Source organism: Neobacillus driksii (genome assembly GCF_013409995.1).
Taxonomy (GTDB): domain Bacteria; phylum Bacillota; class Bacilli; order Bacillales; family Cytobacillaceae; genus Neobacillus; species Neobacillus driksii.
In genome coordinates this window covers 18,457-133,799 of record NZ_JACCBX010000015.1, presented here as the reverse complement: position 1 = coordinate 133,799, position 115,343 = coordinate 18,457, and the positions used below count along the sequence as shown (strand labels likewise).

General features: G+C 37.7%; 126 protein-coding genes, 1 pseudogene and 1 other annotated feature (1 of these 128 running past the window's edge). Of the genes and pseudogenes, 82 read left to right on the top strand and 45 right to left on the bottom strand.

Annotation, left to right across the window (positions count from 1 at the left end; translation table 11 throughout):
• The 4 genes from F4694_RS26765 to F4694_RS26750 all read left to right on the top strand — a co-directional run.
• On the top strand, positions 1–311 hold the 3' portion of the coding sequence (locus F4694_RS26765; RefSeq protein WP_179602966.1) for an NAD(P)H-dependent oxidoreductase. 277 nt of this gene lie to the left of the window's left edge; the window shows 311 of its 588 coding nt (coding positions 278–588); its start codon lies beyond the left edge, outside the window; it ends in the stop codon at positions 309–311.
• 200 nt (positions 312–511) lie between these two features.
• Positions 512–1,627 (top strand): M20 metallopeptidase family protein, encoded by a 1,116-nt coding sequence (locus tag F4694_RS26760; RefSeq protein ID WP_179602965.1) that lies wholly within the window; start codon positions 512–514, stop codon positions 1,625–1,627.
• A gap of 105 nt (positions 1,628–1,732) precedes the next feature.
• Complete coding sequence (locus F4694_RS26755) at positions 1,733–2,407, top strand: uracil-DNA glycosylase (RefSeq protein ID WP_179602964.1); 675 nt, start codon at positions 1,733–1,735, stop codon at positions 2,405–2,407.
• A 126-nt stretch (positions 2,408–2,533) separates the two neighbouring features.
• Positions 2,534–5,347 carry a DEAD/DEAH box helicase gene (locus F4694_RS26750; RefSeq protein ID WP_179602963.1) on the top strand — a complete coding sequence of 938 codons (2,814 nt, stop codon included), beginning with the start codon at positions 2,534–2,536 and terminating at the stop codon, positions 5,345–5,347.
• Between the two features lie 18 nt (positions 5,348–5,365).
• On the opposite strand, the gene F4694_RS26745 is transcribed toward F4694_RS26750, so the two are convergent.
• Complete coding sequence (locus F4694_RS26745) at positions 5,366–5,764, bottom strand: (deoxy)nucleoside triphosphate pyrophosphohydrolase (RefSeq protein ID WP_179602962.1); 399 nt, start codon at positions 5,762–5,764, stop codon at positions 5,366–5,368.
• 199 nt (positions 5,765–5,963) lie between these two features.
• On the opposite strand from F4694_RS26745, the gene F4694_RS26740 reads away from it, so the two are divergent.
• Both F4694_RS26740 and F4694_RS26735 read left to right on the top strand, forming a co-directional pair.
• A complete protein-coding gene (locus tag F4694_RS26740; RefSeq protein WP_179602961.1) occupies positions 5,964–6,308 on the top strand; it encodes a hypothetical protein in 345 nt (114 codons plus the stop codon).
• A 126-nt stretch (positions 6,309–6,434) separates the two neighbouring features.
• A complete protein-coding gene (locus F4694_RS26735; RefSeq protein WP_179602960.1) occupies positions 6,435–6,935 on the top strand; it encodes a GNAT family N-acetyltransferase in 501 nt (166 codons plus the stop codon).
• A 111-nt stretch (positions 6,936–7,046) separates the two neighbouring features.
• Here F4694_RS26735 and F4694_RS26730 read toward each other — a convergent pair whose 3' ends face one another.
• Positions 7,047–7,697, bottom strand: a complete 651-nt coding sequence (locus tag F4694_RS26730; protein ID WP_179602959.1) for a response regulator — start codon at positions 7,695–7,697, stop codon at positions 7,047–7,049.
• The gene (locus F4694_RS26725) at positions 7,694–8,491 is read right to left on the bottom strand and encodes a sensor histidine kinase (protein ID WP_179602958.1); all 798 of its coding nucleotides are present in this window, start codon (positions 8,489–8,491) and stop codon (positions 7,694–7,696) included. The genes F4694_RS26730 and F4694_RS26725 overlap by 4 nt, the downstream gene beginning before the upstream one ends.
• Before the next feature lie 281 nt (positions 8,492–8,772).
• Between F4694_RS26725 and F4694_RS26720 the strand changes: the two genes are divergently transcribed.
• The 13 genes from F4694_RS26720 to F4694_RS33045 all read left to right on the top strand — a co-directional run bounded on the left by F4694_RS26720 (position 8,773) and on the right by F4694_RS33045 (position 20,255).
• Positions 8,773–9,354: a copper resistance CopC family protein gene (locus F4694_RS26720; RefSeq protein WP_179602957.1), complete on the top strand. Its 582-nt coding sequence runs from the start codon at positions 8,773–8,775 to the stop codon at positions 9,352–9,354.
• Positions 9,355–9,396: 42 nt separating this feature from the next.
• On the top strand, positions 9,397–10,044 hold the full coding sequence (locus tag F4694_RS26715) for a YcnI family copper-binding membrane protein (protein WP_179602956.1): 648 nt from the start codon (positions 9,397–9,399) through the stop codon (positions 10,042–10,044).
• Positions 10,045–10,545: 501 nt separating this feature from the next.
• Complete coding sequence (locus F4694_RS26710; RefSeq protein WP_179602955.1) at positions 10,546–11,565, top strand: DUF3231 family protein; 1,020 nt, start codon at positions 10,546–10,548, stop codon at positions 11,563–11,565.
• A 636-nt stretch (positions 11,566–12,201) separates the two neighbouring features.
• Positions 12,202–12,669, top strand: a complete 468-nt coding sequence (locus F4694_RS26705; RefSeq protein ID WP_179602954.1) for a VOC family protein — start codon at positions 12,202–12,204, stop codon at positions 12,667–12,669.
• 199 nt (positions 12,670–12,868) lie between these two features.
• A complete protein-coding gene (locus tag F4694_RS26700) occupies positions 12,869–13,297 on the top strand; it encodes a MazG nucleotide pyrophosphohydrolase domain-containing protein (RefSeq protein ID WP_306458542.1) in 429 nt (142 codons plus the stop codon).
• 449 nt (positions 13,298–13,746) lie between these two features.
• Complete coding sequence (locus F4694_RS26695) at positions 13,747–14,808, top strand: LacI family DNA-binding transcriptional regulator (protein ID WP_179602953.1); 1,062 nt, start codon at positions 13,747–13,749, stop codon at positions 14,806–14,808.
• A 155-nt stretch (positions 14,809–14,963) separates the two neighbouring features.
• Complete coding sequence (locus F4694_RS26690; protein WP_257029411.1) at positions 14,964–15,440, top strand: RpiB/LacA/LacB family sugar-phosphate isomerase; 477 nt, start codon at positions 14,964–14,966, stop codon at positions 15,438–15,440.
• A 27-nt stretch (positions 15,441–15,467) separates the two neighbouring features.
• Complete coding sequence (gene rbsK, locus F4694_RS26685) at positions 15,468–16,388, top strand: ribokinase (protein WP_179602952.1); 921 nt, start codon at positions 15,468–15,470, stop codon at positions 16,386–16,388.
• A gap of 14 nt (positions 16,389–16,402) precedes the next feature.
• Positions 16,403–17,695, top strand: coding sequence for an ABC transporter substrate-binding protein (locus tag F4694_RS26680; protein WP_179602951.1), 1,293 nt, complete (start codon positions 16,403–16,405; stop codon positions 17,693–17,695).
• Between the two features lie 74 nt (positions 17,696–17,769).
• Positions 17,770–18,672 carry a carbohydrate ABC transporter permease gene (locus tag F4694_RS26675; protein WP_179602950.1) on the top strand — a complete coding sequence of 301 codons (903 nt, stop codon included), beginning with the start codon at positions 17,770–17,772 and terminating at the stop codon, positions 18,670–18,672.
• 136 nt (positions 18,673–18,808) lie between these two features.
• Positions 18,809–19,582 (top strand): carbohydrate ABC transporter permease, encoded by a 774-nt coding sequence (locus tag F4694_RS26670; protein WP_257029410.1) that lies wholly within the window; start codon positions 18,809–18,811, stop codon positions 19,580–19,582.
• Between the two features lie 340 nt (positions 19,583–19,922).
• Positions 19,923–20,087 carry a hypothetical protein gene (locus F4694_RS26665; protein ID WP_218895851.1) on the top strand — a complete coding sequence of 55 codons (165 nt, stop codon included), beginning with the start codon at positions 19,923–19,925 and terminating at the stop codon, positions 20,085–20,087.
• 9 nt (positions 20,088–20,096) lie between these two features.
• Complete coding sequence (locus F4694_RS33045) at positions 20,097–20,255, top strand: ankyrin repeat domain-containing protein (RefSeq protein WP_179602991.1); 159 nt, start codon at positions 20,097–20,099, stop codon at positions 20,253–20,255.
• A 171-nt stretch (positions 20,256–20,426) separates the two neighbouring features.
• Here F4694_RS33045 and F4694_RS26655 read toward each other — a convergent pair whose 3' ends face one another.
• Positions 20,427–22,019: a glucose PTS transporter subunit IIA gene (locus F4694_RS26655; RefSeq protein ID WP_179602948.1), complete on the bottom strand. Its 1,593-nt coding sequence runs from the start codon at positions 22,017–22,019 to the stop codon at positions 20,427–20,429.
• 246 nt (positions 22,020–22,265) lie between these two features.
• Here F4694_RS26655 and F4694_RS26650 point away from each other — a divergent pair, with 246 nt between their 5' ends.
• Complete coding sequence (locus F4694_RS26650) at positions 22,266–23,441, top strand: helix-turn-helix domain-containing protein (RefSeq protein ID WP_218895850.1); 1,176 nt, start codon at positions 22,266–22,268, stop codon at positions 23,439–23,441.
• Positions 23,442–23,566: 125 nt separating this feature from the next.
• Here the strand turns inward: F4694_RS26650 and F4694_RS26645 are convergent, their stop codons facing one another.
• Complete coding sequence (locus F4694_RS26645; protein ID WP_179602946.1) at positions 23,567–24,007, bottom strand: YaiI/YqxD family protein; 441 nt, start codon at positions 24,005–24,007, stop codon at positions 23,567–23,569.
• A 229-nt stretch (positions 24,008–24,236) separates the two neighbouring features.
• On the opposite strand from F4694_RS26645, the gene rpiA reads away from it, so the two are divergent.
• From rpiA to F4694_RS26630, 3 genes are all read left to right on the top strand, one after another.
• On the top strand, positions 24,237–24,905 hold the full coding sequence (gene rpiA, locus F4694_RS26640; protein WP_179602945.1) for a ribose-5-phosphate isomerase RpiA: 669 nt from the start codon (positions 24,237–24,239) through the stop codon (positions 24,903–24,905).
• Positions 24,906–25,243: 338 nt separating this feature from the next.
• Entirely contained in the window at positions 25,244–25,903 is a 660-nt protein-coding gene (gene fsa, locus F4694_RS26635) for a fructose-6-phosphate aldolase (RefSeq protein WP_179602944.1), read from the top strand.
• 382 nt (positions 25,904–26,285) lie between these two features.
• Entirely contained in the window at positions 26,286–26,918 is a 633-nt protein-coding gene (locus tag F4694_RS26630; protein WP_179602943.1) for an FMN-dependent NADH-azoreductase, read from the top strand.
• An 82-nt stretch (positions 26,919–27,000) separates the two neighbouring features.
• On the opposite strand, the gene F4694_RS26625 is transcribed toward F4694_RS26630, so the two are convergent.
• On the bottom strand, positions 27,001–27,411 hold the full coding sequence (locus F4694_RS26625; RefSeq protein WP_257029409.1) for a VOC family protein: 411 nt from the start codon (positions 27,409–27,411) through the stop codon (positions 27,001–27,003).
• Between the two features lie 85 nt (positions 27,412–27,496).
• Between F4694_RS26625 and F4694_RS26620 the strand changes: the two genes are divergently transcribed.
• From F4694_RS26620 to F4694_RS26600, 5 genes are all read left to right on the top strand, one after another.
• Entirely contained in the window at positions 27,497–28,075 is a 579-nt protein-coding gene (locus tag F4694_RS26620; RefSeq protein WP_179602941.1) for a hypothetical protein, read from the top strand.
• A 233-nt stretch (positions 28,076–28,308) separates the two neighbouring features.
• The gene (locus F4694_RS26615) at positions 28,309–28,809 is read left to right on the top strand and encodes a YbaK/EbsC family protein (RefSeq protein ID WP_179602940.1); all 501 of its coding nucleotides are present in this window, start codon (positions 28,309–28,311) and stop codon (positions 28,807–28,809) included.
• A 165-nt stretch (positions 28,810–28,974) separates the two neighbouring features.
• Positions 28,975–29,508 (top strand): sigma-70 family RNA polymerase sigma factor, encoded by a 534-nt coding sequence (locus F4694_RS26610; protein WP_308806746.1) that lies wholly within the window; start codon positions 28,975–28,977, stop codon positions 29,506–29,508.
• 2 nt (positions 29,509–29,510) lie between these two features.
• Positions 29,511–29,930 (top strand): PadR family transcriptional regulator, encoded by a 420-nt coding sequence (locus tag F4694_RS26605; RefSeq protein WP_179602939.1) that lies wholly within the window; start codon positions 29,511–29,513, stop codon positions 29,928–29,930.
• Positions 29,927–31,195, top strand: a complete 1,269-nt coding sequence (locus F4694_RS26600; RefSeq protein WP_179602938.1) for an FtsW/RodA/SpoVE family cell cycle protein — start codon at positions 29,927–29,929, stop codon at positions 31,193–31,195. The genes F4694_RS26605 and F4694_RS26600 overlap by 4 nt, the downstream gene beginning before the upstream one ends.
• 137 nt (positions 31,196–31,332) lie before the next feature.
• Here F4694_RS26600 and F4694_RS26595 read toward each other — a convergent pair whose 3' ends face one another.
• Positions 31,333–31,764, bottom strand: a complete 432-nt coding sequence (locus F4694_RS26595; RefSeq protein WP_218895849.1) for a MarR family winged helix-turn-helix transcriptional regulator — start codon at positions 31,762–31,764, stop codon at positions 31,333–31,335.
• On the opposite strand from F4694_RS26595, the gene F4694_RS32790 reads away from it, so the two are divergent.
• Positions 31,692–31,928 carry an MFS transporter gene (locus tag F4694_RS32790; protein ID WP_306458541.1) on the top strand — a complete coding sequence of 79 codons (237 nt, stop codon included), beginning with the start codon at positions 31,692–31,694 and terminating at the stop codon, positions 31,926–31,928. The genes F4694_RS26595 and F4694_RS32790 overlap by 73 nt on opposite strands.
• Positions 31,929–32,299: 371 nt before the next feature.
• Here F4694_RS32790 and F4694_RS26585 read toward each other — a convergent pair whose 3' ends face one another.
• From F4694_RS26585 to F4694_RS26535, 11 genes are all read right to left on the bottom strand, one after another.
• A complete protein-coding gene (locus tag F4694_RS26585; RefSeq protein WP_179602936.1) occupies positions 32,300–32,731 on the bottom strand; it encodes an Hsp20/alpha crystallin family protein in 432 nt (143 codons plus the stop codon).
• Between the two features lie 21 nt (positions 32,732–32,752).
• A complete protein-coding gene (locus tag F4694_RS26580; protein ID WP_179602935.1) occupies positions 32,753–32,995 on the bottom strand; it encodes a spore germination protein in 243 nt (80 codons plus the stop codon).
• Between the two features lie 21 nt (positions 32,996–33,016).
• Positions 33,017–33,271, bottom strand: a complete 255-nt coding sequence (locus tag F4694_RS26575) for a spore germination protein (protein ID WP_179602934.1) — start codon at positions 33,269–33,271, stop codon at positions 33,017–33,019.
• Between the two features lie 196 nt (positions 33,272–33,467).
• Complete coding sequence (locus F4694_RS26570; protein ID WP_306458545.1) at positions 33,468–33,809, bottom strand: hypothetical protein; 342 nt, start codon at positions 33,807–33,809, stop codon at positions 33,468–33,470.
• Positions 33,810–34,055: 246 nt separating this feature from the next.
• Positions 34,056–34,544, bottom strand: coding sequence for a (2Fe-2S)-binding protein (locus tag F4694_RS26565; protein ID WP_179602932.1), 489 nt, complete (start codon positions 34,542–34,544; stop codon positions 34,056–34,058).
• The gene (locus F4694_RS26560) at positions 34,544–35,380 is read right to left on the bottom strand and encodes an FAD binding domain-containing protein (RefSeq protein WP_179602931.1); all 837 of its coding nucleotides are present in this window, start codon (positions 35,378–35,380) and stop codon (positions 34,544–34,546) included. The genes F4694_RS26565 and F4694_RS26560 overlap by 1 nt, the downstream gene beginning before the upstream one ends.
• Positions 35,381–37,699 (bottom strand): xanthine dehydrogenase family protein molybdopterin-binding subunit, encoded by a 2,319-nt coding sequence (locus F4694_RS26555; RefSeq protein WP_179602930.1) that lies wholly within the window; start codon positions 37,697–37,699, stop codon positions 35,381–35,383.
• Between the two features lie 20 nt (positions 37,700–37,719).
• Positions 37,720–38,346: a nucleotidyltransferase family protein gene (locus tag F4694_RS26550; RefSeq protein ID WP_179602929.1), complete on the bottom strand. Its 627-nt coding sequence runs from the start codon at positions 38,344–38,346 to the stop codon at positions 37,720–37,722.
• Positions 38,336–39,310 (bottom strand): XdhC family protein, encoded by a 975-nt coding sequence (locus tag F4694_RS26545; RefSeq protein ID WP_257029407.1) that lies wholly within the window; start codon positions 39,308–39,310, stop codon positions 38,336–38,338. Before F4694_RS26545 ends, F4694_RS26550 begins: the two co-directional genes overlap by 11 nt.
• A gap of 180 nt (positions 39,311–39,490) precedes the next feature.
• Positions 39,491–39,700 (bottom strand): hypothetical protein, encoded by a 210-nt coding sequence (locus tag F4694_RS31890; RefSeq protein WP_218895848.1) that lies wholly within the window; start codon positions 39,698–39,700, stop codon positions 39,491–39,493.
• Positions 39,701–40,138: 438 nt separating this feature from the next.
• Positions 40,139–40,474, bottom strand: coding sequence for a DUF1259 domain-containing protein (locus F4694_RS26535; RefSeq protein ID WP_218895847.1), 336 nt, complete (start codon positions 40,472–40,474; stop codon positions 40,139–40,141).
• 70 nt (positions 40,475–40,544) lie between these two features.
• Here F4694_RS26535 and F4694_RS26530 point away from each other — a divergent pair, with 70 nt between their 5' ends.
• The 4 genes from F4694_RS26530 to F4694_RS26515 all read left to right on the top strand — a co-directional run bounded on the left by F4694_RS26530 (position 40,545) and on the right by F4694_RS26515 (position 44,753).
• Positions 40,545–41,084 carry a GNAT family N-acetyltransferase gene (locus F4694_RS26530; RefSeq protein ID WP_179602926.1) on the top strand — a complete coding sequence of 180 codons (540 nt, stop codon included), beginning with the start codon at positions 40,545–40,547 and terminating at the stop codon, positions 41,082–41,084.
• Positions 41,085–41,283: 199 nt separating this feature from the next.
• Positions 41,284–42,582: an MFS transporter gene (locus F4694_RS26525; RefSeq protein WP_179602925.1), complete on the top strand. Its 1,299-nt coding sequence runs from the start codon at positions 41,284–41,286 to the stop codon at positions 42,580–42,582.
• Between the two features lie 316 nt (positions 42,583–42,898).
• A complete protein-coding gene (locus F4694_RS26520; protein ID WP_257029406.1) occupies positions 42,899–43,450 on the top strand; it encodes a sigma-70 family RNA polymerase sigma factor in 552 nt (183 codons plus the stop codon).
• Positions 43,440–44,753: a LolA family protein gene (locus F4694_RS26515; protein ID WP_179602924.1), complete on the top strand. Its 1,314-nt coding sequence runs from the start codon at positions 43,440–43,442 to the stop codon at positions 44,751–44,753. The genes F4694_RS26520 and F4694_RS26515 overlap by 11 nt, the downstream gene beginning before the upstream one ends.
• 517 nt (positions 44,754–45,270) lie before the next feature.
• Here the strand turns inward: F4694_RS26515 and F4694_RS26510 are convergent.
• Positions 45,271–46,668: pseudogene (locus F4694_RS26510) on the bottom strand (polysaccharide lyase 6 family protein).
• Between the two features lie 414 nt (positions 46,669–47,082).
• Here F4694_RS26510 and F4694_RS26500 point away from each other — a divergent pair.
• Positions 47,083–47,430, top strand: coding sequence for a VOC family protein (locus tag F4694_RS26500; protein WP_179602921.1), 348 nt, complete (start codon positions 47,083–47,085; stop codon positions 47,428–47,430).
• Positions 47,431–47,617: 187 nt separating this feature from the next.
• On the opposite strand, the gene F4694_RS26495 is transcribed toward F4694_RS26500, so the two are convergent.
• Positions 47,618–48,478: an AraC family transcriptional regulator gene (locus F4694_RS26495; protein WP_179602920.1), complete on the bottom strand. Its 861-nt coding sequence runs from the start codon at positions 48,476–48,478 to the stop codon at positions 47,618–47,620.
• 401 nt (positions 48,479–48,879) lie between these two features.
• Between F4694_RS26495 and F4694_RS26490 the strand changes: the two genes are divergently transcribed.
• From F4694_RS26490 to F4694_RS26445, 10 genes are all read left to right on the top strand, one after another.
• On the top strand, positions 48,880–49,587 hold the full coding sequence (locus F4694_RS26490; RefSeq protein WP_179602919.1) for a CAP domain-containing protein: 708 nt from the start codon (positions 48,880–48,882) through the stop codon (positions 49,585–49,587).
• Positions 49,588–49,907: 320 nt separating this feature from the next.
• Positions 49,908–50,840: an LCP family glycopolymer transferase gene (locus F4694_RS26485; RefSeq protein WP_179602918.1), complete on the top strand. Its 933-nt coding sequence runs from the start codon at positions 49,908–49,910 to the stop codon at positions 50,838–50,840.
• 147 nt (positions 50,841–50,987) lie between these two features.
• On the top strand, positions 50,988–51,608 hold the full coding sequence (locus F4694_RS26480; RefSeq protein ID WP_179602917.1) for an FMN-binding negative transcriptional regulator: 621 nt from the start codon (positions 50,988–50,990) through the stop codon (positions 51,606–51,608).
• A gap of 214 nt (positions 51,609–51,822) precedes the next feature.
• Complete coding sequence (locus F4694_RS26475; RefSeq protein WP_179602916.1) at positions 51,823–52,482, top strand: hypothetical protein; 660 nt, start codon at positions 51,823–51,825, stop codon at positions 52,480–52,482.
• Positions 52,483–54,195, top strand: coding sequence for a GMC family oxidoreductase N-terminal domain-containing protein (locus F4694_RS26470; protein ID WP_179602915.1), 1,713 nt, complete (start codon positions 52,483–52,485; stop codon positions 54,193–54,195). It abuts the gene before it with no gap.
• Positions 54,196–54,252: 57 nt separating this feature from the next.
• Positions 54,253–54,780 (top strand): DUF3231 family protein, encoded by a 528-nt coding sequence (locus F4694_RS26465; RefSeq protein WP_179602914.1) that lies wholly within the window; start codon positions 54,253–54,255, stop codon positions 54,778–54,780.
• Positions 54,781–54,920: 140 nt separating this feature from the next.
• A complete protein-coding gene (locus F4694_RS26460; protein ID WP_308806737.1) occupies positions 54,921–55,436 on the top strand; it encodes a TetR/AcrR family transcriptional regulator in 516 nt (171 codons plus the stop codon).
• Between the two features lie 138 nt (positions 55,437–55,574).
• Complete coding sequence (locus F4694_RS26455; RefSeq protein ID WP_179602986.1) at positions 55,575–56,462, top strand: hypothetical protein; 888 nt, start codon at positions 55,575–55,577, stop codon at positions 56,460–56,462.
• A gap of 121 nt (positions 56,463–56,583) precedes the next feature.
• Entirely contained in the window at positions 56,584–58,194 is a 1,611-nt protein-coding gene (gene dcuS, locus F4694_RS26450) for a DcuS/MalK family sensor histidine kinase (RefSeq protein ID WP_179602912.1), read from the top strand.
• Positions 58,187–58,900, top strand: coding sequence for a response regulator (locus tag F4694_RS26445; RefSeq protein ID WP_179602911.1), 714 nt, complete (start codon positions 58,187–58,189; stop codon positions 58,898–58,900). Before dcuS ends, F4694_RS26445 begins: the two co-directional genes overlap by 8 nt.
• A 29-nt stretch (positions 58,901–58,929) precedes the next feature.
• On the opposite strand, the gene F4694_RS26440 is transcribed toward F4694_RS26445, so the two are convergent.
• From F4694_RS26440 to F4694_RS26425, 4 genes are all read right to left on the bottom strand, one after another.
• Positions 58,930–59,472 carry a chromate transporter gene (locus tag F4694_RS26440; RefSeq protein ID WP_179602910.1) on the bottom strand — a complete coding sequence of 181 codons (543 nt, stop codon included), beginning with the start codon at positions 59,470–59,472 and terminating at the stop codon, positions 58,930–58,932.
• Between the two features lie 19 nt (positions 59,473–59,491).
• Entirely contained in the window at positions 59,492–60,115 is a 624-nt protein-coding gene (locus tag F4694_RS26435; RefSeq protein ID WP_179602909.1) for a chromate transporter, read from the bottom strand.
• Positions 60,116–60,371: 256 nt separating this feature from the next.
• Positions 60,372–61,625: a dicarboxylate/amino acid:cation symporter gene (locus F4694_RS26430; protein ID WP_179602908.1), complete on the bottom strand. Its 1,254-nt coding sequence runs from the start codon at positions 61,623–61,625 to the stop codon at positions 60,372–60,374.
• A gap of 223 nt (positions 61,626–61,848) precedes the next feature.
• Positions 61,849–61,998 carry a hypothetical protein gene (locus F4694_RS26425; protein ID WP_179602907.1) on the bottom strand — a complete coding sequence of 50 codons (150 nt, stop codon included), beginning with the start codon at positions 61,996–61,998 and terminating at the stop codon, positions 61,849–61,851.
• Positions 61,999–62,095: 97 nt separating this feature from the next.
• On the opposite strand from F4694_RS26425, the gene F4694_RS26420 reads away from it, so the two are divergent.
• Positions 62,096–62,503, top strand: coding sequence for an NUDIX hydrolase (locus F4694_RS26420; protein WP_179602906.1), 408 nt, complete (start codon positions 62,096–62,098; stop codon positions 62,501–62,503).
• Between the two features lie 67 nt (positions 62,504–62,570).
• Here the strand turns inward: F4694_RS26420 and F4694_RS33040 are convergent, their stop codons facing one another.
• The 3 genes from F4694_RS33040 to F4694_RS26405 are packed head-to-tail and all read right to left on the bottom strand — an operon-like array spanning position 62,571 to position 63,072.
• Positions 62,571–62,690, bottom strand: coding sequence for a DUF3949 domain-containing protein (locus tag F4694_RS33040; RefSeq protein ID WP_179602905.1), 120 nt, complete (start codon positions 62,688–62,690; stop codon positions 62,571–62,573).
• A gap of 3 nt (positions 62,691–62,693) precedes the next feature.
• A complete protein-coding gene (locus tag F4694_RS26410; RefSeq protein WP_179602904.1) occupies positions 62,694–62,840 on the bottom strand; it encodes a hypothetical protein in 147 nt (48 codons plus the stop codon).
• 25 nt (positions 62,841–62,865) lie between these two features.
• Positions 62,866–63,072 (bottom strand): zinc ribbon domain-containing protein, encoded by a 207-nt coding sequence (locus F4694_RS26405; RefSeq protein ID WP_179602903.1) that lies wholly within the window; start codon positions 63,070–63,072, stop codon positions 62,866–62,868.
• A 139-nt stretch (positions 63,073–63,211) separates the two neighbouring features.
• On the opposite strand from F4694_RS26405, the gene F4694_RS26400 reads away from it, so the two are divergent.
• Entirely contained in the window at positions 63,212–63,400 is a 189-nt protein-coding gene (locus tag F4694_RS26400) for a hypothetical protein (RefSeq protein WP_179602902.1), read from the top strand.
• Between the two features lie 76 nt (positions 63,401–63,476).
• On the opposite strand, the gene F4694_RS26395 is transcribed toward F4694_RS26400, so the two are convergent.
• Complete coding sequence (locus tag F4694_RS26395; RefSeq protein ID WP_179602901.1) at positions 63,477–65,300, bottom strand: dihydroorotate dehydrogenase; 1,824 nt, start codon at positions 65,298–65,300, stop codon at positions 63,477–63,479.
• Between the two features lie 201 nt (positions 65,301–65,501).
• Between F4694_RS26395 and F4694_RS26390 the strand changes: the two genes are divergently transcribed.
• Both F4694_RS26390 and F4694_RS26385 read left to right on the top strand, forming a co-directional pair.
• Entirely contained in the window at positions 65,502–65,936 is a 435-nt protein-coding gene (locus F4694_RS26390) for a hypothetical protein (RefSeq protein WP_179602985.1), read from the top strand.
• A gap of 98 nt (positions 65,937–66,034) precedes the next feature.
• Positions 66,035–66,838 (top strand): HAD family hydrolase, encoded by an 804-nt coding sequence (locus tag F4694_RS26385; RefSeq protein WP_179602900.1) that lies wholly within the window; start codon positions 66,035–66,037, stop codon positions 66,836–66,838.
• A gap of 34 nt (positions 66,839–66,872) precedes the next feature.
• Here F4694_RS26385 and F4694_RS26380 read toward each other — a convergent pair whose 3' ends face one another.
• From F4694_RS26380 to F4694_RS26365, 4 genes are all read right to left on the bottom strand, one after another.
• Positions 66,873–68,744, bottom strand: coding sequence for a PTS fructose transporter subunit IIABC (locus F4694_RS26380; protein ID WP_179602899.1), 1,872 nt, complete (start codon positions 68,742–68,744; stop codon positions 66,873–66,875).
• Between the two features lie 2 nt (positions 68,745–68,746).
• The gene (pfkB, locus tag F4694_RS26375; protein ID WP_179602898.1) at positions 68,747–69,673 is read right to left on the bottom strand and encodes a 1-phosphofructokinase; all 927 of its coding nucleotides are present in this window, start codon (positions 69,671–69,673) and stop codon (positions 68,747–68,749) included.
• Positions 69,670–70,419 carry a DeoR/GlpR family DNA-binding transcription regulator gene (locus tag F4694_RS26370; protein WP_179602984.1) on the bottom strand — a complete coding sequence of 250 codons (750 nt, stop codon included), beginning with the start codon at positions 70,417–70,419 and terminating at the stop codon, positions 69,670–69,672. The genes pfkB and F4694_RS26370 overlap by 4 nt, the downstream gene beginning before the upstream one ends.
• A gap of 170 nt (positions 70,420–70,589) precedes the next feature.
• Positions 70,590–70,916, bottom strand: a complete 327-nt coding sequence (locus F4694_RS26365; RefSeq protein WP_179602897.1) for an SCP2 sterol-binding domain-containing protein — start codon at positions 70,914–70,916, stop codon at positions 70,590–70,592.
• A 264-nt stretch (positions 70,917–71,180) separates the two neighbouring features.
• Here F4694_RS26365 and F4694_RS26360 point away from each other — a divergent pair, with 264 nt between their 5' ends.
• From F4694_RS26360 to F4694_RS26315, 10 genes are all read left to right on the top strand, one after another.
• The gene (locus tag F4694_RS26360; RefSeq protein ID WP_373459862.1) at positions 71,181–71,465 is read left to right on the top strand and encodes a YggT family protein; all 285 of its coding nucleotides are present in this window, start codon (positions 71,181–71,183) and stop codon (positions 71,463–71,465) included.
• A 130-nt stretch (positions 71,466–71,595) separates the two neighbouring features.
• Positions 71,596–72,471 carry an NAD-dependent epimerase/dehydratase family protein gene (locus tag F4694_RS26355; protein WP_179602896.1) on the top strand — a complete coding sequence of 292 codons (876 nt, stop codon included), beginning with the start codon at positions 71,596–71,598 and terminating at the stop codon, positions 72,469–72,471.
• Between the two features lie 15 nt (positions 72,472–72,486).
• Positions 72,487–72,924 (top strand): GNAT family N-acetyltransferase, encoded by a 438-nt coding sequence (locus tag F4694_RS26350; RefSeq protein ID WP_179602895.1) that lies wholly within the window; start codon positions 72,487–72,489, stop codon positions 72,922–72,924.
• 80 nt (positions 72,925–73,004) lie between these two features.
• Entirely contained in the window at positions 73,005–73,151 is a 147-nt protein-coding gene (locus tag F4694_RS26345; protein ID WP_179602894.1) for a hypothetical protein, read from the top strand.
• 51 nt (positions 73,152–73,202) lie between these two features.
• Positions 73,203–73,478, top strand: a binding site (T-box leader).
• A 59-nt stretch (positions 73,479–73,537) separates the two neighbouring features.
• Positions 73,538–75,172: a methionine--tRNA ligase gene (gene metG, locus F4694_RS26340; protein WP_179602893.1), complete on the top strand. Its 1,635-nt coding sequence runs from the start codon at positions 73,538–73,540 to the stop codon at positions 75,170–75,172.
• Between the two features lie 336 nt (positions 75,173–75,508).
• Positions 75,509–76,015 carry a GNAT family N-acetyltransferase gene (locus F4694_RS26335; RefSeq protein ID WP_179602892.1) on the top strand — a complete coding sequence of 169 codons (507 nt, stop codon included), beginning with the start codon at positions 75,509–75,511 and terminating at the stop codon, positions 76,013–76,015.
• Entirely contained in the window at positions 76,012–76,461 is a 450-nt protein-coding gene (locus tag F4694_RS26330; RefSeq protein ID WP_179602891.1) for a GNAT family N-acetyltransferase, read from the top strand. Before F4694_RS26335 ends, F4694_RS26330 begins: the two co-directional genes overlap by 4 nt.
• Positions 76,462–76,478: 17 nt before the next feature.
• A complete protein-coding gene (locus F4694_RS26325) occupies positions 76,479–77,492 on the top strand; it encodes a glutathione S-transferase family protein (RefSeq protein ID WP_179602890.1) in 1,014 nt (337 codons plus the stop codon).
• Positions 77,489–77,998: a GNAT family N-acetyltransferase gene (locus F4694_RS26320; RefSeq protein ID WP_179602889.1), complete on the top strand. Its 510-nt coding sequence runs from the start codon at positions 77,489–77,491 to the stop codon at positions 77,996–77,998. The genes F4694_RS26325 and F4694_RS26320 overlap by 4 nt, the downstream gene beginning before the upstream one ends.
• Positions 77,999–78,009: 11 nt before the next feature.
• Positions 78,010–78,519, top strand: coding sequence for a GNAT family N-acetyltransferase (locus F4694_RS26315; RefSeq protein WP_179602888.1), 510 nt, complete (start codon positions 78,010–78,012; stop codon positions 78,517–78,519).
• A 37-nt stretch (positions 78,520–78,556) separates the two neighbouring features.
• On the opposite strand, the gene F4694_RS26310 is transcribed toward F4694_RS26315, so the two are convergent.
• Positions 78,557–78,940 (bottom strand): YbaN family protein, encoded by a 384-nt coding sequence (locus F4694_RS26310; protein WP_179602887.1) that lies wholly within the window; start codon positions 78,938–78,940, stop codon positions 78,557–78,559.
• 137 nt (positions 78,941–79,077) lie between these two features.
• On the opposite strand from F4694_RS26310, the gene F4694_RS26305 reads away from it, so the two are divergent.
• A complete protein-coding gene (locus tag F4694_RS26305; protein WP_179602886.1) occupies positions 79,078–79,530 on the top strand; it encodes a DUF2269 family protein in 453 nt (150 codons plus the stop codon).
• Between the two features lie 26 nt (positions 79,531–79,556).
• Positions 79,557–79,817 carry a hypothetical protein gene (locus F4694_RS26300; RefSeq protein ID WP_179602885.1) on the top strand — a complete coding sequence of 87 codons (261 nt, stop codon included), beginning with the start codon at positions 79,557–79,559 and terminating at the stop codon, positions 79,815–79,817.
• A gap of 36 nt (positions 79,818–79,853) precedes the next feature.
• Here F4694_RS26300 and F4694_RS26295 read toward each other — a convergent pair whose 3' ends face one another.
• Both F4694_RS26295 and F4694_RS26290 read right to left on the bottom strand, forming a co-directional pair.
• Positions 79,854–80,606: an alpha/beta hydrolase gene (locus F4694_RS26295; protein ID WP_218895846.1), complete on the bottom strand. Its 753-nt coding sequence runs from the start codon at positions 80,604–80,606 to the stop codon at positions 79,854–79,856.
• Positions 80,607–80,764: 158 nt separating this feature from the next.
• On the bottom strand, positions 80,765–81,031 hold the full coding sequence (locus F4694_RS26290; protein WP_179602883.1) for a hypothetical protein: 267 nt from the start codon (positions 81,029–81,031) through the stop codon (positions 80,765–80,767).
• Between the two features lie 167 nt (positions 81,032–81,198).
• On the opposite strand from F4694_RS26290, the gene F4694_RS26285 reads away from it, so the two are divergent.
• Both F4694_RS26285 and F4694_RS26280 read left to right on the top strand, forming a co-directional pair.
• Positions 81,199–81,738, top strand: coding sequence for an HD domain-containing protein (locus tag F4694_RS26285; protein WP_179602882.1), 540 nt, complete (start codon positions 81,199–81,201; stop codon positions 81,736–81,738).
• Between the two features lie 6 nt (positions 81,739–81,744).
• A complete protein-coding gene (locus F4694_RS26280) occupies positions 81,745–82,422 on the top strand; it encodes an AlkZ-related protein (protein ID WP_179602881.1) in 678 nt (225 codons plus the stop codon).
• Between the two features lie 405 nt (positions 82,423–82,827).
• Here F4694_RS26280 and F4694_RS26275 read toward each other — a convergent pair whose 3' ends face one another.
• Positions 82,828–83,301: a hypothetical protein gene (locus F4694_RS26275; protein ID WP_179602880.1), complete on the bottom strand. Its 474-nt coding sequence runs from the start codon at positions 83,299–83,301 to the stop codon at positions 82,828–82,830.
• Between the two features lie 158 nt (positions 83,302–83,459).
• Here F4694_RS26275 and F4694_RS26270 point away from each other — a divergent pair, with 158 nt between their 5' ends.
• Together F4694_RS26270 and F4694_RS26265 are read left to right on the top strand one after the other, a co-directional pair.
• A complete protein-coding gene (locus F4694_RS26270) occupies positions 83,460–84,506 on the top strand; it encodes a GGDEF domain-containing protein (RefSeq protein WP_179602879.1) in 1,047 nt (348 codons plus the stop codon).
• Between the two features lie 472 nt (positions 84,507–84,978).
• Complete coding sequence (locus F4694_RS26265; RefSeq protein WP_179602878.1) at positions 84,979–85,626, top strand: glycosyltransferase; 648 nt, start codon at positions 84,979–84,981, stop codon at positions 85,624–85,626.
• Between the two features lie 38 nt (positions 85,627–85,664).
• Here F4694_RS26265 and F4694_RS26260 read toward each other — a convergent pair whose 3' ends face one another.
• The 4 genes from F4694_RS26260 to F4694_RS26250 form a co-directional block, all read right to left on the bottom strand.
• Positions 85,665–86,966, bottom strand: a complete 1,302-nt coding sequence (locus tag F4694_RS26260; protein WP_179602877.1) for an NCS2 family permease — start codon at positions 86,964–86,966, stop codon at positions 85,665–85,667.
• A gap of 115 nt (positions 86,967–87,081) precedes the next feature.
• Positions 87,082–87,876, bottom strand: coding sequence for a nucleotidyltransferase domain-containing protein (locus F4694_RS26255; RefSeq protein WP_179602876.1), 795 nt, complete (start codon positions 87,874–87,876; stop codon positions 87,082–87,084).
• Between the two features lie 211 nt (positions 87,877–88,087).
• Entirely contained in the window at positions 88,088–88,348 is a 261-nt protein-coding gene (locus tag F4694_RS31885) for a hypothetical protein (protein WP_218895845.1), read from the bottom strand.
• Between the two features lie 93 nt (positions 88,349–88,441).
• A complete protein-coding gene (locus tag F4694_RS26250; protein ID WP_179602875.1) occupies positions 88,442–88,594 on the bottom strand; it encodes a hypothetical protein in 153 nt (50 codons plus the stop codon).
• Positions 88,595–88,748: 154 nt separating this feature from the next.
• On the opposite strand from F4694_RS26250, the gene F4694_RS26245 reads away from it, so the two are divergent.
• Entirely contained in the window at positions 88,749–88,979 is a 231-nt protein-coding gene (locus tag F4694_RS26245) for a hypothetical protein (RefSeq protein ID WP_179602874.1), read from the top strand.
• 39 nt (positions 88,980–89,018) lie between these two features.
• Here F4694_RS26245 and F4694_RS26240 read toward each other — a convergent pair whose 3' ends face one another.
• Together F4694_RS26240 and F4694_RS26235 are read right to left on the bottom strand one after the other, a co-directional pair.
• Positions 89,019–89,531 carry a DoxX family membrane protein gene (locus F4694_RS26240; RefSeq protein WP_179602873.1) on the bottom strand — a complete coding sequence of 171 codons (513 nt, stop codon included), beginning with the start codon at positions 89,529–89,531 and terminating at the stop codon, positions 89,019–89,021.
• Between the two features lie 156 nt (positions 89,532–89,687).
• Positions 89,688–90,200, bottom strand: a complete 513-nt coding sequence (locus F4694_RS26235) for a DoxX family membrane protein (RefSeq protein ID WP_179602872.1) — start codon at positions 90,198–90,200, stop codon at positions 89,688–89,690.
• A gap of 229 nt (positions 90,201–90,429) precedes the next feature.
• On the opposite strand from F4694_RS26235, the gene F4694_RS26230 reads away from it, so the two are divergent.
• From F4694_RS26230 to F4694_RS26220, 3 genes are all read left to right on the top strand, one after another.
• The gene (locus F4694_RS26230) at positions 90,430–91,137 is read left to right on the top strand and encodes an MBL fold metallo-hydrolase (RefSeq protein WP_179602871.1); all 708 of its coding nucleotides are present in this window, start codon (positions 90,430–90,432) and stop codon (positions 91,135–91,137) included.
• Positions 91,138–91,152: 15 nt separating this feature from the next.
• Positions 91,153–91,722, top strand: a complete 570-nt coding sequence (locus F4694_RS26225) for a TetR/AcrR family transcriptional regulator (RefSeq protein ID WP_179602870.1) — start codon at positions 91,153–91,155, stop codon at positions 91,720–91,722.
• A gap of 177 nt (positions 91,723–91,899) precedes the next feature.
• On the top strand, positions 91,900–92,508 hold the full coding sequence (locus F4694_RS26220) for an exonuclease domain-containing protein (protein ID WP_179602869.1): 609 nt from the start codon (positions 91,900–91,902) through the stop codon (positions 92,506–92,508).
• Between the two features lie 136 nt (positions 92,509–92,644).
• On the opposite strand, the gene F4694_RS26215 is transcribed toward F4694_RS26220, so the two are convergent.
• Entirely contained in the window at positions 92,645–93,160 is a 516-nt protein-coding gene (locus tag F4694_RS26215; protein WP_306458537.1) for a DinB family protein, read from the bottom strand.
• 344 nt (positions 93,161–93,504) lie between these two features.
• Here F4694_RS26215 and F4694_RS26210 point away from each other — a divergent pair, with 344 nt between their 5' ends.
• Complete coding sequence (locus tag F4694_RS26210) at positions 93,505–94,920, top strand: MFS transporter (RefSeq protein ID WP_179602868.1); 1,416 nt, start codon at positions 93,505–93,507, stop codon at positions 94,918–94,920.
• A 404-nt stretch (positions 94,921–95,324) separates the two neighbouring features.
• Positions 95,325–96,731 (top strand): MFS transporter, encoded by a 1,407-nt coding sequence (locus F4694_RS26205; RefSeq protein WP_179602867.1) that lies wholly within the window; start codon positions 95,325–95,327, stop codon positions 96,729–96,731.
• A 191-nt stretch (positions 96,732–96,922) separates the two neighbouring features.
• Here F4694_RS26205 and F4694_RS26200 read toward each other — a convergent pair whose 3' ends face one another.
• Positions 96,923–98,113, bottom strand: coding sequence for an ROK family transcriptional regulator (locus F4694_RS26200; protein ID WP_179602866.1), 1,191 nt, complete (start codon positions 98,111–98,113; stop codon positions 96,923–96,925).
• A gap of 235 nt (positions 98,114–98,348) precedes the next feature.
• Here F4694_RS26200 and uxaC point away from each other — a divergent pair, with 235 nt between their 5' ends.
• The 8 genes from uxaC to F4694_RS26160 all read left to right on the top strand — a co-directional run bounded on the left by uxaC (position 98,349) and on the right by F4694_RS26160 (position 108,787).
• Entirely contained in the window at positions 98,349–99,752 is a 1,404-nt protein-coding gene (gene uxaC, locus F4694_RS26195; protein ID WP_179602865.1) for a glucuronate isomerase, read from the top strand.
• A gap of 236 nt (positions 99,753–99,988) precedes the next feature.
• On the top strand, positions 99,989–101,401 hold the full coding sequence (gene gndA, locus F4694_RS26190; protein ID WP_179602864.1) for an NADP-dependent phosphogluconate dehydrogenase: 1,413 nt from the start codon (positions 99,989–99,991) through the stop codon (positions 101,399–101,401).
• 242 nt (positions 101,402–101,643) lie between these two features.
• Positions 101,644–102,582: an AraC family transcriptional regulator gene (locus F4694_RS26185; protein WP_179602863.1), complete on the top strand. Its 939-nt coding sequence runs from the start codon at positions 101,644–101,646 to the stop codon at positions 102,580–102,582.
• Entirely contained in the window at positions 102,579–103,466 is an 888-nt protein-coding gene (locus F4694_RS26180; protein ID WP_179602862.1) for a sugar phosphate isomerase/epimerase family protein, read from the top strand. Before F4694_RS26185 ends, F4694_RS26180 begins: the two co-directional genes overlap by 4 nt.
• A 2-nt stretch (positions 103,467–103,468) precedes the next feature.
• On the top strand, positions 103,469–104,629 hold the full coding sequence (locus F4694_RS26175; protein ID WP_179602861.1) for a Gfo/Idh/MocA family protein: 1,161 nt from the start codon (positions 103,469–103,471) through the stop codon (positions 104,627–104,629).
• Between the two features lie 219 nt (positions 104,630–104,848).
• Positions 104,849–105,859, top strand: a complete 1,011-nt coding sequence (locus F4694_RS26170; RefSeq protein WP_179602860.1) for a Gfo/Idh/MocA family protein — start codon at positions 104,849–104,851, stop codon at positions 105,857–105,859.
• Complete coding sequence (locus F4694_RS26165; RefSeq protein ID WP_179602859.1) at positions 105,856–106,716, top strand: sugar phosphate isomerase/epimerase family protein; 861 nt, start codon at positions 105,856–105,858, stop codon at positions 106,714–106,716. The genes F4694_RS26170 and F4694_RS26165 overlap by 4 nt, the downstream gene beginning before the upstream one ends.
• Positions 106,717–107,311: 595 nt before the next feature.
• A complete protein-coding gene (locus F4694_RS26160) occupies positions 107,312–108,787 on the top strand; it encodes an MFS transporter (protein ID WP_179602858.1) in 1,476 nt (491 codons plus the stop codon).
• A gap of 377 nt (positions 108,788–109,164) precedes the next feature.
• On the opposite strand, the gene F4694_RS26155 is transcribed toward F4694_RS26160, so the two are convergent.
• Positions 109,165–110,361: an ROK family protein gene (locus F4694_RS26155; protein ID WP_179602857.1), complete on the bottom strand. Its 1,197-nt coding sequence runs from the start codon at positions 110,359–110,361 to the stop codon at positions 109,165–109,167.
• 268 nt (positions 110,362–110,629) lie between these two features.
• On the opposite strand from F4694_RS26155, the gene F4694_RS26150 reads away from it, so the two are divergent.
• The 4 genes from F4694_RS26150 to F4694_RS26135 all read left to right on the top strand — a co-directional run bounded on the left by F4694_RS26150 (position 110,630) and on the right by F4694_RS26135 (position 115,118).
• The gene (locus F4694_RS26150) at positions 110,630–111,898 is read left to right on the top strand and encodes a nickel pincer cofactor-dependent isomerase, group 22 (protein ID WP_179602856.1); all 1,269 of its coding nucleotides are present in this window, start codon (positions 110,630–110,632) and stop codon (positions 111,896–111,898) included.
• An 18-nt stretch (positions 111,899–111,916) separates the two neighbouring features.
• On the top strand, positions 111,917–112,687 hold the full coding sequence (locus F4694_RS26145) for an SDR family oxidoreductase (protein WP_179602855.1): 771 nt from the start codon (positions 111,917–111,919) through the stop codon (positions 112,685–112,687).
• Positions 112,688–112,764: 77 nt separating this feature from the next.
• Entirely contained in the window at positions 112,765–113,565 is an 801-nt protein-coding gene (gene larE / locus F4694_RS26140; RefSeq protein ID WP_179602854.1) for an ATP-dependent sacrificial sulfur transferase LarE, read from the top strand.
• An 80-nt stretch (positions 113,566–113,645) separates the two neighbouring features.
• On the top strand, positions 113,646–115,118 hold the full coding sequence (locus F4694_RS26135; protein ID WP_179602853.1) for a gluconokinase: 1,473 nt from the start codon (positions 113,646–113,648) through the stop codon (positions 115,116–115,118).
• The last annotated feature ends 225 nt before the right edge of the window (positions 115,119–115,343 follow it).

Here is a 115,343-nt window from a genome sequence, read left to right as displayed (position 1 = left end):
CAATGCTTATGGGATTTATCGATCAATTATTTGCCTCGAACTTTGCCTATAAAGATAAGAAGGGATATTTTCCTGAAGGGCTCTTAAAAGGAAAGTCTGTTGTATGTGTGTCCACCATGAAAGGGCCGACTCACTATCCATTCCTATGGTTGAACAATGCACATAAGATTCTAATGAAAAGAGCTTTATTCAACTTTGTGGGAATCAAGAAAGTGAAGTTTTTTGAATTTGGGAATATGGAAAGTCCAAAGGGAAACCAAATGAAGAAGCTAGAAAAAATTCATCACTATTTTAGTAAACTAGACCATTAAGATTTTTATTTAGTGGGACATCATTTAAGATAATATCGCAAATATAATATCAAAATCGTACTATAATAGAAGTTAAAGTAAGACTGATTTTTTATGAGGAGTACTCATTGTACACCCATAGATAGTTTATTATAGAGTCTTAATGATTTAGGCTTGCAGATACATTTCACATAACCTATAGGAAGGGAGTAAAGGATTCATTGGATGTAAAAAATTTAGAATTAGCCATACAACTGCGTCATGAACTGCACCAGCATCCTGAAATTTCGAATGAAGAGATTTGGACTAAACAGCATTTAATCTATTTTCTAAAAAAGCATACGATGCTGGAAATCGTAGATAGAGACAGTTGGTTCTATGCAATTTATCGAGCAGGTGAGGATAAAAAGAACATTGCTTTTCGTGCAGATTTTGATGCCCTTCCAATGCCCGAAGTGATTGACATACCACATGCTTCTAAGAATCCAGGGGTATCCCACAAATGTGGACATGATGGGCATGCTGCAGGCCTGGCCGGCTTTGCACTCGAAGTCGACCAAAATGGTGCGGACAAAAACATCTTTTTCCTTTTCCAGCACGCGGAGGAAACGGGAGATGGCGCTATCCAATGTGCCACTTTCATTAAGGAAAATAATATTGAAGAAATTTTTGCCTATCATAATATGAGCGGCATGCCTTTTAATTCGATTAATGTAATCGACGGAACCGCTCATTGCGCCTCCAAGGGCATGACAATTCACATGGAAGGATCTCCTGCTCATGCCAGCCAGCCGGAGAATGGAGTCAATCCCTCATTTGCGATTGCAAAGATTATTGATGCCATTCCAGAACTTACCTCTACTGAAAACAATGAAGGTTTGGTACTTTGTACTGTTGTTCAGGTAAACATTGGGGAAAGAGCATTTGGATTAGCAGCAAGTAAAGGTGAGCTTCTCCTAACCATTCGTGCGCTATACGAAGCAGAATTGGATAAGCTTCAGAAAAACCTTGAAGATCTTGCACGAGAGCAAGCAGAAAAGTACGGACTGAAAATAAGCATCTCCTTTAACGATGAATTTCCGGAAACTGTAAACCACAAAGAAAGTTCTGACAAAATCCGTGAGGTTAGCAATGAAAAAGGATTTCAGTTGGTGGAAATGAAGGATGCCTTCCGTGCCTCAGAAGATTTCGGCCACTACACGAAGTTGACGAAAGGTGCTATATTCTACATCGGAAACGGAGAAAACTACCCTCATATCCATACCTACGAGTATGACTTTCGAGATGAAATCATCGAAACTGCAGTGGAACTTTTTAAAGGACTAGCTGAAATTTGAGTATCTTTGTAGCGAACAGTGCCTGGTACTGTTCGTGTTTTTTATGGTGAAAGTAGGTTTTTATACTTATAATTAAATTAACATCTTGAGAGAGAGTGAAAGATAATGGCAATTTTAAAAAATGATTGGGCTCCTTTATTGGAGGAGGAGTTCGAAAAAACGTATTATCAACAATTAAGTAAAAAATTACAGACTGAATATCAAACGAAGGTCATTTATCCCGATCAACATGATATTTTTAATGCCCTCCATTATACTTCCTATAAAGATACGAAAGTAGTAATTATCGGTCAGGATCCATATCATGGGCCCGGACAAGCCCACGGTTTAAGTTTCTCTGTTAAGCCAGGAGTGAAAATTCCTCCATCATTACGCAATATTTATAAAGAGCTTCAGGACGACGTGGGATGCATGATACCCAATCATGGATACCTAGTGGAATGGGCCAAGCAGGGGGTATTGATGTTAAATGCAGTACTGACAGTGCAGGCTGGAAATGCAAACTCACATAAAGGTCTTGGTTGGGAGCTGTTTACCAATAGAGTTATAGAAATATTGAATCAAAGGGAGACGCCTGTGATATTCATCCTGTGGGGTAATTTTGCGCAGCAGAAACAACAATTGATTACCGCATCCCATCACTTCATTATTAAATCTCCTCACCCGAGTCCATTGTCTGCTCATAATGGCTTTTTTGGCAGCCGGCCGTTTTCCCAAGCTAACCAGTTATTGAGGGAGATTGAGAGTATGGAGATTGATTGGCAAATAAATAATATATAATCTAATTTTCACCTTGTCCTCGAATTGAGGATCTTTTTATTTCTGCGCATATATTGTACAATTTTTATATATCCAAAAAATAACATTAACTAAACAAATGTTAATAATATAGTCAGGGGAAAGTCGATGGATACGGTCGAAAAGAAGTTAATAGTGAACTCCGAAAAAGGAAATTTATTAAGAGAATTAGTGAGATCCATGAATGAGTGCGAGCGGTTTTATTTCAGTGTAGCATTTATTAATTTTAGTGGCTTGCAGCTTTTGCTCGATCCTTTGAAGGAAGCGGAGGAAAAGGGAGTCAAAGGGAAAATCATTACGTCCACTTATCTTAATTTCACTGATGCAAAGGCATTGGAGAAGATTAGAGAGTTTAATAATGTGGATTTAAAGGTTTTTGTTACAGATAAAGAGATTGGTTTCCACACGAAGGCATACATATTCGAATACAAAGATAGTTATAAAGTGATTATTGGTTCCTCTAATATTACCCAAAGTGCCTTGAAGAGTAATATCGAATGGAATGTTGAAATCATCACGAAAGACAATGGTCGGTTTATACAGGATGTTTTAAAGGAATATGATTATCTATGGAATATGAGTGAGGTTGCGGATGAAGATTTTATTTATAGATATGAAGAGTTTCTAAAGAGCTTTAAGGATACAAAACAAACAAGGAACTTAATATATGAAAATAAAAAATATATTGTCCCCAATAGAATGCAAAGACGAGCTACAGAGAATCTAGAAAGACTGAGAAACTTTGGGGAGAAAAAGGCGCTTGTCATTGCTGCAACCGGTACGGGCAAAACCTATATGTCAGCATTTGATGTCAAAAGCTTTAAACCAAAGAAACTACTTTTTATTGTTCATAGAGAAGAGATCTTGAAAAAAGCAAAGGAAACCTTTGAATTGCTATTGCCCAATGAGGGTCTAACTTTTGGTCTACTTACAGGTAACCACAAACAGAAGAATGTAGATTATGTGTTTGCCACCATTCAAACCATATCTAAATGTTTTCATGAATTTAAAAGGGATGAATTCGATTATCTGATTATTGATGAGGCACATCATGCGAGTAGCCCAACTTATCAAACGGTGTTAGATTATTTTAAGCCTAATTTTACTTTGGGAATGACGGCTACACCAGAGCGAAGTGACGGTTATAATGTTTTTGATCTTTTTGATAATAATGTAGCAATAGAAGTTCGACTGCATGAGGCTCTTGAGGACGAGCTAGTTATTCCTTTTCACTACTTTGGAATTACAGATATTGAAGGTATAGATTTAAGTGATGTGAACATTGATGATATTGCTGAAATCACAAAAAGATTAAAGGTTAACGAACGCGTTGATTTTATTATTGAGAAAATGGACTTTTATGGTCATGACGGTGAGAAAAGGAAGGGCCTAGGTTTCTGTGCTAGTATCGAGCATGCTCAGTATATGGCTAGTGAATTTAATAAGAAGGGCTATCAGAGTGTTTGTTTACATGGTGGAGATTCACCAGAAACACGGGAGCGATTTATTAGGCAGTTAGAAAGTGACCATGAAGAATTAGAATTCATTTTTACAGTTGATATCTTTAATGAAGGTGTGGATATTCCATCTATAAATACGGTATTAATGTTAAGACCAACTAATTCTCCTATTGTATTTATTCAGCAGCTTGGTAGAGGATTAAGGAAACACCCAGAAAAAACTTTCTTAACGGTACTCGACTTTATCGGGAACCATAATAAAACATTCCTAATTGCACTGGCATTAAACGGAAGTCGTTATTATGATAAAGAAAGTTTGAAGGTTGCCGTTGCAACAGGATTTGCTAATATACCTGGGTGTACCCATATTCAAATGGATAAAATAACGCAGGAAAGAATCTTGACTCAGATTGATAGCGAAAACTTTAATTCGATGAAGTATCTTAAGGAAGAGTACTTTGAATTTAAGAAACTCAATCAAGGTCGGATACCATTCTTGCTTTTGGATTATCTGAAATATGATGGAGCACCTGATCCTGTTAAATTCATTGATCGGGAAAAAACATACTTACAATTTGTGGCCAAAGTGGAGAAGGATGAATATTTAAAGGAGCTCCTACAGAATGAGTCGTTTGAAGGGACTTTAAAAGAATTGTCAAGCAAGCTTCCACTTAAGCGTATTTATGAGTTTGTAATTCTTCGATATTTATTGGATCATGAAGAAATTAGTTTAGAAATAGCGAAGAACCAAATCTTAAAAATGATATCCAGGGTTGACGATGATAGTATTTTGCATGCTTTTGAGTGCTTGAATCAAAATTACTATGATAGTGTTCAAACAAAGAATAAGCCGAAATTAGTTCAATTTAGCAATGGCAAACTTTCTAAGTCTCTACTTTTTAAAGAGCTATTGGAAAATGAAGATTATAGGAAGTTTATCGAAGATATTATTACCTATGGGATTTTCCGTTATGAAAAGGAATTTGGAACTGAGTACTACGGAGTTCCATATTTTAAACTTTATGAGCAATATCAAATGGTGGATGCAGCTTTACTTTCTAACTATCGTAAAATCCATAGTTCCTTTAGAGGGTCAGGATTGTTAGCAAATGGGAATGAGTATTTTCTATTTATAGATTTACACAAAGAAGAGGATGTAAAAGAAAGTATTAATTACAAAGATAAATTTATTAGTCCTCAAAAATTCCAATGGCAATCAGTGAATAGTACAACCCAGCAGTCTGAAAGAGGGAAAAATATTATTTTTAATAAACAACGTGGTGTCAATCTGCACTTGTTTATTCGTAAGTATAAAGAAATTGATGGGAAAACCGAGCCTTATATTTATATTGGTAAAGGGAATTCTGTGGAATTTGAAGGGGATAAGCCAATCACGGTATGGATGGAGTTAGAAAATGAGGTACCGCCTATTTTATATACAGAGTTTACGAAGAAAGTTTAGTCTTCTCGTTTGAGAAGACTATTTTTCGTTTATTAATTGTTCCACTGCAGGGATATCTGCTGGTGCCCACTTGAGAGATTCAAGGTTTTCTCTTTTTAACCAGATTAACTTGGAATGCTCACTCGGAGTTGGCGTCCCCTCGACAACTTTACATTTTATCGAAATTAAATTAATAATAAAGGTTTCGTATTCATGAGTGTTGTCATTAAAGATTTCGTTTGTAGTTTCAATCGTACATGCCAATTCTTCATCAATTTCTCTTACTAGTGCTGAGTATATATCTTCATTTGATTCCACTTTCCCACCTGGGAACTCCCACATATTAGGAATAGACATTTCTGGTGATCTTAATGCACATAAGATTTCATTACTTTCATTTTCAATAATAGCAGCAACTACTTTTACAAGTTTTTTCATGGTAGCCTCCTAATGATATCTATACTCATAATAATATCATTTTTTTAAATTAGATTCTTTTAACGACAAATGGCATGGCGATAAATACATTTGAATTTTTTAAAATACGATTTTGTGATGATGATTGAGGCGAGCAAGTTTTTGCTATAATGTTAAAGTAAATATTTAGAAATTTTCGATTTTGAGAGGAGGTAAAAGTATGAATGCAGCCGTTCTATGGGAGAAGCTTAGAGAGAGGGCATTACAATCAGAATTCGAAATACATACAGTTCCACAAAATAAGAGTGTGCCTTTATGGTTTTTAGTAGGTGTCAAGGAAAGAAGTCTCATTATTAAAAAGGCGAAGAATCATACACCTAGTGTAAAAATTTCTATGGATAGAATGATTACTTTTAAGGATTTTGAGTATGTTTATCGCTATTATGACCGTTGGCAAAAGGGTGAAACAAACAGCCGTCAAGAGGCATCCAAGAAATCTCAAAACACTGCTTACATCTTTGCGTTAATTGATGAAGCGTTGAAAGTTAGGGTAGATGTTCATTAATTACTTATTAGTAAGTCTAGAGAAATGAAGCAAATCCAGCTCCAGGGATACCTTTATAGGTTAGAGAAAGAGGTTTTAAAACGTGAAGTACCTTATTATTTATTCTGAAGAAATGAAGAATTTCAAATGTTAATAAGAGAGATACAACCCGTAGATGCTGAAAATTTTATATGTTTAATTAAGCAAGTAGAATCTGAGGCTAAGTTCATGCTTATGGAAGCAGGAGAAAGAAAAACCACTCCTGAACAACAACATGAAAAATTGGAACATATCAAACAGCAAAGTAATTCAACAATATTTGTTGCAGAACAAGAAAAGGGAAAGTTGGTTGGCTATTTAATAGCCATTGGCGGTAGCGTAAAGAGAACAAAGCACTCTGTATATCTTGTTATTGGTATTTTAGAAGAATACAGAGGGCGTGGAATTGGAACAAAACTATTTCAACGGTTAGAAGAGTGGGCAATAAACGCTAATATATCAAGATTAGAACTTACAGTTGTTACTCAAAATGAAGCAGGAATAACGCTATACAAGAAATGTGGATTTGAGATAGAAGGTATAAAAAGAAAATCGTTGATGATTAATGATGAATTTTATAACGAGTATTTTATGTCTAAGTTACTATAATCTTTCTTCTATATTGAAAAAACTAATCAAACGTTTGATTGAATCCCCCAACTCCTTGGTACTATTGGTTTTACCAAGCTAATCAAACGTTTGATTAAAATTTATGAGCATTTATTTTATTTCAAATCCATGCCGCACCGCATAGGCAGCAAGCTGGACGCGATTATCCAGTTGGAGTTTCTCCAATAAGTTTTTAATATGATTCTTTACCGTATTTTCGGCAATGACCAGTCTCTGTGCAATTTGCTTATTTGTTTCACCGGATGCTACCCACGAAAGAATTTCGCTCTCCCTCGGTGTCAAAGAAACCGGACTGGGCTCAACAGCAGAGGTATTACCAACTCGAAAACGATGGAATAGCCTGTTTGCAATCTTACGTGACACTTCTGATTGGTCGCCGAGCAAAGCATGAAGGTATTCTAGCCAATCTTCCGGCTCCATATTTTTAAGCAAGTATCCTTGCGCACCATATTGAATGGCAGTAAATAAATCCTTTACATCATCTGAAACTGTCAACATCACAACATGAATATGAGGATGGTCTGTTCTTATTTTTCGAACGGCTTCCAGTCCATTTAATTTGGGCATATTTATATCAAGAAGCAGCAAATCGGGCTGCAGTTCTTTGCAAAGTTCCAGAGCTTCCTGTCCATCTGCGGCTTCCCCTATAATCAAAAAGGATTGATCAGATTCCAAAACACTTCGAATGCCTTCTCTAGCAAGAGGATGGTCATCCGCGATTACAATCTTATACTGCTTCATTGCTGCATCTCCTTTGTTAAGATAATTTCTGTTCCTCCCAGCTCACCTTTATGTATTTGAAATTCTGCATTAACTTGTCTTGCACGTTCCCGCATCATGGATATTCCATATTTCCTGTCCGATAACGAATTGATATCAATTCCACGGCCATTATCCCAAATCCTCAATTGCCATTGTTCTTGAGTTCCCTTGAAGTCAATTTGTACTTGTGTAGATCCGGAATGTTTGCGGATGTTCGCAAATGCTTCTTGGATAATCGCAAAGATTTGGACTTCTTCCTTTACTGTAAACAAATCATTTTGTGATTCGAAATCAATCTCCACATCGATACCGGTGAATGAACTCCACTCAGATATCCACTTGGTGACTCTGAAATTAAGTGATCCATCCTCTTCTGGTGCAGACCTCAGGTTGAAAATCGCCTGTCGAACATGGTGATCAATCGTGGAAACTGCACTTGAGGCAGCCGCCAGATCTCCTTGCTTGAGCTTAACATTGAGAAAGAAAAGGGATTGGGCAATCCCATCATGAAGTTCCCGTGCTAGTCTCTCACGTTCCTCATAAACAGCTCGTTTTGCCTGTTCCTCCGCTAATTGGTCATTCTTAATTCTTATAATGTGGAATATCCAGGATGAAAACAGCAGGGAAAGTATAAACGTTAGAATGGTAATAAGGACATTACCGGTCTCCATCGACAAGTGTCCAAGAAGAAAACCGTGGCGAAAGAATTCAAAACCTCCGATTAAAATTGTCGGTAAAACGACGGTAAGCATCTGTATTAAACGATAGGACAATTAAAACCTCTCCTTCAAACACTATTTAATTACTATAAATGATAATAACCCAAAAACATATAGGATACTGATAGCCCTGTTGAGCTATTTACTATGGATAGTAGAGGTTTTACACTGATGTTACATCAGAAAAACTTATTGAACATTTCTCTTACTTACATCGTTATTGAATTTTAATTTTTAATAAGGTTGGCTTTCTGCAATATCGGGACATTTGTACTAGCTGGAAATAATCCTGAATATAGTATGAGCAAAAGAGAAATGAGGAAAGGAGCTATATTTTGAAAAAGTTAATGATCGTAATGTTTTGCGTTTTGATGATTATGCCTTCAGTGGTTAGTGCACACACAAGTCTTTCTTCATCTAATCCAGCCGAAGGACAAGTTGTAACGGAGAATCTAGAACAAATCACCCTTGATTTCGCTTCTACTATCGAAGAGTTAAGCACGATGGAATTGGTGAAGAACGGAAAGAAAGTAGCATTAGAAGAGATTAAGGTTGAAAATAAGCAATTGATTGGAAGAATTTCCAATCCTTTGGATAATGGCACCTACACCATCCTTTGGAAGATTATTGGTGAAGATGGTCATCCCATAAATGGCGAGATAAATTTTAGTGTTCAGACGGACCAAAATCAATCAGAAACAAATCCTGCAACTCCTGAGGAAAACCAAGATACGCAAGATCAAAATAGTCAATCCAATCAGACGCAACAAAATAGTGTAGAACAAAATAACGCAAGTGACACAGTTGAACAGGCTGATAAAAATTCTTCTTCCACTGTGCTAGTGATAATCGCAGTAAGTTTGGTCGTCATCTTTGGAATTGTTCTTCTATTGTTTACAGGAAAGAAAAAACGTTAATCATTAAATTCTTATATTATTGTCGAGGGGAAGATTTTATTAATGAAAAAGATGATTGCCACATTTGTAGTAATGCTTGCAGCATTTTCACTTTTTACAGGAATCGCTAGTGCACATGTAACGGTACTGCCGAAGGAAACCATACAGGGCAGCTATGAGATGTTTACTGTAAGGGTACCATCCGAAAATGAAACAGTACCTACTACACAGGTGAAAGTGGAATTTCCGGCAGAAGTTACGATTAGTCGATTTGAACCAAAGCCAGGCTGGAAATATGAAGTGGAAAAAGATTCTTCTGGTACGATTACCAGTGTCACATGGACAGCAGAAAACCAAGGATTAACATCAACAGAGTTCGGACTTTTTAATATGCAAGGAAAAGTAGCAGACGACGCCACTGAAATTGCTTTCAAAGCATACCAAACCTATCAGGACGGAAGTGTGGTTGAGTGGATTGGGGCACCAGATTCAGAAAAGCCAGCCTCAGTGACCAGCGTTAATCCAAAACCAGCTGATGCCTCTGATGATCACCATGGAACAACGGAGTCAAAAGATGAAACACCAACAGAACAAGCCAACGAAGAAGCTGTAAAAGATTCAACTAATTCATCCAATGCTCCACTTTATGTATCAATCGCCGCTCTAATTGCAGCGCTGGTATCATTAGGTATTTCTTTAAAAAGACGATGATGATTATATAGGTGAGAGGACAAGAGTAAAATTACTCCTGTCCTTTTCTTTTCGCTCTCAAGAATGAGGTTAGTAAAATAATGAGTAGGATATCGAAGATCAATTTGCTTCGTTGTAACCACCAAATCCTTTTTTTGGAGGCACCTCAATTCAACGGATACAATTCCGTAACAACTTTCTGCAAAACCACCCTGTCTTTTTGCCCTATTCAACCCTATATAGAGGGTAGAAAGGGCGGTGCAAATTCATGAATTTAAAATCTGGCAGTATTGAAGGGTTCGAAGGTTATTTTTAGTTTAGAGTGTGAAAGAGTTTAATACGCCCGTGGAGATGTGGTTGGCTGTAAAGAGGCACTAGTTCTATAGATTTAGAGTCGTTGAAAGTTTGGACTAAGAACCTCAAATAGGACTTTCGTTGGAATTGAAATAATTAAGTGTTGATTCTGTATATGATTTCACATTAAGTTAAATACTATCGAAAAAATCAATACAAGGGGTTAACATGATTGCACTAAAACCGATTAATCTAAGTTCACCAAAAACAAACATTACGGAAAGATTAACATCAGCAGAAATGGCAAAACTTTGGGCAACCTATATGGGAAACAGTATGGCGAAATGCATCTTAGCTTATTATCTTCAACACGTTGAAGATGAGGATATAAAAATCTTAGTAGAAAATGCGTACAATTTAAGCGTTGATTTCATGAAGACAACGGAAGAAATCTTTAAGAAAGAAAATTTCCCTATACCTAGAGGCTTTTCTGAAGAGGAAGATGTAAACCCAGGTGCACCTCGTTTATTCGAAGATCAGTTTTATGTTCATTACTTAAAATATACAGCAAAAGCAGGAATGAGTATCTATAACGTAGGATACCCGCTTGTTTACAGGAAAGATGTAAAAGACTTTTTTAGATATTGTTTGGAGTCCACTATGGATTTAATGGACCAAATTAAAGCAATCTTAATGCATAAAGGGTTTATCATAAAACCGCCTCTTATTCCAATTCCCGATAAAGTTGAGTTTATCCATAAGGATTTTTTAAATGGCTTCTTCGGCCATGTACGACCCTTACATGCTTTGGAAATTACTCATTTTTACGATAATATAGAGAACAATGTAACGAGTAAAGCACTCATTATGGCATTCGCCCAAGTAGCAAAAGATGAACAAGTTCGGCAATTGTTTGAAAAAGGGAGAGACCTTACACAAACAAATTTAGAACGTTACATGCAAAAACTACACGATGAAAATTTGCCTTCTCCACCCCTTTTAGATCATTTAGTGACAAACTCAACGTTTTCTCCTTTTTCTGATAAGATCATGTTATTTCATAAGGCAGATATGTTTTCCATGAAATTACGGGCATTTGGAAATTCGGTGGCTGTAAATGGAAGGCATGATGTTGGGTTAGTCTATACAAAATCGTTTGCGAAAATCTCTTTATTTTGTGAAGAGGCAGCTAAACTCATGATTGAAAATGGCTGGATGGAAAAACCGCCATATGCAGCAGAGAGATAATAATATAGTTTCAAAATCATTATTTTTTATTGTTTAAGTCATGAAATGTGAAAAAAATGCAATCTGAAAATTTTTATTAAGCATAATGCTTTAATTAAAGTACAGATCGTCAAAAGACGGTCTTTTTTTCATGGAGTAAACAATAAGTATTTTTTCTTTCCAATTACCTTACGTTCTAGCTCTTGTTGAATTAGAAAATATTTTCCAGAAAAACGCATTGAAAACTATATCATTAAAAGATGTTCAGCTCAGCGAAGGGGGTAGCCACTATTTATACAGATAATGCTACTATCCTTGAAAAATATGAGAGTGAGAAAAGGTCGATGGGTAAGGCTGCTTTAATTACTCTACTCATTAACGTCGTTATTGCCTCGTTTTTTTACCTTTTTACTACACTGCCTATTTTTAGCACCAATGAATCCACGATATAAATTGTATTTGCGATTTTACAAACCCTTGCACTAATCGTCCTAGTGTTTACCGGACTCACATTTTTGGGCTATATTTACAGGGTAAGAAAATGGAGAAGATCCAGTTTGTAAATAGAAAAAGGGATTTCCAGCGTGTGCAAATATCACCTTTACTTTAACTAGGAATAGGGTGTTTTTTAAAAATTAATAATAGGGGATGGGAGTAATGATAAAGGGGCTTTATGAAGCACATTTACCTGTAAAAAACTTAGAGGTTTCAATTGAATTTTATCGAAAGTTAGGCTTGAAATTGGCTTGGCGTGATGAAGACACTGCATTCATTTGGATAGAAGAAGGGGAAAGTTGGTTGGGACTGTGGGAGGGAGAGGAGCACCAAACTCCGTACCATCCTTCTTTAAGGCATATTGCTTTTCGAGTCACATATGAGGATTTAAAAGAGTCATTAAAATGGCTTGAATCCATTCAAGTTGAACCTGTTCCTTTTGGAAGGAGAACATCAATTGAGCCCTTTGTAAGACCAAATCAAGGAAATGCTTCGGTTTACTTTGAGGACCCAGATGGAAATAGTTTAGAATTAATGTGTTATATTGATGTTCCCAATGAATTAAAGCATATTACAGAAAAGCTGTCATTTGAGGATTGGGAGAGTTTAGTTAATAGTGAACGAAAATAATCAGCTACTTGAAAAGAAAAAACAATAGGAAAGCGTGCTAGATGTCTCCCACTTTTCTTTGTTCGGATGGGAATAAAAACAGTTCTAGTTGGTGAAGATTAAGTAATTTCAAAATAAACTAATCAAACGTTTAATTAAATCGGGTGGTAAACTAATCAAACGTTTGATTAACGGGTTAGAAGCCTTGGTACATCTGGTTTTGAAAACTAATCAAACGTTTGATGAACAAATTCGCAGTCAAATGACGGAAGGGATTAAAATGAAAGAGATACAAACTTTTGCAAAAAAGTTTCAAGAAGAAATGGGTTGGGAAATTACTGATGAAAGTTATGCTAAGAGCAGAGATTCTCTATTAAATAATTACATGCTGCTTACGACAGAGGTAGCCGAGGTGGCGGAGGAGCTGCGGAAGGCATTTAATCTAACTGCCTCCTATGTTGAAAACGGCATGGAAGAAGAGCAGGCATTTGAGTTAGCCAAGAATCAGATTAAAGTGAACTTAGGCAAGGAGTTATCAGATTGTCTGGCTTACATGCTAAAGTTTTATAATTATTTTGGAATTGATGTAGAAGAAAGCTTTTATGCAAAAATGGAGGAAGTTAAAAATCGAAGGAACAAGGATAAGTAAAGACAAAGATTTGAAATGATTTATAATGACAAGATTTATTTTGAAAATTTTTCAAAATAAATCTTGGTCATATTTTTAATAATTAGTAGAGGATGTAGGAATTGAGCGCTCTGTCCAGCAACTAAATGATTACGGCCATCATAATTTACCACCTCCGCCATCTTTTGTACCAGTCTTGGACAAAGGCTTTACCATACAGTGCCAACCATTTTACCAATAAACCCTCCTCTAATTTACAATTTGTGAGTAAGAGGGGGGTGTAATAAAAGCATTTCCTCATTTCCTTTTAAAGTATTGAGGCGGTTATTACTTTAGTAGCTAAATTCTTTCTAGTTCTTCTGTAATTGTTTTTCGTAAATTCACTTGGTAAATTATAAATTAATTTATTGACAAGAATAAATATTCAGAATAAAATCAAGTTAATCGATTAAAGGAGGTGAAAACTCTGAATGAAGAGAGCAACCCTCAAAGAGGTAGCAACATTAGCTGGAGTTTCTACGGCTACTGTTTCTAATGTATTGAACGAAACCAAAAATGTAAGTGATGAAGTAAAAAACAAAGTTTTCTCGGCGATTCAGGAACTGAACTATCAACCTAATATTGTAGCAAAAAGTCTTCGAGTGCAGGAATCACGCATCATTGGGCTTCTAATCTCCGATATTGCAAACCCTTTCTTTTCGATTGTGGTTCGTGGGATTGAAGAAGAACTAGCTAAGAGCGATTATAGCATACTGCTTTGCAATACGGATTCTTCCGTGGAGAAAGAGGATAAATATCTCAAAGTATTGATAGGCAAAAGAGTAGACGGACTTATCGTCTCATCCACAGGGAACACAGGTGATTATTTCCGCTCAATGGAGAAAACGGGAGTGCCAATGGTATTCCTGAACCGTTGCCCTGATTTCATGGTATCCGATGTCATCATGACGAACAATATTAAGGGTTCTTATTCTGGCACTGAGCATTTGATTCGGCATGGTTTTGAAAAAATAGCGATCATAACTGGGCCTATTTCAATAAGTACTGGCAAAGATCGATTGACTGGTTACAAGAGAGCTCTTGAGGATTATGGCATTACCGAATCGGATGAGCTTGTGAAGGAAGGTAATTTTGATATCGAAAGTGGCTATACGAAAATGAAAGAGCTAATGGAACAGGATAACAAGCCGGATGCGGTGTTTATTTCAAACAATTCAATGACATTGGGGGCTTATAAATATCTAAAGGAATCAGGTATTTCAATTCCTGATCAGCTTGCAGTCGTTGGATATGATGATTCCGATTGGGCAGATATTGTCGATCCGCCAATTACTACGATAAAGCAACCAGCTTACGAACTAGGTGTACATGCTGCAAGATTAATCCTAGCTAGAATAATAAATAAGCAAGTGAAGCGAGAAATCACTTATATGGATACTGAGTTAATTATCCGGCATTCCTGCGGGTGCAATAAGGAAAATCCGTACAGTTGCGAATCCAACAAACTAGAGACAACAAGTGGTTGTATTTAATTTTCACTATCTGAATTTGCCGATTTATCGGTTTTTATTTTAAAGCAAAGTTAAACGATTAACTGAAAAATGTAATGATTTATACATCTCAGTAAAATTTTTAAAAAGAAGCTTAATGAATAGAAAGCACATACAAAAAAACTTTGGAGGCATAAATGATGAGAATCGGAGTAGGAGGAGACCATGCAGGTTTTCCATTAAAGGACACAGTTGTAAATGCTTTAAAAAGTATGGGGCATGAGGTGATCGATTATGGATCCTATGACCCTAATCCCGTCGATTTCCCGGACATTACTAGATCAGTGTGTGCAGGAGTCTTATCGGGCGAAGTAGATCGGGCAGTTATGGTATGTGGTACTGGAGTTGGGGCGTGTATCGCAGCCAATAAAATTCCTGGAATTCGTGCATCCGTCTGTCACGACATTTATTCTGCGCATCAGTGTGTGGAACACGATGATGTTAATGTTATGTGCGTCGGTGCACAAATTATAGGACCTGTTTTATTGGTCGAACTGCTCGAGGGTTTCTTGAAAGCAGAATTCAGCACTGATGAAGAGTTTAGGCGTCGAGTAAGGAAACTGCACGAGATGGAGTTATATCATTACTCTTTTAAGCCCACAGCGTCCGAGTAAAAAATGATAGCTGAACGGAGGGGAGTTATGGCGAAACAGGCTAGAATTGTGGTGATCGGAAGTTTAAATATGGATTTGGTCATATGTACACCTAGGATTGCACTTGAAGGAGAGACGATAATAGGAAGTAATTTTGCAACAATGCCAGGTGGAAAAGGTGCTAATCAGGCTGTAGCTGCTAGTAGGCTTGGTGCTAAGGTAGAAATGGTTGGCTGTGTCGGGGACGATGGTTTTGGTAAGGAATTGATCGCAAAATTAAAAGGTGAAGGTATAGGTACAGATTATGTAACGACGGTATCCTGTGATTCAAGCGGGGTGGCTATGATTACAGTAAATGAATCCGGTGAGAATAGTATCGTTGTTTCTCCGGGCGCAAACAATCGAATGACCCCCGCTCATGTTCGGCAGGCAGAAGAAATCATCCGTTCTGCAGACCTTGTATTAGTACAGTTAGAGATCCCAATGAATGTGGTGGAAGAAGCCGTTCAGATTGCAAATAACCAACATGTCCCAATTATTTTAAACCCTGCACCTGCGGCCCATCTGTCAGATTTTCTTTTACAGAAAATCGATATACTTACCCCAAACGAAACGGAAGCAAGGTACATAGCAACAGGACAAGCAGCTGGGGTCGAAAGGTATGAAGAAATTATTCCCAAGCTAAAGAAAAAGGGTGTTAAGCAAGTGGTTATGACACTTGGTGGTGACGGAGCTGCCTACTCAATTGAGGATGGTGTCATTCATATAGGAGCAAATAAAGTAGTGGCCGTTGATACTACTGGTGCGGGCGATGCGTTCAATGCTGGCTTAGCGGTCTATCTTGGAGAAGGTGGTAAGTTAAATGATGCTATTCGCTTTGCTCAAAAAGTAGCAGCATTATCGGTCACGAGCTTCGGAGCTCAATCATCTATGCCTAGTAGATCAACAGTTGAAAATTTAATTGATTAATTGGGGGTAAGTTTATGAAACTTAAAAAATTCTTATTACTATTCATGTCTACTATTCTATTTTTTGGACTAGCCGCTTGTTCATCCGAGGAAACAAAGAGCGGAGCATCTGACAGTGAAGAGAAAGTAGAACTCCGTGTTGCCTGGTGGGGTGGTCAAGCACGCCATGACAAGATGAATGAATTGTTTGACTTGTTCGAGGAAAAAAATCCAAATATCACAGTCTCTAGAGAATTTACAGTGGAAAACCAATATGCGGAGAAATTTACAACACAGGCAGCGGGAGGAAATGCTCCAGATGTGATGCAAACCAGCAGCTTCTTTCAATTTGACTTTGTTAAACGTAATATGATGCTAGACTTAGGTCCCTTAGTTGAGTCAGGTGACTTAAATGTGAAGGATTTAGACCCGATGGATATTGAGGGTGGTAAAGTCAATGACAAGCTGTACGCGATTAGTCTTGGTCATAATATTACCGGCGTTATCTATAACAAAGCTATGTTTGAAAAAGCGGGTCTAGAGTTTCCTAAAAACAACTGGACATGGGATGAATATGTTGAAACCGCGAAAGCTCTTCAAAAATCGTTGGGTAAGGATGCATGGGCTACTGAGGACGAGGGTGGCGTATATCGCGTACTCGAGTTATTTGCACAACAAAGAGGAAAGTCAGTATTCAAAGGCGATGGACTAGGAATCAATAAACAGGATTTGACCGACTGGTTCACCTTCTGGGATCAAATGCGTAAAGACGGATTAACTCCACCTGCAGACATTCAATCAGAACAAGGGGATAAAACACAGGAGCAGTCTATGCTTGCGCTTGGTAAGGCTGCGATGATTAGCAAAAGCTCCAATCAGCTGAAAATTTATCAAGGCTCTGCAAAAGACGAGTTGGCCATTGTTAGCTATCCTATGGACCCAAATGGCGAGAAAAAGGCTCCACTGATTGTCGCATCATTGGGAATATCCGCAAAGACAAAACATCCCAAGGAAGCAGCAAAGCTGATCAATTTTGTTGTTAACGATCCTGATGCTGCGAAAATTTTTAAAGGCGAGCATGGTCCACAAGCTTCTAAACAAATGCAGGAAGTAATCAAACCTCTTCTTGGAGAACCGGAGAATAAGGAATATGCATTTGTTGACGAAATGATCCAATCATCCAAGCCATATCCATCTATGCCGAGTAATAGTACATCTGTACAGAAGCTTTTGCTGTCCACTAACCAAGCCATTGCCTTTAAACAAAAGTCCATTTCACAAGCTGTGGATGAATTCTTTTCACAGGCTGAACAAATTTTAAACCGATAAGTCAATTTTATAAGAGCAAAAGCTCATGAAATAAAAATCTTGAGCTTTTGTTCTAAAAAAAAGGAGTTCAAACAATGTTGAATTTATTTGACCAAAAACGGTGGTCATCGATAATTCCATACCTATTTCTGGCGCCATGGCTAATTGGATTGGTGGTGTTTAGTGGCTTTCCGTTTCTAAGTTCTTTGTACCTTTCATTTACAAATTACAATTTTGTATCTTCACCTAACTGGGTTGGATTGAAAAATTATCTGACCATGTTTACCCAGGATCCACAGTACTTTCAAGCAATCAAGGTTACCGTTACCTACGTGTTAGTTGCAGTTCCGCTGGAGTTATCGTTTGCTCTTTTTCTAGCACTGCTCTTAAATAAAGGGATTCGTGGTCTAGGAATTTATCGCGGCGTTTACTATATTCCTTCGTTGATTGGTGGGAGCGTGGCGATTGCAATTCTTTGGCAGCAGGTGTTCGGAGACAGTGGTATTGTCAATCAATTGCTGGGTTATGCAGGGATTGATATGCCAAGCTGGGTAGGTACGCCCGATTATGCCATTTGGTCCCTTATATTGTTAAAGGTTTGGCAATTTGGCTCACCTATGGTTATCTTCTTGGCGGGACTCAAGCAAATCCCTCAGGAATTTTACGAAGCATCATCCTTGGACGGTGCTGGAAAATGGAAGCAATTTATTCATATTACGTTGCCTTGTCTATCACCTATTATTTTATTTAATGGCATTATGCAAATCATTAGTTCATTTCAAGCATTCACACCAGCTTATATTATCAGTAACGGTACAGGAGGACCGGTAAATTCTACACTGTTTTATACTCTTTATTTGTACCAGAATGGCTTTGGTAACTTCCAAATGGGTTACGCCTCTGCTATGGCCTGGTCATTGCTTTTAATCATCGCCTTTTTTACGGGTCTTATCTTTTTAACTTCGAAAAAATGGGTTCATTACGGGGATCAGGGGTGATAAGATGGAAAAGTCAATTCAGATTAAACAACAAAAAAATAGGTTTATGTTGAGGACACGGGAAAAAAGGATAACAAGTCCATTTCGTTTTAAAAAAATAATATTGCACGCTGTCATTCTGGTCGGAGTAATCATAATGCTTTATCCGATCTTATGGATGATTATCAGCTCGTTTAAACCTACACAAAGTATTCTGAGTGATAACAGTCTTTGGCCGAAAGATTTAACGCTTTCGAATTACATAAAAGGATGGAAAGGCACATCAGGTACAACGTTCGCCACCTTTTATCTAAATTCATTTAGTATGGTCGGATTGGCCGTGATTGGAAATGTCCTGTCCTGCTCGCTAACAGCATATGCATTTGCTCGGTTGGAATTCAAACACAAAAAAATTTGGTTTGCTTTGATGATGATGACGATGATGATTCCGATGCATGTACTTATTGTCCCACAGTACATCATTTTTAATAAGTTGGAATGGATTAATACTATTTTGCCAATTGTAGTGCCGAAGTTTTTTGCCGTAGATGGATTTTTTATTTTTCTAACTGTTCAATTTATTCGGTCACTACCGAGAGAATTGGATGAGGCAGCTACAATAGATGGATGCGGACCTATTGCTATCTATTTTCGAATTATATTGCCCCTGACTGTTCCAGCCATCGTTACAACCACCATATTTACATTCATTTGGACTTGGAATGACTTTTTTAGCCAGCTTCTATACCTCAGTGGTGTAGAAAAATACACCGTAACACTTGCTCTTCGAATGTTCACCGATGCGGGTGGAGAAGCTGCTCTTGGCTCGCTTTTTGCCATGTCGGTACTGTCGATTGTGCCAGTATTTTTAATTTTTGTCTTCTTCCAGCGATATATTGTAGAAGGTATTGCTACTTCCGGAATGAAATAAACCAAATATAGTATGAATAATGAAACAGCCTCCAAATTATGATTTTACATAATTTAGGGAATTAATGCATTTAAAGAGGTTGGAGAGGTAAAACGGAAAGTGAATAAACTTGAACAGAAATAAATAGGAAGTAGAGTATAAACGTTATGTCTCCTTTAATAGATAAGAAAAAGATGAAAAATGCTGCAGGCGAAAATATCTGCAGCATTTTTTACGGCGAATAGGGTTTTTCCACCGAAGGGGAGATGAGCCGAATAAACAACTGAATATATTAAAGTCTGTCTCGATAAAATTATTTCAGGTAAAATAAGGTAAAGTGTTGATTAATGAAAGTCCTCTGATGGTAGTGCCATCTATGGCGGCAAGGATTGGCTTGAATGAGGCGTTAGTGTTACAGCAGATTCATTATTGGCTGGAGATTAGTAAGCAAGAGATTGAGGGAAGAAAATGTGTATATAATTCCTATCCGGATTGGCAGAGGAAGCACTGTCATTTTGGTCAGTGAGTACAATTAATTTTAAAAAGGCTGGCTGCAAATTATGATCAATTAGATGCAGCAAAAGTATTATTAGAAAATGGGGCGGATCCAAATTTTGAAAATGATGAAGGGATGTCTGCATTTACTTATGCGGAGGATTTTGGCTATACCGAATTCGTAGAACTGCTGAAATAAGAGAAGCAATCAGAAAGGGTTGGTCCAATTTGGACCAACCCTTTAATAAATAGCTTTAATAAATTTCATTGTTGATTATGATGAAAGACAAATCAGGAGAATTCCCAGTGAGATTAGTCCTTCATAAGGATTTCGTGAGAATCCACATCTGTCTGTAACAAAGCCTAAAAATTAAACTGTTAACCTTAACAACTGATCATTTTGTTCCACGCTTTCGCTAGTAGTGGCTTTAACGTCAATATATTGATTGGTATTTGTAATAACCACCAATGTAGTTGTTTCAAATCCCTGGGCTTTTATTTGGTCTAATTCAAATTCAATCAGCAGGTCGCCTTGCTTGATGTGATCACCTTGTTTTAAATGTGGTGTAAAGTATTTTCCTTTCAGCTTCACCGTATCAAGCCCAATATAAATTAGCACCTCAGCACCAATTTCAGACGTGATGCCAACAGCATGTCCAGTAGGAAATTGGGTCGTAATTACTCCATCAACAGGTGAATAAATCTTGCCAGCTTCCGGTTCAATCGCTATTCCTTTACCTACCGTTTCGGTTGCAAATAATGGGGCGTTAATAGCACTTAATGGAACAACCTTACCACGTAATGGACTCTTGATCGTTTCTGATGAGGGTATACCAAAAATATTTTGAGTAAAACCATCATCTACTTTTGAATGTTTGCTTTCATATCCAAGGAGGTAGGTCAATAGAAATCCGATGACAAAAGCAGCGCCAATTCCAATTAAATATTCCCAAACCGGTGTAAACGCAGGAATGGAAAGTACACTTGGAAGGACAAAATCATTCATTACAACTCCGACGCTTCCATTAAATGCCCCGCCTATTGCAGCGGCAATGATAACATATATCATGGTTTTTCGATAGCGAAGAATGATTCCATAATTAATTGCTTCGGTTGTACCAGCTAAAGCACCAGGTACGATTCCACTTGCTGCTAAAGCCTTCAAATCTTTATCACGTGTCTTTAGGAAAACTGCAATGCCTATTCCCACTTGGGCAAAAGGAGCTGCAGCTGCCATAGCAATAATAGGGTCTGGACCAGTTGCGAGATTAACAATAGCTAATGGAATAATCGTCCAATGCAATCCCATTATGGTTAAGAAAGTCCATGAAGCACCTAAAACTGCCCCTGCTAAAAGACCGCTTTTGTCACTTAGGAAGCTAATCACCGAACCTAATCCTTCTCCGAGAAGTGTTCCGATAGGACCAAACACAAGCATGGTTAATGGAACGAGAATGATTAGAGAAATCATAGGGTTGATAAACATTTGGATATCTTTATAAATGACTTTCTTTAATAACCTATCTAGTCCTGCATAAACAAAAATGGCAATAAAGATTGGAAAAACAGTAGAAGAATAATCTGCTAATAAGACAGGAAGGCCAAAAAAGTCGATTCTCTTCACATCGTTTTCTACAAGGTGCATAATTTCAGGAGTCAGCAAAGAAGCACCAATAACACCGCCAACATATCCGTTGGCACCTAGTTTAAGGGCAATGGATATCCCGAGAAACAATGGAAGAAAATGAAAAATAGCATCTCCTGCCGCTGATAAGATGATATAGGCACCGCTTTCATTTGAAAGCCAGCCGATTGTGGTTAAAACTGATAACATTGCCTTTAAGAGTCCAGCACCGGCGAGAACGCCGATAATTGGGGCGAAACTTCCTGAGATGATGTCTAATACTTTCGCTAATTTCGTTTCTTTAGATTGATCAGGATGATTTTGTTTTTGATGGCTCATAGTTGTTTTCACACTCCCATATCTTATATCTTTTACTTTCGTTTCCTAAATTAATTTCAACTTTAAAAAAACTTTTACCGCTTTCATTTTCACTGTGTAAATTGAACCGGTGTTGCACTATTAGTATAATGAATACAAAAATTTATCAGTAGGATTCATTTGATAATATCCGGACTGAAAAGGTTTTTTGCAACAGTCCATTTGGAGGAAGTAGCGCTGGAACAATTAAAAATCGTCTCAACGGCAATGAAACTGCAACATATAACCAATTTAAATACATATATATTAAATCAAAATCGGGAGCTTGTTTATTATCATGAAATGATTTCGATCCCAGCATTCATGCCTGGTTCAGGGGATAGAGATGTTTTATTTTTATATGACAATATGGAGCTGCACGGGCAGCTATATTCCTATATAAACGAATGGGACCTTCATTATTTCGGATATTCCTTCAGCCAAAAAGAGGAAGCCTATACCGTTATTATTGGCCCTTATCTTGATAAGACACCGAGTCTATACCGTTTATCGAACGAATATCGTCTCTCTAGTGCACAAAGTGAAGATTTAAGGCTGATAGCAGATAAAATATATGTACTAACTGTTGACCAGGCAAGCAGTTATGGAAGTGTCCTTCAGCAGTTTACAAACATGATGGAGCAGGAATTGGCCCCATTCGTTATTTTAGCTAATAAAATCAGCGGTTCTGTTATTCAGGAGGCCCACCTTAACGTTGATGAAGAGGCAGAAATTGTTAAATTAAGGTATAAGACAGAAAAAGATTTTATGCATGCTGTGGAACGTGGCGATAAAAATACAGCGTTGGCACTAATCAATTCCAAAAATATGCTGTTTTCTTTTTCAGAGCGTTTTCCCAACCAGCCGTTACGCCGACTCAAAAATGTCGCGATAATCTTAAACACCTTGCTGCGTACGTCTGCGAGAAATAGTCAAATACCGGCCATCATGATTCATCGGATCTCAGAAAAATATGCTTATGAAATAGAAAATGCAAATCAAGTAGAAACACTGCAGCAATTAGAAGATCGAATGATTGAGGAATATTGTGATTTAGTTGTCTCAAATTCATTAAGTAATTACACATACATAACGCAACAGGTGTTGGAGTATATCCACAGTTTTTATAATAAGCAAATCAATAAAGAAGAGTTGGCAGCAAAGCTGTCTACCCATCCGAGTCATCTCGCCCGAAAATTTAAAGAAGAAACAAAGATGACCCTAACTGCTTACCAGCAAATGTTACGAATAAATCAAGCTAAACATTTGTTGAAAACAGAGAATCTATCCGTTGAGGAAATTGCCTGGACGGTAGGTTACGAAGATCCTTCATACTTTGCAAGAGTCTTTAAAAAAGAAACAGGAAGATCTCCCTCTCAATATCGAGATGAGGCTGCAGTATAGGAAAGGCCAATAAAAAATGCAAGGGGATCGAGGAAAGAAAAACGGGGGCAGAAGCATTGGTTTGGTCAGGCTGGCATCCTTTGTATTTTTTTCTTGGGGTTTTCTTTAAATATGTAGACATAATTTTAAGATGAAATCGCGCTTTTAAAAAGCCTCTTAAATTTCTCTCTATCTTCTGCTGTAAATGGTTTTGGCCCCTTTGTGCGTTTTCCGCCTTTTCGAGCCATCGCACTCAAATAACGTGTTTGTAATAATTGGTCAATGTTTTCATTTGTATAACTATACCCAGTATGGTGCAGAACCGTACACCCTTTTGCTAAGCCTAGCGAAGCCAGACCATAATCTTGCGTAACGATTATATCTCCCTTTTTTGCCAATTTCATAATCCGATAATCGGCAGCATCTGCTCCAGAGTCAACATAAATGGTTTCGACGCCAGATGGTTGTTCCGCACTTGAAAAATGAGAAAAGCTAGTAACAAGAATAACAGGAATATCAGCATTGATACCTTCAGAGATAATAATATCTTTTACAGGACAAGCGTCAGCATCAACATAAATTTTCATCTTTATCTCTCCATGTAATTGTTTTTTGGAACGTAACGATTAGAAAATCTCATGATCAGTGATATTGCGATTTAGTCTTTTCCACCTCATCAAGAAAATATACAACTTTCGAAGGGGATCCAGAATAAAAAAAGTATATCACGCGATCCAGCTTTGGATGGAGTGAATTTTATTAATAAAGGACAAATTATCAATGTAGTATCTTGCTTCGTAGAAGGGGGACAAAGCATTGAATGAAAAGAAAGTCATTGGAGAAAAAGCTATAGAGTTCGTGAAAGATGGGATGATAGTCGGACTGGGTACAGGGTCAACTGCATATTATTTCACTTTTAAACTCGGCGAATTAGTCCAGCAAGGGCTAAACATTAAAGGAGTCCCTACTTCTAAGAAAACAGAAACATTAGCAAACGAGCTTGGAATCCCACTAGTTTCATTCAATGAAATAGAGCAAATTGATGTAGCTGTTGATGGAGCGGATGAAGTCGATGCAGACCTTAATCTTATTAAAGGCGGCGGCGGAGCCCTTTTAAGAGAGAAAATTATTGCTGCATCTGCTAAAACTTTTATTGTCATTGCAGACTCTCACAAGAATGTCGACACATTAGGAACCTTTCCACTGCCAGTAGAGGTGGTCCCTTTTGGATTAGGAATGACAATAAAGCATATCCGGGATCTTGGCGGAAAAACGGAATTACGACAGCAACAAGGGAAACCTTTCCTTACGGATAATGGTAATTATATTTTGGACACCAAGTTTCAAGAAATTAAGGAGCCAAAAGAATTAGAGAAAAATCTAAACCTCATACCTGGTGTGGTAGATAATGGATTATTTGTTGGAATGGCAGAAGCTGTTATTACCATTATTGATAAGAAACTTGTAACTGTATTCCGTAAATAAGCACAAATTAAGAGGCTAAAATTGGAACTATCGTTAACTTATTTATAAATTCGCGGCGGGCTAATTTGACTGAGATTGCTTTATTTAAATTATTCAAATTATAAAGAAAATAAAGGGTTTCTGTATTACTTTAGTGAAGTAAAATGGTCGGATGTCAAACTTTAGCCCATATAAAAAGCAACACCAGTCATTGCATTGTTCTTAATAATACGCTATCGTTCTTCTAGGGATGACACCTAGCTGGTAAAATTGTGGTGCTTAAGAGACGATTTTAGTGGACATGCTGTCGGAAAGAGTTAAAATAATCATATATTTAAAAAAATTGGAGGAAAAAGTTAATGAAATTTTTTATCGATACTGCAAATCTTGAAGAAATTAAAAAAGCCTATAAAATTGGCGTGCTATCAGGAGTAACAACAAACCCGTCTTTAGTAGCTAAAGAAGGTGTGAAATTCGAAGATCGTATCGCTGAAATCTTAAATGCTGTACCAGAGGTTGAGTCTGTATCTGCTGAAGTAACTCCAAACGCTTTGACAGCTGAACAAATGATTGCAGAAGCTAATGAGCTTATTAAAATTAACGGCGGCGATAAGAATATTACCATTAAACTTCCAATGACACTTGATGGATTAGAGGCTTGCCGCTATTTAACGAAAAAAGGTGTTAAAACAAACGTTACCCTTATTTTTAGTGTCAACCAAGCATTACTAGCTGCACGTGCAGGAGCTACATATGTTTCACCATTCTTAGGTCGTTTAGATGATATTAACGAAGATGGTGTAGAATTAGTTGCAAAAATCGCAAAGATGTTCCAAGTTCAAGGCTTGGATTCACAAATCATTGCTGCTTCAGTTCGTCACCCTGATCATGTTACACGTGTGGCATTGGCAGGAGCTCATATTGCAACCATTCCATTTAAGGTTATTGAGCAATTATCAAAACATCCGTTAACAGACCAAGGTCTTGAAAAATTTGCAGCTGACTGGAAAACCGTTTAAAATTTGTATACAACATAAGGGCGAATCTCCTAAAGAGGGAGAACGTCGTAAACACTCTTATCTAAGTCGAAGATAAGGGTGTTTTTTTTATAAATAGGCTCTGTTATAGAATGATGTTTTTTATGGAAATTCTTATGAACGACTAATCTCATTGGCTTTCAACGACCTTTTAACCGGGGATTAAGATAAATTAAATATCTAAGAATAATATGTTGGGGTTAATATAAATACATAAGACTTTTTTATCAGGTATTTATTATCTAAAATAGGTAATACCTACTATACAAGTTTAATTGACAGGAATAATAGATTAATATATTATTAATTCGAGATAAATGATTTGAAAATAGTAAAATTAAAGATAAAAAGGAGATTTATATAAATGAATGTTTTAGTAGTGAAAGCAAATAATCGTCCAGCTTCCGAGGCTGTATCAAGTAAAATGTATGAAACTTTTATGGAAAACGTAGAAGGTGTAAATGTCACAACTTTTGATGTTTTCGCGGAAGATATGCCTTATTTTGGCCAGGATTTATTCAATGCTTTCGGTAAATTACAATCAGGCGAAGAAATGACAGATCTTGAAAAGCGTCTTCTTGCTGCAAAACAAAAGGCAATGGATGCTCTTACTGCAGCTGACTTAGTTGTATTTGCATTCCCATTATGGAACCTAACTATCCCAGCACCATTACAAACTTTCATTGACTATGTATACCAAGCTGGTTTCACTTTCAAGTACGATGAAAATGGTCAACTTGTACAATTAATGACAGATAAAAAGGCAGTAATCCTAAGTGCTCGCGGCGGGGTTTACTCAACACCAGAAGCAGCACCAATGGAAATGGCGGCTACTTATATTAAAAACGTGGTTGGCGGCGTATTCGGTATGGAAATCGTCGACGAAGTGATTATTGAAGGCCATAATGCAATGCCTGCACAAGCAGAAAAGATTATTGCTGAAGGTTTAGAAAAGGTAAAAGAAGCAGCAAAGAAATTATCGGCAGTGGCAGTTTAATAATTAACCATATTTATAAAGGAGCTTGGCAATCAAGCTCCTTTATAAATATGATGTAAATAAATACTAATTAAACGTTTGATTAAATCTGTTGGTTTTCATTGGTACCGCCAAAGGCAATGCAATAATTATCAGGATCGACAATAGCAAATTCCTTCCATGGACCAGCCTCTTTATCAATCCAGGGTTCGATGACAATTTTGGCACCTTTTTCTTTAAATTCCGCATGTAGTTCGTCGAGTGCAGTCCAGTTCTCTACATAACAATAAACATCTGGAGCAGTTTGATTATATCCTCTTGCGCATCTGTTTGGACTGACATCTTCAGGAGAATCAGCTTGAAGTAACTTAATAGCTAATCCCGTGAAACCATCTCGAATCACCCACCATTCTGTTACCTCGCAGCCTAAGACTTCCCTATAATAATGCTTTGACTTTTCTAAATTTGAAACCAGTAATACTTTTAGTGAGCTGTGAATTTGTCTGTGACTCAAAATTAAACTACCTCTTTCACTAGTAATTAAAGGATATTTTATAAAACGCATAGAATAACACTAACGATTAAGTGAGGTGTCCCTTATGTATGAATTAATTGAAGATGAAGTAGTAAGAAATGAGTACTCAACCATTCCATTTTTATGGATTCGCAGTAAGCAGCGAAATAATAGCATATGCATTATGCTCCCAGGAATCAGCTATTCCACACAACAACCGCTGTTCCATTATGCTACGAATTTATTTGCAGAAAATGGTGTAGATATTTTGCATATCAATTATAACTTTATTAAAAGTAAACATTTTGTCAAGCTTAACAAAACGGAGCAAGAGCATTGGATGTATGAGGATGTTAGAACGGTAGTAGGTGAAGTTTTAATAGATACTATTTATGAAAAGTGCTTCTTGCTCAGTAAGTCAATTGGTACTATCCCGATGGCAATGGAATGGGCGGAAAAGAAATTTATCAATCTGCCAATTGGTATTTGGTTAACGCCTTTATTGAAGGAAAATCTCGTTTTTGATACGCTGCTTAAAACAAATATTCCATCTCTTTGTGTCATCGGTGACCAGGATCAACATTATCTGCAGGCACGAATTTCTATACTTGAGACTAATAAGCTAATAAGTACGTTAGTTATTCCAATGCCAATCATAGTTTAGAGGTGAATGGTGACATAGTAGCGACGATAGAAGCGCTGAAGGTTATTATGAATAGAATGCATGATTTCGTCTGTGTACATAGTACGAATCGTGAATTGTAATTTAAATACAGAGTCAAGATGATGGATGTTCAGGAACCATTAAGTATGATTCGGGCATGAGCATCTTTTCGCTTTTCCTAACTAAAGTGTGTTATTATTTTCCATAATAGCAAGCAGGAAAGGATGGACAGGATGTCAATTGAAAGTGTAAAAGCCCATTTTAGGCAATGGAACAAAGAACAAGATGTGATGGAATTTGACACATCAAGCGCAACAGTGGATTTAGCAGCCGAAACAATAGGAGTGATTCCGGCCCGCATAGCAAAAACTTTATCTTTTAGAGGAGAAGGGGAAAAAGCCCTTTTGATTGTTGCTGCCGGAGATGTGAAAATTGATAACAAGAAATTTCGTCATACCTTTGGGTTCAAGGCCAGAATGCTGACTCCGGAAGAAGTGCTGGAGCAGACGGGCCATGCAATCGGTGGAGTTTGCCCATTCGGATTAAAAAATGAACTAGATGTTTACCTTGATGTTTCCATGAAAAGGTTTGATACACTTTTCCCGGCATGTGGCAGCACCAATTCAGCGATTGAACTAACGAATGAAGAGATTTATCGCTATTCATATGCAAAAGAATGGGTCGATGTTTGTAAAGGTTGGGAAGATTCTGAGCAAGAAAAGAAGGTTGGTTAAAAAACAAATTAATATTCTTCTCTTGCGTTCGTTAAACCGAGTAAATCATACAAAGAAGCTTTAGGATAAGGTTAACTTATTCTAGGCTTCTTTTTTTGGAAAAAGAAAGATCTTAAAAACTTCCTAACAGGTCACATCGTCTAAGTATAGGAAGGAGTGAAGGTAGTGGAAGAGATGATAATCGGTGGAATTGCCATAGAAGATAAAGAACACATCATTGATGAAATCATGAATCAGTACGGACAAGAGATTTTGCAGCTGGCGTATTCCTATGCAAATAATCAAGCGATTGCGGAGGATTTAACTCAAGATATTTTTGTTAAATGCTATAAAAACCTCCATACATATAGCGGGAAAGCAAAATTGAGAACTTGGTTGTGGCGGATTGCCATTAATCATTGTAAAGATTTCCATAGAAGCTGGTACCAAAAGAACGTGGTCATAGCCGGCGAAGAATTTCCGATTAACGGTACCAAAAAGGAACTAGTAGAGCAGAAGGTGATTCAAAGGGAAGAGGATGATGAATTAATCTCTGCGATTATGACACTTCCAATTAAATATAGGGAGGTAATTTACCTTTTCTACTATGAAGAACTGCCAATCAAGGAAATTGCTGCGGTTACTGAAACAGGCGTTAATACAGTTAAAACCAGATTACGACGTGCTAAGGAGCTTCTAAAAGAACGATTGGAGGAATAACGGTGGAGGATCGTTTAAAAAACCTAAAGAGAGTAATGGATAAGAGAACATTTGCTGACTTGAATTTTTCTGATCAACATCATAACTCAGTACGCAAAAAAATTAGCCAACAGGAAGAAAGTGATGAGGATATTCTGCTGGCAGTCATGCAGCTTCTAGTTCAAGAAAAAACAGGACATGAGTTAACAGGGCTGCTTCGGGGCCGGGGAATTCAGAAATTCGAAAATAACGAAGGATTTTTGTATACCCTGCTGCACCGTTTAGAGCAGTCTGGCTGTATTCAAACAAACTGGGATGATTCAGGAGCTAAATATTATTGGTTAGTGGATAAAGGCAGGAAATTATTGAACAAAGCCGAGCAAAAACGAACAAAACACCGGATGGTTTTAAAGGAATTATTAGAGGGGGTGAGTGTTCAGTGACAAACAATAGAAAACAGATTTTTCTAAATGAGGTAACCAATCAAATCCGGTCAAAGGAAGTAAAAAACTATGTTGCGAACGAATTAAATTATCACTTAAAGGAAGCAAAAAGGATATGGCTGGAAAGAGGATTATCAGAAAGCGAAGCAGAGGAAAAAGCTGTTGAACAAATGGGGAATCCAACTAAATTAGGAATGCAGATGAACAAGCTGCACCGTCCTAAGGTAGACTGGTGGCTAATTCTTCTTCTAGCCATATCCACTGGTTTAAGCTTCCTGCCTATGTTCTCTCTCGGTTATATGAAAGACACGTACTTTATCATATATAAGATTCTCATTGCCTTTCTTGGGGGCGCTGCAACAGTGGGAGTCATGCTGGTAGATTACCGAAAGTGGAAAAGGCACGGCTGGCTTTTTTACACAATCGGGATGTTGCTGCTATTCATCTTGGCTTTTTTCTCAAACACTATGATAAATGGACTGAGGCTAATAAAGCTTGGGCCAATTACCATTGAAAGTCTAATGGCATTGCCATTCTTCTATCTTGCTTGGGCTTCATTTTTCAATAATGAAAAATTAAGAGTTTGGCATTCTTTATTATTGTTTTTAAGCCCAATCCTGCTATTTCTTGCCTTACCGAGTATTTCAACCATCTACTTATATTCAGTGATGGTGTTCGTGATGCTTTGGTGGAGCCAATTCAGTAAAAAGGTTAAATGGATGATTTCTGTTGGTACACTTGGAACCATTATGTTGACGGCCTTATTGGTTTGGCCATTCATTAAGCCCTATCAGATTGTAAGACTTCTGGCGTTTTTTAATCCAGAGAAGTACGCAGACACGGAAGGATATATCATCCTTCGGATTCAGGAACTCATGTCAAAGGCTGGCTGGTTTGGTGTGACAGGGACCAAAGAGTTCATACCAGAAGCACGTACGAATTTTGTTTTTGTAAGCTTTACCTATTACTATGGCTGGATTTTTGGCGTTTTACTGGCTGTAATTCTCCTACTGTTTGCAGCTAGGATGATGGTGATCCAACCAAAGATTAAAGAATCTTATGGACAACTGCTTCTTATTGGCGGGGTTGCCCTTTATGGTATCCAGCTCGTTAGTAATATCGGTATGGCCTTGGGATTATTCCCTATGACTTCAATGTCACTGCCTTTCATTAGTTACGGTTTAATGCCAACTTTACTTAATGCGATATTAATAGGGTCAGTGTTAAGTGTTTACCGCCGTAAAGATTTGTTATGGAATAGTTAAAAAAAGAAGAACTCTTAACGGATTCCCTTAAGTATAGAAAAATTATAAAAATAACTTAAATGAGTGTCAGATTCTAAATTTGTCACTCATTTTTTTTGTATAAGCGATTTATAGAGAAACTGCACTAAATTGAAAAATTAGCTTTCTTTTAAGTGATCAACGAGTCGACTAAGTAAATTACTTAATACGATTATTTCTTGTTCATTGTAAATACTATAAGATTTGCTATTAAATTCATTTCGTGAGGAACTTAATTGCTGATAAACTTGTTGTCCTTCTTCTGTCACCCTCACACGTGTACGTCTTTTATCTTCAGGATCTGAAAATAAAGTAACTAAATTTGCCTGCTGGAGGCGATTTATCATACCTGTCATATTTTGTTTGGTTACGAGTGTTTCTTCCTTTAATTCACCAATTGATATATCACCTTTTTCTATTATTGTTCTAAGAATAACCCATTGCTGTATACTAGTAAGACCTACATCTGCAACCATTTTTGCACCATATCTGCATAAAAGATTGGATACCCTTAAGAAATCTAACGTTATGTTTGTTTTTATATTTTCCATCAGTCTGGGGAATTGCAGGTCTCCTTGGTCCTTTAGTAGGTGGATTCTTTGTCGATCAAATCAGCTGGCGTTGGATTTTCTATATTAATTTACCAGTTGGTTTAGTATCGCTCGTGTTACTCACTGTCTTCTTCCACGAAACGAAGGAGATTTCGTACCAATAAGTTATTTTACAGTTGATAAATACATTAGAAGTAATTTTTAAGAAAACGAAGGAACTTGATGACAACTTACCGACGAAAACGATATGAAGATGCTAGATTCATTGCACAGTTGATCAAGGATAGGAGATACACCGAACCAACAATTACACAAGGTGTTTATGAAGAAATCCCTGTGGCTAAAAAAATAGGTGCCCCCCCCTAACTGACGACCTTCAAATAGCGAAAGGCTAGATTCATAACTTGCTAAATCGGTATTTTTCTTAGCTTTTAACAGTATTTAATAGCTAAGAAGGCAAAGAGCGTTGTTTAGAGAGGCAGAACTGTAGTTGTGGATAATAGTAAGTGAAGTAAGTTTAGGCAATTATTTGATGTTAGATATTTACATTTATCTGTTCTATCTGTCTTGGATAACTGATGTAAAGGAGTCCATCTTGATATTGGACCGTTAATAAATGCGCCTCTGTTGGCTCAGGTAAATCTATTTCAAAGCTAATTTCCCCATAATATCTTTCCTGCTTCATTGCAAGTTCGTTTGAAATAGGCGGGACGACATTGGTTTTTATAGAAATCCGGCTTTTTGATATTAAATTAAATATTAGATTGTTCACTTGGATACCGGGTAATTCTACAAGAATACAGATGGTTGTATCATTTTGATAGATATCATGTTTGGGTACATCAACATCAGAAGTTCGGGTGGAAAATTCTTTTGGGAGCTGTTGATTTAAAACACTGCTCCAAAAATCACTTTGTTTATATTCATTGGTTATTTCCATCCATTTTCTTATTTTTTCAATGTCCATGATTTACCCTCCTGGCTCCTTTTATACTTGATTAGCAATGGGCATGGATGGATTGGCAATTTGATCTTGGTCACTTACGTCAGTATCAAGCATTCCTGAGTTCATTTGTGAAAAAGTTGGTGAAAAATCTCCTAGAGAAAAATTTGCACCAATAAATTTACTATTCGCAGTGTGGCTATTATGAACAGTTGGGCCAATATCAATATTCCCATTCTGATTTGCTCCATTGACCTTTATATTGAAAATATTAATCTGATAAGGCATGATTTCCTCTCCCTCTCTAGTTTAGAAACCTGGGACTCTTCCTATGTTGGTACTATCGGAATTCCCGATATCGGTCATATCGTTTACGTCTGGATCAATCAGGATATTTTGCAAATTGGCTTCAGTAGGGGACATATCGCCATATGACGAGTTAACTCCCTGTACTTTGCTCTTTGCAGTATGACTATTATGTGAAGCTTCACCAATGGTTACAGAGCCGTTTCCAGAAATGCTATTTATTTTGAAATTATATAAATTAATGACTATAGATGGCATAACTTCTCCCTCATTCTAGGTAGCAATTTTGTAAATAGCGTATGCGTATACTTGCCTAAATGACACCAGAGTTTTTCTAAAGTCCTGAAAACACAGGCTATTAAAAAAGGCCAATACATCCAACAAAGGATGACACTGGCCTTAGACCTTTTTCAACTAAGCAAAGAAAACCCAGGTTTACTTTTAAAAGTCTATATTAATAGAATGGATAGCCATAACCATAATCATAATATGGATAGCCATAGCCCCATGGACCAATTAGAGCGCTGCCAAGTAACCCACCTAGCACTCCTCCTAAGAACGGACCGCCAAATCCAAAGCCGAACGGCCGCCCAAATCCGAAACCGAATGGTCGCCCAAAACCAAATCTGCCAAAGCCGAACGGACGCCCAAAACCAAATCTACCAAAACCAAATGGACGCCCAAAACCAAATCCATGACCGAATCCATGATGACCGAATCCATGACCAAAGCCATGATGACCGAATCCATGACCAAAGCCATGATGACCAAATCTAGAATCATTAGGATCTACCATCTGATCGCCAATTAAATGTTGATGTTCTTGCATCTCTACATTCATTTAATTTTATCCCTCCTCTGTATTCACAAGTAGTGTATTCGGGATAAATTACTATTCTTAGGCCATTGTCCTAATGGGTGGAATTTTTTCAGATGAATGTCTACGGTCTAATTAAGATGATATTCAATAAGTGGCGTAAAAAAATGGACCGAGTAAAAAGATCCGGTCCATTGAAGTCAATTAAGTAGATAGGCTGACAGATTATTCAGAAGTACCGCCAACACGGCCTTCCACAACGGAAAAAATAGCTTCTTCTATTTCTTGATAACAGGTGCATCGACAAATATTAGAAGATAACCATTCTTTCACTACCTCATAGGTTGGATGTGGATGTTTTAATAGGAGTGCTTGGCAATTCATGATAAACCCTGGTGTACAATAACCGCACTGAAATGCAAAATGTTTGACGAATGCGTTTTGGATCGGGGAATCCTTCAACCCTTCAACGGTTGTAATTGCTGACCCAACACTCTCGATGGCGAGCATGATGCATGATTTATATACATTATCATTAACCATCACAGAACAGGCACCGCAATCCCCATTTAAACATCCAGGTTTTGCCCCTGTTAGGGATAGGTGATGACGAAGAACATATAGAAGAGTGTCGATAGGTCGTATTTCGACCTGACGCATTTCACCATTAATATTCAGTGAAACACTTATTTTCTTTGCGGAAGGATTGGGCATTATTCTTTTTCCTCCATTTCCACAATCATCTCTTTTAATGTGTTCCTTAACACAAATAATCGGTACTCTTTTGAGCCTTCAACATCATTCAGTACGGGAGTCGGGAGTTGCTCGATTGCGTGGTTAATTCGTTCCTCTTTAGGTAAAAGCGTATTGTTGAGTTCAGTCTCCACCTTTTGCGAACGGAAGGGGAAGGGGCATAGCCCGCTAAAGGCAAAACGTAACTGATTTTCGATCTTTATACAAGCTACCGTTATTAGGGGATAACCGGTCTCCCATTGCTGGCGCTTTTTGATCGTGATAAACGGTAAGGTAAGATATTTTTTTTCTATGAGGAGCTGGATCAAAAACTGCCCTTCCTCGAATTGAAAAGTTTTATTAAAAATATCCTGAATGGGATGTGTTTTTTGCCCTTCTTTTCCGGCTACAACCACTGTACTATCGCATAGCAAAAAGGGGAGAACAGCCTCACGGTAGAAAATATTCCCACACACATTACCACCTATAGTTATTTTATTCCTTGCTGTATGGTCAGCAATTTCCATAGATGTTTGTGTTAGTAAAGGGAAGATATTTTTTTCTTCAATATAAGTAAGCGGGAGAGAGGCTCCGAAAATAAAATGCTCCTGATAAGACTCGTGTGAGAGGGTTTCTTTAATGGCCTTAATATCAATAATCGCACCAGGATGAATAATATTGAGGCGGCCTAGTGTTAATATTTCGGTCCCTCCGGCATAGTACATAGGTAGTTTGTTTTCCTTCTTTAAGATGAAAAATTGTTCAACAGCTTCATTAACGGTAGATGGTTGGTAATATTCGATATTGCCAGCAAGCATCTATTTTTCACCCCGCTTGATCTTCCATAATAATTCAGGGATAAGAGGTAAATAGTTGACGTTGACGGACAAAGCAGTGGAGAGACTATTTGCTAAAGCTGCAGGCATCCCGATTAAACCATGTTCCCCAACACCTCTTCCGCCATAGGGAGCGTCTATTTCTGGTGTTTCCACAAATGCCACCACGTACTTGGGGTGTTCCCCAAATCGAATGGGCCGGTACGTTCGTAGTTGGGGATTAAGAACACTGCCATGATCATCAAACCAGAACGTTTCTCTCGCGGCAAAGGAAAGACCCATACTCATCGCGCCCTTTACTTGGCCAATGGCTGTTTTCTCATTGAACACTTTTCCAATATCAATGACAGCTACAGCCTTAAGGACTTTATAGGTGTAGGTTCTTAAATCCAGTTCGATCTCTACCCCTTCTGCTCCTACGGTCCATTCTGGGCCAGGTCTGCCTGCCCCGGTCTCTTTGTCTAAATACGTCATTCCTCTTATCACAAAGTTACCTCTCCCGATGATTTGACTCCCAATCGTATTGCCATTTGGAAACGTATATCCATAGGCAATATCTTTAATAAGAATACTGGTTTTCGGGTCATCACGAACATACACTTTGCCATAACCGACTTCTAAATCATCTTCCCGTGCCCTTAAAATAAATGAGGCAATATTTTTTAGTTGACGTATGATATCCTCTGCTGCTGCTAAGACTGCTCTTCCTGCCATATACGTTCCTCTACTTGCGACCGTTTTCCAATGCTCCGGCGTACTTAATGTGTCGACTTCCATTTGAACATGAATGTCATTCACATCCATTTTTAATCTTTCTGCCAACATTTGCGCAAGTATTGTTTTGGTGGCCGTTCCGATTTCTATCACACCTGAAATAAGGTTAATACTCCCATCAGGATTAAATATTAAAATAACCGCCGAAGTTGCATTTGGGTCAATCGTTGAAGTCTTCCAAATGCAACTAATTCCCTTTGCCCGAACACGATGATTTCCAAGATCCTTAATCTGACCTTCCTGCCAATTGATTAATTCTTTTAATTTACTTATGCATTTTGGCAAATTCCCAACCGTACTAGAATTTAAGAGTACCTGGGTAGGGGTGGTATGACCCGGTAAAATGGCATTCTTATTTCTTAATTCAAGTGGATCGATGTTTAACTTTTGCGCGAGCACATCCATGGTCCGTTCAAAGGCAAAGTGAACCTCTGAATGACTGAACCCTCTGAAGGGGGCGGCATACGGATGGTTCGTGTACATACATAATGAGTCACACCAAATATTCTCAATATGATAAGGACCTGTACAGTCGACAGCCCCCGCACGGCTTAAATCAATTGATTTATCTGAGTAGGCCCCGCCATCCCAGAGATAGGTAAGTTCGGCAACCTTTAGAAGTCCTTCTTTTGTACTTCCGAGCTTCACCCTCGCTTCGAGACCGATATGTCCTGGTGAAGTCAGCATATCCTCTTCACGTGTATTAAGGATTTTGACGAGTCGGCCATTTACTTCCTTCGTGGCAATATACGCTAGGATCTCTAGTTGAGTGGAGGCTTTTCCACCATAAGCTCCACCTACTAGGGGTGTATTTACTCTAATTTTACCGGTGCTAATTCCAAAATATTGGCCTATCAATCTTTTAATCATAAACGGTGCTTGTGAGGAGGATGATATTTCAATCATTCCATTAGGATGTATTTGCGCGAACGAACATCTTGTTTCCATCGCTGCATGATCAGATGGCCGAAAAGCAAAGTGTTCTTCAACGATCACTTCACTTTCTGCGCAGCCTTTTTCCCAATTACCTTTTCGGATTTTCGTCCGGGTCGCGATATTGGTTCCGGGCTCAGGATAAACGCCTTGGATTTTTTTATACTCACCAAGCTTGGGGTGAAGAAGGGGTGCATCAGGTTTTAGGGCCTCAGATGGTGAATTGACAACAGGAAGTGGTTCGTATTGAACATTAACCGCTTGTGCACCTTGCTCAGCTAAATAAGGATTATCCGCTACCACAATCGAAATGACCTCTCCTTGATACCGGACTCGATCCGTAGCGATTGGCGGCCGGTCTTGCAATTCTTCCCCGGTGAGGGGGAGATTTTGACCGGTTATAACCGCCCTTACTCCTGGTATTTTCTCAGCTTCACTCATATCGATATTTTTTATTAGGGCATGTGCATAAGGGCTTATCACTAGTCTGGCATGCAGCATTTCGTTTGTCTCAAAATCTGCAGTATATTTTGCTTGCCCTGTTACTTTTTCAAAGGCATCCTTTCGGGTTATACCTTTCCCGATAATATACATGAATAGCCCCCCTTCTTGCTTTATAAGTAACGTTCCAAATTGTTTAAAACATTCTCGTATTCTTCTATCGTATCAATATCAATAAATAGTTCCTCAGATTTATGGTGGATTACCTTTCCTTTAATGGATGGGTGATCCTTTAAAAGTTTTTTCACGCCTTCATCATGTTTTAGTTGTGATAACAGAGGGAATAACTGTTTTCCAATCAGCAATGGGGGACTAATAATATCTTTAAAACTAGAAGCAACATACAATACCCCGTCCTCAATAAACGCAGCAATAAGTTGATTTATCATCTTCTTGTGGATAAAAGGTTGATCCGCAAGAAGAATCATCACCCCATCGGGTTTTAATGAATTGGCTACCTTTATCCCATAATTAAGTGAACGGGAGAGGCCTTTTACAGAATCAGTGCAATAGACTACTGTAATTTTCTCAGTTAATAATGACTTCCAATGTTTAATGGATGGGTCATCGTCTCTTGCAACTACAGCGATATGATGAAGGTTTGAGTCAAGTGCGGTGTGTAATGCGTATGCCCCGACTGTTTTTCTTCCTAAAGGGAGAAGCAATTTATTTTTACCCATTCGAGTACTCTTGCCAGCTGCAAGATAAATTCCTACTATTTTATTTTGTTTATTCATCATTCTTAATCTCCGTTGATTTTCTATATAGTTGAATGATTTGAGCCATTATACTGACTGCAATTTCTTCGGAACCTTGTGCACCAATTGGCAGCACGACCGGGAAAAAAAGATTTTTTTGAACCTTTATCCCGCTTAGCAGACGAGTTGTTCTTTCCTTGGAACCTAATATACCAATGTAATTTATTTCTGAATTTTTTAAGCCAGCAAGGAATTCTTGGTCTTTTAAAAAATTGTGGCTCATGATAACGATGAAATCGTTCTTTGAAAAGTGGATAGAATTGATAATATGTAGTGGGGATCCAGTAATGAATTGGTATGCGGAAGGAAAATGAGATTCATTGCAAAGTCCAGGTCTCCAATCACAGAGCGTTACATTGAAACCTATTGTTGAGGCTAATGATACTAAAGGTTTCGCATCTTCACCTGCGCCGAATATGAGGATACGAGGAGGTGGTATAAAAAGATAGGTGTATTTATAACCTTCATTATTTGGATGAAATTTATAATTATTATTTATATCCTTGTTAGGATAGATTTGAAACGTAGATCTTTTTAAAGTGAAGTCATCTGAAAATACTTTTTCATGAAGGACTGATAATCCTTTTTCTAAAGAGTTTTTTAGGAAAAAAAAGTCTGTCATTAATTTTTCAGTTACAGGTTCCAACAGTATTTTAATGATTCCGTTACACCCCATTCCTTGTCCACAACCATAGTCATCAACACTGCTTAAATCATACGTGACGATTTGTGGATAGGGGGATTGGAGTAACGCTTTACACCGCAAAAGGAAATCTTCTTCTAAACACCCCGGAGAAACCATTCCAACCCTATCCCCATTTTCCATCATAAGCATGGATGTCCCTTCTTTTAGGTAACCTGAGCCATCAATATGAATAATGGTTGCCAATATGCTCTTTGCCGTTGAATGTTGAAGCGCATTTAATATTCGAAAAAAGTTTTGCATGCACTTTCCATCTCCTACTATGTTCATTAACTCTTCGATTTAGAATTTATGAGTATATAATGAAAAAAATGCGATGAATAGTGAGGAAATTTTTAATGGAGCAACAATTTGAGTATTGTATTATTAGACTAACGCCTAAAATAGGCCCGCCAGAATTATTACCTACATCCTAACTTCCCTTTATAATTGAATGTTGCTGTTAAACGCTAAATTGCTGCTTTTTGTTAGGATCGATAATAAAATAGGCCCTAATTTCTCTAATTCTCCGTTCTCCATGTTTTTCCCATTTAGAAATAAATCCATATTAATTATTTCACTCATATCATTAATACTATTTAGTTGGTAAGAATAAGCAGTAATTAATTCTTGGAAGATATTTATTAATTTCAAGTGTTCAGAACAAATGAATGAAGGAGATTCTATCTTTTTAAATCGGAGGACAGTATCCTCGCATATTAAAATATTAGACTTTAATTTTTGTAAGATGTTATTTCCTTCTTTATTGTAATTACTCATATCTGATATTTTCTACCCAATTTTAGCTAATTCCTTTCCATATTCAGAAATATTCATGGTAAACTCCCCTAAAAAGTTGATTTAATTTAGTGTATGTAAATTAGCCTAGAATGATTAATAATCCTAAATCCGTTTTTAGTTGTATTAATGGGTTTAGCCTTAACACTAGCCATGGTTAGGCCATACAAAAATAGGTACTAGAATAGATAGTCTTAATAGATTAATGTTTATATATCTTATTAAAGGTATGTAATTATATAGCAAGTGTAAGGCATAAGTAAAAAAAGAAACCTAAAATGAGGGTTTCTTATGTTATTTTAATACTTTTAGTGCCTCTGAAATTTTTCTTACAAAAATTAAAGGTGGTTCTACAGATTGAAAATGGATATACAGGATGTTTGGTTCTGTGAACAGCCAATGATTATGAACAGCACTAATGGTTATCCCATTTTCAACTAAATGGTTTGAAAAATGTAAGATCTCTTCAGGAAGTATTACTGTTTCGCCGCGATTCAATATATTCCCATAAGAATCCATAGATTCAAACACTATTTTAGTACCAAGTTCACCACGAATTGGTCTTCCATGAATGGAAACATTTAAATTCCGTTCAAGCGTATATGAGATGGGTGAGGAATAAACATGCAATATGGAATGTTCGCAATTTTACTTATTATTTTTGGATTGATACTGCTTAGGTAATGGAGGGGCAATTAAGATGATAATTAGAGCTGCTAAAAAAGAAGAATATAGTTTTATTGAAGATTTTGTATATGAAATATTCAAGAATACGAGCTATACAGATGGTGTAGTTGAAAAATCTCTTGTAAGAGAGATTCGGGAAAAACAATTTTACATCCCACAATTAGATTTAGTTGCTGAGGACAAAGGGGAAATTATAGGACACTTTATACTTTCAAAACTTCCAATAAGTAATAACTATGAAAACGAAATTTTAATGTTATCCCCCGTCTCTGTGGCAATTAAAAAGCAACGACAAGGTGTTGGCAAGTTTATGTTGCAGGAAGGTATTAAATTAGCTTCTGAAAGAGGTTATAAGGGAATTATTGTTGAAGGAGATTTTCGATATTATCGACGCTTTGGATTTAGAACATCAACTGAGTTCGGCATATATGCGTCCAAGAAAAACTTACCGCCCTCCAAGGAGAATTTAATGGCAATGGAGCTGTGTAAAGATGGGTTGAAAAATATCTCTGGTGAAGTGGACTATACAATTTATCATTCATTAACACATTGAAATTTATTTAATATTAATGGGGCGTTAATCCAGGCAAGAGTAACCACCTTTTTTGTTGAATTTCTTATTAAACTAACGGAAGGTTAGTACATAATAGGTTCGCTTATTATATTTAAGGACGTAATCTTACTAAAATGGCTGCCTCGTACTTCACTAATAGGCATAAAATAAAAAGAGAATTATAATAGAGGTAGGTTAGATGATGTTACAGAAAGATAGTGGAAAAGTGTTAGACGCTCAATCAGCTCGGGTACAAAGCTACATTAATTCTTCAGAAAAACAAAAATCGTTATACAAACGAACTTTATTCATTGTAAGTATTTCACAAATTTTGGGTGGTGCAGGGTTAGCTGCGGGAGTGACTGTGGGTGCACTTCTTGCACAGCAAATGCTCGGTACAGAGGCATATGCTGGACTGCCTTCGGCTTTACTTACTTTTGGGTCGGCTGGTGCTGCTTTATTGGTCGGGAGACTTTCGCAGGCGTATGGACGGCGTACAGGTTTGACAGCTGGTTTTATGCTCGGTGGACTTGGAGCAATAGGTGTCATATTTGCAGCTATATTAAACAGTGTTTTCCTGTTATTCCCCTCCCTGCTTATTTATGGTGCAGGCTCAGCAACAAATTTACAAGCTCGTTATGCGGGTACGGACTTAGCAAGTAAAAAACAGCGTGCAACTGCTATTAGTATTACAATGGTTTTTACGACATTTGGTGCAGTAGCAGGACCAAATTTAGTAAATGTGATGGGCGATTTCGCCCTTTCGATTGGTGTTCCATCGCTTGCTGGTCCTTTCATTTTAGGAGCAGCAGCCTATATCTTAGCAGGTACGGTCCTTTTCATCATGCTTCGCCCAGATCCATTAGTTATAGCAAGAACAATTCAAGCAATCAACCAAGAGTCTAGTAATAAAGGGCTATTGCCAACAACGGAACATACAGAAAACAAAAGAGGAATCATCGTTGGAGCAACGATAATGGTCCTTACTCAAATGGTAATGGTAGCTATTATGACAATGACACCAGTTCATATGATGCATCATGGACATGACTTGGGTGCAGTAGGTCTTGTTATTGGGTTTCATATAGGTGCTATGTATCTCCCTTCACTTGTTACAGGTGCCCTTATTGATAAGTTGGGGCGTACTGTAATGGCTATTGCTTCTGGAATTACGTTACTTCTGGCAGGTTTACTAGCAGCATTTGCACCAGGAGATTCTATGGTTCTTATGGTAATTGCTCTTTCTTTACTTGGATTAGGATGGAATATTGGTTTGATAAGTGGGACAGCCCTTATTGTTGATTCAACTAAAACTTCCACACGAGCGAAAACTCAAGGTTCAGTGGATGTGTTAGTTGCTTTGTCAGGAGCTGCTGGTGGAGCCGTGTCTGGAATGATCGTGGCAAGTTCAAGCTACCTTACGCTATCAATAGCTGGAGGGATTTTATCTTTATTGCTTATTCCAGTGGTGATATGGTCTCGTGGAGTTAGAAAATAGGGCAGATTGTTTAGGAAAATCAAAATTTTAAAACTAAGTAGATACTTGAGTAGGAAAGAGTCGATACTTCGGCTCTTTTTTCTTATTCCTCAAAAGAGCAGTATCTGTATTATTAAGAAATTATTCAAAACAAGTTCTTAAAAAGGTAATATTGAATTGAGCTAAAGTAATCGGCTGCCATTTTATGGTAGCCCTTTTTAATTGGATTACTGCATAGTTGCAGGGAAAATTTTAATAAAAAATTCCAAAATGGAACATTTAAAAAATGCGAATCGTCTAATTACAAATACAAGGCATGGGAGGAGAAACTGAACGCATGGCTGACAACCCTAACTCAGAACCCATAAAACATTTGAATCGTGAAGAGAAGCTGAAATGGTTAATGACCGCTTACGGTAATGATGTTATTAGAATTGCTTATACTTACTTGAAGCACAAACAGATGGCAGAAGATGTAGCACAAGAGGTTTTTATAAAGTGTTACGAGAAAATGGATTCCTTTCGAAACGAATCATCTTATAAAACATGGCTGATAAGAATTACTGTGAACCAAAGTAAAGATGTCTTAAAAAGTTGGACTTTTAAAAATGTGTATTTTACGGATATTTTTAAGCCCAAACTGACCTTATCTTCTCTACAGCATTCATTTTCGAGTGTAGAGGAAAATCAATTGATTTCAAAAAAAGTAATAGAGCTGCCGGTGAAATTAAGAGAGGTCATTATCTTGTTTTATTATCAGGAGTTTTCTATTGAGGAAATATCGGACATGCTTAAGCTCAATTCAAATACGGTTAGAACTAGATTACATCGGGGACGCCAAAAACTTAAAGAAGGTTATGAAGGAGCGTGGGCAATTAGTGGAAAATAGACTGGAAAATTTAAAAGAAAAAATGGATGAAACCATTTTGAAAGACGTGTATTTTGATGATAAGCAGTATCAAAAAGTCTTGAACTCAATTAAAAAATCCAAGTTTCAAAAGCATGTTTTTCCGCTTAAAAATAAGTTTAATACTGTTCTTAGCGCTTCAGTTGTTTCTTTAATGTTTTTAGGGATCACCTATTTTGTAGGGACGCAGCTAAATTTATTTAATGGTCCTGAAGTGAAACAAGCTAATGAACGAAAGGAGAATATGCAAGAATCTCTAGAGCCTTCCAATGAGAAAACGGCATATATACCATCCAAGCAAGAAGAAAACTATGATGAAATGACTAAAGAAGAAATCCTCACAAAAATGATAAACACGGTAGATTATTTTGAAACGGCTATAGGAGAATTCAAATCCTTTTCTGAGGGTGACCCAGGTTATACGGTTATCGAATATGCGATTAGTTTGAAAAATCAACCAGGTGGGTACGGTAAAAGAACGTATACGGAAAATGGCAAAAACGATACATTTTATGAATACTATAATGATGGAACGGTATGGAATTTAATGGAACAGACACACACTTACAGTCAAATGAGTTATTCAGAAGGAAGTAGTTCAGGCACATTAAAGATAGAAGAGGCATTTTCAAAAGATAATGAAGGAATAAACGTTACAAAATATCGTGAGAGACCTCCAATTGGTTCGGCAAATGAAACATTATTTCCTTATGAGATAGCCTCAAACTATACACGAGATTTAAGTAAATGGGAAATAGAAAAGCAAAATGAGGAATTACTGGGTCATAACACGCTTGTAATCAAAGGGACTAAAAACCATAGAGATTTCCAAACATTCCGCTTTTGGGTAGATAAGGATACGGGGATATTGGTTAAGTATGAAACATATAATTCTGCTGGTGACGTTGTAGATTACTTATATCCGTCAAAACTTGAAATTAATGTTCCAATCGATAGTGAACAATTCAAACCCAATTTAGATGGTTATAGAATAGATGACCAATATGAGAAACCTAGTATAACAACTGGTAATATCGATGAGCAAATCCCTGAAGAATTAAAGGCACAATGGGAAGAAGTAAGGAAGAATCCGAATGAAACAGCGATACTTCATTTGAATAATAAGTGGTATATTCATGTCAAAAGAGGGTACCTTGTCAACTATATAGACGAAGAAAAAGGTATACTGTATTTTGCAAAAGCTTCCGCTGTTAAGTCACTGCTTAATTTCCATGCCCTTGTTGAGGGATATAACGTAGAAACTTTAAAAATGGTTTATGAGTAAATCAACGAAAGGTGACCGTCATTTGGCGGTCCTTTTTAGTACAAACAGCATAAGTTCCAAAGTGTACTTTGAGCACAAGATTGTGAAGTTTTGTTCTTAAAGTAATGTGCAGGCAATAAAAAGTAATTCCAATCTTACGGGAGTATAAAATACACTAAAGGTGGATGTATTGCCTTGCAAGCTATGGAGGAGTGGGTATTGAAATTGTTTTTTAATGATAATAGCAACGGGATTAGGTGTATTCGGACAGTTTTAGCCTATTTTGTGGATGAACACATAGCTAATACCAATCGTAGTGTATATTACTTAACCATCTTTATGGTTATTAGTATCCTCATTTACTTAGTCATCCCTTTATTAGCATACCTGTTGAAGAAGCTAAAAAATATTTAATAAAAAATTTACTCTTTTCGAATAGAAAAAGGCAGGCGTTTTTTGCACGCCAGCCTTCATACTATATTGAATCAATGATCGTGCCCCGATAGTTAATAGATACTGATGGGAGCTCGGTTAATTCTTATTCAGATGCGTTCAGCCATCTGGGTCCGACATTGCTCGGCTGTAAAGGCTTATTCCTTATAGGAGCTTTGGATACCTCATCCGCTCCAGCATCCCTGTTTCCTTGAGGTCGGGGCTGGCCATCCATATCATCTATTACGGAGTAAGGCCCGTTTTTCAATGCGTTGATAATCGGACTTTTTTCGCCCGCACGGTATAATCCGTCTTCTGCCAAAACCAGCTGAGGATTTTGCTGCATAATCCCTGCGACCGGCCAGATCCCGAGTTCGGCGCCATACATGAAATTTCCTTCATACGTAAGAGCTGCTGAATCGTCGATTACCTTAAGAAGAGAAAGCTTAGCGTTCCCGCTTGCCTGTATAACGTTATTTGCTATAATCGTGTCTACTGGCGCTAACGTATTCGTACCGCTTTTTTTATCGCCAACGATGATGTTGTTATCATTGTTCACGAGTGTGTTGTGAGTAATGAGAACATTTTTTACTTGAAAATATTTGTTGAGAGCCGAGTCAGGTATGCCATTGGTTAGAACAATGGCCCCACGTGTCGTATTGCTGCCAACAATGCCACTGATATAATTGTTGGCTATCACATGATCTTCGCCTATAACGCGGATCGCGCCTGCGTTCGCCTTGCCATTGGCGAAAAAGAAGTTGTTTTCAATGTGCGTTCCATTGCCGTGACGAAGTGTGACGGTCGCTGCATTGTTCAAAAATGTATTGCCGCGAATCACATTCTTCCCTGATTTAACCGAAACCATTTCGATTTCTCCATCATTGTTCTCGAACAGGTTGTTCTCTACCGTTGTATAGGAATCCGAGAGCGAATAGGTACTCGTTCCGATTCTCAGCGTTTCCGCTTCATTACTAATCACTTGTCCACTATCGTCGAGCAGGATAGGCCGGCCGGCAAAATGATTGTGATCAATGACATGGTGCTGCTCGGCTGCCTGCTCTCTCCAAACTACCATCGTTGCACCGATGTTTTTCTTGCCTTTGAAATAGGAATGGTCCACCCTGTTATAGCTTCCGTATAATCCAACTCACTTCGTGTTCTTCTCATTGCTCGGAGGGTTATAATCAATCATCTGGACGTTAGTAAGACGGGAATGCGTCGCTTCAAGATCTCCCACCCTGAACTCAATGACACCGGAATCATCGATATCTCCCCCATCTTTGAATACCAAGCCGTCCACCACAAGATACGATCCTCCGATGTTGAGTGTGGAGGCGCCGCTGAGCACTACCTGACCCGGTGTTTCCGCTCGCAGAGTGATGGGTTTATTCTGCTTGCCTGCGCCTTCCATCACAATGGCAGCATCCTTCCATACTCCGTTCCTCATCACAATTGTATCATCGGGTTGCGCTTTGCTCATCGCTGCTGAAATTTCGTCCACAGAAGAGACCTTCACTAACGATTCCTCAGCCGATGCACCGAAAGGGATTGAGGAGAAAGCGGTTACAATACAAACTGACAATAAAGATTTCCATAACTTTTTCACTATACTGCCTCCTTTTTGTAAATCTACGGATATTATCCTATACTTTCCAGGACAAGTTTATGGTTTTTTTTAGCTTGACCATGGATTTATTTGTAAAGGAAATGCATAAGTCCCTATGATAACGCTGTGGCGGAAGCAACATTTAAGATCTTCAAGACGGAATTCGCTAACCAAGCTCATTTTCGAAGCAAGTCCATAGGGGGAATAGATTAAGGAGGATTAATACTCCTTTTTGTTGAATCTTCTTAATAAACTTTATTAGGTAGTTCTCTGGAGAATCATATAAAAAAATTAAGGAAGGGGAAGTTTATGAACTTTAAATCTCCACAAATTAATCTATATGTTGATAATATAGAGAAATCAAAAGGGTTTTATCAAAAACTGGGCTTTACACAAACCTTTGTAGCTGAAATAGATGGTAAGCCTGTACATTATGAACTAATATTGGATGGTTTCAAGTTAGGTATAGCCACTAAAAAGTCAACAAAAGAAATTCACGGTTTAAATCCTGGAAAAAATATGGGTTGTGAAATTGTAGTATGGACAGAAGATACCGATTCAGCCATTCAATATTTAATTGCAAACGGTGCTACTATGTTATCTAATCCTCATAATTTTTTAAATGATTTAAGGTCGGGTTTGGGTACAAGACCCTGATGGTAACCCAATACAAATCGTTTGTAAAAGAAAAAAATGAGTTTTCTTCAACAAAAAGAGGCGTTAATCCAAGAAGGATTAACGCCTCTTTTTGTATAATTAATCCTTGTTTAGCAACGAGGTTTCCCGATAGGTCCTTGACCCCATTAAGACAAAGCGTATCCAGAATTATTCTTTGTTAGTTTCCTTATTTCAGAGGAATCCAAATTTCAGAATAATAATCAGAACTGGATGGATTTCCATTTGAGTAGACTTCTAAATCTGGGGTTCCCGCATGCTGATAATGGCTGGATGGAAACCATTCCGAGATGATTTGTTTCCAAGTATTCTGCATCGCATCCGGCATAGCTCCATGTACTTCAAATACACCCCACTTGGAAGCGGGAATCTCAAGTTCCAAAAGACCTTCAGGTGTTTCACCCTTATGATCTGTACCGATCCAGTAATCCATTAATGGGGAACCAGGTGCGCGTTTATCGACACATACCCCAAGGGCACCTTTAAGTTGACCATTATTTAATTCAAATAATAAATCATTTGTTCCATCAACATGGACATCATCCCACATTTTTGGGATCCCAGCTAAGTTCTCCCCATTTTCACAGGAAAATTCGCGCTTTACACCGACAACCTTAAAACTCTCTTTTTCTACGATTTTGTAATTCATAGGTTCTGCCCCTTTCAAATTTACCTGGATGGCCAGGCGGTTATAAGATATCAGCTTTCCAGTGTAATTACGTGCCTGACTTGGTGTGAATCCATGCTGCCTCCGGAAAGCTTTTGCAAAAGATTCAGGAGTGTCGTAGCCATATTTTAGGGCGACATCAATTATTTTGCTTTCGGTTGTAGAAAGTTCTTGGGCTGCTAGTGTTAAACGTCTGCGTCGAAGATATTCACCTACAGTTATGTCTGTAAGTACTGAAAAAATACGTTGAAAGTGAAACTCCGATACATTGGCTTGTTTTGCTATACCTTCGATTGTAATCTCATCAATTAAATGGTCTTCCATATAATCTATAGCCTTCTGTAATGATTCTACCCATCCCATATCGCTCACTCCTTATGTACATGGTAACAACCGCTGCGATTTAAATCCTGTCATTTTCTGCTCTATTTTAACAGATACCATCTAGGAACCAATTAATATTCTCGTTAGTAGTGATAAATTTCTGAAATATTCGTTAAATACGCTCTGTTTTTAAGATGCTGTCAATCCCCTTTTTTACTATAACTACTGGTAATTTTACCTGAAATTGGTAGATTTTGAAATAACGCAGAGAAGATTTAGGAATAAATGAAAAGACTCTTATTATAAGTAAAAATCCCAATTTAGGGGTACTAATCTAGAGATGTAGTGTTTTTGATTGTAAAATCCTGCCTGAAATATGACAAAAAACATATGTTAAGATGAGTTTGTTAAAAACAGCAAACTTCTAGGAGGATTTAATTATGATTAAGAAAAAGGCTCTTTTAACGCTAGCCGCTGCGGCGGCAGTCGTAATGGCCAATCCAGTATTAAATAAGGCAGAGGCTGCTGACTTTTCTCCAGTTGTTCAGGAAAAGGTCTATGTTTATCAAGGATCAAATCTGAATGATATTAATAGTGTTATTGAAAAATATCTTGCTAGTTTTGGATATAAAGTGACTGTACCAACTCAAACACAAACAAATCTACCTGCACAAACACAACAGACAACTCCAACAATAACAACAAATCAGCCAGTGCAGGAACAGTCAGTGACAACAACGCAACCAACAACAACACAAACTACTAGTACTTTAAGTGCCTTTGAGCAAAAAGTGGTCGACCTTACCAATCAAGAGCGTGCCAAAAATGGGTTACCTGCTCTTAAAGTGGATTTAACACTTAGCAAAATGGCACGTGAAAAATCTCGTGATATGTCTGCTAACGGTTACTTTAGCCATACAAGCCCAACATATGGCTCACCATTTGATATGATGAAAAAATACGGAATCTCTTATCGTTGTGCTGGTGAAAATATTGCTATGGGGCAGCGAACACCTGAAGAAGTAGTGAAAGCTTGGATGAATAGTGAAGGTCACCGTAAGAACATCCTTAGCCCGAACTTCAACTATATTGGTGTTGGATATGTCTCTCAAGGCAACTATTGGACACAAGAGTTTATCGGTAAATAGATTTAATCTTAATAGCTGCTTGGGGATAATTATATCCTCAAGCTTTTTTAGTGGGATTGCAGTGTTTGTAGAATTTAGTAATAAGTGAAAATCCCTAATCGACAAAAAATTTTCTAGGAAATAAATAAAAGTTAGTTTTACATAAGGGATGAAGCTGGCATTAATCAAACGTTTGTTTAACAATATTTCCTTCAAATTATGTCGATAACCAAATAAATATGTAAAGTAAAAAACAATAAATCGACATGACCCTGTAATTGTGTTGACATAACCCTTTGGTAACCTGATTTAAAAGCTGATTTTGGTTAGGAGATCATGAAATGAGAAGGAGAAAAAGACGGAGGCTTAAATGGGGTAATATAATACGTTTGTTTTTATTTATTATCCTTATTGTTGGAGGCATCTATGGGTTCACAGTCTATAAATCTTTTAATAGTGCAGTAGCTACAATGCATGAACCGCTCGATGACAAACAAAATAGTGAAAAGCAGCCTAAGGCATTAAAAAAGAAAGAACCATTTTCCGTTTTAATGCTTGGTGTAGATGAGCGTGAAGGAGATAGCGGTCGTTCTGATACAATGATTGTGTTAACCGTAAATCCAAACAATAATTCTGTAAAAATGCTGAGTATTCCAAGGGATACCATGACAGAGATTGTCGGTAAGGGAAAAGAAGATAAGATTAACCATGCTTACGCATTTGGCGGTGTTCCAATGGCAGTAGATACGGTGGAGAACTTCCTTGATATTCCAATTGATTATTACGTCAAAATAAATATGGAAGGCTTTAAGGATATTATTGATACAGTGGGCGGAATTGATGTCGAGAATGATCTTGCGTTTAAAATAGAAGGATTTAGTTTTCCTGCAGGTAAGATACATCTAAATGGCGAGGAAGCATTAGCTTTCATCAGAATGAGATACGATGACCCGAATGGCGACTTTGGCCGTCAAGAACGTCAACGCCAAGTGATTCAAGCGGTAATCAAAGAGGGTGCAAGCATCACAAGCTTATCGAAAGCCCCGGATATCTTTCAAGCAATTGGCAGTAATATCAAAACGAATCTTACCTTTGAAGAAATGATTAGCATTCAAAAGAATTATAAAGAAGCTGGAAAAAACATTGAACAGCTGACCATTATCTCAGAAGGGAAAATAATTGATAATATCTATTATGGAATTGTAACGATAGCAGAACAACAGCGCATTCAGGATGAATTGAAGGCTCAATTAGAATTGAATAGTGAGAGCTAATTTTATTAGCTTAAAATTCCGGGTAAAGGACTGGCGATGATCATCCCCAGTCCTTTACTATTTCTAAAACTATCATTGTTAAAGGAGGTTTTTAGTAACCGACAGAGAAATAATTTAAATACCTTTCCAGAGTGGAGATGAAAGAATATGTATATACCAAAACATTTTATTATTAAAGATGAAAAAGTTATCTATGATTTTATTGAAAAGAATAGCTTTGCTACCTTGTATTCTCAGCACAATGGAGAACCATACGCTACTCATCTGCCACTCCTTTTAAATAAAGAAGAAGGCTTTTTGTATGGACATTTTGCCCGTACTAACCATCAGTGGAAGGATATTGAAGGTCAAAATGTTCTTGTTACCTTTCAAGGTCCTCATTGCTATATTTCACCATCCTGGTATGAGACCAACCAGGCTGTACCAACTTGGAATTTTATTGCTATACACGTTTATGGAGAGTTGGAGATTGTTGAAGAAGAAAAGGAAGTATTTGAATCATTGGCAGACATGGTAAGTAAATATGAAAAACCAGATAGTTCCTATCATTTGGGGAACGTTGATGAAACTTATATAAAGGGCATGAGTAAAGGCATTGTAGGTTTTAAAATCACCATTAATAAAATTGAGGGGAAGGCAAAACTAAGTCAAAATCATCCCGTAGCTAGACAGGAACTAATTATTAAACAATTAGGAAATAGTTCGGATCAAAATGATAAAGATATAGCACAACTAATGAAGAAAAATATTGAAAAAAGTAATGGTTGACTGTGTAGTGTACAACATAGCAAATTAGCTACGTTTTAGGAAAAGGTGGAACAGGAAACGGTTATAGTTTAATAATAAAACAAAGGCGGACAGGAGCATTCACTGTTCGCCTTATTTGTTTTTTCACTAATTAATTTCCATACATAGAAGGAAGAAAACATAAATATTAATATGAAGGGCAAGAAACATTCCTTAAAAAGGAGGTGGGGGGAATTTGGAAGCAAGTGGAAGGAGTGTAACCTTAAATCCTTATATCATATCCACTTTTCGGTCACTAGTTGAAGCTATCATTCCACCCCATCTTAAACAAAAAGATTATATTGGAACTGTTCATGTGGCTGGAGCGCAGGAATTACATGTTTATGAGTATGTTATTTGGATATTAGATCATTCCATTGCCTTCCCTGTAAAAGAGCAGTTTAATTTCGTTAATGGTTCCATGTCGAAATCGACTGCGGAATTACTGGACGCAGGAGCGGCACGGTTAATTCAGAAGGGGCAGATTTTTTACCCATTAAATGGAACAGCTTATCCTAGCGGAGGACTTTTCTCTGCACTTTCACCAATAGATAGGTTAAGGGCGATTACTATAATTGAACGCCTGGATATTAATCTTGAATATTTGAGCATTCCATACAAAAATAACCCGGTACTCGTACGAAATATGATGGATGTCCTAAATGAACTTCCTATGTTTTGTCACTATTCGGAATGGCCGGCATACGGAAAAACACGATTATTATCTCCTGAATATAGAAGAGTCGAATATTTTCCACCTGGATGGTTCCAGGTCCAATATCCAGGTCCATCATTTGGATACCGGGATTTTCGCGGGTTCTTAGCAATCATCCAGCACAGGAAGGTGGACCAGTAAATGTCTAATCAGGACGTGATTGTAATTGGTGCTGGCGGTGGAGGAGCGGTTATAGCAAAAGAGCTGGGAGAATTGGGATTAACGGTTTTGGTTTTAGAAGCTGGTCCCTGGTACGGGAATAAAAAGTGGCCAAATCCAAATTTACAGCCTGGAGGAGTATCCAGTTCCACAAAAGATGACTTGGATGTCACGCTCTATAAACAACTATTAAATAAATTTGAAATGAATATGAATGATTTAGTTTCGGGAAGGTTTCGATGGGGACCGGCGGATCGGAATCGTTCCCAATGGTTTCGCCACGCTAACCAAAAAGGCGTAATTTGGCAATGTTCCGGTGTTGGAGGAACCACCCAAACCTATACGGCTAATTGTCCACGTGCCTTTCCAGCGGCAATTGATAAGGTCTGGCCGCTTTCCTACCGGGAACTTGTACCATATTATGAAAAGGTGGAAGCAACATTACCGGTGAACTTTGCGGCCACGACAGCAAAGGAGGAATTATTTTATTATGGTGCAAAGAAAGCAGGCTGGAATTTGATTCCTACACTGGATGTGAAAGGTCCAGGGTATAGGCCGCAGCCGAATGCAATTTTGCCTCCTAATGAAAATATAACAAATCTAAACATCACTGACGAACAATTATCCTGGATGGAAGGCTGCACGCTTGCGGGGCATTGCATTAACGGCTGCCCACATGGTCCATCTATAGATAAAATTGCAAAACGGTCCACGAATGTCAGCTATGTGCCACTTGCTTTAAACACAGGGAATGTCTGTATTAGACCAAATGCCTTTGTTATAGAAATTATAACAGAAAATAACCCGTCAAAAGGGCTCCATGCCATAGGGGTAAATATTAGGGATACTTGGACAGGTGAACAGGAAGAGCTAAGGGCAGAAATCATTGTAATGGCTGCTGGAAGCATTGAAAGTCCAAGGCTTTGGTTAAATTCAGGATTGCCTGATAATCCATGGGTAGGAAAAGGATTGGTAAATCATTATATGGATTGGGTATCCGGCATATTTGATGAAAAGGATTTGATCCCTATATTGGGAACCTCAGATATTAATCCCTATGTAGGAAATACATGCGCGGCGAGATTCGATTATCCCGGACTTGGAACTCTGCAATCGGTTGGGATGAGTCCAGGCTTAACAGCTTCTTTCTATGAGTTGAGTCAGTCAGGTTACTCTTTTCTAAACAAGCCTGAGATAAATGATCCGTGGGATATTAAGGGGCGTCTATACGGTTATGAATTAAAAGAATCAATGGATTCCTACCGTAAAACGTTAAATATTTTAGTCAGTACCGATGATGAAGTGGACCAGCGGAACGGGATTACTCTCGATCCGTTACTTCGTGATGAAAATGGATTTGTCCCTGTTGTGAGCTACCAGCCAACTAAACAGTCACGAAGGAAACGGGGTCAACTGGTTAATTTAGCAGCAGACTTATTAAGGAAGGCAGGGGCCAGAAAAGTAATTTGGACAAATTGGCCGGCGGGAATGATGATTCATATAGAAAGTACTATGCGTATAGGCTTTGTTGTTGATCAGGACTGCGAATCCTTTCAAGTAAAACGGTTATATATCGCTGACAACAGCGTCCATTTCAATAGTCTGGGCGGAGTCAATCCTACCCTTACCACACAAGCATTGGCTACCCGTACTGCCGAAAAATTATTTAAAAAGTATTTTAATCGCATGCTATAGGGATGAAATGGAAAAGCTACCAACATAAAATATCAAAGTTTGGTGGGATTTTCTAACATGAAGGTACTTGAACTAATACAAGATATATTTCAACCATTTATGGACGGTAAGAAAAGACCTTTAAATGTGATGGAGGTTTCTAATCTATGGTTTTTTCTTTTAGGTACAGAAACAACGATGCGAAATGAAGAAATCGGAATCAATCTTGCCCAAGATCCAGAATTGAAACAAATATTAAAGGATATAAAGGAAACCGTGCATATTCCGATTAGAGACGAGCTTGAAGAGTTTCTTATGAAGGAAGGGGTACCTTTTCCTCAATCTACACCTGAAAAACCTACTGGTGATTTTAAGGAAATTCCAGAGGGTGCTAAGTTAAATGATGAAGAAATGGCTAATTTAATGTCCTATAATCTAGCCATGGGAGTTAATTATGCTTCTAAAGGACTTACTGAATCCATTCGAGCTGATGTTGGATTAATATTCTCGAAGATTATCGCGAGAAAAACGACTGCTGGTTTAATTATGAAACAGTATTTAGATCGGCATGAATGGCTTCGCATTCCACCTTATTACAAAGCATAGGTTTTTAACGTACTTTTAAGTCGCAGAGAAAATCTGTGGCTTTTTTGAATGCGAGAAAAATAAAAAACCTATTGACATTTGTTTTTAGGTTGAATATTATTTATTTATCAATCAATAAATAAATAAGGATGGTAGTAAACGTGGCAGTACGAGAAGATAAAAAAGAAATCATAATAGAAAACGCTGTAGGGGTCTTCGCTGAAAGAGGGTATTATAAAGCAACCACTGCAATGGTAGCAAAGGCTGCTGGAGTGACACAGCCTTATGTGTTTCACTTTTTTGAAAACAAGGAAGAATTATTCAAGGCAGTAATTGATCGTGCATTTAGCCGTATCTATGATACTTTTGCAGAAGTTAATGCACCTGCGGACCAATTAATTGAAACAATGGGGCATGCGTTTGAACAAATAATCCAAACGCATCGTGATGAAGTATTGATGGTTATGCAGGCGCACGCCATATCTGATCCGGGTATTCGGGAATATGTGAGCAGCTTGTTTCTTAAGATTTTTGAATCTTTAACTTTGAAATTTGATAAAGCAGGCATACCCAATGCAAAAGAAACAGCTGCCCATTTTATTGGAACAGGGCTTTTAATAACCTTAGCTGAGGTGTTAAATCTACCGCAATTAACTCATGGGAAAGATCATTGTTAAAAAAGGTGCAGCTCAGCTCCCTTTTTTTGAGGTCTTATTTATTGATTGATAAATAAATAAAATAGGAATATTTTTTGAGGTTTAATTTATTGATTGATAAATAAATTAAGGGGAGTAGGGATTTTTATGCGAAAGGTAATGAAAGTTAATCAAATTGAAAATCAACCATCTGTTAAGCTTTTTCAAGGAGAACGAGCTCTTATAATCACAGGATTAATTGGTTTTTTACTATCGGCGGGCATTTCTATTTTTATCTTTTTTAACGACCCTATCATTGCACCAGAGGGCAATATGAGAGATGCTTTTTCTTTTAATGCTGCTATCGGCATGTTTATTCTATCTATCGCTGCCATCCTTCCCCTTTCGAGATTTGGAGCAAGAAAAAGAAAAGTTGTGCGTTGGCTCTTTATCTTCGCAAGCATATATTCATATACGATTGAAACACTTCAGAACTTTAGAGGCATTAATCCAAGATTTTCACGTGAAGGGACGGTAGTCGATATCGCTGCCGGAATGCTATTTGGGGTTATTTCTTTAGTACTTGTAGCACTAACCATTGTGCTTATGGTTCATTTTTTACGAATGAAACAACCTCATGGACGTCCATTCCTGATAATGGGGATTCGTTATGCATTTCTCTCAGTCTTAGCAGCAAATAGTGCAGGGATATGGATGATTCTTCTTCAAGACCGGCTTACAGGGGGGACTGGTAATTTAATTGTTTTACATGGAGTGGGATTCCATGCATTACAAACGTTAATTCTCCCTGCTTGGCTTTTGGAAAAGGCTCAGATTCATGAAAAATATAAAAAGACTATGATTCATACTGGCAGCATTGCTTGGATGCTCATGGTATTAGTGTTAGGGATCCAAACTTCATTGGGGCAATCTGTTTTCGAGATAACCATATTACCCATCATTGCATTATTATTTTTTCTTATTTGGTTTGGAACAGTATGTGTAGCTTGTAGGTTGCTGGTTAAAAAGAGAAGAAAAATCACTGTCACTACTAAGGTACTGGAGTGACCGATTATGAAAAAGCAGTGGCTCTACGGTCACTGCAGCTTTTTGTATAATAATTTAACTTTTCCCTACTAGTGCAAATATTGCTAAAATAATAGATAGAGTGGAAAGTGGGGGATTTCATGTGCAAACTCAGGCGTTTAGGTTTAAATTAAGCACGGTCATCATTTTCTTCGTTTGTTTAGTGGTACTTGTATCTTTAATGATTACGGATTTATTGATTAGTAATACAGTAAGTGAAAATATACGAAAACATCAGGAAGAGAAGGCAAGGATGGTTTCGAGGTCCATTGCAACCTCTACTATTATTATCAAGGCATTAGAGGGTGACCAAAAATCGATGGAAATCCAAGAGTACACGAAAAGTATTCAAGCTGCTACAGACATGATGTTTATTGTCGTTATGGATATGAACGGAATACGCAAGTCGCATCCTAACCCAGAACAAATTGGAAAACATTTCGTAGGCGGGGATGAAAAGGAAGCACTTAAAGGGAAAGAATATGTATCAAGCTCCAATGGGACATTAGGCGAATCTTTACGTGCCTTTACACCTATCTACAATACGACTGGAGACCAGATTGGTGTCGTTGCAGTCGGTATTGCATTGGAAAGTGTCGAAGCAGCCCTGGGTAAAAGCAACCGAAGTATTCTTACTGTTACTATACTAGGCTTGCTTGTTGGTATCATTGGTGCTGTTTTACTAGCGAGGTATATTAAGAGAATCCTTTTTGGACTTGAACCTTTTGCGATTGCGAAGATTTTTGTAGAACGGAGTACCATGCTTCAGTCTGTGCATGAGGGAATCATTGCAGTTGATAATGAGCAGACCATTACGCTGGTTAATCGATCAGCAAGGCAAATTTTTAAAAAGGCAGGGCTTTCTAAGGATCCAGTTGGGATGAAAATCTATGAGTATCTGCCTTCAACCAAACTTGATCCAGTTTTGGAGAAGGGTAAACCTGAACTGGACGAGGAACAAATGATTAACGGAGTTTCCATTTTGGTCAATTCAGTTCCGCTTTTTGTCAATGGCGAAGTGGTTGGGGCAATTTCAACCTTTAGGGATATGACTGAAGTTAAACAATTGGCAGAGCAATTAACAGGTGTGAAAACCTATGCCGAAGCACTCCGTTCCCAGTCACATGAATTTATGAATCGTCTGCATGTAATCCTAGGAATGGTTCAAATGAAGTGTTACGATGAGCTATCTGAATATATTCGAGCAATAGTCGGACATCACAATCAAGAGCTTGGTAACATTGCACAACATATTAAAGATCCTGCACTCGCTGGTTTTCTTATGGGGAAATTAAGCTACGCAAGGGAAGAACAAGTGGAATTGAACATTGACGTTCATACGGTCATTCCTCAGCCGGCCAACCCTAAGATGACTCATGAGTTAATTACAATATTTGGTAATTTAATAGACAATGCCATTGAGGCTATGGCTGATTCTATCGATAAAACCTTAGATGTTACCTTTCATTATTCGGAAAGATCTTTAACAATGGAGGTGTTGGATTCAGGACCCGGGATTCCTGATGAGATTCAAAAGAGCGTACTTGAAAAGGGGTATTCCACAAAAGGGGCAAACCGTGGCTATGGTCTTTATCTTGTTACAAAAAGTATTGAGAACTTAGGCGGAGAAATGATCATTGATTCTAAATCTTTGCTTGGAACAGAGATTCATATAACCATTCCATATGAGATAGAGGAGGGAGATCATGATTAGGGTTCTAATAGTCGAAGATGATCCGATGGTAGCTGAATTTAACAAACGTTATCTAAAAGAAATAAAAGGTTTTAGTTTAGTTGGCATTGTGCATAACGTATCGGATGCCAAAGAGTTTCTTGAAAAGGAAGAGGTTAACCTCATTTTGCTTGATGTCTATTTGCCAGGTATGAATGGCCTCGAACTGCTTCATTTTATTAGAGAACAAAAAATGACTGTCGATGTCATTCTCATTACAGCGGCAGCTGACACAGAAAAAATTCAAACAGCCTTAAGGCTTGGAGCAGCAGATTATTTAATCAAGCCGTTTGAATTTGAGCGGTTTAGTCAGGCAATGGAGAAATATAAAGATAAATTTGCCTTATTTGAAAGAAAACAAGTACTTAATCAGGAAGATTTAGATGAAAGAATTCTTTATGGTGACCAGAGGGTTTCTGGGGAATTAACGCAGGCTTTGCCTAAAGGGTTAACCAATAGTACGCTGCAGAACATTATTCATGTGATTAAATCGAAGGATGGAAGCCTATTTTCGACCGACGAAATTGCAGAAAGTACATATATTTCTAGAGTGTCAGTGCGAAAATACTTGAAATATTTAACCCAGCTCGGAGTTTTAGAGGAATCATTAACTTATGGAATTGGCCGACCGGTTTATTTTTACACATTGAAGAAGGACAAGCTAAATCAAGTATCTATGTATCTATGAAAAAGTGGCAAATGCCACTTTTTGTTTTTTCAAGAATATAGGGCTATGCCCACCAAACCGGAAAGTAGAATGACATAAACTGGATTCCACCGAAGTTTTAATAAAGCAAATAGGGATAGTCCGAAGATGACGACTAAGCTTAGCGAACGGAAGGACAGATCAATGGTAATCAGGTTATTGGCTAGTACAAATTTAATTGCAGCAAAGATAATTAAACTGGTTACTAACGGTTTTAAGCCATAAAACATTTTCTCAACCACTGGATTATGGTGCAATTTTAAGAAAAAGGCTGCAACACATATCACTAAGATTAGCGAAGGAAGTAAAATGGCAATTACCGAAACGAAAGCACCGCTAATTCCTGCTGCTGTATATCCTATTAAAATGGCACTATTAGAAGCAACTGGTCCAGGGGACATACCGGCAATCGCTATGATATTCGTTAATTGTTCCGAAGACATCCATCCGTATTCTGTTACTGCTGATTCAATAATAGGAATCATCGCATAACCACCGCCAAATGAGACAAAACCCATAATAAAAAAGGTTTGAAAAAGTTCCCACAACACCATTCCGTTCACCTCCTTATTGTTAAATTCCGGCACCCATATAATATTCAGGGTCATTGGCTGGGTCTTCTTCTTTACTATTCTTCATTTCTATCAAATAGCCTAATTTTTTCTTAATGGAAACGGCGATTACTCCGGTGATCGCTCCTAGAAAGATGGCTATAATTGGATGGATGAAAAACAGAGCTGGAACTCCCGCAGCCATAATGAAAAATGTTGTCTTATCAAATATCGCTGTTTTTGCTATTTTAATGGCTGCATACACAATGATTGCTACAATCGTAACGCGTATAGATACAAAGGCTGCTTCTAGCTTGGGATTATCATCTAAGTAAAAATAGGAAACTCCTAAGACTAGAACGATTAAAAAGGTTGGCAGCGAAACACCAATCATGGCAGCTAAAGTTCCTCTTATCCCGCCAATTTTATACCCTATAAAGGTCGCTGAATTTACAGCAATAGCACCTGGCACTGTTTGAGATAAGGCAATAACATCCGTAATCTCTTCATTTGTTAACCATTTTCTCTTTTCTACTATCTCTTTTATGATTAAGGGGATCATCGCAAATCCCCCGCCAAACGTAACAGGACTAATCTTAAAAAACGTCCAAAAAATCTCAAATACCAACTTCCATTCAACACTCATAAAAATCCTTCTCTCCACAAAACTAAAGAAAGTGTGCTTTCTATGTATATTGCACCATATATAAAGGTACCAAAAGAAAGAAGATGGGTAAATGGCAACAAATGTAATTTGGAGAAGTAAGTTGGGTAAAGTAAGTTGGTAAAGTAAGTTGGTGACAGGCACCGCCCGTGGACACTGTCCGCCTCAGGCGGACAGTGAGAAGGGGAGAGGGGAATGAATAAAAAATGTGAGCCGGAGGGGCTCACATTTTTGAGGTTTAGGCTGTGATTTGTTTTTTGTTTGAAACCTCTTGGGCTGGTTTGAATTCGCCTTCGGTTTTGGAGATGACGACGGTGGCTACTCCGTTTCCGATGAGGTTTGTGATGGCGCGTGCTTCTGACATGAAGCGGTCAACGCCTAGTATAAGCGCCATTCCTTCTACAGGTATAGAAGGGAATACGGCTAGAGTGGCTGCTAGTGTTACAAAACCTGATCCTGTAACGCCTGCCGCTCCTTTTGAAGTCAACATTAGTATGGCAAGAAGCGTGATTTGCTGCCAAATACTTAGGTCCACTCCGTAGGCCTGAGCGATGAATAATGCTGCCATCGAGAGATAAATGGAAGTTCCATCAAGGTTAAAGGAATAACCTGTTGGGAGTACTAAACCTACCACTGGCTTTGAACAGCCGTATCTTTCTAGCTTTTCCATCATTTTTGGGAGCGCAGCTTCAGAGGATGAAGTTCCGACTACCAAAAGGATTTCTTCCTTTATAAAAGCAATGAATTTGAAGATACTGAAACCGTACAATTTAGCAATACCGCCAAGAACTAAAACAATGAATAAAGCCATTGTAATATAAACGGAGCCCATTAATTTGCCTAGATAGAATAATGATTCAACTCCAAATTCTCCAATCGTGTAGGCCATGGCACCAAATGCTGCATATGGAGAAACCTTCATAATGATATTAACGATTCCGAAGAACACCTCAGCCGTTTTTTCAAAAAATTCAAGAAGAGGTTTTCCTTTTTTACCTAAGTGGGCCAAAGAAGCTCCGAACAATATAGCTAAGAGAAGTACTGGTAATAATTCTCCATTTGCAAAAGCGCCAATAAAGCTATCAGGGATGATTGATAAGATAAAATCCATAAATCCGTGACTTGTTTCGGCTGCCTTTTCTGTGTATTGGGAGATATCACCCTTACCAGCTTCTGCATCAATCCCTTTTCCGGCCTTAATAATATTAGCGACAATAATTCCTATGGCTAAAGCGATGGTGGATACGATTTCAAAATAAAGCAATGCCTTCCCGCCGATTTTTCCAACTTTCTTTAAATCTCCCATACCTGCGATTCCAATTACGATGGTCAGGAAGATGATTGGAGCAATCACCATTTTTACTAGTTTAATAAAAATATCTGCAATAACTTTTAGTTGTGAGCCAATCTCAGGAAAAACAAAACCGACTAAAATACCAAGAAGAATTCCCAGAATTACCTGTGTAGTGAGACTCTTAAAATTAATTTTCATTCTCCACTCCTCCTACTTCAATTTTGAAAACGATATCATTTTATTGAATAATCAATATATTACAATTTTGCGAATGATTAAAATAGCTTATATTACTTTATAAATCGTTTTGTAATTAAAGTAAGCAGATAGAGTGGTTATTTGTTTTAGGTGGGATTTTTTTGGGAACATTGAGAAGCGGTTGACATAGAGAAAGCTGCCCTATTGGCAGCCACTTGGAGTCTTATTGTTCGTTTTTTTCTGTGGAGTCCTGAATAGAAACGTTCTTCGGCCGTTCTGGATAACCGTTCTTTCCCGGATCATCCGGACCAGTTAGTTGGTTTCTTTGATTAAGAACCTTTCCTGTAAATTCAATTGGATTATTTTTTGGCATTTTCTACACCTCCATGAATAGTATGGTTGAAAAGTAAATGACAAATTCAACAAGTTAGATTAGATTGTTTTTATAGAGACAGATTGGGGGAGTAAAATTGACAGCACCAAAACATATCGTTTCTGCAGCAGCCATTGTCTTAAATGACAAGAACGAACTATTATTGATTAAAGGCCCACGAAGAGGCTGGGAAATGCCTGGGGGTCAGGTGGAAGAAGGGGAATCCTTAACGGACGCTGTCATCAGGGAAACAAAAGAAGAATCCGGGATCGACATTGAGGTTGTTAAGTTTTGCGGTATCTTTCAAAATGTCGAGAGCGCCATTTGTAACACATTATTTTTAGGGAAACCTATCGGCGGGGAATTAACAACCAGTCCGGAGAGTTTAGAAGTTGGTTTTTTTAAACTTGAGGAAGCATTAGAATTGGTCACCTGGAATAACTTTAGGCAGCGAATTGAGTATTGTTTAGATAAGAACATGCATCCTTTTTATGTTGGTTTTTAGTTACAAGCAAAATACATACAACAAAAGCGGCCCCCATTCCAGGTGCCGCTTTTGCTTGAGGAAGAATTTATCTAGCCACTTTTTCTCGATTTTTTACTTTATAGATAATCGTTGCTAAAATATTAGCGAGGATGAAAATCATACTTGCCTGTACATTAGCATGTAACACTTGATCTTCAAATTTCATATTTTACATCATTTCACTCTGACCAATACCCTTCTTCTCATTTGCTTTCCGCATCTTTTCCATTTGCTCAACATATCGGTATTGAAAGGGTATTAATATCAAGGATAATAGAATAAAACCACCAATAAATATCATTAACACTTCATCCATTTTTATTTCCCCCCTTTTTATTATTTTATCCGCCGAAGAATAAATCTAGAATATTGGATGAAGTGGATGATTTCTTATTATAAAACTCGGAATACCCGCACTTTTTACAAAAGATAACGATAAATGTGTTGTGTTGAACATCAAATAACTTTGATAACCCTGTTCCGGTCATAGCAACTTCCTTTTGCCCTGTATCTCTAGAACCACATTTTATACACCCTTTTTCGCTCATTGCGATCCCCCCAGTTATGAACCTTTCCATTTATTTACGTAATTGATATTCAAAATGTTTCATAATAATCAAATATTTAAGCTTGTACCCTCACATGAAAAAAGGTAAAATTCAATAAAACTAGAAAAGAGGGATGAACGTGGCATTTGATGTTTCAATGTTAGGTATGGGTTATTTCAGCCTTGAGGCAGCAGCAGTTGATAAAAGTCCAAGTGAAATGGTGATCACGGACGAAAAAGAGGAAACCTTCTACATAGTATCACGAGAAGTTTACGAAGATGGACCTAAGCAAGAAGGATATAAAATCATCGTTAACGAAGGTGAGTAATAACATTTTTCTGTAAAAAAACTTGAAGTAGTTAATATCAAGTAGGTGGAAGCCGTATTGAGAAGTCGATACGGCTTCATTCTTTCATTTTTAAGAAAGGATAAGATAATACTAATCCTAACAAATATACAATGACTAAAAAGTAAACTGGGAGTAAATGAATAAAAGTTGTATATCCAATAAATAAATGTGTTCCAATCCCTGCGATAAACGCAGGTAAGGCTCCTGTAGCAAGGGTATTCCAAACCCAGCTTTCCCCTTTTCTGAAACCCCACAAGGAAATCATTAGAACAAGCAGACCAACACTTATAAGGGCACTGCCAAACCCTGCCCGGTCATGTGCGATAACAGGAATCAAATTGTTACTAATACTCTCTAACATTTGAGGTGACATACACAAGAAGCTTAAGTCAGTTGATACAAAAACCTTGGAGACACCAATGGTAGAAATGACAATACCGCCTACTACTATCATAAATCCTAGGATAATAAACATGAGCTGTCCATAAAGCCCGTATTTCCATGCTTTATCATTACTTCCATGAATAGAATAGGGAGCACCAGTAATTCTTTTTCCTTCCCTAAAACTAAAATAGTATAGTGGCAATAAGATAAGCCAAAATAAACCATGCAGCCAATCAAAGTAACCGTATCCGATAGAAAGAAAAATACCAATAAATCCTATAATTGCTGCACTATGAAAAGCAATCTTTGCCCAATGCATGTCATACCTAATACCATGGCGCGCAAGCTGGATATACAAAATACCTCCTGATATCATGGTTCCAGCTAACGCCATCCTATCATGTGACATAAAAGATAAGATGAGTGGATTTACTTGTAAAATATCATCTCTTGTCAAACCAATAAAGTATTCATCATATGGGAGGATTATGCTCGTAAATGCAAAATATAGCGCAATAATTCCTCCGATTAGGATGGATAGACCAAATAGAAATGACCAGGTCCAGTTTTGCTTGTTAATGGGTTGGACTTTTTCATATAATAATCGTTCATGAACCCGCTTTGGTAACCCTGGACCGGCTTTAACATAGCCTTCTGATAGCAATAACAAATCCGCACCTGCACGATCTAATGCACAAGCTTCCTCTGGAGTCTCCACCCCGCCACAGGTTATGACTAGTAGCTCGGGATGTTGATCTTTAACCTGCTTAACTCGATTAGCTAGGCATTTATTGGCATTAGGAGCTTCATGCCAGTAGCTACCCAAAGTTCTACGAGGAGCAGTTACGACTATTCCACCGATACCTGCAAGCTTTACTAGTTTTTCTATTTCTGTGTTGTTAACTTCATCAGATGAAAGTGATACATAAAAAGGACGCTGCAATGTTTTATCTACACAAGAATAAGCTTGTTGACTGGTTCCGATAAAAGCGTCCACAAAAGGTGTTAAATGTTGCACGATTATGTCCCATTCATTTCTGTTTACCTGTTCATCTATCCTGGCAAATATAGGGATCCGAATGTTCTGGTTCGTTAACTTTTGTAGCACTCGTTTGAGAGGAATTTTTTCTTGATCATCAACAGAAAACAGAATATGACTATTTTCCATTCTTGGTTCTTTTTGTACTTTAGGTTCGTTCAGCACGATGGATCCAATTTCTATAAATCCGAAGCCTAACTCTTGGAAGGCTTTAATGCCTGATAAATTAGGATCTATATTTCCGCTTAATCCAATGGGAGATGGGAATGTAGTATGGTTAACTTCCTTTTGAAATTCCTTCGGGGGTTTCATATGTCCTAAGAATCCAATAAATTTCCGTCCGCCAGGAATGGACGCAATGGTGCTCATGGATTTATGAATAAACTCTCGGCTTGATTTCGGTCTAAATTTATCGAGTACAAGCCTTTTTAATGGGTGATAAGACCAATCTGGCATTAACAACACCTACTAACCATAAATTTCTTGATTTTTGCGTATAATTTATAAAGTTCCTAATGTGATAATAATAACAAGCGGTATAGGAGTTGTAAAATTATGAAAACTCGACCCGAAAACTAATCAAACGTTTGATTAAAATCTTTGATAAAAGAATACACCTCTAGGAAACCCTATACATAGGGAGGGGATACGCTAGTGATGTTTTCCACAAAAGGAGATGCTCATAAGGTTTTTCTGCGTTTGAGAAGTACGGTGCAAAGTGGCGCTGCCATCAAAGATATGAAGGAATATCAAGAAATTGAAGAAATCCAAACGCTTTATAAATCGCTTGACAGCAAGACCTTGCAATTGATTCATTACAGAATGATAAAAGAATATAACGGATCGGGAATAATACCTATATTGGTTTCCTCTGCGCCCTGGTTGTTACTCCTATTTTCAAAGCAATTATCTACTTATTTATTTCAAGAGGGAAAATGGCTGTGGGCTGGTTTTAGTATCATTTACATCATTGCGCTAGCGGCCAGTGTAATTATCCACTTTCGCGAAAAAGCATGGGCAGCTTTTCATATGGAAATCATTCAGGATATATTAAAAGAAAGAAAAGATGACAAGGGGAAATCGGACAGCTAATGGCCCGTGTCATTTATTTCCAGAATTAAACTTTTTTTATTCAATGAATATCTGATATAGTAGTCTTTGAGAAAGATAGGGGAGAGGAAGATTGCATAATGAAATGTTTCTCAATCGATTTAGACGGTACTTTGTTAAATTCTGAACATGATATAACTGAAGCCAGCCTGCAGACTATGAATGAATTAATAGAAGAAGGTCATTCTGTTATTTTGAACACAGGACGTGCTTATGGCGATGTCATTAAAATAAAAGCGTTAGAAAATTTACAGATTCCTATTTTTTGTGTCAACGGATCTGTTTTATTCTCGGAAACAAGAGAGCTGCTATATGAGGCAACTATACCGCAACAAACGTATACAGAGATTTTCTCTATATTGAAGGGATTAGGTGTTGGAATTTTAGTTTATACCAATTATGGAGGATTTCCATCCACTTTACCGCCGCTTCATAAAAAAAGCAAAGAAGAACTAAATGTTCTTTTTGAGGAATTCAACTATGATGAAATTCTTGAAAAAGATCAGTTGAAAATCTATAAATTAATTGCACTGCCTTACCATGACGAACTAGAAAAAGTTGAAGAAGTGAAAAAGGCACTAAGAGATAAGTTCGACATTTCCATGGCCTCCTCATTTATTAACAATGTTGAGATTACTTCAAACGAAGCACATAAAGGAAAGGCATTGTTACTCTATCAGAAAATGATGAATCTTGAATTTGATGAGATTATTGCTTTTGGTGACGGCGGCAATGACCTTGCCCAATTCGAGGTAGCAACTACCTCTGTAGCGATGGCAAATGCTCCGCTTCATGTACAGCAAAAAGCTGACATCATTACCAAATCCAACGATGAGGATGGCTTTGCCTATGCAGTTCGTCATCTATTGAATAAAGAAAAATAATAAAACAGCCCAAATTTGGGCTGTTTTATATTTTTTAATTAGAAACTGGCTTTTTCAAGAAGCCCATTAATAATGCAGCCACAATTGAACCAATCACAACGGCAAGTAAATACATTATCCAGCTGCCGTCAACCAGTGGGATAACGAATAATCCACCATGTGGAGCGCGAAGTCCAATACTAAACATCATGGATAAAGCACCAGCAACGGCTGAACCCGCCATTACAGAAGGAATAACACGAAGTGGATCAGCGGCTGCAAATGGAATCGCTCCTTCTGTGATAAAGGAAAGTCCCATAATATAGTTCACTTTACCTGCTTCTTGATCCTGTTTGCTAAACTTGTTTTTAAATAATGTTGTAGCAATGGCAATCGCTAATGGAGGAACCATACCTGCAGCCATAATGGCAGCCATTGGTTCATAAACACCATTTGCTAATAAACCAGTACCAAACACATAAGCTGCCTTATTGACTGGACCACCCATATCAAATGACATCATTAATCCTAAAATAATTCCAAGTAAAACAGCATTTCCTGTACCTAAACCAGATAACCACTCAGAGATCGCCGTATTTAACGCACCAACAGGCTTATTAACAACAAATAACATAATGAATCCGGTTAAAGCGATACCTAATAATGGATATAAAAGTATCGTTTTAATTCCTTCTAAGGACGCAGGCATACCAGATAATACCTTTTTCAAACCAACCACTAAATAACCTGCTAAGAAGCCTGCAACAAGTCCGCCCAAGAAGCCGGCGCCGCCGCTAGTAGCGAGCATTCCTCCGACCATACCCGCAGCAAAGCCTGGGCGGTCAGCAATACTCGTTGCAATAAATCCTGCTAAAATTGGAACCATTAACGCAAATGCATTTCCGCCGCCAATCGTCATTAGTGCTTCAGCGATTGGGTGATAGGTTGGATCATCAGGATTGGCTGCATTAATGCCGAACATAAAGCTGATTGCGATTAAGATACCGCCTCCGACAACGAATGGAAGCATATTAGAAACACCGTTCATCAAGTGCTTATAAATTTGAGAGCCGACTCCTCGTCCAGTCTGCTCGCTTTCTTGATTGGATTTTCCACTGCCGCTATAGATAGGAGCATCTTGCTTTAAGGCCCTATCGATTAGTTCCTTTGGTTTACGAATCCCATCGGCAACAGCAGTTTCAATTACATGCTTTCCATTAAATCGGTTCATTTCCACTTTTGTATCTGCAGCAACAATAACGGCAACAGCATTTTCGATTTCTTCCGCTGTTAGCACATTTTTAGCTCCACCGGAACCGTTTGTTTCAACCTTTATATCAACACCCATTTCAGCAGCTTTTGCTTTTAATGAATCGGCAGACATATATGTGTGGGCAATACCAGTAGGACAGGCTGTTACCGCAACAATAAATTGTTTCTTGCCAGCCATTGATTGTTCTTCTTCTTTTTCCTCTTGGTCATAGGAATTAATAATATTCAAAACTTCATCAGCCGTACTGGCTTCTAATAGCTGTTTTCGTACTTCATCTTTTAATAGAATGGTAGAAAGGCGAGAAAGTGCTTCTAAATGTGTATTGTTTGCCCCTTCTGTAGCTGCAATCATAAAGAAGAGATGGGAAGGCTGACCGTCTAGAGATTCATAGTTTACACCAGACTTTGATCTTCCGAACGCAATCGCTGCATGTTTAACGGCGTTTGTTTTTGCATGAGGGATGGCAATACCTTCACCAATCCCTGTTGTGCTTTGTTCTTCTCTTTTAATAATGGCCTTTTTATATTCTGAGCGATCATTTAACTTGCCTGCATTGTCTAAAACGGTAACTAACTCTTCAATTGCACCGGTCTTTGTTGTACTCGTTAATGACAGGTTGATGGTTTCTTTGGTTAATAGCTCTGTAATCCTCATCATCATTCTCCTCTTAGGTTTGACTTTTCTACTTTTACTTGCGGGAGCAAGCCTTCCATTTTTTCGCGAGTGCATAATCCGATTGAAAATGCGGTTGCACTTCCAGCTGCCACACTAAATCGAAAAGCTTCTTCTATCGATTTTGTTTTTTCATAGGTTGCGATAAAACCAGCCACCATCGAATCCCCTGCACCAACAGAGCTTTTTACATCGCCTTTTGGGCTGGTAGCAATGAAGGCTTGGTCCTTATTAATCAGGACAGCTCCTTTTTCTGCAAGAGACACAATTACGTTTTGAGCACCTTGTTTTACAAGCTCCTTTGCATAAGGAATGACTTCTTCACAAGAGTTGATTACTGTATTAAATAAGTCACCCAATTCGTGATGGTTTGGTTTGATTAAGAAGGGTTTTAGAGGAAGTACCTTCTTAAGTAATTCACCTTCCGCATCGACAACGAATTTCGTACCAGTTTCATTACATAGTTTCACAAGCTCTTCATACGTACTTTCTGGCATAGTAGATGGAATGCTGCCAGCGAGAACAAGGATATCTTCGCTTGTTAGTTCTCTGATTTTTCCTTTCAAGGCTTCAAAATTTTCTTTTGTAATGTTGGGGCCTTTTGCATTTATTTCTGTTTCTTTATCAGATTTAAGTTTTACATTTATTCGTGTATCTTCCGTGACATTCACAAAGTCTGTGTGAATTCCTTTGGATGTGAGGAATTTTTCAATATATTCTCCAGTAAAACCGCCTAAGAATCCAAGAGCATGACTGTCAACGTCTAATCTTTTTAGAACTTGGGAAACATTAATTCCTTTTCCGCCTGGAAATTTGGTTTCATTTTTTGTTCGGTTTAATTCGCCAAGCGTTACCTGATCTACCTCTACGATATAATCAAGTGATGGGTTTAAAGTAACGGTATAAATCATGATGTAACCACCTTAATTTTTGTTTTACTTTGATATTGCTCCTCAGTATCAGGGTCTAATTCATTTGTGATAATGGTGGCAAGATGTAAGTCAGCAATTTTTGCAAAAGCAATCTCTGAGAACTTTGATTCATCCGAAACCACAAATGCTTCACGCGATAATGACATCGCTAATTTTTTGACCATTGCTTCATCAGGGTCGGGTGTGGTATAGCCAAATTGTGAGTGAATTCCGTTTACACCCATAAAGCACTTATCAAAGCGATAATGTTCTAGACTATCTAATGCCCCGCGCCCGATTAAGGCTTTCGTTGATGGCTTAGCATAGCCGCCTATTAAAAAAGTTTTTATATTTTTCTCTAGTAGTTCATTTACGTGTGTTAATCCGTTTGTTACTACCACGATGTTATCTGGAAGAAAAGGGATCATTTCAAATATAGTTGAACCTGCATCCAAATAAATACAGTCTCCTTCTTCCACTAAGCTTCCAGCATACTGTGCGATTTGACGTTTTGGTTGAAGGTTTTTGGAGGATTTCTCGATCATGCTTGGTTCCTGCAGCTTTCCTTGCAGTCTTGCAGCACCTCCATGAACTCTCTTAAGAAATTTTCCTTGTTCTAACTGTATAAGATCTCTTCGGATGGTTGACTCAGAGGAATTTGTTAATTCCACAAGTTCTTGAAGTTTTACAGAACTTTTAACTTTTAATGCTTCTAATATAATTTGATGGCGTTCTGGCTCTAACATCATTACCGCCTCCTAAAACGCTTTCATGTTTACTGATTTTATTTTACAATTGAAAACAACAAAAATCAATCATAAAAATTCAAAAACGTTCTTTTTCGTTCAAAAAGCACCAAATAAAAAAAGGATGCCTCTTTAGCATCCTTGTAACAGATAGTATTCCCAAAATAAATTTAAAATGGTTCTCTAATATTGTAACGACGTAAAATGGTCTCAATCCTCATGGCTGTACTCAAGTTTCCTAGCACTCGAACTCTTCCAGTAAGCAGCGCAACCGTTCCGCTTTGTTTTCCTAATAAAAACTTGTTAAAATTATCGTACGATAACTGCATGGTGCAGGTTGGGGCAGTTTCTATTCCTTTTTTAATGGTTAGTTTTCCATCTTTAAAATAATGCGGATAGGTTCCCGTTTCTTCACCAAGAACGTCATACTGTAAAACAGCATCAAAACCTTTAATAGGACCGGGATTTTGATTGAAGATTTCTTCGATCCTTTCCATTAGCTCTTCTAAAGACTATTCTTTTATTGCTTTTACCATTTAGCCATTCCTCCTAGAAATTAGTAAAACCAATGCATATTTCATAGTTTAATAATACTAATTGGGAAGTGTGAAGGTGGTGGACGTTTTCCGAACTTTTTAGATTTTTTACGCTTTTAAGATTTTAGTTAAAAATATAGATATATTTGAAACCTTATTGAGTATAATACGTATATGTAAACATAGCGGAATTGAAAAAAATTTTATAAGATAGGAAGAATAAATTTGGGCACAAATATAATGGTAGTAGCAAATTATATCTATGATATTTATTATTGGTTAATTTTGATTAATATTTTTGGCTCCTGGTTCCCGCAATTTCAAACATCAAAGATAGGGTCGCTAGTAGGCAGGCTGGTTAATCCTTACCTATCTATCTTTAGGAAGTTTATCCCGCCGCTGGGTATGATTGATTTTTCACCGATCATTGCGATTTTTGCTTATAGCTTTATTGGGAGATTTGCTTTAGAAGGTCTCAAACAATTGTTAATCATCCTCGGTGCATTTTAATTAATAATATTTTAGAAATAGGGCTTTACTTACTTATCGTAAGTAAAGCCCTATTTCTGTCTTTTTAAGTATCATTTTACTGGTAAAATAAGTTAAACTTTAAGTAGAAAGATACAAAGGGGAGATTTTGATGAAATCGGCGTTAATACTTGGGGGAACGCAATTCGTTGGCAAGAGACTGGTACGATTATTAATCGATGAAGGGGTAGAGGTTACAGTCGCAACCAGAGGGTTGACACCTGACGCCTTTGGAGACCAAGTTTCACGATTAATTATAAACCGTGAAGATGCAGAGTCATTAGAAAAAGCTTTTAAGGCTAAGACCTGGGATGTGGTTTTTGATCAAACCTGCTATTCTTCACAAGAAGCTCTTGATACGCTGACTGTGCTAAAAGGAAAGGTTCAAAAGTATATCTTTACATCGAGTCAGGCAGTTTATGATTTTGGGACCAACCATTTGGAGGAAAGTTTCAATCCATTCGGTTATCAACCAGTATTAAAATCCAGAAGAGATTACATAGGGTATGTTGGATATCAGGAAGCAAAACGAGCGGCCGAAGCAATCCTTTTTCAGAATGCTGACTTACCGGTCGTTGCCGTACGCTTTCCGATTATTATTGGAAAAGACGATTATACGAATCGGCTACAATTCCATGTGGAGCATGTAAAAGAAGGAAGACCGATGTTCATTGAACATCCTGACTTTAGATATAGTTTTATTGAATCAGGCGAAGCGGCTTCATTTTTATTAAGCATGGCAAAGTCCGATTATCAAGGTCCTGTTAATCCAGGCTCTGAGGAAGATATCAGTTTGGGTGAATTAATGGAATTAATTGAGAATCTAATTGGGAAAAAAGCAATCGTAAGTGAAGATGGTGATCCATCTCCCTATAATTTGCCTGGGTCATGGTCGGTGAATAGAAATCTTGTTGAGTCATTGGGATTTCGTTTTTCATCGTTAGAAAGACTTTTGAAAATTTTAATCCTACACTATTCAAAGATTTAATAAAGGGGGAGTACCATGAGTATTCAGAAAGCTACATTAAATGAACTAAATTTTTTAACAGAGTTATTTGATTCCTATCGGGTGTTTTATAAACAGGAATCTGATCTTGAAGGTGCAAGAGCTTTTCTAAAAGAAAGATTCATAAATGAGGATTCAGTCGTTTTCATTGCATATGATGAGAGTAATCCGGTTGGCTTTGTTCAGCTGTATCCGACTTTTTCTTCTGTTAGTATGAAAAAGTCATGGATTCTTAACGATTTGTATGTAAATGCATCTGCTCGTAAGAAGGGTTTTGGGGAGAAGTTAATAAAAAAGACGATTGAATTTGCAGAGGAAACAGGGGCAAAAGGCGTTTCATTAGAGACTGGTCATGATAATGTAACTGCACAGAGACTGTATGAAAAAATAGGATTCAAAAAGGAATCAAATTACTTCTATTATTTTTCATTGTAAAGGATATGTTGTAAATTTCAGGAATTAACACAAACTACTTCTAGCGGGAAAATTAATCCATCAAAGAGGAGGTAGTTTTAGTGAATAATAATGAACAAGATACAACGATAATATCTAATGATGCATTGCGTGGTAAACCTTACCTGGATATCGACCGTGTCATTACAGAAGGTAACCCGCATAGCTCTACTCGTCTTAAGAATGATGCCGGTGGGTCGGACGAATAATTTAATTGACTTTTTTGAATCATTCGAATAATATATTGTTAAATTTAACAAATAAAGGCAAAGAAGAGAAAAGTAGAATGACATGGTTTTTCAACAGAGAGCTTCGGCAGCTGAAAAGAAGCAAAAACCCTCATTTGAACAATGGTCTCTGAGCTTCGTACTGAACATACTTCAAAAGTATTAGTAGGCTACGACGAGTTTTGACACTCGTTACCCATGTCACAGTATAAGAGTAGATTTTGGTTACTCCGTACTTGCTAAGGCAAATGGTGTGAGCTATTTGCGAAATAAGGTGGTAACACGTGGATATCAAACCTCGTCCTTAACTTTTACAGTTGAGGGCGGGGTTTTTTTATTTTTTTTTAAAAATAAGGAGGTTTTACGATATGAGTATATTTATAGGCGGTGCATGGGCCTATGCGAACGGTTCCTTGCATCTTGGTCATATTTCAAGTTTGCTGCCAGGGGATATATTAGCGAGATATTACCGTTTGAAAGGGGAACAAGTCCTTTATGTTTCAGGAAGCGATTGTAACGGAACTCCGATAACCATTCGAGCGAGGCAAGAAGGAGTAGAACCTCACGTCGTTACAGATCGTTATCACCAGGAATTCCTCGAATGTTTTTCGAAATTAGGATTTTCATATGATTGCTATACTCGAACCGATACTTGGCACCATCATAAATTGGTTCAAGAGATTTTTTTAGAGCTGCTTGAAAAAGGTCATATCTATAAAAAAGAAATTGAACAAACCTATTGTGAGAAATGCGCTCAATTCTTGCCTGAACGATATGTAGAAGGAATTTGTCCTGTTTGCAAAGAACCATCTCGCGGGGATCAATGTGATCATTGCTCGACTATTTTAGAACCCCTTGAATTGCTGAATAGCAGATGCAAAATATGCGGACATCCACCTACTACAAGGTTCACGGAGCATTTCTATTTTGCCTTAAGCTCATTCCAGGCTCAATTGGAAAACTATGTACAAACAGCGGAACATAATAAGCTTTGGCGGGAGAATGCTGTTTCTCTTACGAAGAGATACTTAAAGGAAGGTTTACAGGATCGTGCCGTTTCTCGGGATTTGCCTATTGGAGTGAGTGTGCCTGTTGCTGGATATGAAGAAAAGAAAATCTATGTTTGGATTGAGGCCGTTTCGGGATACTATACCGCCAGTAAGCTTTGGGCAAAGGAAAAGGGTAAAGATGATTCATCGTATTGGAATGATTCTGCTAGGTCCTATTACGTTCACGGGAAAGATAATATTCCATTCCACTCGATTATTTGGCCGGGGATTTTGGCTGGTCTCGGTAAGGAACCTTTACCTACACATATCGTTTCCAATGAGTATTTGACTTTGGAAAAAAAGAAATTATCGACCAGCAGAAATTGGGCTGTATGGGTTCCAGATATTTTAGAAAGGTATGATCCTGATTCTATCCGGTATTTTTTAACCATAAACGCACCAGAGAGCAGGGATGCCGATTTTTCGTGGAAGGAATTTATTTATAGTCACAACAGTGAATTATTAGGGGCATATGGGAACTTTGTAAATCGAACATTGAAATTTATTATAAAATCATTTGATGGTGTTGTTCCTGATAAAGTTGTTCCATCTGTACTTCAAGATAAAGTCGATGCTTTATATAAGGATACTGGACGCTTAATTGAACAGGCCTCTTTCAAACAAGGGTTGGAAAAAGTATTCGAGCTGGTGCGGTTTTCAAATAAATACTTTGATGAACAACAACCGTGGAAGCAGATTCACGAAAACGAAGAGTCTTGCAAGCAAACCTTAGCAGATTGTGTATATTTAATAGCAAACCTTGCGCATATCTTAACACCGTTTCTTCCGTTTTCGAGTGAAAAGGTTAAGGATTTGCTCAATATATCAGAGACTAACTGGAAACCTTTTTTAGTTAAACCAATCGTGATATCCAATGTTGAGCCGTTATTTGAACGAATCGATCCAGCTAGAATTGAAGAAGAACTTGAAAGGCTAAACAAACAAACAGTTTAAATAAGTGTACCATAAAGGTTTCATGAAGCCCAAAAATCACATAAAAAGTGAAAAGTGGTAACCATAAAGGTTCCATGAAGCCCAATAATCATATAAAAAGCGAAAAGTGGTCACCATGAAGGTTTCATGAAGCCCAATAATCATATAAAAAGCGAAAAGTGGTCACCATGAAGGTTTCATGAAGCCCGAAAACATATAAAACTTGAAAAATGGTCATCATGAACGACTCCTCAATAGAATAACCTCAGATAAAGGTCAATACTTTTTTATTATCTATCTTTTTAGAATTTTAGTAATATAGTAGGTATATTATAACTTTCAAAGGGAGGTCGTCCCATGGAAATTAGACAACTAACCTCTTCAGATGCAGAGAAATACTGGAATCTTAGATTAGAAGCCTTAAAGGAAGCTCCAGAAGCTTTTCTAACTAGTTATGAAGACGCTCTGAAAAGAGAAAATCCGATTGCCCAGGTTGAAAGTAACCTCTCGACAGAAGGCAATTACACTTTTGGGGCGTTTGAAGGTGAGGAGCTTATTGGGGTGGTAACACTCCTACAAGAAAAAGCTGAGAAAATACAACACAGAGCTAACATCTTTGCGATGTACGTGACGGCAAAAAAACAAGGATCAGGTGTCGGAGAGGCATTGCTCACAGAAGCGATTAATAAAGCAAAATCAGTAAAAGCAATCGAAAAAATAAATTTATCGGTCGTTGCAAGTAATGAACCAGCGAGGAAGCTATATACGAAACTTGGGTTTAAAGTATTTGGACTCGAAGAAAAAGCGATGAAACTGAATGGAGTTTATTTGGACGATGAACATAGGGTGCTGCATTTAAAATGAACAAACTTACGATTAGACAAGCAGCCATACAGGATTTATCAAAACTAGTACCTATATTTGATGACTATCGTGAGTATTTCGGCCAGCAAAAAGTCCCGGCAGCGGTGAATCAATTTCTATTCGAAAAATTCGAGCACCTAGAATCGGTGATTTTTATTGCACAGCAGCAAAATAAAGTGGTTGGATTCGCTCAACTCTATCCTGTCTTCTCTTCATTAACCCTCCAGCGTGTTTGGCTAATAAATGACTTTTTTATAGCAGAAGAATTTAGAGGTAGCGGCATTGGAACAAAGCTTTTTGCGAAGGTGAAGGAATTTACTCTGTTAACAAAGTCAAAAGGTATAGAACTTTCGGTCGAACATTCAAATAAGAAGGCATGGGTGTTTTGGGAGAAACAAGGATTTAAGATGGATGAAGAATTTCGTTATTATTTTTATAAGTTATAAAAAGAGGTGCATTTTAAATGGTACAAAGAGAGCAGGGAAGCCTTGCAGCTGAAATAAGCGGAGATGGGTCGTTTAAACGGCAAAAAAATAGATTTGATACACCGTTTGGATTCGATGAAGGCGAGCTTCCTGTAGAGGCAGGAAGATATCGCTTATTATGGTCAGCAGTCTGCCCCTGGGCACATCGCTCCGTGATTGTCAGAAGAATTCTTGGTTTGGAAAAGGTAATTAGTTTAGGTACGGCAAGCCCGATGCGTCCTAAACTTCCGCATGTAGACTGGGAGTTTTCTTTAGATGAAGATGGGGTAGACCCTGTACTGGGCATTCGCTATATGAGTGAAATTTATAAGAAAACAGAACCGGATTACGCAGGCAGGCCAACGGTACCTGTGATGGTGGATGTGAAGGAACAAAAGGTAGTGAACAATGATTATTTCAAACTAACAAATTATTTAGAAACAGTTTGGTCAGCCTTTCATAAGGAAAATGCGCCAAATTTATATCCGGAATCCTTACGTGAAGAGATTGATGCCTTAAACGATATCATCTTTCATGAAGTGAACAATGGAGTTTATAAATGTGGCTTTGCGCAGTCTCAGGAAGCCTATGAAGAGGCGTATGATACATTATTTGCAAGATTAGATATGTTAGAGGAGCGGCTATCAAAACAACGTTTCTTATTCGGAGACTATATTACTGACTCAGATGTACGGCTATATGCAACATTAATTCGCTTCGATGCAGCGTATTATTCCGCATTTAAGACAAATCGAAATCGGATTGTTGACTTCCCGCATCTTTGGGGTTATCTAAGAGATTTATATCAAACTCCTGGTTTTGGTGATACCACTGATTTTGACGCAATCAAGAGACATTATCATCTTTCAAATCACATAGCTAGCAATGATCAGAAAGGTCATAATGGTATTTTGCCAAAAGGACCGGACCTATCTGGGCTTAATACCGAACACAATCGTCAGTATTTAAGCAACAAAGAAGATAAATTTTTAATTGATCGGAGTGCACAATGATCATTCGAGAAGCTATGGAAAGAGAATTACCTTATATACGAGAGCAAAGAGTCAACGCTTATGTTGAACATTCAGCGAAAATTTCTGAAGGTCATTGGCTCGCTCTAAAGCAGGCAATCTTATCAGAGGGTGATACGCTTCCTGGTGTTGAGAGAATAGTAGCTGATATCGATGGAGAAATTGCAGGAAGTGTTGTTCTATTTCCTGCTAAAATCGATGCATATGATGGGAACGTGGAAGTTCTGGATTATCCCGAAATTAGAATGCTTGCTGTATCACCGGAAATGAGAGGCAAAGGTGTTGCATTCGCTTTAGTGTCTGAATGTATTCAACGGGCTAAAGCGCGGGGATATCAGGCAATTGGGCTCCATACCGGTGAATTCATGGAGACTGCAATGAAATTATATGAGCGATTGGGATTTGAACGATTGCCACAATACGACTTTGAACCTGCTAACGATGGGATCATCGTAAAAGCCTATCGACTTTCTCTTAATAAAGATTAAGGAGCCGATGAATGATTAAAATTTGCAAAGCAGACCCTAGCCATGTTCATGGAATTGCAAAAGTGTGTTCTGATGGATATCGTGCAACATATGGTGAAACACATTCAAAAGAATATATTGAAAGAATCATAAGCGAGTTCTACAACACTGACAGAATAGTAGATGAAGTAACCAAAACTAGCAGGTATTGGGGAGGCTACTTTGTAGCGCTTGATAATGCTGAGGTAGTTGGTGCGGTCGGCGGAGGAATGATCAATGATACAGCTGGGGAAGTATTTGTGTTGTATCTAGATCCTAACCGGCGCAATGAAGGTATTGGAACGATGTTGCTAGAGGCGATTACGAAACAGCAGAAAGAAGAATATAATGCCAGTGAGCAGTGGGTTTCCGTACAAAAAGGAAATGAGAAAGGAATTCCTTTCTACGAAGCAAGAGGATTTATTTTTCAACATGAACAAAATGGGTATGGAAATGCAGATGGGGAAGATTACATATCACTAAGATATTGTCGTCAACTATAAAATAACCGAGAGCTTGGAGTGTGTTCCTTGCTCTCGGTTATTTAGTTGGTTCGGGAACCGTTTTTATTTGATAGATAAAGTAATAATATTTATAAAAAACAATCAATACCAGCATAAGCCGGACGAAAAAGCTTTCGAGAATAAAGAAGGGAATGGCGATCATCACGTCAGCAAATAACAAAATCGTCAGTTTTTGTTTTAACGTCATGGCCCTCTCTTTTACAAAAGTCTCTAAATGACGTTTATAAAGAGTTGTCCCTTTAAACCAGTGCTCGAATCGTTCAGATCCCTTCACAAAGCAGTAGGATGCCAAAAGAAGCAAAGGAGTTGTCGGCAGCACTGGTAAAATTAGACCCAAAACGCCTAAGCCGAGGGCAATAAAACCGATGATGATATAGAGGAATTTAATAATTTTGCTCATGTTTGCCCCTTTCTGTTTTATTTACCTATATTATATCATGTAAAAAAGGAAAGTTTTTTGACAGATTAAGTACATAAAAACCGTTTCAACCACCATTATGTTAAAATAGTGAAGTCAAGTTATTGGGGGTTGATTAAATGACTTTCTATCAAACTATAGTAGTTTTACACATTTTTTCGGCGATTATGGGAATGGGCCCTGGGTTTATCTTAACGACTGTCGTTAAGTCGGGGAAAACCATGACAGAGTTAAGGCATTCCTATGCCGTTCGACATAAACTTCATATTTTTGTGATGGTAGGCGGCACGCTTGTACTCATCACAGGTTTAATCATGGGCTTCATGAATCCAAGCCTGTTCCAAATGGGCTGGTATGTAACAAGTCTAGTTCTCTTTTTAGCAGCCCTGGCAATCGGGCCACTTGTCCTATCACCCAGATCTAAACCAGTTAAGGCTTTGTTAGCATCACATAAAGGTGAGGAAATCCCTGAAGAGTATTATCGTTTATCAAAAATACTGTTCCGCTATGAATATTTGGAAAATGCAATTTTTATTGTCATTATCGCCTTAATGATACTAAAACCATTTTAGATACTCTCAAGGTAATCGAAAAAAAGATGGCACAAGAACATAAGAGGTTCAGAGTGCCGATAAATGACAAAGAGCAGATTTATGGTAACTATAAGGAGCTCATAGTGCCGATAAATGACAAAGAGCAGATTTATGGTAACTATAAGGAGCTCATAGTGCCGATAAATGATAAGTGCAGAGTTTATGGTAACAATAAGAGGTTCATAGTGCCGGTAAATAAAAAGAGCAGGATTTACGGTAACAATAAGAGGTTCATAGTGACAGAAATGACAGAAATGACAAAATAAAAGGTAGGGTCATCCTCGACCATACCTTTTTAACTCTCATAAATCGGAATAAAGATAAGACATTACTTCACCAATTCTCTTTTTAAACGAGGTATAGTTGTGCTCGCCATTTTGAATCGTTTCATAGCGGGTATCAGCAATTTTACTGCTCACAATCTCATAGATAGATTGAATCATATCTGAAAACTCGTTATTAAGTTCCTTATTGCCACTAACTTCATGAGTGCCAAAATCCATATAAAACTTTTCAACTCCGGACAGATCGGAATCTCTTACAAATACCTCAAGTTCCTCCTGGTTCCGATAATACCCAGGTGATATCGCAGCAATCCGCTTGAAAATTTGTGGGTATCGGCATGCAGCATATGTAGAAATAAGTCCTCCTAACGAAATTCCGGCCATTGAAGTATGACCCTTTAGAGTTCGGTATTTATCATGGATCAACGGTTTAAGTTCATTTACGATAAACTCTAAGTATTGTTCACCTTTACCGCCTGCCGAAACAGGGTGACCAATGACTCTTTCAGCAATCGCACCATTGATCCATGGACAGTATTCGTTAATGCGCTCTTCTCCTTCAGGATTTAAATCAATGGCTACTACGATCATTTCTACCTTGTTTTCATCTAAGTAATCCTTCAATCCTAAAGATACCCCTTTAATCGCACCTTCATCTTCAAAAACATTTTGCCCGTCGTGCATATACAATACGGGATAATGTTTGTTTGACCCATGATAATTTACAGGCAAATACACTCTAATCATTCTTTCTTGTTCGAATGTGGACATATAAACATGATATTTTTCTAGCACCAAATCACCTGCTATTCTTATATTCTACTTCTATAATTTACCATATCCCTTAACGTTTAGGAGAATTAAAACAGGCTGGTGAGAAATTTTTATCTCACCAGCCTGAGGAATCAATTAATCCCTAGATAAACTGATTAAAACCAGAATGGGCGTCTTCTGTCGTCTCTTCTGTCATCTCTTCTTCTGTTATCCTCGTCAACAATGATAACTCTATCTGCACGGATAATAACTTCGTCTGCATTAATGACAACTCGTCTGTCATTTCTTCTGTCATTTCTTCTGTCATTTCTTCTGTCATCGTTGCGATCCATAGCACCAGCTACATCGCTGCTGTTATCACGGCATCTTCTGCGGTCTTGTACACCTGCAACATCTTTGTCACGACGTCTTCTTCTAGACATTCAAATCCCTCCTTTCACGCTCGTACTATAAAATATGCTTGTACAAAAATATGTGATTGGACAAACTAAATATTTTTTACCAGAAAGATAGGAAGGAGATTTGTTTGAATTTGTTGAAATAAGGTAAAAATAGAGAATTGTCAGGATGAATGAGAGGAAGGTCAAACATGGATATAGTGGAAAAGGCTCTACAGATTGCCAGCAAAAATCATGAGGGACAATATCGGAAAAACACGGATATTCCCTACATAACACACCCAGTTGCGGTTGGGATGATGTTATTAAAGAGCGGCTATAGTGAGGAAATCGTTGCAGCTGGAATTCTACATGACACTGTTGAGGATACGTCGCTAACACTAGATGAAATCAAATGGGAGTTTGGACCAAAAATCGCAGAGCTAGTTGAAGGCAGTTCGGAACCGGATAAATCACTATCATGGAAGGATAGGAAGGAACATACTATTGAATTTTTAAAAACTGCTTCCGAGGATGTTCGGGCTGTGGTCTGTGCAGATAAACTTCATAATATCCGTTCTATCATGAGAGATTATGAACAAGTTGGCGATGAGGTTTGGAGTAGATTTAATGCTGGTAAAGAGCAGCAAAAGTGGTATTACACCAATATTGTAGAAAGCTTGGGTGTACAATCATCATTTGATTTACTAATAGAATTACGTAAAGAAGTAGATAAGCTTTTCAGGAGATGATAATGGATGAAAGATTATAAGGTTCGTACATATGAAGAAGCGATAGACGTTATAAAAGAAATTGGATTCCTGCCTTTGGCAAAGCTCATCCCTGATTATCCTTCACTCGACGGAATAACGTTGAAAGAGCATTGGTATACCGGTTCTGAGCTGGATCCATGGATGTGGCGTGCAAAATTGCCTGGAGATGGAGCAGCAGCTTATGGAAAGTTTGTTAAAAAGAAATCCGTTTTAATATCTCCTGAATTGTTACCTTTGATACGTGTGATTTTGGGATCTTCACTTTCAGTAAAAGAACGCTATCAAGATGGGCTAATGTCAAGAGAAGCTGTTGAGCTATATACGCTGATTCGTGAGAACGAAGGAATAGACACAAGAGTTCTAAGAGTAGAGGCAGGAATGAAGGATAAGGAGAAGAAGAAGCCATTTGATCATGCCTTACTTGAATTGCAGGGTTCTTTGGATATTGTTGTTTCAGGGACCAAGGCAAAGACGAACGAAGCAGGAGAGAAAAATGGCTGGAGCAGTACTTCATTTGAGACAATGAAATTCTGGTCACAAAATCATAGCATTAAGGAAAGTACCTTAGAAGTGGAAGACGCTAAAATGATGTTAAAAGACCATTTTGCTGCTTTGTGCAGTCCGGAGGCAATGAAATCTATTAATAAATTATTTGGGTTATAGAGGAAATCACGCTGATTTCCTTTTTTTACGTATTTATAGCCCAGCCGGGATACTAGCACGGCCCCACTTTCCTACAAATTCATATTTTAATAAAAAGGAGTTGAAAAATATGAGTTGTAGAAGGAGAAAGTTTCCGTTCTGTGTTTTTTCGGGGTATAGATGGTGTGGACCTGGCTGCAGCGGTCCAGGACAACCTATTAATGATGTAGATTCCTGCTGCTACAAACATGACCTTTGTCTTAAGCGTGGTAACTCCCCTTGTTACTGTGATAAAAAGTTTTTGGAATGCCTTCATTCCAAAAGGAATCCCCATACCAAAAAGGGCAGACAAGCAAATGTCATGTACAATTTCATGAAGCTAAAAACCAGTTTCACATGTGATCATCGAAGCAGATGTTAGATCAATCAATACATTAAACAGGCTTTTTTTTCTAATTTACAAATCCATTTATAGAAACCTAATAAGATTAGTAACAATATTGGGTCAAGGATTGCTGCGTGCCACAGTTTCCACCAGCCATAATGAAAGTATCCCCAAGGTTCAGGCAGCAGGGTAATGACTTCATAGATTAAAATTGCAACCACAAAAACAGTTAAATATATTGCTTGTTTCATCCAGTCCTTTTTAAATGGGAACCAATTTAGAAAAAACATATTTACTGGCGGAATGAGGAATACATGTGGAATAATTCCTCGCCAATCTAATTCTTTATCGAAGTACCAGTAAGCATGATATTTGAATTCAATAAAAACATCGAAGAGTACTTGTAAGGCAATCGTAAATAACCAAATATGTAGAATTTGGTTCCCATTTAGTAATTTATTTGTTTTAAACCCCAGGTAATTAAAGACGGCAAGTGCTATTAAAAGTCCTATCATGAAATTTCCCTTTTTTATTTTTTAATATGCCCTTCCATGTATGGGTTATGCCATAGGGTTGATAATTCGAAAAATTTAACACCTCTACCTAATAGTTTTCCTAATAATATGTTTGATACAATAAATGATAGAGTGTAGTTGGGAGATGAAATCATCTAATGGTAAAGAGATTTGAATCACTTAATGGGCTTAAGATACGCATTTATTTATGGGTCATACCCTGTATTGTTATTTCTCTCATCTCTAATACGCTTCTACAAAATGTAGAAGGCGTAACCAAATTTGATTTTACCATTAATAACATTCTCTCAATTTGGTTTATTATTAGTTGGTTTTTCCTGTATAAAAGAATCTTTATCCAATTCATGGAATATTCCAATTTGGCATTAGTTAGTTATTATCACGTTACGACTTTTTTTGATGCGGTCCGTAACTATATGGTTGTAGATGGAGGATCCCTTGGCGATTTTATCATCTGGATGCCAATTATCACTTTATTCTTTTTTCTAACCCTGGGTACAAAACGAGGTTTGTACTATTCCATCGTTATATTTCTTGCAACTTTTGTTATTGGTATCGTGTATTTACACCTTCTATCCTCAGAATCGATTGATTCGCTCGGTCAATATTACTTTGCTAACCTATTTTACATTATCGTTCTCTACTATGCGCAGCATGTGTTTAAGACTTATGCAGATCTTGAAATGTTTAAAAAGCACGCCTACTACGATTCATTAACGAGAATTGCCAATCGTCTACTGATTGATGAATGGCTTGAAAATAAACTCAAAGCTTTAGAGAATAGGAAAGATAGCTTTTCCATCATTTTCTTTGATATTGATCATTTTAAGTCAGTGAATGATAACTATGGGCATAAAATTGGTGATGAAGTCCTGGTAGAGTTAGCGAAACTCATCCAGTACCATCTTACAAATCGAGAGCTTTTTGGACGATGGGGTGGGGAAGAGTTCATTATCATCTCTAGTACGTCTAGTACGTCAGGGGAAGATACGGTTAGGCTAGCTGAGAAATTAAGGGAAGTAGTGGCTAACCATGATTTCAAAAGTACAGGAAACCTTACAGCTAGTTTTGGGGTTACCCAATCTAGACCAGGTGACAGCATCGATTCTCTATTGAATCGGGCTGATAGAGGTTTATATCAATGCAAGAATTGTGGAAGGAATCAAGTTAGTTATATTAATTGAAGGGTCAGTGCAGTGCACGAACCCTTTTTTTGCGGAAATTATGGTTTTTGTGTTTTTTAAATAAGCAAAAAAAGAGCCTGGTACACGGGTACCAGGCTAAATTATGGGAAGTTTTAAGAATAAGGTTCCTTAAACCTTAAGACTCAAATAAGTTATCTTTATAATAGGAAAAACATTTGTAGAAGTTATAGAGAAGTTATGTGGAATTTGTGAAGATGGCATAATTGGCAAAAAAAAGGATTGGTACCCGGGTACCAATCAAATTATGGGAAGTTTTTAAGAATAAGGTTCCTAAAACCTAAGTCTCAAATAAGTTATCTTTATAATAGAATAAACATTTGTAGAAGTTATAGAGAAGTTGTGTGGAAATTATGAAGATGTTAATACGAAAATTTTTTCCGTATGAGTGAAAATGGATATATTATCTAATAATAAATTGACCGGTTAATTTTATTATTAGGAGATGAATTGAATGAAACACTTATCAAAAATCTTGGTTTTGTTTCTCTCATTTGTATTAATCTTCCCAACATTCACAAATGCTGAAGGGAACGAACGGGCCGAGCGGCAAACGCAGCCTCTAAGTCAGAAAGCTGTCCAGCTTAGGGTTGATATGAGGGAACTTTGGACGGAACACGCTTTTTGGACAGAAAAGTTTGTAACAAGTTACATTGCAGGTCTTGAGGACCAAGAACCAGTGCTAACAAGATTATTAAAAAATCAGGACGATCTTGGGAATGCCATCAAACCTTATTATGGAGAAGAAGCAGGTAACAAGCTTGCACAGCTGTTAAGAGGGCATATTCAAATTGCCGGTAAGGTAGTGGCAGCAGCGAAAAGTGGAAATCAGCCTGATTTCAAAAAATACAGCGATGAATGGTTTAAAAATGCAGATGATATTACAAACTTTTTAAGTGCTGCAAATCCTAATTACAATAAAAAAGAATTAAATGAAATGATGTATATGCATTTAAGATTCATTACAGAAGGTGTGGCGGCCAAACTTAATAAGGCTTGGAATCAGAACATTACTGCATTAGACAAAAATCAAAATCATCTCATGCATATGGCTGATTTCCTTACAAACGGGATTATCAAGCAGTTCCCAAATAAGTTTTAAAAAAAATGGAGCCCAACTTAGGTTGGGGCTCCATTTTTTTAATGCGGTAAAAATGCCAGCTGGTAAAAGAATAAGACAGCGAAAACATATAGAAGCGGATGAACCTCACGCCATTTTCCTTTCACTATTTTCAGAAGAGGATAGCTGATGAAACCAAGTGCAATGCCTGTGGCAATGCTGGATGTTAACGGCATGCTTAGGATTACTAGGAACGCCGGGAAGGCCTCATCTAATTCATTCCATTTAATTTTTGCAATGCTTCCCATCATCATACTGCCGACAATGATTAGGGCAGGAGCAGTAATCGCAGAAATACCTGAAACGGCACTGACAAGAGGTCCGAAGAATGCCGATAGAATAAACAAAATAGCAACGGTCAGGGAAGTTAATCCTGTCCGTCCTCCTGCTGCAACTCCTGATGTGGATTCAATAAAAGCGGTTGTTGGGCTTGTACCAAACATGGCTCCGATAGATGTAGCAACAGAGTCAGACAGCAATGCTTGACGGGCACGTGGGAATTTTCCATTTTTCATTAAACCAGCCTGATTTGCAACACCAATCATTGTTCCGGTGGTGTCAAAGATTGTTACTAGAATGAATGAAAAGACAACTGCATATAGACTATGCTGAATAACATCACTTAATGCTGTAATAGGGTTTCCAACAATTAGCCCTTCAGGAAGGGATGGTAATGAAACAAAGCCTTGATCGAATGAAAGTTGGTTCGTAAAAAAGGCTATGAGTCCTGTGATAATCATTCCAAAAAATAGAGCACCATTAATTCGCAGCACCATCAGAATGAGTGTAATCGCTAAACCGACAATTGCAAGCAGGGCTGAAGGAGACCTAAGATCACCTAATCCAACAAGATTGGTAGGATGAGCAGTAATAATGTGTGTAAGTCTTAGCCCGATAAAAGCAATAAATAAACCTATACCTGCTGTAATCCCATGTTTCAGGTTATCTGGAATCGCATCGATTAATTTCTCTCTAAAGGGCGTTAAAGATAAAATAACAAAAATAATACCAGCAATAAAAACAGCAGCAAAGGCTGTCTCATAATTAATATTTTGTCCGCCGCCGACAACAGAGTATGCGAAGTATGCATTAAGCCCCATACCGGGTGCAATGGCGATTGGATAATTTGCAAACAAGGCCATCCAAAGTGTCCCAACAACTGCAGAGATAATCGTTGCTGTGAAGACTTGTTCAAATGGAACACCTGCATCAGCAAGAATGACTGGGTTAACAACCACAATGTAGACCATTGTAAAGAAGGTTGTGATTCCTGCGAGTAGTTCAGTTTTTGTATTTGTTTGGTTTTCTTTTAGTTTAAACATAAGTTCCTCCAAAACACGAACATTTATTAACAACCTTTATATAATATTCGTTTTTAGTGATATTTTCAAGCGTTACTTGAAAAATATACACCACTTTAAATATGACAATTTATAGTTAACCCCAAACTTCATCTAGTGTTTCTCGAAACAATTGATTTAAGACTTCGGTTTGGTCGGATTTATTTACTGATATTTCCCTTACATACTGCTCTAAATGCTCAATCTCACCTTCAACGAAGTGATTGATGAGCTCAGTTCTAGGATTTGGGGCAAGAACTTCACCAGCTTTTTTAAGCTTAATGATATCGTCGAGTACTATGCTAATCTCATTGGTTGGAAGAATATCCTCAACTAACTGTGTAAATTTAATAGGGGGGAATGCATGGTGCTTTTCAATCCACTTAGCTGCGAACAGCGGCCGGAATATGTTGATATATCTTTTTATTTTAACTTCCCGTCGGTTTAAGTAATCTCTATAATTACCTTTTGCCATTTTTAGGTAGTGGTGAATGCTAGCAATTGGAGAAAAGATTTGACTTTCTAATTCTTTCATTTTACTGATTGCAGTGGACTCTTGGTAGTATACGATAGTTGAATGAAGCCATTCCAGCAGAGGCGGATTTGATTTCCGGAATAACCGTAATGCTTTGGTAAGTTCCCAGCCATTCAAGTCTAGAAGTTTGTCTACATGGATTGAGATTTTATCATGCTTCGGAACTTCCAGCACGTCGCGCCTTTGGTCAATTGAGAGATACCATTCTTTTTTATGAACATAAATAAATCGGACATCATAATCGCTATCTTTAGAAGGGAATCCCCAGGCTCTGCTGCCTGATTCACAGGCATAAAGAATTTTTACATTAAACTCTTTTTCGATCTGTTTTAGGACTAATAAAATGTGTTCTTTCAATTTGATACCTCATTTACTTAATTTGTAACTTCCCTTTAACATCGACTTACTATGATTAACATCCTAGCACTGTGAGAGTAATTCTCATAATCACTGCCATAAGGGTCAAGGGAATAACGTCCTTATTGTTGAATATATAAACAATAGGGCATTATTCCTTTTTTAATGAATAAACAGGGGGAGATGAGATGTTATCGAGGCAATTAATTATCTATTTCCTGCTTTGTATAGTTGCAATTGTCATGGTTAGAGAATTTTCATTTAACCCGGAGTCCTTTTCCAGTAACCGTAATTCAGTCATTCTTATTTTTCCTTTCGTATTGTTGGCCTTTTCCCTTTTTGGGTATGAATTATTTCTAAAACTTAGGGATGCTTCATTTAACGTTTGTACTTGGCGAAAAATGATCATATGTTCCTTTATCATCATGTTGGCCTCAAGTGTATTAGAATTTGTATATTTTTCTGAGTTCATTCATAAGTTTGGCAGACCGCTTACAAGGGAAGCATCTCGAATTTACATCTATCCATGGTTAAACCAATACACAAATACGGTCTTTGTTAACTTTTACACCTTCCTCATGTATGCTTCTACAGTAACGTTCTGCACATCATTAATAACGTTGGTTAAAAAGTAATCCACAATGATCATGAAATACTTCCATTTTACCTGGAAAGCAATAGCTATAATGCCATTTTTTTTATCTTTTAATCTGTACAAAAATTTTCTTCCTAAACAAAAATGTTTTTTGTTGTTGTTCATATGAGATTTGCCATATAATAGGGTTATAAAAAGTTCACATAATTGTCAAATTTATTTTATTAATATAATGGAAAAGTGTTAAACATAATCGGTAGAGATGGAGGGAATGGAAATGATTAGAATGGCTGTTGCTGGTGTCTTGGGTTTTGTTTTAATTTTTATAGAATCAATGATCGTGATGAAAATTAAAGGGTATCATGGTATCGAATTTGGCGGGTTAGCACCGTTTATTAATGTTTGGGCGATGAATTTCTTTTTAGTATTTGCTATCCTAACGCAAATCACTAATTGGTATCAGGATCGTGTAGGTTTTGAAAATCCAGAAGAAGATAATAGTTATTAAAAAAGTGCCTCAATCAACATGTGATTGAGGCACTTTTCGTTACGCGTGTTGTTTTGCTGTTTCTTTGCCTTTGAAAACTGTTTTACGGATGAATGGAACCACCCAGCGGTCAAGACCAATACGACCTGCGTTGTACCCAGCTGTTAAGATGATGAAGCCTAAGAAAATGTCAGTTGGGTTATGAGATACTGTCCCTGCTAGGAAGAAAGAGAAGTTCATTACTAGACCAAAGAACATCGCTGCTGTTGTTAAACATCCTAATAGAAGTCCTAAACCGATTAATGTTTCGCCCCAAGGAACGATGGTGTTGAAAACATCAATGTTTGGAAGTGCAAAGTTACTTAAGAAATCAACATACCAGCCATAAAGCACATTACCTTCTGGACCTGATACTGGTTTCGCAATGGCACCTTTTAGGAAACCTGAAGCGTCAAATCCGCCGCCTGTTAATTTTCCTAAACCAGCGGTGAACCAAGAATAACCAAGGTATAAACGAATGACAGTTAAAATAGCCGCAGAAATTTTGTTTTCTCTTAAAAATTTGTTAAACATAATGTATTCCGCCTTTCAAAAATTAGTTTGTATTTGATAGTTTCACTATATAAAATTTTGAGGGTTAACAACATGGCTGTAGTGATAAGTTCACACTTTGTTTAAAATGTTTTGTCAGAATCTTGAACAACTTGGTTGAAAATTACTTTGCAGCTGTTAGGCTGTCGCTTTTGCTTTGCTGCTTTCAGTTTTCATTGTTTTACGGATGAATGGAACTACCCAGCGATCAAGACCGAAACGACCTGCGTTATAACCAGCAGTTAAGATGATAAAACCTAAGAAAATATCGGTTGGATTGTGAGATACAGTTCCTGCTAAGAAGAAAGAAAAGTTCATCACTAGACCAAAGAACATAGCTGCAGTTGTTAAACATCCTAATAAAAGTCCTAAGCCGATTAATGTTTCGCCCCAAGGGACGATGTGGTTGAAGATATCAATGTTTGGTAAGGCAAAGCTATCTAAGAAGTGAACATACCAGCTATAAACCATGTTGCCATCTGGACCTTTTACTGGATTAGCAACTGCTCCTTTTAAGAAACCAGAAGCATCGAACCCGCCACCTGTTAATTTTCCTAAACCTGCTGTAAACCAAGAATATCCGAGATATAAACGTAAGACTGTCAATATTCCAGCCGCAATTTTGTTTTCTCTTAAGAAATTCATAAACATTATAAGGCCATCTCCTTGTTAAATATGTTTTAAATATTTATTACACTGCTAATATAACAAATTAATCTTGAATTGAGGGTAAATTGTTCACTGTTTCACATATCTGTAAAAAAGATTTGAACAAATTGTTAACATGGGCAGGGAAAGTTTTTTTATAAGAAGCTCTTGATAAAACTAATATCATTAGTTAAAATAAAACTAATGATATTAGTTAAAGGAGCTGGGGATTATGAGATTGCTAAAAAAGGAATTTTTATATCAGATAACCTTTATGGCAAGTGTGTTTCCGGTAAATTGCTATTTGGTCGAAGAAGAGCATGGATTGACCTTAATAGACGCAGCTCTGCCATTTAGTAAGAAGGGAATTTTTACGGCTGCTGAAATGATTGGGAAACCAATTACAAAAATAATTTTAACCCATGCACATGAGGATCATGTGGGTGCACTTGATAAGATAAAGGAAGAACTGACTGATGTACCAGTTTATATTTCGGTGAGGGATAACAGAATAATGAATGGAGACAGCTCGCTTGATGTGCACGAGCACCAAACTCCGATAAAAGGCGGCGTCCCAAAAAAGCTGAAGACCAGAGCGAATGTACTATTAAAAGAGGGAGACCTTATCGGTTCGTTGGCAGCTATTGAAACTCCGGGACATACTCCGGGATCGATGTCTTTCATTGATCATCGGACCAAGGCCATAATTGCAGGGGACGCCTTTCAAACGAGAGGTGGAATAGCAGTAGCGGGAGATATAAAACCATGGTTTCCGTTTCCAGCCTTTGGTACATGGAGTAAAGAAACTTCATTAGAAAGTGCAAAGAAATTGGTGAGTTTTCAACCTAAGCTGCTTGCAGTCGGACATGGTGAGATGGTGGAGAACCCGATTGGAGTAATGGAACAGGCAATCAAACGTATAGAGAAGAAATTGAGCTAAAGGAGTTAGAGATGGATGTCACCTAGACCAAAGGTTGGACTTGATATAAAGGAGATTTTAGAAGCAGCAGCGGAGTTGGCAGACCAGTTTGGGATGCAAGAAGTTACCTTGGCAAATCTAGCGAAGAAATTAGGAATCCGTCCTCCTTCGTTATATAACCATTTTGATGGGCTGGGCGGGTTAAGAAAGAAAATGGCGATATATGGAATAGAACGGCTATATGAGGTAATAGCAAAAGCAGCTATTGGGGTTGCAGGAGATGAAGCTGTTCTAACTATAAGTAAAGCATACGTTAACTTTGCACGGGAGCATCCTGGGATTTATGAGTCAACATTGATGGCACCGGATTTGGAAGATGAGGAGGTTCAGCTTGCGGGTTCTAAGATTGTTGAACTCACTGTTCGGATTTTACAGGCTTATAGTTTAGAAGGAGACACTGCTATACATGCAGTCAGAGGCCTACGAAGCATTTTACACGGTTTTTCTTCATTAGAAAGGAGTGGTGGATTTAAAATGGCGTTAGATCTAAATGAAAGCTTGGAAATTATAATAAAAGCGTTTATTCAAGGCATTCAAGAGAGTTAGTTTTTTTGGAAGAGCAGTTTCGCAGATAAAAGTTATTCTAAGATTTACCAAACCCTTAAAAATCAAAAGAAAACAATACGTTTTTCGCTAAACTTAAAGGACTTACCAAATGGCAAGTCTTCTTTTTTAATAAGATGTTATAATAGTAGTAATATCATGATTAAAGGAATGAAATATATGCGGAAACTTGAGAAATTGGGTCTAGTATTGGACGTTGAAACAACAGGATTAGGGCCGACTACAGATGAAGTAATAGAACTTGCTCTGAAATTGTTTTCTTATAGAACTGATACGGGTGAGATTCAAGAAATTATTGAGGAAGATTCTTTCTTGCGAGAGCCGCTTACCAGTTCTGCTAGAAGGAACTATGACCGTGCTTATCAAATTCATGGGATTCCCTATGAACTGGTGGCAGGAAAGAGTTTCACGGATGTTAAGATAAAATCTTATTTCCATCGCGCAGATTCCGTTTTTGCTCACAATGCTTCCTTTGACCGCAGCTTTCTCTATCATATGTACCCAGAAGTGAATGATTTAAATTGGTTTTGTACCATGCGGGGTGTGAAATGGAAGAACTATGGCTTTCCAAATGGTAAACTCCTAACCCTATTGCAGGCACACCAAATTACAAATCACCAAACACATAGAGCACTTGACGATATTACATACCTCATGGACCTACTCAGAAGAACCAGTCCAAATGGAAACCTCTATCTTCAAGAAGTACTCGAAAATGGACCAATGAGAAAATACCAGCCAGCAGCCACCCGCACCAAAATGGGCTAATAGCACACAAAAAAGCAACAGACCAAATCTCAGCGATTTGGTCTGTTTTTTTAAGTCTCCTTTACAACTGTCCGCCTGAGGTGGAAAGTGTCCACGAGCGGTGCCTGTCACCCATCACTGTCACCAATCACCCACATTATAAGTATCTTTCTTCAATGATTTTGCAATGGTGCATTTGGTGGCCCGCGATGATGTAGGCGATGGCTCGTGTGGTGATTTCCATTCCGTTTGCGTTGCCTTTGTTTTCCCATGCCTCACTTGGGAGGTTTTGAATGAGGGTGATGGTTGCGTTTCTGACTGCTTTGAAGTCTTCTAGTATGGTTTTTATGGATAGGTTGTTTGTTTGTGCTGCCTGGACGTATTGGTTCTCTTCAAACCCCGCTAAAGGTGTTTGATCACCGCGCCCTACACGCAAAAGGCGGTAGCTCATGATTCTTTCGGTATCCGTTATGTGGCCAAGTACTTCTTTAATACTCCATTTGCCTGGTGCATAACGATTTAAACTTACTTCCTCAGAAATCCCTCCGAAAAGTGAAACTGTCTTTTCAAGACTTTCTCTTAACAACTCTACTAAGTCACCTTCAGGGACTAGGTCAACATATGGTACATAATAAGCGGGATACTCATTTTTTGCTGGACGTTGAAACATCATAATCCTCTCCTTTCAATTAATAATCCATAAAGCAAGCCTACCATAATATTTGAAATAATTAAATAATTAACCGCAACCTGGCAATGAATAAGATGGAAAAAAATTATAACCGCTTTCAAAATATTATTGACGAATATTGTCGAGGGTGATATTCTATGTATACAGTTATTTTGTTAGTTCATTAAACAAATTAATTGGAATATACAACCATTCTCGAGATGTCTGGTATTATTTTTATTTAGTATTTTAGTAAGGGGTTTCACAAAAATAAACTTCTAAGAATTTGCAATTATGTAAGGGTTTTAATTAATTATTTTAGAATGATTTTATTGGGAGGGTTAAAAATGGCTCAAGCATTACAAAAGAAAGTAGAAACCCCACAATCAGCGGGGAACGCAGTACGCCCATTTGGGATGAAAGATAAGTTAGGTTATCTATTCGGTGATTTTGGAAACGATTTCTTCTTTATTCTGGTTGCAGCTTTCCTTATGGTTTATTACACCGATATTTATGGTCTTAATCCAGCTGCTGTCGGGGGACTATTCCTGATCGCACGTTTATGGGATGCAGTTGCTGACATTACTTGGGGCCGCTTCATCGATACAAGGAAAGCAGGAAAGAATGGAAAGTTTAGACCTTGGATCTTTAGAATGTCATTTCCACTTGTCATTACTGGTATATTAATGTTTGTTCATATTCCAGGAATGTCTGATGGATTTTACCTTGCGTATGCATATGTAACCTATATTATTTGGGGAACATTATATTCTACTGTTAATATTCCTTATGGCTCTATGGCATCTGTAATCACAGGTGATCCTGTTGAACGTACGGCACTATCTAGCTGGAGAACATTAGGGGGGAACTTAGCTGGGTTAATCATTAATGTTGTAGGACCAATGATTCTGTTTGTTGACAATAAAGCAGATGCAAATCGATTCCTTTTAGGCGCTATCATTTTCGGTGTTCTTGCAATCGCTTGTTATATGGCATGCTATAAATTATCTGTTGAACGTATTGTAATGGATGAAACAAATAAACCAAAAGCGAACTTTGGCAAAACCGTAAAAGGTCTTGGTAAAAACAGACCACTCATTGTGTTCCTTACTCTTTCTTTACTGTTCTTGGTTTGCTTTATGTTAATTGGTACGGTAAACGTATATTTATTTAAAGATTTCTTTGAAAACGCTAAAGCATTAAGTATGGTTGGTCTTCTTCAATCAGTGGCAGTGTTTGTTGGTATGCCAATGGTAAAACCGTTAGTTTCAAAATTCGGTAAAAAAGAAGTGGCTGCAGCTGGTCTCTTACTTGCAGCACTTGTATATGCGGTTTTATATTTCTTACCTAACTTAACAGCAACACAATTTATCGGAGTATTAACAGTAGGTATGTTTGGTTATGGTATTTTCAACCTAGTTATTTGGGCTTTCGTTACAGACATCATTGATTACCATGAGTATTTAACAGGACTGCGTGAAGATGGAACCGTTTACTCTATCTACTCAATGGCTCGTAAAATTGGACAGGCAGTTGCTGGTGGTGTTGGTGGTGCAGCGATTGCAGCGGTGGGTTACCATGCTGGTGCCGAATCTCAATCAGCTGAAACGCTGCAAGGAATTCATACACTTGCTACATTAGTACCTGCAGTGATACTTACTATTATATTCTTAATGATTGTATTCCTGTATCCATTAAACAAAAAACGCACAGAACAACTTGCACTTGATTTAGTTGAAAAAAGAAAATCATATAATAACTAAATTCTATTTTGAAGAAAAAGGTAGCAACAACTGGTTGCTGCTTTTTCTATTTTAGTAACCCCTTTTTGCATGTTGCTTAAAGGGGGTTAATCGTTAATTGAGTGAAAAATAGAAGGCGCTGAGAACCTACTATTGTTTTTAAACAAAACTTACATTTCTAAGAGAAGAGAACATTACCACTACAACCGCTTACAAAACTATTGACGAATAGTATAAATGGGTATATTCTAATTGTGTAATTAATTTGTTAGTTTATTAAACAAAATAATTAAAGCAAAAAACACTCTCGAGAAGTCGGTCTTTTGTTGTGATTAATTTAGTAAGGGGATACACAAAATAGTTTCAATACAATTTTATCCATTCTAGAAATGATTTTTTAGAATATTTTGTGGGAGGGTAAAGAAATGGCTCAAGCATTGCAAAAGAGAGTAGAATCCCCACAATCAGGTGGGAAAACAGTACGTCCATTTGGTTTTAAAGATAAATTAGGATACTTGTTTGGAGACTTTGGAAACGATTTCTTCTTTATCCTAGCCGCTTCATTCTTAATGGTATTTTATACGGATATTTTTCATATTAATCCTGCTCATGTCGGACTATTATTCACGGTCGCCCGTCTTTGGGATGCTTTTGCCGACGTAACATGGGGTCGTTTCATTGATACGAGAAAGGCAACTGCTCAAGGAAAATTTAGACCATGGATTTTAAGAATGTCATTTCCACTAGTAATCATGGGTATATTGATGTTCGTAAAGATACCTGGCATGTCGGAAGGGTTTTACCTAGCTTATGCCTACGTAACATATATTGTGTGGGGAACATTATATTCTACTGTTAATATTCCTTATGGCTCCATGGCTTCAGTGATTACAGGTGATCCGGTAGAACGTACTTCCCTATCAAGCTGGAGAACGTTAGGTGGTCAAATGGCAGGTTTAATTATTAACGTAGTTGGACCAATTATTTTATTCGTTAATAATAAACCGGACGCAAATCGCTTCATTCTAGCAGCATTAATTTTCGGTGGACTTGCACTTGCTTGTTACATTGCTTGCTATAAATTATCTGTGGAACGTATCGTCATAGATGAAACAAATAAAGAAAAAGTAAATTTTGGTCAAACAATGAAGGGGCTTACTAAAAACAAACCATTAATGGTGTTCCTAGTAGCTGCATTGACATTCATGATTGTCTTCATGTTAATTGGTACGGTAAACGTTTATCTATTTAAGGATTATTTCACGAATGCTAAAGCATTAAGTATAGTAGGTCTTCTTCAAGCAGTTGCTGTCTTTATCGCCATGCCATTTATTCAACCATTGGTTAAGAAATTTGGTAAAAAAGAAGTGGCTTCCGGTGGATTACTGGTCGCAGCACTTGTATACGGAATTCTATATTTCCTTCCCAATTTAACAGCAACACAATTTATTGGTGTATTAACCGTTGCTATGTTTGGTTATGGTGTATTTAACCTTGTAGTGTGGGCGTTTGTTACAGACGTAATCGATTATCACGAGTATTTAACAGGTCTCAGAGAAGACGGTACTGTTTATTCAATTTACTCAATGGCACGTAAAATCGGACAAGCGGTTGCTGGCGGTGTTGGTGGTGCAGCGATTGCAGCAGTTGGTTACCATGCGGGTGCCGAAACACAATCAGCTGAAACATTACAAGGAATTCATACACTTGCTACATTAGTACCTGCACTGACACTTGGTGTCGTGTTCCTAATGATTGTATTCTTATATCCATTAAACAAAAAGCGTACTGCACAACTTGCAATGGATTTAGCTGCAAAAAGAAAATCTTAATATTTCATTAGAGGTAAGATTGTTGTGACTATTGCATAACAACCTTATCTTTTTTTTGAACATTATTGTTTTAAATGCTATCCGTGGGCAGAGGAGAGTCTCCTTTGCTTAAACAACAGAAAGCAATAATAGATAAAAAGATCCCCTTTCGTATAGTGAAAGGGGATTTTTTAGAAGTAAAGAGCTGAATACTATATGTTAACGCTTGCATTTTTATTTGATTGGTTAAATTGTAAATTCAACATCGGAACCTCTAAGAAATGTTTAATGGCAAATGCACACGCACCAAGTACGGCAGAGTTTCTGCCAATGGAAGAAATCTGTAGTGCACGGTAATGGCTAATCGAAGAATTCAAGTTTTCTCTTATTTTATCGAGAGAATTCGGGTACATCCGCAGGAGCTCACTATCAAGAACAAGCACGTCAGGATTATACATATTGATCATATTATTTAAACCAATGGAGAGGTAGTAAATAAATTGTTCCATCAATTGATGTACTTCTTCGTCACCTTCATCAAGCCACTTTTGGATATCCTCATATGTCACAGAATTCATTTGCTTTGTTTCGGATAGATGCTTGAAAATAGCTCTTTCAGAGGCATATTTTTCCCAACAGCCTTTATTCCCGCAATTACACTGAATTCCATTTGGTACTACAATCATGTGGCCGATTTCACCAGCAAACCCATCATGTCCCCGAAAGAACTCGTTGTTCATCATCATTCCTAGACCTATACCGGAATAAAGAGTAGCAGATAATAAGTTATCTGTTTCATGATGCACATAAACCCGCTCAGCAAAAGCACTTAGGTTCGCATTGTTTTCTATATAAACGTTGATATCGATTTGTCTTTCAATATCCTTCTTAAGGGTAATGTTATTCCACCGTAAGCGTGGTACATAGTGTATGGTTTCATCTTTTCCCACTAGACCATGAATGGCAATAACAATTCCGATAACTCCATATTTGCTGTAAGCGTATTCAGATTTATACACTTTGATATGCTCAACTAAAAGATTCAGTATCTCTTTGTAGTCTGTTGTATTTGTTTCTATCCTTTTCGAGTGGATTGGAGTTCCCGTAAGATCAGAAACCGTAAAAGAAATATGGTCAAAATCAAGGTCAATGCCAAGAGCGTAACCTGCCTCACTGTTAATGGAAAGCATAATAGGTTTTCTTCCAACGGTATAATGCTCAAGCTGTGTTTCTATTATGAGCCCTTCGTCAATTAAATCTGCAACCTGTGCGGAGATAGTCGCACGTGTGAGAGCTGTTACTTTTGATAAATCTGCCCTAGAAATTAACCCTTCTTTGACAATCTCTCTTAGAATAATCGAGCGATTAATTTTTTTTATATATGACGCGTCACCGGTAATCATCTGTATCCTCCATTTCGAGCGCTTTTCTACTATAACAATAGTATAACAGGTTATTTCATATAGGTCTCTTTTGAATAGTAAAAAAATATAAACTGTCAATTGACTTAACAAATTAAACATGATAAGTTAGTAATGTAATTAATTTGTTTACTAAACAAATTAAACAAAAAATCATGAAATTATTTAATAAATTTGTAAGGGTTTACAGAAAATAGTAGTAACTGGAGGGTATCGAATGAAAAACTTTTTAGACAAAGACTTCTTGTTAGATACAGAAACATCCGTAAACTTATTTGAAAATGCAGCACAGGGGTTACCGATTTTTGACTTCCACTGTCACTTAGATCCACAAGAGGTCTGGGAAAATAAGTCATATGAAAGTATCACTCAATTATGGCTTGGAGGAGACCATTACAAGTGGCGTACGATGCGTATCAACGGTATTGCCGAGAAATACATTACTGGTGATGCTTCAGATTGGGAGAAATTCGCTGCTTGGGCAAAAACGGTGCCAAACCTAATGGGCAACCCGCTTTATCATTGGACTCACATGGAGTTGAAAATGTACTTTGGAATTGAAAAATTACTTAGCCCTTCAACTGCACGTGAAATTTACGATGAATGTAATGAAAAGCTAAAATCATCAGATTACACAGCAAGAGCGTTTATTGCGAAATCAAATGTGAAATTTATTGGGACAACGGATGATCCTAATTCAACATTGGAATACCATCGTTTATTAAAAAATGATGAAACTTTTGCTCCTATTATCGCTCCAACATTCCGTCCAGATGGAGCTCTTTTCATTGAGCGTCCTACATTTGCCGGCTGGACCCGGAAATTAGAAGAGGTTTCTGGAATTAAAGTAGATTCACTAGACGGTTTCTTGAATGCACTGCAGCAGCGTGTTGATTTCTTCCACGAAAATGGCGGCCGTGCATCTGACCATGATATTCAAAAAATGGAATTTGTAGAAACAACAAAGGAAGAGATTGAAGTTATTTTCAAAAAAGGATTGAACGGGGAACAGCTTTCTAATGAAGAACTGATTGCTTACCGTTGGTTCCTATTAACAGAGCTTGGAAAAATGTATGCTGGAAAACAGTGGGTTATGCAGCTTCATATGGGTGCATTAAGAAACAACAATACAAAAATGAAAGAGCTTATTGGACCAGACACAGGATTTGATTCTGTCGGAGAATCAAATTTCGCTGAAGGTATATCTAGATTCCTTGATACTTTGGAGCAGCAAAATGCTTTACCAAGAACAGTATTGTTTAATCTTAACCCTAAAGATAATCCAGTTCTAGCTGGTATGATGGGGAACTTCTATGAAGAAGGTGTTCCAGGTAAAATTCAGTTTGGTTCTGGCTGGTGGTTTAACGATCATATCGATGGAATGGAAAGACAAATGAAAGATCTTGCAAATGTAGGTCTGTTGAGTCATTTTATTGGAATGCTGACAGACTCACGCAGCTTCCTTTCTTATGCACGTCATGAATACTTCCGCCGTATTCTTTGCAACCTATTGGGTGATTGGGCAGATAGAGGACTAGTGCCTAATGATATGGAATTCCTTGAACAAATGGTTAGAAATATTGGCTACAATAACGCCGAAAAATACTTTTTACAACGCTAGGAATTAAGTGAGGTCAGGGGCGCCCTTTAAAAGGGCTTCCCCCCCTTTAAAACATTGAATAGTTTGTTATTTCGATTTATTTGAGTAAGCTAAGCATGACAAATTAGCCGAAATAATTGATGTTCTATTTATTAATCGTTATTATGGATGGTATGAGTATAGGAGTGCCGGACGGCAACTCCAGACTTCAACTAAGGAATAAGTTCTAATTAGATTAAGGAGAAAGAGGGAAAAGAATGTCTAAACAACAAATTGGTGTCGTAGGATTGGCAGTCATGGGTAAGAACCTTGCTTTAAATATTGAAAGCCGCGGTTACTCTGTTGCTGTTTTCAACCGTTCTTATGACAAAACAGAAGAGTTTTTAAAGAACGAAGCAGAAGGAAAGAACTTTGTTGGTGCACGTACAGTTGAAGAATTCGTTAATTCTTTAGAAAAACCTCGCAAAATTTTATTAATGGTTAAAGCAGGTACGGCTACAGATGCAACTATCGACTCTTTAAAGCCATTTCTTGAAGAAGGCGATATCCTAATCGATGGAGGAAATACATTCTTCCAGGATACAATTAGACGTAATCAGGAACTTGCAACAGCAGGATTCCATTTCATCGGAACTGGAGTTTCAGGTGGAGAAGAAGGCGCATTAAAAGGTCCTTCTATCATGCCGGGCGGTAAAAAAGAAGCTTATGAGCTTGTTCAGCCAATCCTTGAGGCGATCTCTGCTAAAGTTGAAGGCGACCCTTGTTGTACGTATATTGGACCAAATGGTGCAGGTCACTATGTGAAAATGGTTCATAACGGAATCGAATATGGAGATATGCAATTAATCTGTGAAGCTTACTTTATTTTGAAAAATGTCCTTGGTTTAGATGCGAAAGAGCTTCACGAGGTGTTTGCTGAATGGAACAAAGGCGAATTAGACAGCTATTTGATTGAAATCACTGCTGATATCTTTACAAAAGTGGACGAAGAAACTGGCAAGCCAATGGTTGACTTGATTCTTGATACTGCTGGTCAAAAGGGTACAGGAAAATGGACAAGCCAAAATGCACTAGACCTAGGTGTTCCACTTCCAATTATCACGGAATCCGTATTTGCCCGCTTTATTTCTGCGATGAAGGATGAGCGTATTAAGGCAAGCAAGGTTCTTAATGGACCTGAAGTAAAGGCGTTTGAAGGCAATAAAGAAGAATTAATCGAAGCAGTACGTAAAGCATTGTATATGAGCAAAATCGTTTCTTATGCACAAGGTTTTGCACAAATGCGTGCTGCGTCTGAAGAATATGATTGGAATCTTCGTTACGGCGATATCGCGATGATTTTCCGCGGCGGATGTATCATTCGTGCACAATTCTTACAAAAAATTAAAGACGCTTATGATCGCGATCCTGAATTAAGAAACTTATTATTAGATCCATATTTTAAAGAAATCGTTGAAAATTATCAGCAGCCATTACGTCAAGTTCTTGCTGTAGCAATTGAACGTGGAATCCCGGTTCCGTCATTTGCAAGCGCAATTGCTTACTATGACAGCTATCGTACTGAAACACTTCCAGCGAATCTGCTTCAAGCACAACGTGACTATTTTGGAGCACATACGTACCAACGTATTGATAAAGAAGGAGTATTCCACACAAACTGGATGGAATAAGGGTTTCATAACTAAACAGTTATGAACTAACTTTAAAAGGAGACAAAAACTAGCCCTAAACGCTGTAATTGTCTCCTTTTTTTATTTGTCTAAAAGTCGTGATAAAAAAGCAATATCAGTCAAATAATAGCTCTTATTGAGCACTTTTAGAGAATGTTTTTTGTATCTATCTGCAATATAATATAAGTATGTTCAGTTAACAAACTATTATGTTAACGCTTACTACTAAGGGTGTGAAAGCAGTGGAAAAGTTAACAAGCTCTTCATTGAGAAAAAGAATAATGGATGAGTGGATATACGGTCACTACCGAGTTCAAGGTGTGGACTTTTATAACTTTAATTTTCACTCACACCAAGAATATGAAATCTATTTTTTTCACTCAGGTGATTGTAAGTACTTAATTAACAATCGGATTTATGAACTGCAACCGGGGGATATCATCCTGTTAGACGGGATGACTTTGCACAAAGCCAATCCAGGAACAGACAGTACGTATACAAGAAGTATGCTTCATTTTTCACCCTTATGGCTGCAGGAATCATTAATTGGACTTGGAATTCCTAATTTGTTGGATCCGTTCAAAAAACTTCATAATTGCTTTCTTCGTACAGGCTACGATGAATTTGGACAATTTGTGGATGGCAGGATAAAGGAAATAGCCCAGTCTCTTACTCATATTGATGAAGAAATGCAGCGGACAGGTAAGAAAAATGAGTTTCTGGAAGCAGAAATAAAACTTGAGTTGATTCAATTATTGATGGGAATCTACAAAATAAGTCAAAAAGAATTGTCTCAGGTGACGAGTAAAAGGTCAGAAAAGGAGCTTCATGCTGAGTCGATTGCCTCTTGGATTAATGATCATTATTCGGAAAAAGTCAGTTTAGACAGAATTGCTGAAGAGTTAAGTTTAAGTAAGTATTATGCTTCTCATATTTTTAAAGAAGTCACTGGCTTTACGGTGATGGAATATGTTATGGCTTGCCGGCTAAATCAGGTGAAGTATTTGTTGGAAATGGAGCCAGATCAATCACTAACGGATGTGGCTCGCTCAACAGGATTTGAAAGCGTTGCACATTTCAGCCGTTTTTTTAAAGAGAAGGTCGGCACCACTCCTTCACAATATCGTAAAACGAAACTCAGTAGCCATATTCTTTGGAATAAGGAGGAAAAGAATAAATGAATCAAGATTTATTGATTTCAGGATTTTCAGATGAAATCTCATCTGACTTTGATACTCAGTTAGAAGTTGTATCTAATTTAGGGATGAAATTTATCTCGTTACGCGGCATTGATGGGAAAAATATTGGTGATTTTACTGTCGATGAATTCAAAGAAACGGTACTGCCAAGACTGCAAAAAGCTGGTATTGGTGTTTCTTCTATCGGGTCACCAATTGGTAAAGTATTCATCAATGATGAAGAAGGCTTTGCGAAACAAAAGCTTATGTTGGACACGCTTTGCCAAATTAGCAACTTGCTTGATTGTAAATATATGCGGATTTTCAGCTTCTATATTCCTAAGGGTGAGGATGCAGATCACTACCGCAGCCAAGTTGTCAGCAAGTTGAAAGAATATGCTGCAATCGCGGAAAAATACAATGTAATTTTGCTGCATGAGAATGAAAAGGATATCTTTGGTGATATCGGAAGACGCTGTCATGAGATCCTAAAAGAAGTGGATTCTCCTTACTTTAAAGGGATTTTCGACTTCGCGAATTTCGTACAGTGCGGTGAGGACACCCAAGAGTGTTACGATCTCTTGAAAGATGAGATTGTTTATATACACATTAAGGATGCTGTAACATCAGATAGTCAAAACGTTGTCTGTGGAACTGGCGAAGGAAAAATACCTGAATTGCTAGCTCAGTTTATTAAGAGCGGCTATAAAGGCTTTTTAACTCTTGAGCCACACCTTGTTCTCTTTGATTCTCTAAAGGATTTAGAGCTTGAAGATGCGACCGAGGTCATTAAGGACAACAAAGGGTTGGATGGTGCCGGCGGCTACAAGCTTCAATATGAAGCATTATTAGAAATTCTTAACAAAATTGAAAGCGAGGGAATTTAATTATGGCAGATGTAAGATTAGGAATTATTGGATTAGGTGCAGAGGGCGGTATGTACGCTAATTTTATTACTGAAGGCAAAGTTAAAAACATGGTGATTGGTGCGATCTGTGATAATGATCCTGCTAAAAAACAAGTTGCAGAAGAGAAGTATCCTGGTGTTCCTTTCTATGATAATTATATCGATATGCTTGAAAGTGGTGATGTTGATGCAGTCGTTACAACTGTACCGCATTATCTACATCCTGAAATGGGAATTGAAGCATTAAAAAGAGACATTCATGCATTAGTGGAAAAACCAGCAGGTGTTTATACAAAACAAGTAAAAGAATTAAACGACTTTGCAGCAACAAAGCCTGAACTTAAGTTTGCAATCTTCTTTAACCAGCGTACAAATCCACTGTATAAAAAAGTAAAAGAACTTATTGATAATGGTGAGATTGGCAGCATCCGCAGTACCAATTGGATTATTACTACATGGTGGAGACCTCAAGGTTACTACAATCAAAGTGAATGGAGAGCAACTTGGGGCGGAGAAGGCGGCGGTGTCCTTGTAAACCAAGCGCCACACCAAATTGACTTGCTTCAATGGATTTGCGGCATGCCGAAAAAGGTTTATGCAAAATTAAACTATGGCTATCAAAGAGATATTGTGGTTGAAGACGATGTAACTGCAGTATTTGATTATGGAAATGGTGCTACTGGTGTATTTGTAACTAAGACACACGATGTAGTAGGGACAGATCGTTTAGAAATCCATGGCGATAAAGGAAAAATCGTGGTAGACGATAGTAAGAAAGTAACCATTAAGCGCCTGAAACAATCTGAGAATGAAATGAGCGCTTCTATGGATATGTCAGATGTTATGAAGCTGTTTATGGGCGGCGGTGCAGGTGATATTTTCACCGAGGAAGTACTTGATTTTGGCAATGTTTGGGGCGAACAGCACATTGCAGTATTAGAGGACTTTTCTTCCGCAATTGTGGAAGGCACACCATTGTTAGCTCCTGGCAGCGACGGTATTAATGGTGTTAGACTTGCAAATGCAATGCACCTGTCAAGCTGGTTAGGCAAGGAAATCGAAGTACCATTTGATGAAGATTTATTCTTAGAAGAATTAAATAAACGGATTGCGGAAGAAGGTAAATATCCGGTTAGAAAGTAATCAACCACATGAAACGAACTCATCGCTGTTTAAAGCTTTGAGTTCGTTTTAAAAGTGTGATTTCGCAAACATAGTTGTTAAAATCTTAAAGCCGATTTTAACGTGGAATTATCAATTTAGCGCTTAAGAATTTAGTTTGCAGGCTCTTTTCTTTTTAAATTTTTGTTCTAAAAAGCAACAAAGTTTAAGAAAAGAGCCTATAAAAAAGGGGAGAAGCAAATGCTGAAAGTTGCAGTTATAGGGCTGGGGACGATTTCACATATCCATATTCCAGCGATAAAGGCAAACCCAAATGCTGAGTTGGTGGCTGTCTGTGATAATGACGAATCCTTATCAAATTCAGTACCAGGAGCAAACTTTTACAGTAACTATGAGGTAATGCTAGAAAAAGAAGAATTAGATTGTGTTCATATTTGTCTGCCCCATTATTTGCACTACCCTGTTACGAAAGCTTGTATAGAAAAAGGTGTTCATGTTTTTCTAGAAAAACCATTGGGCCTGAACGCAGAAGAAGGGCTTGCTCTGGTGAAATTAGAGGAAGAACACAAGGACATTAAAATCGGTGTATGTCTGCAAAATCGCAACAACGAATCCTTTGAAAAACTCCAAGAGATTATCAACTCTGGTGAATATGGTCCTATTAGAGGGGTTAAGGGTCTAGTAGCATGGTTTCGGCCAAAAGACTACTATGACATCCAGCCGTGGCGCGGGCAATGGAAATATGCCGGTGGTGGAGTGATGATCAATCAAGCGCTCCATACGTTAGACCTCATGCAGCTGGTTGGCGGTGAAATTGAATCGATTAGAGGTTCAGTTGATCAACTATTGGATTATAACATCGAAGTGGAAGATACGGCTTCCGCACGTATCCAGTTTAAAAATGGTGCTAAGGGATTATTCTTCGCTACGAATGCAAATGCAGATAATTCTAGTGTTGAACTCGAGGTTCTTTTTGAAAAAGAAAGGTTCATCATCAAGGATAGCATCCTGACAAGAGTGAATGAAACAGGGGAAAAAGAAGAATTGATGGAAGACGCTAAGCTGCCAGGTTCGAAACATTATTATGGAGCTAGTCATGCAAAAACCATTAATCAATTCTATTCGGCGATTACTGGAAATACAGAAGACTATATTCATGCAAAAGATGCACTTGCATCCATCGCGATAATTGATGCCATTCACCTGTCATCAGAGAAAAAACAATCAATACAAATGGAGGTATTCCAATGAAAAAGGGAAAAATCGGCGTTCAAATGATGATGCTAAAGAACAAGGTTGAGGAGCTTGGTGCCTATGAAACAATGAGAAAAGTAAGTGAGCTTGGTTACCACGCTGTTGAAGTTTCTCAAATCCCAATGACTCCAGAGAACGTAGCGGAGATAAAAAGGGCGAGTCAAGATTTTGATATTAAGATTGCCGCTCTTTCTGCTGCGGTAGAGCCAATGCTTCCTGGAATGCCTGGTGAGACATTGACAAGTGACTTTGAAAAAATCGTAAACGATTGCAAGACACTGGATTGTAACTTCTTACGTATTGGTATGCTTCCGTTAACAGCTATCGGTCATAAAGATAAAATTATGGAATTTATTGGAAAAGCAGAAGAAATGGCTCACAGATTAGCTGAGCATGGAATTGAATTGTATTACCACACACACCACATAGAATTCCAAAAATACGATGGTGAGTATTTGTTGGACATTATTAAAAATAACACCACTAAGCTTGGGTTTGAATTAGATGTTCACTGGATTCAAAGAGCGGGTGTAAATCCTGTCGAGTTTGTTAAAGAATATGCAGGCCGTATTTCACTCCTACACTTGAAGGATTATCGTATTGGACAAATTGATACAACTCAAATGGATTTCAAGGATATGGGTAAATTCTTTAACCTATTCACAAATACGATTGAATTTGCAGAACTTGGTGAAGGAAACCTAGATCTCAAATCAATCATAGAAGCAGGACTTGAGAGTGGAGTACAGTATTTCTTAGTAGAACAAGACGATACCTATGGACGTGACCCATTCGAATGCCTAGAGGTTTCAGCTAATCACTTGAGAAAACTAGGATATGCTGACTGGTATTAATATTTTGTATTGATAGATCAGGACAAAGGCAGTGGATTTTCACTGCCTTTTTGCATTGGTTTTAGTTGTTTTTATCAATTGTGAACAATATGAGTAAAAAAAACAGAATTATAAAGCAGGACTAGAGAATGATTATTGTATATTGATACAATATAATGACAGTATGTAGCGATGAGGTTAGGTTTTAGTATAGTGAAAAAGTAAAAGACAGAAAATGAAGTAGGAATTCGCCGCCTTTCTTTGTATCGAGGAAATTTGGTATATTCATAGCCTTTTAGGTATATTCTTAAGGAAAGTGGCATTTTATCCACTAAAAATTTAGAAAATTAAAAACTTATTGACTATGAATAGTAGAGATGTTATTCTTATTATAATAATTAGTTCATTAAACTAATTAAAAAATAGAATAATGTTTTTTCTGGCAATTATATTTTTTTATTCACTTATGTAAGGGGTTTCACAGAAGGGAGTGGCAAGTAAAAGAGGATCATTTTTAGGTGAAATATGATTGTTGCTATAAACAGGGTATAATTGGCTAGAGAATTTTTTTAATATTAGGAATAATGAAAGCGGTTAACTACAAGGGGGCGAAATCATGTCAAATGTAAAAGTAGAAAAAGGGGATCAGTATAACACAGCAAAATTATGGCAAATAGGTTTGTTTACTTTAAATAATACCTCATCAAATCTTCATTTATTTGTATTAGGTTTTGTTACTTATTATGCAACTGGGATAGCCGGACTAGCGGTTATGGTGGTAAGTTCGCTATTAATGGCGGCACGCTTATTTGATGGTATCATTGATCCGGCGATTGGCTATATCATCGATAAAACAGAGGGGAAATTTGGTAAGTTTACGCCTTTGATCGTTGTCGGTAATATCATTTCAGCAGGTACAATTCTAATAATCTATAATGTAACGCATCATTTACCAGAGTCTACACAATTTCTTTTCTTTACTGCGATGTTAATCGTAAATAAAATTGGTTATTCATTACAAACAAGTGTTACGAAGGCTGCGCAAACGGTTTTAACAAATAATCCAAAGCAACGTCCATTATATGCAATTTTTGATGGAGTCTATAATGCTGCACTTTTCACTGGCGGACAAATTTGGGTTTCAGCTGTTCTAGTAGCAAAGCATGGCGGGTTTAATCTTGGTTTGTTTACGGAATTAAACGGCTATGGTCTATTTCTATCAGCAGTATTTGCGGTACTAGCAATCGTAGGTATCTGGTCAAAAGATAAGAAAGAATACTATGGATTAGCAGAAGAAGGAACTCAAACTACTCTTCGTGAATATTGGGGAGTTATTAAAGGAAACAAACAATTACAATTACTTTCACTTTCGGCGTCTTTTGATAAATTAGCAACGAGTATCGCTCGTTATTCTGTAGTCGGAGTTATGTTGTTTGGTATTTTGCTAGGAGATTACGCATTAAGCGGAAAAATTGGTCTTATTACATTAGTACCGACATTATTGATTACTTTCTTAGTAGTTGGAATTGCAAGAAAGACAGGTTTAAAGAAATCCTATGTTACTTCAGCATGGATCGGAATGCTTTCTTACTTGGCTTTGATGGCTTTATTCTTATTTATTGATCCTGCATCGGTTTCACTAACTAATATTGGAATTACTACTATATTATTCTTAGCCTTATATTCATTAGCAATTGGATTTGCTAGTATTCCAACAACGCTTGTTGTTCCTATGATTGCCGATGTTTCGGACTATGAAACACATAAATCAGGTCGTTATGTACCAGGTATGATGGGCACGATTTTCTCATTCATTGATCAACTCGTTTCATCTTTAGCTCCAACAATCGTAGGTGTAGTAGTTGGTTTCATTGGTTACAAAGAAAAATTCCCTGAGGTTGGGGAAGCATTAACAACACCATTGTTTGTTGTTACCTTAATACTAGCATTCGGTTTACCAGCGCTATGTTTGTTGGTATCCATTACAGCAATGAAATTCTATAAACTAGATCATAAAGAAATGGAAAAAATTCAATCTGGTATTTCTGACATGAAAGCAAAAGGGAAAACGAACAATAATGTTGCAATTTAAAAGAGTATAAATTTTGGACCCTGGCGTATGCTGGGGTTTTTTTTACATAAAAAAACCAATTCACATTTTATTTACGTGACTTGGTTACGATTGGTTCGTGTGTATCAAATGGCATGTATTTTCCCTGTTCAAACTTCTCAATTATTTTTACTAGTATCTTTTTCATGTATGTAACCTCCAGTGATTTGATACTCTTATTATCAAGGAATTGGAGATTTTTCACAACGCTGCTGAAAACGGAAACAAAGACAATGAAAACGAGAACAATGTTGATGAAAACGTGTATCACCGGCTAATTTCTTACTTTCTCTCTGTTTTTCTTCCTTTTTCACTGTTTTACAATTTTGGAAATCATTCACAATAAAAAATACCCTCAGTTACTGAGGGTAACACTCTTTTTCCATTCGGATTGATTCATCAATGGATAAACTTAACTCATTCACTTCTAAAAAGTTCTTAATAGCTAAGGCACAGGCACCCATACTACAAGCATTTTTACCAAATTCTGAAATTTGTAGTTTTCGATATTGCCCCACTGTAGATGTTAGATGTGCTTTAATTTCATCTAAAGCATTGGGATACAACCGGAGCAATTCACTATTAATCACTAAAATCTCTGGATTATAGAGGTTAATAATATTGTTAAGTCCATAAGATAAGAACTTTATATAATCCTTCATTAACTCACTCGTAACAGGATCTTTTTTTACAAACCAATGATTAATTTCATCATAGGTGACATTTTCTTTATTATGTCTTTTTGATAATTGCTTTATAAAGCTCGATTCCGAAGCGTATTGTTCCCAACAGCCTAAATTTCCACATCTGCAGGGAAGACCATCAGGGACAATGATCATATGCCCAATTTCGCCGGCATAACCATCGCAGCCTTTAAGTAACTTGCTATTTACCATAATTCCAAGTCCGATTCCTGAATACAAACTAACAGATAATAAGTTTTCACTTTGAGCATGTTTATAGACGATTTCAGCAAATGAACACAGGTTAGCGTTATTTTCTATATAGATATTGATACCGGTTTCATTTTGTAAATCTGCCTTTAAATTTTTATTATGCCAACGATGATGTGGGACAAAATAGATACTTTCGTCATTATTGACGATACCATGTATTCCAATTACTGCTCCAATTAATCCATAGGGTGCGTGAGAGCTTCTTTTTTTATAATGTGTTATCTGTTCCGCCAATAGTTTTACAATTAGGGTGTAATCAGATGCTTCTATTTCAATAGACTGTGTATCCACTGTTGTGCCACTCAAATCAGATAAGGTGAATGTTATGACTCTCTTATCTAAGTCTATTCCTAAAGAATATCCTGCTTGCTGGTTAATCGATAACATAATAGGTCTTCGCCCTAGATTTTTATGTTCTTGATGGGTTTCTAGAATTAACTCTTCTGCTAATAATTCCGCTGCCTGCACAGAAATAGTAGCCTTGTTTAGTCCGGTAATCTTCGCTAAATCTGCCCGGGATATCATCCCATGTTCAATTATTTTACTAATAATGATGGACCGATTTATCTTTTTAATATATGAGGCATCTCCCGTGAGCATATTAATCACTTCCTTTTAAATTTCTAGGTGAAAAAGATAAATAATTTGGTCTGAATATTTATTGACGTAAACAATCCATAATGATATTATACAGGTAATTAGTTTGTTTGGTAAACAAATTAAATTACTATTTTAAATTATTTTCCAAACAAATCATTTTTAATTCCTTTTGTAAGGGATTACACAATTTTTATTAAACCGATAAAGTAAATACATGGAATAATATCCCTTGAGGAACACTTAGGTAGAAAAGGAGTGAAACAGAAAGATGGGTATTCTACAGGACTTATTAAAAGATATACCAGTGCCAAAAATGGCAAAGGTAAAAGTGAAATTTGATGATAAGAAAATTGATAATTTAGAACAAGCGTTAATGGGAAAATTGCAACAGGAGCATATTCAGGCATCAGTTCGGCCTGGAATGGAAATTGCTTTAGCTGTTGGAAGCAGAGGACTTGATCGTCTAGTAGAATTAACTGCAGTGACAGTTAAATTTCTAAAAGACCTTGGTGCAAAGCCATTTATTGTTCCTAGTATGGGCAGTCATGGCGGTGCGACAGCTGAAGGACAGCGTGAGGTGCTAGCACATCTTGGTGTAACAGAAGAAAGCGTTGGCTGTGAAATTCGTTCTTCCATGGAAGTGGTAAAAATCGGAGAACTTCCAAATGGCTTACCTGTTTATGTTGATCAATATGCGGCAAACGCAGATGGTATTGTCGTGATTAATCGCATTAAACCGCATACTGCATTCCGCGGTCCGGTTGAAAGCGGCATTATGAAAATGATTAGTATTGGGTTAGGAAAGCAGCGGGGTGCCGAGGCGTGTCACCAACTAGGCTTTAAGTATATGGCAGAAAATGTACCTGCAATGGCAAAAATGATTATGGAGAAAAAACCATTTCTTTTTGGTGTGGCAACCATTGAAAATGCTTTTGATAAAGTGGCTGTGGTGGATGTACTTTCTCCTCAAGAAATTATTGAAAGAGAAGCAGATCTGCAGGCTAAGGCGAAAGAATTATTACCTAAGCTTTTCTTTGAACAATTAGAGGTTCTTGTCATTGATCAAATTGGTAAGAATATCTCTGGTGATGGGATGGATCCGAATATTACAGGCCGATATCCAACTCCATATGCACACGGCGGACCGGATGTTAACAAAATGGTTGTTCTCGGATTAACTCCTCAAACAGAGGGAAATGCCAATGGTGTTGGAACAGCTGATTTTACAACAAAGCGGTTAGTTGACCGGATGGACCTAGAGGTAACGTATGCCAACGGGTTAACTTCCACTGTTGTAGCACCAACCAAAATTGCTACTACATTGCCAAATGATCGTGAAGCGATACAAGCGGCGGTTAAGACAAGTAATATCTTAGATTTTACAAAAGTAAAAATGGTCCGCATTAAAAATACATTAGAGTTAAGTGAAATTGAAGTATCAGAGGCGTTAGTTGAGCATGTGAGACAGCATCCAAATATGGAGCTAGTTTCAGAGCTTTATGATCTACCATTTGATGAAAAAGGAAACTTATATTAAAACTAGGAGAGTTGAAACATGACAAATTTATTTGATTTAACAGGTAAAACCGCGGTTGCAATTGGAGGAAATGGCGTATTAGGTTCAGCAATGGCGAAAGGCTTGGCTGAACACGGTGCTAAAGTGGCAATCGTTGGCCGTAACTTAGAAACCGCTGAAAAAGTGGTCAAGGAAATCGTTGAAAATGGCGGAGAAGCTAAGGCATTCTCAGCAGACGTAAGCTCGAAGGATTCTTTAGTCCAAGTTGCAAAGGATATTGAACAATGGTCTGGCGGCTGGGATATTTTGTTGAATGCACCAGGGACAAACAGCCCAACACCGTTTTTTGATTTAGATATGGACGAGTACGATAAAATTATGGATATTAACTTAAAAGGAATTGTCATGACTTGTCAAATCTTTGCGAAGCGCATGATTGAACAAGAAAGACAAGGTAGTATTATTAATATTTCATCTGTCTCTTCTACAACACCATTATCAAGAGTATTTACGTATTCTGTTTCAAAAGCCGGACTTAATAGTGTAACTCAATTCTTAGCTCGTGAATTTGCGACTAGCGGAATACGTGTAAATGCCATTATTCCAGGATTCTTCCCAGCTGAACAAAATCGTAAAATTTTAGACAAGGAAAGAATTGAATCCATCATGGGCCATACCCCTATGAAACGGTTTGGAGAAGCGGAAGAACTTCAAGGTGCTACTGTTTTCCTTGCATCAGATAAAGCGTCAAGCTTTGTTACAGGTGCATTAATCCGTGTTGACGGCGGATTTGGAGCGATGACAATTTAATTCTTGGACATATGGTTAATGTCCATTTAATATGTTAAATAGTGGATTATACAGAAAGTACGTGGGGAGATGAGACCTTGCTAACAGAGAAATATAATAAATTACAGTCTATTCTCCGTGACATGGGATCAGTCGTTGTAGCATTTTCAGGTGGTGTAGATAGTACATTTTTACTTAAAGCGGCGGTTGAGACATTAGGGGAAGGACGTGTCTTAGCTGTCACGGCAGATTCGGAAACCTACCCTTCAAGTGAGCTTGAAGAGGCTAGGGTACTTGCAAAAAAAATTGGTGTTAAGCACCAAGTCATTGAAACCTCCGAATTAGCCATTCCTGGTTATGCTGAGAATAACAAAAATCGTTGTTACTTTTGTAAAAGCAGCTTATTCGATCACCTACTTCCAGTAATGGAAGAAAAGGGATTCCATAATGTTATTTATGGGGTAATTGCTGATGATATGAATGAACATCGACCAGGAATGCAAGCAGCTAAGGAGAAGGGGATACGAGGTCCTCTGTTAGAGGCGAATTTATTTAAACAGGAAATTAGGGAGCTTTCACAGCAGTTTGATTTGCCCACATGGGATAAACCATCCTTCGCCTGTTTATCTTCTAGGATTGCTTACGGAGAATATATTACAAAGGAAAAGCTGACAAAGGTAGAGCGGGCTGAAAGCTATTTAAAAAGTCTCCGTATTCGCCAGGTGAGAGTCCGGACTCATGATGAAATCGCTAGAATTGAAGTAGAACCTAATGATATGAAAATTGTTCTCGAAAATCATGATTCCATTGTTCGTGAGCTCCAAGAGTATGGATATAAATATATAACTTTGGATTTGCTGGGATACCAGAGCGGCAGTATGAACAAGGTGTTAGCGTAATAACAGAAGAAGGCTTTGGAAATTTCCAAAGCCTTTTCTAACATAATGACAACATGTAGTTGAAAAGGAAGATGAAACGTATGTCAAGAGAGTTCGTAATGGGACTAGATATCGGAACCACTAGTGTAAAAGCTTGTGTGTTTGATATCAAAGGTAAACTAATAGCAGAAAATGAGAAAATGAACAGCTTTCATTATCCAGAGCTAGGCTGGTCTGAACAAGACCCAATTGAGATTGAACGGTCTGCAGTGTTGGCAATTAAGGAAGCCATTGAACAAGCTGCCATTAATAAAGATGAGTTAATTGCCCTCGGGTTTTCAGCTGCCATGCATTCACTTCTTTGTGTCAATGAAGAGGGTACTCCGATTTCCCCTGCACTTATTTGGGCAGATGGAAGAAGCGTTGCACAGGCAGAAGCAATAAAAGGAACGATTGGGAAGAGTATTTTTTCGAAAACAGGAACACCGATTCATCCGATGACACCATTTAGTAAGCTTTTGTGGATGAAAGAAACAAACTATCAGCCTTATAAAGAAGCAGCTTATTTTATGTCCATAAAGGAATATTTACTACAATGCTGGTTTGGTCAAAGGGTGATTGATTACTCAATGGCTTCTGCTACAGGTTTTTTTAATCCGGCTGCGCTGGATTGGGAGCCTGAATTACTAGAAATGACAGGGATTACAAGGGAACAGCTTTCTGAAATTGTCCCCCCTACTAAAGTGTTAACGGGTCTAAATAGCGGTATTGCTGATGAAATGGGAATTAATCCAGAAATGCCTTTTGTAATGGGAGCAGCAGATGGGCAATTGGCCAACTTAGGAATTGGAGCGATTTTGCCTGGAGAAGTGGCGGTTTCCGTTGGGACAAGCGGGGCGATTAGGCAAATCAATAAAGGGGTTAAGATCGATGAAAATCAAGAAACCTTTTGTTACTCCTTTACGGCGGATTCAACGATTGTTGGGGGACCGACGAATAATGGCGGTATCGTCTTACAATGGTTAAAAGATCTTCTGAATGACCAAAGGGATTTTTCAGATTTCTTAGGGGACGCAGAGAAGGTAGCTCATGGAGCTGAGGGTATCCTGTTTCTGCCTTATTTAAACGGGGAAAGAGCACCGGTCTGGAATCAGCGTGCCAAAGGCAATTTTTATGGAGTTTCAATTACACATAAAAAAGAACATTTTATCCGGGCGGTCCTTGAAGGGATTACCTTTAATCTCTATCAAATCGGCAAAGCACTGGAAAGATTAGCTGGCGAGCCGGAAAAAATCTACGTAAACGGCGGATTGGCGAGGTCACCACTTTGGCTGCAAATGATGGCTGACATCTTTGAAGCGGAGATTTATGTATCTGAAAGCCATCACAGTGCCGCATGGGGAGCAGCCTGGACCGCTCTCGTGGGCATTGGTAAAGTAGATTCTTTTGAAGCTATCAAAAAGAATATACCGATGGGTGAGCCAGTGCTGCCTAATAAGGAAAGCAGTAAAGTTTATAAGGCTATTTATGAAAACTATGAAAAACTTGCTAGAGATATGGTGAAGTATTTCTAAAAAAGAGTTGCAGCTTGACGATTTTAAAATCTATTAAGGACAAAGCTTGTATCTAATGGTAGAGATTAGTCCTTAATAAGGGGTCTTGAGGACTAATCGCGTTACGAGGGATTAAGATTAGTCCTTAATAAGGGTTCTTGAGGACAAATCGTGTTACGAGGGACTGAGATTAGTCCTTAAAAAGGAGCCTTGAGGACAAATCGCGTTACGAGGGATTAAGATTAG

Excerpts from the sequence above, each read along its gene's own strand:
- F4694_RS26405 (WP_179602903.1), bottom strand. The coding sequence starts at position 63,072 with ATGAGCGAAAAAGGGTGTATAAAATGTGGTTCTAGAGATACAGGGCAA.
- F4694_RS26655 (WP_179602948.1), bottom strand. The coding sequence starts at position 22,019 with ATGAGCCATCAAAAACAAAATCATCCTGATCAATCTAAAGAAACGAAA.
- F4694_RS26485 (WP_179602918.1), top strand. The coding sequence starts at position 49,908 with ATGAGAAGGAGAAAAAGACGGAGGCTTAAATGGGGTAATATAATACGT.
- F4694_RS26175 (WP_179602861.1), top strand. The coding sequence starts at position 103,469 with ATGGCAGATGTAAGATTAGGAATTATTGGATTAGGTGCAGAGGGCGGT.
- F4694_RS26615 (WP_179602940.1), top strand. The coding sequence starts at position 28,309 with ATGTCAATTGAAAGTGTAAAAGCCCATTTTAGGCAATGGAACAAAGAA.
- F4694_RS26275 (WP_179602880.1), bottom strand. The coding sequence starts at position 83,301 with ATGATAGGACTTTTAATAGCACTTGCCGTCTTTAATTACCTGGGGTTT.
- F4694_RS26380 (WP_179602899.1), bottom strand. The coding sequence starts at position 68,744 with ATGAGGATTACAGAGCTATTAACCAAAGAAACCATCAACCTGTCATTA.
- F4694_RS26670 (WP_257029410.1), top strand. The coding sequence starts at position 18,809 with ATGCTTTATCCGATCTTATGGATGATTATCAGCTCGTTTAAACCTACA.
- F4694_RS26245 (WP_179602874.1), top strand. The coding sequence starts at position 88,749 with ATGATTAGAATGGCTGTTGCTGGTGTCTTGGGTTTTGTTTTAATTTTT.
- F4694_RS26645 (WP_179602946.1), bottom strand. The coding sequence starts at position 24,007 with ATGAAAATTTATGTTGATGCTGACGCTTGTCCTGTAAAAGATATTATT.
- F4694_RS26690 (WP_257029411.1), top strand. The coding sequence starts at position 14,964 with ATGATGAGAATCGGAGTAGGAGGAGACCATGCAGGTTTTCCATTAAAG.
- F4694_RS26550 (WP_179602929.1), bottom strand. The coding sequence starts at position 38,346 with ATGATGAATAAACAAAATAAAATAGTAGGAATTTATCTTGCAGCTGGC.
- F4694_RS26325 (WP_179602890.1), top strand. The coding sequence starts at position 76,479 with ATGGTACAAAGAGAGCAGGGAAGCCTTGCAGCTGAAATAAGCGGAGAT.
- F4694_RS26480 (WP_179602917.1), top strand. The coding sequence starts at position 50,988 with ATGTATATACCAAAACATTTTATTATTAAAGATGAAAAAGTTATCTAT.
- F4694_RS26425 (WP_179602907.1), bottom strand. The coding sequence starts at position 61,998 with ATGCCAAAAAATAATCCAATTGAATTTACAGGAAAGGTTCTTAATCAA.
- F4694_RS26740 (WP_179602961.1), top strand. The coding sequence starts at position 5,964 with ATGAATGCAGCCGTTCTATGGGAGAAGCTTAGAGAGAGGGCATTACAA.
- F4694_RS26335 (WP_179602892.1), top strand. The coding sequence starts at position 75,509 with ATGGAAATTAGACAACTAACCTCTTCAGATGCAGAGAAATACTGGAAT.
- F4694_RS26300 (WP_179602885.1), top strand. The coding sequence starts at position 79,557 with ATGGCACAAGAACATAAGAGGTTCAGAGTGCCGATAAATGACAAAGAG.
- pfkB (WP_179602898.1), bottom strand. The coding sequence starts at position 69,673 with ATGATTTATACCGTTACTTTAAACCCATCACTTGATTATATCGTAGAG.
- F4694_RS26755 (WP_179602964.1), top strand. The coding sequence starts at position 1,733 with ATGGCAATTTTAAAAAATGATTGGGCTCCTTTATTGGAGGAGGAGTTC.
- F4694_RS26695 (WP_179602953.1), top strand. The coding sequence starts at position 13,747 with ATGAAGAGAGCAACCCTCAAAGAGGTAGCAACATTAGCTGGAGTTTCT.
- F4694_RS26200 (WP_179602866.1), bottom strand. The coding sequence starts at position 98,113 with ATGATTACCGGTGACGCGTCATATATAAAAAAAATTAATCGCTCGATT.
- F4694_RS26575 (WP_179602934.1), bottom strand. The coding sequence starts at position 33,271 with ATGCCATCTATAGTCATTAATTTATATAATTTCAAAATAAATAGCATT.
- F4694_RS26370 (WP_179602984.1), bottom strand. The coding sequence starts at position 70,419 with ATGTTAGAGCCAGAACGCCATCAAATTATATTAGAAGCATTAAAAGTT.
- F4694_RS26155 (WP_179602857.1), bottom strand. The coding sequence starts at position 110,361 with ATGCTCACGGGAGATGCCTCATATATTAAAAAGATAAATCGGTCCATC.
- F4694_RS26350 (WP_179602895.1), top strand. The coding sequence starts at position 72,487 with ATGAGTATTCAGAAAGCTACATTAAATGAACTAAATTTTTTAACAGAG.
- F4694_RS26525 (WP_179602925.1), top strand. The coding sequence starts at position 41,284 with ATGATGTTACAGAAAGATAGTGGAAAAGTGTTAGACGCTCAATCAGCT.
- F4694_RS26595 (WP_218895849.1), bottom strand. The coding sequence starts at position 31,764 with ATGGAAAATATAAAAACAAACATAACGTTAGATTTCTTAAGGGTATCC.
- F4694_RS26330 (WP_179602891.1), top strand. The coding sequence starts at position 76,012 with ATGAACAAACTTACGATTAGACAAGCAGCCATACAGGATTTATCAAAA.
- F4694_RS26135 (WP_179602853.1), top strand. The coding sequence starts at position 113,646 with ATGTCAAGAGAGTTCGTAATGGGACTAGATATCGGAACCACTAGTGTA.
- F4694_RS26565 (WP_179602932.1), bottom strand. The coding sequence starts at position 34,544 with ATGCCCAATCCTTCCGCAAAGAAAATAAGTGTTTCACTGAATATTAAT.
- F4694_RS26430 (WP_179602908.1), bottom strand. The coding sequence starts at position 61,625 with ATGAAAATTAATTTTAAGAGTCTCACTACACAGGTAATTCTGGGAATT.
- F4694_RS26305 (WP_179602886.1), top strand. The coding sequence starts at position 79,078 with ATGACTTTCTATCAAACTATAGTAGTTTTACACATTTTTTCGGCGATT.
- F4694_RS26210 (WP_179602868.1), top strand. The coding sequence starts at position 93,505 with ATGGCTCAAGCATTACAAAAGAAAGTAGAAACCCCACAATCAGCGGGG.
- F4694_RS26180 (WP_179602862.1), top strand. The coding sequence starts at position 102,579 with ATGAATCAAGATTTATTGATTTCAGGATTTTCAGATGAAATCTCATCT.
- F4694_RS26445 (WP_179602911.1), top strand. The coding sequence starts at position 58,187 with ATGATTAGGGTTCTAATAGTCGAAGATGATCCGATGGTAGCTGAATTT.
- F4694_RS26570 (WP_306458545.1), bottom strand. The coding sequence starts at position 33,809 with ATGGTAGATCCTAATGATTCTAGATTTGGTCATCATGGCTTTGGTCAT.
- F4694_RS26285 (WP_179602882.1), top strand. The coding sequence starts at position 81,199 with ATGGATATAGTGGAAAAGGCTCTACAGATTGCCAGCAAAAATCATGAG.
- F4694_RS26745 (WP_179602962.1), bottom strand. The coding sequence starts at position 5,764 with ATGAAAAAACTTGTAAAAGTAGTTGCTGCTATTATTGAAAATGAAAGT.
- F4694_RS26470 (WP_179602915.1), top strand. The coding sequence starts at position 52,483 with ATGTCTAATCAGGACGTGATTGTAATTGGTGCTGGCGGTGGAGGAGCG.
- F4694_RS26160 (WP_179602858.1), top strand. The coding sequence starts at position 107,312 with ATGTCAAATGTAAAAGTAGAAAAAGGGGATCAGTATAACACAGCAAAA.
- F4694_RS26365 (WP_179602897.1), bottom strand. The coding sequence starts at position 70,916 with ATGGAAAGGATCGAAGAAATCTTCAATCAAAATCCCGGTCCTATTAAA.
- F4694_RS26630 (WP_179602943.1), top strand. The coding sequence starts at position 26,286 with ATGAATGTTTTAGTAGTGAAAGCAAATAATCGTCCAGCTTCCGAGGCT.
- F4694_RS26580 (WP_179602935.1), bottom strand. The coding sequence starts at position 32,995 with ATGCCTTATCAGATTAATATTTTCAATATAAAGGTCAATGGAGCAAAT.
- F4694_RS26215 (WP_306458537.1), bottom strand. The coding sequence starts at position 93,160 with ATGATGTTTCAACGTCCAGCAAAAAATGAGTATCCCGCTTATTATGTA.
- F4694_RS26705 (WP_179602954.1), top strand. The coding sequence starts at position 12,202 with ATGATAAAGGGGCTTTATGAAGCACATTTACCTGTAAAAAACTTAGAG.
- F4694_RS26680 (WP_179602951.1), top strand. The coding sequence starts at position 16,403 with ATGAAACTTAAAAAATTCTTATTACTATTCATGTCTACTATTCTATTT.
- uxaC (WP_179602865.1), top strand. The coding sequence starts at position 98,349 with ATGAAAAACTTTTTAGACAAAGACTTCTTGTTAGATACAGAAACATCC.
- F4694_RS26205 (WP_179602867.1), top strand. The coding sequence starts at position 95,325 with ATGGCTCAAGCATTGCAAAAGAGAGTAGAATCCCCACAATCAGGTGGG.
- F4694_RS26290 (WP_179602883.1), bottom strand. The coding sequence starts at position 81,031 with ATGTCTAGAAGAAGACGTCGTGACAAAGATGTTGCAGGTGTACAAGAC.
- F4694_RS26730 (WP_179602959.1), bottom strand. The coding sequence starts at position 7,697 with ATGAAGCAGTATAAGATTGTAATCGCGGATGACCATCCTCTTGCTAGA.
- F4694_RS26235 (WP_179602872.1), bottom strand. The coding sequence starts at position 90,200 with ATGTTTATGAATTTCTTAAGAGAAAACAAAATTGCGGCTGGAATATTG.
- F4694_RS26270 (WP_179602879.1), top strand. The coding sequence starts at position 83,460 with ATGGTAAAGAGATTTGAATCACTTAATGGGCTTAAGATACGCATTTAT.
- F4694_RS26395 (WP_179602901.1), bottom strand. The coding sequence starts at position 65,300 with ATGCCAGATTGGTCTTATCACCCATTAAAAAGGCTTGTACTCGATAAA.
- F4694_RS26675 (WP_179602950.1), top strand. The coding sequence starts at position 17,770 with ATGTTGAATTTATTTGACCAAAAACGGTGGTCATCGATAATTCCATAC.
- F4694_RS26440 (WP_179602910.1), bottom strand. The coding sequence starts at position 59,472 with ATGGTGTTGTGGGAACTTTTTCAAACCTTTTTTATTATGGGTTTTGTC.
- F4694_RS26265 (WP_179602878.1), top strand. The coding sequence starts at position 84,979 with ATGAAACACTTATCAAAAATCTTGGTTTTGTTTCTCTCATTTGTATTA.
- F4694_RS26435 (WP_179602909.1), bottom strand. The coding sequence starts at position 60,115 with ATGAGTGTTGAATGGAAGTTGGTATTTGAGATTTTTTGGACGTTTTTT.
- F4694_RS26500 (WP_179602921.1), top strand. The coding sequence starts at position 47,083 with ATGAACTTTAAATCTCCACAAATTAATCTATATGTTGATAATATAGAG.
- F4694_RS26165 (WP_179602859.1), top strand. The coding sequence starts at position 105,856 with ATGAAAAAGGGAAAAATCGGCGTTCAAATGATGATGCTAAAGAACAAG.
- F4694_RS26585 (WP_179602936.1), bottom strand. The coding sequence starts at position 32,731 with ATGGACATTGAAAAAATAAGAAAATGGATGGAAATAACCAATGAATAT.
- F4694_RS26545 (WP_257029407.1), bottom strand. The coding sequence starts at position 39,310 with ATGCAAAACTTTTTTCGAATATTAAATGCGCTTCAACATTCAACGGCA.
- F4694_RS26560 (WP_179602931.1), bottom strand. The coding sequence starts at position 35,380 with ATGCTTGCTGGCAATATCGAATATTACCAACCATCTACCGTTAATGAA.
- F4694_RS26315 (WP_179602888.1), top strand. The coding sequence starts at position 78,010 with ATGATTAAAATTTGCAAAGCAGACCCTAGCCATGTTCATGGAATTGCA.
- F4694_RS26220 (WP_179602869.1), top strand. The coding sequence starts at position 91,900 with ATGCGGAAACTTGAGAAATTGGGTCTAGTATTGGACGTTGAAACAACA.
- F4694_RS26260 (WP_179602877.1), bottom strand. The coding sequence starts at position 86,966 with ATGTTTAAACTAAAAGAAAACCAAACAAATACAAAAACTGAACTACTC.
- F4694_RS26465 (WP_179602914.1), top strand. The coding sequence starts at position 54,253 with ATGAAGGTACTTGAACTAATACAAGATATATTTCAACCATTTATGGAC.
- F4694_RS26620 (WP_179602941.1), top strand. The coding sequence starts at position 27,497 with ATGTATGAATTAATTGAAGATGAAGTAGTAAGAAATGAGTACTCAACC.
- F4694_RS26665 (WP_218895851.1), top strand. The coding sequence starts at position 19,923 with ATGGTAGTGCCATCTATGGCGGCAAGGATTGGCTTGAATGAGGCGTTA.
- F4694_RS26240 (WP_179602873.1), bottom strand. The coding sequence starts at position 89,531 with ATGTTTAACAAATTTTTAAGAGAAAACAAAATTTCTGCGGCTATTTTA.
- metG (WP_179602893.1), top strand. The coding sequence starts at position 73,538 with ATGAGTATATTTATAGGCGGTGCATGGGCCTATGCGAACGGTTCCTTG.
- F4694_RS26355 (WP_179602896.1), top strand. The coding sequence starts at position 71,596 with ATGAAATCGGCGTTAATACTTGGGGGAACGCAATTCGTTGGCAAGAGA.
- F4694_RS26145 (WP_179602855.1), top strand. The coding sequence starts at position 111,917 with ATGACAAATTTATTTGATTTAACAGGTAAAACCGCGGTTGCAATTGGA.
- F4694_RS31885 (WP_218895845.1), bottom strand. The coding sequence starts at position 88,348 with ATGAACTCAGAAAAATATACAAATTCTAATACACTTGAGGCCAACATG.
- F4694_RS26555 (WP_179602930.1), bottom strand. The coding sequence starts at position 37,699 with ATGTATATTATCGGGAAAGGTATAACCCGAAAGGATGCCTTTGAAAAA.
- F4694_RS26750 (WP_179602963.1), top strand. The coding sequence starts at position 2,534 with ATGGATACGGTCGAAAAGAAGTTAATAGTGAACTCCGAAAAAGGAAAT.
- F4694_RS26320 (WP_179602889.1), top strand. The coding sequence starts at position 77,489 with ATGATCATTCGAGAAGCTATGGAAAGAGAATTACCTTATATACGAGAG.
- F4694_RS26520 (WP_257029406.1), top strand. The coding sequence starts at position 42,899 with ATGGCTGACAACCCTAACTCAGAACCCATAAAACATTTGAATCGTGAA.
- F4694_RS26490 (WP_179602919.1), top strand. The coding sequence starts at position 48,880 with ATGATTAAGAAAAAGGCTCTTTTAACGCTAGCCGCTGCGGCGGCAGTC.
- fsa (WP_179602944.1), top strand. The coding sequence starts at position 25,244 with ATGAAATTTTTTATCGATACTGCAAATCTTGAAGAAATTAAAAAAGCC.
- F4694_RS26385 (WP_179602900.1), top strand. The coding sequence starts at position 66,035 with ATGAAATGTTTCTCAATCGATTTAGACGGTACTTTGTTAAATTCTGAA.
- F4694_RS26225 (WP_179602870.1), top strand. The coding sequence starts at position 91,153 with ATGTCACCTAGACCAAAGGTTGGACTTGATATAAAGGAGATTTTAGAA.
- F4694_RS26310 (WP_179602887.1), bottom strand. The coding sequence starts at position 78,940 with ATGAGCAAAATTATTAAATTCCTCTATATCATCATCGGTTTTATTGCC.
- F4694_RS26230 (WP_179602871.1), top strand. The coding sequence starts at position 90,430 with ATGAGATTGCTAAAAAAGGAATTTTTATATCAGATAACCTTTATGGCA.
- F4694_RS26170 (WP_179602860.1), top strand. The coding sequence starts at position 104,849 with ATGCTGAAAGTTGCAGTTATAGGGCTGGGGACGATTTCACATATCCAT.
- F4694_RS26715 (WP_179602956.1), top strand. The coding sequence starts at position 9,397 with ATGAAAAAGATGATTGCCACATTTGTAGTAATGCTTGCAGCATTTTCA.
- F4694_RS26295 (WP_218895846.1), bottom strand. The coding sequence starts at position 80,606 with ATGTCCACATTCGAACAAGAAAGAATGATTAGAGTGTATTTGCCTGTA.
- F4694_RS26410 (WP_179602904.1), bottom strand. The coding sequence starts at position 62,840 with ATGGATGAAGTGTTAATGATATTTATTGGTGGTTTTATTCTATTATCC.
- F4694_RS26455 (WP_179602986.1), top strand. The coding sequence starts at position 55,575 with ATGAAAGTTAATCAAATTGAAAATCAACCATCTGTTAAGCTTTTTCAA.
- F4694_RS26735 (WP_179602960.1), top strand. The coding sequence starts at position 6,435 with ATGTTAATAAGAGAGATACAACCCGTAGATGCTGAAAATTTTATATGT.
- F4694_RS26650 (WP_218895850.1), top strand. The coding sequence starts at position 22,266 with ATGAAACTGCAACATATAACCAATTTAAATACATATATATTAAATCAA.
- F4694_RS26150 (WP_179602856.1), top strand. The coding sequence starts at position 110,630 with ATGGGTATTCTACAGGACTTATTAAAAGATATACCAGTGCCAAAAATG.
- F4694_RS26530 (WP_179602926.1), top strand. The coding sequence starts at position 40,545 with ATGATAATTAGAGCTGCTAAAAAAGAAGAATATAGTTTTATTGAAGAT.
- F4694_RS33040 (WP_179602905.1), bottom strand. The coding sequence starts at position 62,690 with ATGAAATTTGAAGATCAAGTGTTACATGCTAATGTACAGGCAAGTATG.
- F4694_RS26495 (WP_179602920.1), bottom strand. The coding sequence starts at position 48,478 with ATGGGATGGGTAGAATCATTACAGAAGGCTATAGATTATATGGAAGAC.
- F4694_RS26710 (WP_179602955.1), top strand. The coding sequence starts at position 10,546 with ATGATTGCACTAAAACCGATTAATCTAAGTTCACCAAAAACAAACATT.
- rbsK (WP_179602952.1), top strand. The coding sequence starts at position 15,468 with ATGGCGAAACAGGCTAGAATTGTGGTGATCGGAAGTTTAAATATGGAT.
- F4694_RS26280 (WP_179602881.1), top strand. The coding sequence starts at position 81,745 with ATGAAAGATTATAAGGTTCGTACATATGAAGAAGCGATAGACGTTATA.
- F4694_RS26390 (WP_179602985.1), top strand. The coding sequence starts at position 65,502 with ATGTTTTCCACAAAAGGAGATGCTCATAAGGTTTTTCTGCGTTTGAGA.
- gndA (WP_179602864.1), top strand. The coding sequence starts at position 99,989 with ATGTCTAAACAACAAATTGGTGTCGTAGGATTGGCAGTCATGGGTAAG.